Genomic DNA, 115,343 nt, shown 5'->3' on the forward strand with positions numbered 1-115,343 from the left:
AAGAGGATGACCTGGTAAACATGGCCAGGTACGTGGTGGCCAACCCACTGCGAGCGGGCCTGGTCGAGCGGATTGGCGACTACCCACTGTGGGATGCCATCTGGGTCTGACGCTGTATCTGAAGCACACCGTTCAAATGTGGGAGGGGGCTTGCTCCCGATGACGGTGGGTCAGTCAATAAGTCTGGTGACTGGTACACCGCCATCGGGAGCAAGCCCCCTCCCACATTTTTAATCACATTTCAGGCCGCAAGTTTGCCGCTGGCAATAGCGGCCGAAGCGGCCAGCATGGCGCGCAACAGCACCGCACACCCCGCCGCCAGATCATCCGGCGCGGCATTTTCGATTTCGTTATGGCTGATGCCGCCTTCACACGGCACAAAGATCATGCCCGCCGGCCCCAGCTCAGCAATGAAAATCGCGTCGTGCCCTGCCCCGCTGACGATGTCCATGTTCGACAAGCCCAAGCCATTGGCCGCATCGCGCACGGCATCCACGCAGCCGTTATCGAAGTACAGCGGCGGGAAGTCAGCGGTGGGTTCCATTTCGAAACTCAGCCCATGCTTGGCACAGGTCTCATCGATCACCTTGCGCACCTGGGCAATCATTGATTCAAGTCGCTCCGGCTCCAGATGACGAAAATCCAGGGTCATGCGCACTTCGCCAGGAATGACATTGCGCGAACCGGGATACGCCTGCAGGCAGCCCACGGTGCCGCAGGCATGGGGCTGGTGCCGCAGCGCCGCCGCATTCACCGCAGCCACCACCGCGGCCGCGCCTACCAGCGCATCCTTGCGCAGGTGCATCGGCGTAGGCCCCGCGTGTGCCTCAACGCCGCGCAGTTTCAGGTCGAACCACTTCTGCCCGAGTGCGCCGAGCACCACGCCGATGGTCTTGTTCTCGTCTTCCAGAATCGGCCCCTGTTCGATATGCGCTTCGAAGTACGCCCCGACCTTGTGCCCGCTGACCGGCCGCCTCCCCGCATAGCCGATCGCATTCAACGCATCGCCTACGCTCACGCCGTCTGCATCGACCTTGGCCAGGGTATCGGCCAGGCTGAATTTCTCGGCGAACACCCCGGAACCCATCATGCAGGGTGGAAAGCGCGAGCCTTCTTCGTTGGTCCACACCACCACCTCCAGCGGCGCCTCGGTTTCAAGCTTGAGGTCGTTGAGGGTGCGCAGCACTTCCACACCGGCCAGCACGCCGAAGCAACCGTCGAACTTGCCGCCAGTGGGCTGGGTGTCGATATGGCTGCCGGTCATCACCGGTGGCAAGTCGGGATTGCGCCCTGGGCGTCGGGCGAAGATATTGCCGATGCCGTCGACGGTCACCGTGCAACCGGCCTGCTCACACCACTGCACGAACAGGTCGCGGGCCTTGCGGTCGAGGTCAGTGAGGGCCAGTCGGCACACCCCGCCTTTGGGGGTGGCGCCGAGCTTGGCCAGGTCCATCAGCGACTGCCACAAACGGTCGCGGTTGATGTGCTGATGGGTCGATTGCAGAACGTCGAGGGCAGCGTTCATGGGGATCTCCTCAGGCTGAGTTTTTCTTAAGATTGGAACACGGTCCAATGTGGGAGGGGGCTTGCTCCCGATAGCGGTGGATCAATCAATGATGCTGTGATTGAAATACCGCAATCGGGAGCAGGCCCCCTCCCACACTGGGATTGCATTCCACTTGCGTTACAGCGCGGATTTCGCCGGTACTGGACTGACACCGCGCCTGGCATTCAAACCGTAATACAACACCCCGCCCAACGCCGAACCGGTAAACCAGCCGTAGCTGTAGAACCAGCTGAACGCATCGCTGCCCAGCGACATCAAGGTCAGCGCCACCGGCACGCCAAACGCGATGAACCCACTCCAGTTCCAGGCCGGGTACACGTCGTCGCGGTAGAGCCCCGCCAGGTCCAGCTGCTGTTTGCGGGTAATGAAGTAGTCCACCACCATGATCCCGGCGATCGGCCCCAACAGGCTGGAGTAGCCGAGCAACCAGTTGGAATACACGGTCTCCAGGCTGACATCGGAAACGATCAGCCCGAGCTTTTTCAGCAGCTCATGGGCCATCAGCGCCAGCCCCACCAGCCCGGTCAGCATCACGGCCTTGGTGCGGTTGATCAGCTTGGGCGCAAGGTTCTGGAAGTCGTTGGTCGGCGAGACGATGTTCGCCGCCGTATTGGTCGACAAGGTGGCAATGATGATCAGCGCCATGGCGATGGCGACCCACACCGGGCTCTGGATATGGCCGATCAGGCTGACCGGGTCGGACACACTCACGCCCACCAGTTTCACCGAGGCGGCCGTCATGATCACGCCCAGGGAGGCGAACAGGAACATGGTCAGTGGCAGGCCGAAAATCTGCCCGAGGATCTGGTCTTTCTGGCTTTTGGCGTAGCGGCTGAAGTCTGGAATGTTCAACGACAAGGTCGCCCAGAAACCCACCATCGCCGTCAGGCCGGCCATGAAGTAACCGGTGAGGCTCGCGCCTTCGGGACGCTTGGGCGGGATCGCCATCAGTTCGCTGATCGATACATTCGGCATCGCCCATACCAACAAGCCAATACCCACCGCTACCAGCAACGGTGCCGACAGGGTTTCCAGGCGCTTGATCGACTCGGCGCCGCGCAGCACCACCCACAGGTTGAGGGTCCAGAACAGCATGAAACCAATCACCTCACCGGTGCCGCCGAGGGATTTCCAGCCCTCGAAAATCGAGCCGAGAAACAGGTGAATCGCCAACCCGCCGAACAGGGTTTGAATACCAAACCAGCCGCACGCCACCAGCGCCCGAATCAGACACGGCACGTTGGAACCGAGGATGCCGAAGGATGAGCGCAACAGCACCGGAAACGGAATGCCGTACTTGGTACCGGGAAACGCATTGAGGGTCAGGGGAATGAGCACCACGATGTTGGCCAGCAGAATCGCCATCAGCGCCTCGCCCACCGACAACCCGAAGTAGGCGGTGAGCACACCGCCCAGGGTGTAGGTGGGCACGCAGATCGACATGCCGACCCACAGCGCGGTGATATGCCAGGTGTTCCAGGTACGTTCGTGCACCTTGGTCGGTGCCATGTCGTGGTTGTAGCGAGGGCTGTCGAGGACGTCGGGGCCGGCGTCGAGTTCGTACAGGCCGTTACGCTCAATGACTTGCGATCTGTTCTGTTGCATGGCCGCTCCACGGTTTTTTTTAAAATTATTGTTGCTCACCTGCCCAGCTAAGGCAGGCGGCCGGAGTACCTCGTTTACAACATGACATCTCAGGCCCGGCCAGCCGCCACTGCACTCAATAACCGTGCCGACCAGCACTTCCCGACCCACACTGCATCTATAAGTGGCTGATGTTTATCAGCTTTATCTCATTGACCGATTGCGTCTTCGAAACTTGCCATGCGCCCCAGGCGGGGCAGCACGCAAGTTGTACGAACCCGAAGGACTCAAACTGGTGCGACACAATTATTTTTATTTCCCGACGCCGTCAAGCGCCGTCTCTCAACCGGCTGATTTGCAATAAGAAATGTTGCTCAAATCGGCAACCTGTCAAGTGCGTCAAAATGGTGTTTGGCTGCTTCATTTTGGTGAATAACGTTTTTTATCTATGTAAATCAGTTAGTTATAACTGTTATAAGCTTAATAAAAATATTCTTGCCCAATCGAAAAACTCGGGCTAGTTTCTATTCCTGTCACCGATGACAGGAATTAACCGACCATCGGCGCGCCGTATTACAACACTTAGAACTGGCACAAGCCGGTCAAGCCTGTGAGGAACTCGACATGTCGCTGTTGATCCGTGGCGCCACCGTTATTACCCATGATGAAAGTTACCGCGCCGATGTGTTATGCGCCGGCGGTCTGATCCGTGCTATTGGCACGAACCTGGATCTTCCGACCGGCACCGAAGTACTCGATGGCAGTGGCCAGTACTTGATGCCCGGTGGTATCGACCCCCATACCCATATGCAACTACCGTTCATGGGCACCGTGGCCAGTGAAGACTTTTTCAGTGGCACGGCGGCGGGGCTGGCCGGTGGTACCACGTCGATCATCGACTTCGTGATCCCCAACCCGCAGCAGTCCTTGATGGAGGCGTTCCACCAGTGGCGCGGCTGGGCCGAGAAATCGGCGTCCGACTACGGCTTTCATGTGGCGATCACTTGGTGGAGCGAACAGGTCCGCGAGGACATGGCCGAACTGGTCAGCCATCACGGCATCAACAGCTTCAAGCATTTCATGGCCTACAAGAACGCAATCATGGCGGCCGACGACACCCTGGTGGCCAGTTTCGAGCGCTGCCTGGAATTGGGTGCGGTGCCCACCGTGCATGCGGAAAATGGCGAGCTGGTTTATCACCTGCAGCGCAAGTTGATGGCCCAGGGCATCACCGGGCCGGAAGCGCATCCACTGTCGCGGCCTTCCCAGGTCGAAGGCGAAGCGGCCAGCCGTGCGATCCGCATCGCCGAGACCATCGGCACGCCGCTGTACCTGGTGCACGTCTCCACCCGGGAAGCGCTGGACGAAATCACCTACGCCCGCAGCAAAGGGCAGCCGGTCTACGGCGAAGTGCTCGCCGGCCACTTGCTGCTCGACGACAGCGTCTATCAACACCCCGACTGGCAGACCGCCGCCGGCTACGTGATGAGCCCACCGTTCCGCCCACGCGGGCACCAAGAGGCGCTGTGGCACGGCTTGCAAGCCGGCAACCTGCACACCACCGCCACCGACCACTGCTGCTTCTGCGCCGAGCAAAAGGCCGCCGGGCGTGACGACTTCAGCAAGATCCCCAACGGCACTGCCGGCATTGAAGACCGCATGGCGCTGCTGTGGCATGAGGGCGTCAATACCGGGCGCCTGTCGATGCACGAATTCGTCGCACTGACCTCCACCAATACCGCGAAGATCTTCAACCTCTACCCGCGCAAAGGCGCGATCCGCGTAGGCGCCGATGCCGACCTGGTGCTGTGGGACCCAGACGGCACGCGCACCATTTCCGCCAAGACCCATCATCAGCAGGTCGACTTCAACATCTTCGAAGGCAAGACCGTACGCGGCGTGCCGAGCCACACCATCAGCCAGGGCAAGCTGGTCTGGGCCGATGGCGACCTGCGCGCCGAGCGCGGCGCCGGACGCTATGTGCCGCGGCCGGCGTATCCGTCGGTGTTCGAGCAGTTGAGCAAGCGGGCGGAGCAGTCCAGGCCCACTGCTGTGAAACGCTGAGACCGCTATCGGGAGCAAGCCCCCTCCCACACTTGAATGTGTTCACACATCAAAATGTGGGAGGGGGCTTGCTCCCGATGAGGCCAGTACAGGCAACAAGATGCCCGCTTAGAGGCAATCCAGAAAAAACCGTGAGGCCACCACCGTGATCCAGACCCTGACCCACCTTCCCCACCCCCGCGACGACGAGGCGACCCTCGCCAGCCATTTCACCGACCTGGCACCGCCCCTCAACGCCCGCCAGGCGCAACTGGAAGCCTCGCGCTGCCTGTATTGCTACGACGCACCCTGCGTCAACGCGTGCCCCAGCGACATCGATATCCCGTCGTTCATCCGCAACATCCACACCGAAAACGTCCAGGGCGCGGCGCAGACAATTCTCTCGGCGAATATCCTCGGCGGCAGCTGCGCACGGGTCTGTCCCACCGAGATCCTGTGTCAGCAGGCCTGCGTGCGGAACAACGCCGAAGAATGCGCCCCGGTGCTGATCGGCCTGCTGCAACGCTACGCGGTGGACAACGCCCACTTCAGCCACCACCCCTTCCAGCGCGCGGCGCTCACCGGCAAACGCATCGCCGTGGTCGGTGCCGGGCCGGCGGGCTTGGCCTGCGCTCACCGCGCGGCGCTGCACGGCCATGACGTGGTGATCTTCGAAGCGCGGGAAAAAGCCGGCGGCTTGAACGAATACGGGATCGCCAAGTACAAGCTGGTGGATGACTTCGCCCAGAAGGAACTGGATTTCCTGCTGCAGATCGGCGGCATCGACATCCGTCACGGCCAGCGCCTGGGTGACAACCTCACCCTCAGCGAACTGCATTCCCAATTCGATGCGGTGTTCCTCGGCCTCGGCCTGGCGGCCAGCAAACAGTTGGGTTTGCCCCACGAGGACGCCCCCGGCCTGCTCGCCGCCACCGACTACATCCGCGAACTGCGCCAGGCCGATGACCTCACCCAACTGCCGCTGGCCGACCGCTGCATCGTGCTTGGCGCCGGCAACACCGCCATCGACATGGCCGTGCAAATGGCCCGCCTCGGTGCGCGGGACGTGAACCTGGTGTACCGCCGTGGCCTGGCCGACATGGGCGCGACCCAGCATGAGCAGGACATCGCCAAGGCCAATCAGGTACGCCTGCTGACCTGGGCCCAACCGGAGCACGTGTTGCTCGATGATCAGGGGCACGTACGCGGTATGCGCTTTGCCCGCACGCGCATGGAGAACGGTCGCCTGCACCCCACCGGAGAAACCTTCGAGCTGGCCGCAGACGCCATTTTCAAGGCCATCGGCCAGGGCTTTGCCAGCGAAGCGCTGCACGACCCGCTGGCCCAGCAACTGCACCGCGTGGGCGAACGCATCTTCGTCGACGAACATCTGCGCACCAGCATTCCCGGGGTGTATGCCGGCGGTGACTGCGTCAGCCTCGGCCAGGACCTTACCGTGCAGGCCGTGCAACACGGCAAGCTGGCCGCCGAGGCTATGCACGCCCAACTCATGCTCAATGTGGAGGCCGCGTAATGGCCGATCTGTCGATTGTGTTCGCCGGTATCAAAGCCCCCAACCCGTTCTGGCTGGCCTCCGCGCCGCCCACCGACAAGGCCTACAACGTGGTGCGCGCGTTCGAGGCCGGTTGGGGCGGTGTGGTTTGGAAAACCCTGGGTGAAGACCCGGCGGCCGTGAACGTGTCGTCGCGCTACTCGGCCCACTATGGGGCCAATCGCGAAGTGCTGGGCATCAATAATATCGAGCTGATCACCGACCGCTCCCTGGAGATCAACCTGCGCGAAATCACCCAGGTGAAAAAGGACTGGCCGGACCGCGCCTTGATCGTGTCGCTGATGGTGCCGTGTGTTGAGCAATCCTGGAAAAACATCCTGCCCCTGGTAGAAGCCACCGGCTGCGACGGCATCGAGCTGAATTTCGGCTGCCCCCACGGCATGCCCGAACGCGGCATGGGCGCGGCGGTGGGCCAAGTGCCGGAGTATGTGGAACAGGTGACACGCTGGTGCAAGACCTATTGCTCACTGCCGGTGATCGTCAAGCTCACGCCCAACATCACTGATATCCGCGTGGCGGCGCGGGCGGCGTATCGCGGCGGCGCGGATGCGGTGTCGCTGATCAACACCATCAATTCCATCACCAGCGTCGACCTGGAACGCATGGTCGCCCTGCCCATGGTCGGCAGCCAAAGCACCCATGGCGGCTACTGCGGCTCGGCAGTGAAGCCGATTGCCTTGAACATGGTCGCCGAAATCGCCCGCGACCCACAGACCCAAGGCCTGCCGATCTGCGGCATCGGCGGCATCGGCAACTGGCGCGACGCCGCGGAGTTCATCGCCTTGGGTTGCGGCGCGGTGCAGGTGTGCACGGCGGCGATGCTGCACGGGTTTCGCATCGTTGAAGAAATGAAGGATGGCTTGTCGCGGTGGATGGACAGCCAGGGTTACGCCAACTTGCAGGAATTTTCCGGGCGAGCGGTGGGCAACACCACGGATTGGAAATACCTGGATATCAACTATCAGGTGATCGCCAACATCGACCAGGCAGCGTGCATTGGCTGCGGGCGCTGCCACATCGCCTGTGAGGACACGTCGCACCAGGCCATCGCCAGCCTGAAGCAGGCCGACGGCACGCATAAATATGAAGTGATCGATGACGAGTGTGTGGGCTGCAATCTGTGCCAGATCACCTGCCCGGTGGCCGATTGCATCGAGATGGTGCCGATTGACACGGGCAAGCCGTTTTTGAACTGGACCCAGGATCCGCGTAATCCTTATCGGGAGGCTGTGTAGTCCTGTAGACCGCTATCGGGGGCAAGCGGCCCCCTCCCACACTGGATCTGTGTGAACCCGATCAAATGTGGGAGGGGCGGTGCGACGATTCGACTTGCCCCCGATAGGGCCAGCAGGCTCACCACAGCGCTCAAGGCTCCAACCCAATCCCACGCAATATCACCCCAGTCACCGTCTGTATCGCCCGCTCAAACTGCATGTCCGACAACGGCTGGTGATCATTCAAAATGTTCACCTGGTGATCGAAGTCGGCGTAGTGCTGGGTCGATGCCCAGATCATAAACAGCAGGCTCGACGGCTCCACCGGCAGGATGCGTTTGTCGTCCACCCAATGGCGAATTTTCGCTTCCTTCATCTTGGCCCAGTCATACAGGCTTTCATCCAGTGCCTCACCCAGTGTGGGCGCGCCGTGGATGATTTCATTGGCCCAGACTTTCGAGCCATAGGGCCGCGTGCGCGAGCGCTGCATCTTGGCGCGGATGTAGCTGCTGAGGACCACCCGTGGGTCATCGAAAGTCTCGAAGCTCAGGGCGTCCTGTTTCCACAGTTCCAGCAGGTCGAACAGCACGGCGCTGTACAGCTCGCTCTTGGTGGTGAAGTAGTAATGCAGATTCGAGCGCGGCAGTTGCGCCTCTTTGGCGATGTCGGCCATGGCGGTGCTGCCATAGCCTTTTTCAGCGAAGACTTTCTCCGCCGCCAGCAGGATTTTCTCGACGTTGACCCGCCGAATTCCGATCTTGTGATTGCCCATAAGGGCTCCCTGACAACAACACGAGCTAAAGACTACCATCGGCTCTAGATCGGGGCGACACGCCGAACCGAAACTTCGTACACTGCCAGCTTCTATCCTTTGATTGGTATTGAACAATGTTGATCAAGAAGTCCCTGACCACCGTCGCCCTGCTCGCCTCTCTGCTGGGCGCTTCTGCCGCCTTTGCCCATGCCCACCTTAAAAGCGCCACGCCGGCGGCCGACAGCAGCGTTGCCGCACCGAGCGATCTGCGCCTGACGTTCAGCGAAGGCGTCGAAGCGACTTTCACCAAAGTGTCCTTGAGCAAGGACGGCACGGAAATCGCGATCAAGGGCCTGGAAACCCCGGACGCCGACAAGAAAACCCTGGTGGTCACCCCGGCCGCCCCGTTGGCAGCCGGCACTTATAAAGTCGAGTGGCACGCGGTGTCCGTCGACACCCACAAAAGCGAAGGCAACTACAGCTTCAAGGTCGGCCAGTAATCCATGGTGACCCTGCTGGTGCTGTGCCGTTTCGTGCATTTCATCGTTGTGCTGTTGATGTTCGGGGCCAGTGTGTTCAGGCCCCTGTTGCTCGGCGCGGCCGCGCAACCCGCACTCGACCGGCTGCTGCTGCGCATTACCCGTGGGCTGGCATGGCTGGGGCTGGGCTCCGGGATCGCCTGGTTGCTGTTGATCACCGCGAGCATGGCCGGCAGTTGGGACGCGGCATTGCAGCCGGCCACTGTGGAGCTGGTGCTGGGCAAGACCTTCTTTGGGCAGGTGTGGGTGTGGCATTTGCTGCTCAGCCTGGCGCTGGTCATCGTACTGACAAAACCCTGGGCCGCACTGCGCCTGCCGATCGTCGCGCTGCTGTTGGCGACGCTCGCGCCGGTCGGGCATGGCGCCATGCTTGATGGGCTCAGCGGGCGACTGCTGATACTCAATCAAGTGGTGCATTTGATGTGTGTCGGCGCATGGCTTGGGGGCTTGCTGTTGCTGGTGCTGATCCTCAGGCAACCCTCGCACTTTGTGCTGCAGCCGATCCTGCGGCGCTTCAGTGGCGTGGGCTATGGCTTGGTCGCCGGCCTGCTGGTGACCGGTTTGATCAATGTACGCGTGCTCACCGAGCAATGGTGGCCTACGCCGCTGTTCGAAGGGTTTGCTTTGATTCTGCTGATCAAGGTGCTGCTGGTGCTGGGCATGTTGGTGCTGGCCTTGCTGAACCGGTTGCGCTTGAAACAGTGCGAACAGCGTGTAGGCAGCTTGAAGGCCAGCGTGATGGTGGAATGGTTACTAGGTGTTGCAGCGGTGGCGGCGGTTTCCCTGCTCGGCACCCTGCCGCCGATGGTCATGTCCAGCTGAAACTCCGCCATTCTCATGGTTGTCATCAATGTGGGAGGGGGCTTGCTCCCGATGGCGGTGGGCCAGTTACACATAAGTTGACTGTCACACCGCCATCGGGAGCAAGCCCCCTCCCACATTTGTCCGTGCCCGCTTTTTATTCGGGCTGAGCAAGTCATCCTATAACTTCTGCTTGACACACCCTTGAAACCCCGTAAATATCCCGCCCAATGTTGTACGACAACGTATGACAAATAATAAAAACAACAAAAGAAAAGGGAGCCTCACTGTGAGTCATTTCGCCCGCAATTCCTCCTACCGCCTCGGCCTCATCAGCCTCAGCAGCCTCGCGTTCACCCTGCCGCTCACGGCCCACGCCGATGGGTTTGTCGAAGACGCCAAAGCCACGCTCAACCTGCGCAACGCCTACTTCAACCGCAACTTCACCAACCCCGCCAATGCCCAGGGCAAGGCCGAAGAGTGGACGCAGAACTTCATTCTGGACGCCCGGTCCGGCTACACCCGCGGCACGGTAGGTTTCGGCATTGACGTACTGGGCCTGTATTCGCAGAAGCTCGATGGCGGCAAAGGCACCGCGGGCACCCAGCTGCTGCCGGTGCATGATGATGGTCGCCCCGCAGACAACTTCGGACGCCTGGGCGTGGCGTTGAAAACCAAACTGTCGAAGACTGAATTGAAGGTCGGCGAATGGATGCCGGTGTTGCCGATCCTGCGCTCCGATGACGGCCGCTCCCTGCCCCAGACCTTCCGCGGCGGCCAGGTGACGTCCAACGAGATTGCCGGCCTGACCCTCTACGGCGGCCAGTTCCGCGGCAACAGCCCGCGCAACGACGCGAGCATGGAAGACATGTTCATGAACGGCAAAGCCGCGTTCACCTCCGACCGGTTCAACTTCGGCGGTGGCGAATACACCTTCAATGACAAGCGCACCCAGGTCGGCCTGTGGTACGCCGAGCTCACCGATATCTACCAGCAGCAGTACCTCAACCTCACCCACAACCAGCCGGTCGGCGACTGGACCCTGGGCGCCAACCTCGGTTTCTTCAACGGCAAGGAAGACGGCAGCGCGCTGGCCGGCGACCTCGATAACAAGACCGCGTTCGCCCTGCTGTCGGCCAAGTACAACGGCAACACCTTCTACGTGGGCCTGCAGAAACTCACCGGCGACAGCGTGTGGATGCGCATCAACGGCACCAGCGGCGGCACACTGGCCAACGACAGTTACAACTCCAGCTATGACAATGCCAAGGAAAAATCCTGGCAGGTGCGCCACGACTTCAACTTCGTGGTGCTGGGCATTCCCGGGTTGACCATGATGAACCGCTACATCAGCGGCAGTAACGTGCACACCGGGGCAATCACCGATGGCAAGGAATGGGGCCGCGAGTCGGAACTGGCCTACACGGTGCAAAGCGGTGCGCTGAAGGACTTGAACGTGAAATGGCGCAACTCGACCATGCGTCGGGACTTCAGCAATAACGAATTCGACGAAAACCGGATCTTTATCAGCTATCCCATTTCGCTACTTTAAAAGTTTCCGATCATCTGAAAAACACTGCAAAACCCATGTGGGAGGGGGCTTGCTCCCGATGGCGGTGTATCAGCCACCGAATGCACTGCTGACACACCGCCATCGGGAGCAAGCCCCCTCCCACATTTGAATCTCACTCGGCTGTAAGAACGTTGACAACCTGGGGATCCCTAACAATACTTCGGCATAGTCATACGACAACCTACAACAAAAACTGGAATACCCATGACCACCACTACCCCCAATCCCTTCAACCGCATCCTGCTCACCGGCGCCGCCGGTGGCTTGGGTAAAGTCCTGCGCGAACGCATGCGCCCCTACGCCCAGGTGCTGCGCCTGTCGGACATCGCCGACATGGCCCCCGCCGCTGCCCATGAAGAAGTGCAACCCTGCGATCTGTCCGACAAACAAGCCGTGCACCACCTGGTGGAAGGCGTCGACGCGATCCTGCATTTCGGTGGCGTGTCGGTGGAGCGCCCCTTTGAAGAAGTGCTCGGTGCAAACATCAGCGGCATCTTCCACATCTACGAAGCGGCGCGCCGCCATGGGGTCAAGCGCGTGATCTTCGCCAGCTCCAACCATGTGATCGGTTTCTACAAACAGGGCGAAAAACTCGACGCCCACTCGCCACGTCGTCCGGACAGCTACTACGGCCTGTCCAAGTCCTATGGCGAAGACATGGCGAGTTTCTACTTCGACCGCTACGGCATCGAGACCGTAAGCATCCGTATCGGCTCGTCGTTCCCGGAACCGCAGAACCGCCGGATGATGCACACCTGGTTGAGCTTCGACGACCTGACCCAACTGCTCGAACGTGCGTTGTACACGCCGAACGTCGGCCATACCGTGGTCTACGGCATGTCGGATAACCTCGACACCTGGTGGGACAACCGCTACGCCGCGCACTTGGGTTTTGCGCCCAAGGACAGCTCCGAAGTGTTCCGCGCCCAGGTCGAGGCCCAGCCGCCAGTGGCTGACAACGACCCGGCGAAAATCTACCAGGGCGGCGCGTTCTGCGCGGCGGGACCCTTCGGTGACTGAGTTCACTGCAACCCAAGGGAATGAGTGGCCATGAGTGCAGAATTGATTGTCGACGCCCGCAACGCCGTGGGCGAATGCCCGGTGTGGGTGCCCGAGGAAAACGCGCTGTATTGGGTGGATATTCCCAACGGTCGCTTGCAGCGCTGGGACGCGGCCACTGGCCTCGTCGCAACGTGGCAAGCCCCAGAGATGCTCGCCTGCATTGCGCGCACCGACACAGGCAATTGGGTGGCCGGCATGGAAACCGGCTTTTTCCAACTCACCCCAAACAGCGATGGCAGCCTTGATACCACGCTATTGGCCGGCGTCGAACATCCACGCGCCGACATGCGCCTCAACGACGGCCGCTGTGACCGCCAGGGCCGTTTCTGGGCCGGCAGCATGGTGCTGGACATGAGCCAGAACGCCACCGAAGGCAGCCTTTATCGCTTCGCGTCAGGCGCTGCGCCCCATGCCGAGCTGGGCGGGTTCATCACCCTCAACGGCCTGGCGTTCAGCCCCGATGGCCGCACGATGTACGCCTCGGATTCACACCCCCTGGTGCAGCAGATCTGGGCCTTCGATTACGACATCGAGAGCGGCACGCCGTCCAACCGCCGTGTGTTCGTGGACATGCACAACTACCTCGGTCGGCCCGACGGCGCAGCCGTGGACGCCGACGGCTGCTACTGGATCTGCGCCAACGATGCCGGCCTGGTTCACCGCTTCACCCCGGACGGTCGCCTCGACCAATCGCTGCCCGTTCCGGTGAAAAAACCCACCATGTGCGCCTTTGGCGGCAGTCGCCTGGACACCTTGTACGTCACCTCGATCCGTGACGACGCGAGTGAACAATCACTGTCCGGCGGCGTGTTCGCCCTCAACCCCGGCGTCCAAGGCCTACCCGAACCCCGCTTCATCCTCTAGCTGTATCGCTGTGCCTTGAATACAACAATAACAAGACAGGAATGACCTCCCATGGACTTCAAACGCACCTTGCTCGCTGCAACACTTGTCGCCCTCAGCAGCGCCGCCCACGCGCTGGAAATCAAGTTCGCCGACATTCACCCCGCCGGCTACCCCACCGTCGTCGCCGAAGAAAACATGGGCAAGGCCCTGACCAAGGAAAGCAACGGCGAACTGACCTTCAAGTACTTCCCAGGTGGCGTGCTGGGTTCCGAAAAGGAAGTGGTGGAACAGGCCCAGGTCGGTGCCGTGCAGATGACCCGCGTCAGCCTCGGCATCGTCGGCCCGGTGGTGCCGGACGTCAACGTGTTCAACCTGCCCTTCGTGTTCCGCGACCAGGCGCACATGCGCAAGGTCATCGACGGCGAGATTGGTGACGAGATCCTCGCCAAGATCACTGATTCCGAATTCGGGCTGGTCGCACTGGCCTGGATGGACGGCGGCACGCGCAACCTCTACACCAAGAAACCGGTGCGCAAGATCGAAGACCTCAAGGGCATGAAGATTCGCGTGCAGGGCAACCCGCTGTTCATCGACGCCTTCAATGCAATGGGCGCCAACGGCATCGCCATGGACACCGGCGAGATCTTCAGTGCGCTGCAGACCGGCGTGATCGACGGCGCGGAAAACAACCCGCCGACGATGCTTGAGCACAACCATTTCCAGAACGCCAAGTACTACACCCTCACCGAACACTTGATCCTGCCCGAGCCCATCGTGATGTCGAAAATCACCTGGACCAAGCTCACTCCCGCGCAGCAGGACATGGTCCGCAAAGCCGCCAAGGCCGCCCAGGCTGATGAACGCGTACTGTGGGACGCCAAGTCCGCCACCAGCGAAGAAAAACTCAAGAAGGCCGGCGTCGAGTTCATCACCGTCGATAAAAAACCCTTCTACGACGCCACCGCACAGGTTCGCGCCAAGTACGGCGCGCCTTACGCCGACATCATCAAGCGTATCGACGCCGTCCAATAACGCCCTCCTCCCAGACAAGGCCCGGCGCGCTCCGCTGCTTTTGCAGCGAGCTGCGCCCGGTTACGGTGAACGCCATGAAGAATCTGGTGCTGCGCATCAATGACCGCATTTACATGACCTGCATCTGGGTCGCCGGCCTCTCGGTACTCGGGGTCGCACTGATCATTCCCTGGGGCATTTTTGCCCGTTACATCCTCGGCACCGGCTCAAGCTGGCCGGAGCCCACCGCCATCCTGCTGATGCTGGTTTTCACATTTATCGGCGCCGCCGCGAGCTACCGCGCCGGTGCGCATATGTCGGTGGCGATGATCACCGACCGCCTGCCTCCCGCCCAACGCCGCATTGCCGGCATTGTTTCGCAACTGCTGATGGGCACCATCTGTCTGTTCATGACGATCTGGGGCGCCAAGCTGTGCTTGTCCACCTGGAACCAGTTCATGAGCGCCATCCCTACGCTGCGGGTCGGCATCACCTACATGCCGATCCCGATCGGCGGACTGCTGACCTTGATATTCGTGGTGGAAAAACTACTGCTGGGCGACCAGAGCAACCGGCGCGTGGTGCGCTTCGACCTGGTTGAAGAAAGCGAAGGGGCCGCCTGATATGGACGCATTGATTCTGTTGGGCAGTTTTATCGCCTTGATCCTGATTGGCATGCCAGTGGCCTACGCCCTGGGCTTGTCGGCGCTGATCGGTGCGTGGTGGATCGACATTCCGTTCCAGGCCCTGATGATTCAGGTGGCGGGTGGTGTGAACAAGTTTTCGCTGATGGCGATTCCGTTCTTCGTGCTGGCCGGCGCGATCATGGCCGAGGGCGGCATGTCGCGGCGCCTGGTGGCGTTTGCCGGCGTGCTGGTGGGCTTCGTGCGCGGTGGGCTGTCGCTGGTCAACATCATGGCGTCGACGTTTTTCGGCGCAATCTCCGGCTCGTCGGTGGCCGATACCGCTTCGGTCGGTTCGGTGCTGATTCCGGAGATGGAACGCCGCGGCTATCCGCGCGAGTTCGCCACGGCCGTGACGGTCAGCGGCTCGGTGCAGGCGCTGCTGACGCCACCCAGCCATAACTCGGTGCTCTACTCCCTGGCGGCAGGCGGCACAGTATCGATCGCCTCGCTATTCATGGCCGGCGTGGTGCCGGGCCTGTTGATGAGCGCGTGCCTAATGGTGCTGTGCCTGATCTTCGCGAAAAAGCGCGATTACCCCAAGGGTGAAGTCATTCCCTTGAAGCAGGCGCTGAAGATCGCCGCCGACGCGCTCTGGGGCCTGATGGCCATGGTGATCATCCTCGGCGGTATCCTGTCGGGCATCTTCACCGCCACCGAGTCGGCCGCCATTGCGGTGCTGTGGGCGTTCTTTGTGACCATGTTCATCTACCGCGACTACAAATGGCGCGAGCTGCCCAAGCTGATGCACCGCACGGTGCGCACCATTTCCATCGTGATGATCCTGATCGCCTTCGCGGCCAGCTTCGGCTACATCATGACCCTGATGCAGATCCCGGCGAAGATCACCACGCTGTTCCTGACCCTGTCGGACAACCGCTACGTGATCCTGATGTGCATCAACGCCATGCTGCTGTTGCTCGGCACGGTGATGGACATGGCGCCGCTGATCCTGATTCTCACGCCGATCCTGATGCCGGTGATCCTCGGCATCGGCGTCGACCCGGTGCACTTTGGCATGATCATGCTGGTGAACCTGGGCATCGGCCTGATCACCCCGCCGGTGGGCGCGGTACTGTTCGTGGGCGCGGCGGTAGGCAAGGTCAGCATCGAGAAGACCGTGAAGGCGCTGCTGCCGTTTTATGCGGTGCTGTTTCTGGTGCTGATGGCGGTGACCTACATTCCGGCGCTGTCGCTGTGGCTGCCGAGCGTGGTGCTGTAAATCCAATTTCAAGAACAAAGGCGCTTGAATGTGGGAGGGGGCTTGCTCCCGATAGCAGTGGATCAGTGACTGCAGCGTTGACTCAACCACCGCTATCGGGAGCAAGCCCCCTCCCACATTTCGGGCAGCGCTGTTTTTACTATTTCCATACGGCAGGTCGATCGTGTCTTTGAACTTCGTTGAGCTTACGGATCAACTCACCCATCTGGTACTTGCCCCCGCCATCGGCGCCAGCCTCGTCAACTGGACGGTGCGGGCCACCGGGCAGCCGTTGTTGCGCCATAGCGACGAACACGCCATCAACACCGGCCTGCCGGGCAAATTGGGCTGTTATCCATTGGCGCCCTGGTCCAACCGGATTGCCGAAGGCGGGTTCGACACGCCCAGTGGCTGGCTCGCACTGGCCCCGAACAGCCTCACCGACCCCCTGCCAGTTCACGGTTCGGCCTGGCAACAGGCGTGGCAGGTGGTTGGCCAATCAGCGGATGAGGTGCTGCTGGAAGTGACGTGCGACACGCCGTTCGCCTATCGCGCCGAGCAACGTATCCGCCTAAGCGGTGGGGTGCTGAGGATTGAGCTACGGGTCACGCATCTGGCTGAAACAGCCGCATGGCATGGTGTGGGCCTGCATCCGTACTTTCCGCGCAGGCCGAGTACACGGTTGCAGACCAAGGCGGCACAGGTGTGGTTGAGTGACGCGTCCAAGCTGCCGACCGGATTGGCGTCAGTGCCGCAGGATTGGGATTTCAGGCAACCTCAAACGCTGCCGGAAGGCCTGGTGGACAATGGTTTCTGCGAATGGGATGGGTATTGCTTGATCGAACAACCGGAGCTGGGATACACCCTCGAATGCCAGGCCACCGGCGCCGATTACTTCCTGCTGTACTGCCCGCCAGGGTTGGGGTTTTTCTGCATCGAACCGGTCAGCCATCCGGTGAATGCCCATCACCTGCCAGGCAAGCCGGGCTTGAAGTTACTGGAACAGAACCAGTCGATTTGCCTCGATTTCACCCTGAAATACAGTCCAACTGTGGGAGGGGGCTTGCCCTAAGACTTATGTAGGAGCGAGCTTGCTCGCGAAAAACGACCAGACAACGCGTTCATTCTGAATATGCGCGGGGGGCCTGAATTCTTCGCGAGCAAGCTGTTGTGGCTCAATATTTATGGACCATGATGTAGGAGTATCAACCTAAGGAAGCGTCATGGGATTTCGGATCGTTACAGCCGAAGAAAAAGCCGAAGCGATTCGTCTGGTCGTTGAGTTGAACTACTCAGTGCCTAAGGCGTGCGAGCAAACGGGTGTGGGGCCGACGGCGCTGCGACGCTGGGTTTCGCGATGGCGCAAGGAGCAGGTAGGAGCAGCGCAAACGACGCGTCCTCAGGATCAGGATCTGATTGATTCGCTGCAGGCCAGGTTGGCGTTGCTGGAAGCCGAGAACGATGTCCTAAAAAAGCAGTTGCCCTCTCATCTAAAGGTGCTGTTTGGCCGAAGAAAATGATTGAGGGCGCCACAAAAAAGCTGTCGGTGCGACGTCTATGCCGCTTGCTGGGCGTGCCTCGCAGCAGCTATTACGCGATGCGCCAGCCCAAACCTGAGCGCAGAATTGAGCCCCAACTGGAAAAGAAAATCCGGCTATTACACCGAGAGCATCGCGGAGCGCTGGGCAGTCGTGGGTTTACAAAAGTCCTGAAAACACAGGGCGTAGTGGTCGGGCGCCATCGTATGCGCAGCTTGATGAAGAGTTTGGGCCTGGTGAGACGTCGGGCCCAGTATGCGCACTATCGGCGAGCCACCAAAGTGTCCAACATCGCGCCCAATGTACTGGAGCGACGCTTTAATCCGGAACAACCCAACACGTTCTGGGCGGGAGATATTACCTATATCCGTGTCGGTGGCAGTTGGTTGTATCTAGCCATTGTGATGGATCTTTTTTCGCGCAGAATCGTTGGTTGGGCATTTTCAAGGACGGCTGATACCGAGCTTTCATTGCAGGCTTTACGACTTGCTGTGGGGCTGCGTCGACCTTCCTCCGAGCTGGTGTTTCACTCGGACCAGGGATGCCAATACACAGCTGAGCGCTTCGTCAGCTACTTGGCTGAAAAGCAGATCGTGCAGAGCATGAGTCGGCGCGGGAACTGTTGGGACAATGCGGTTGTGGAGCGCTATTTCAGATCGCAAAAACACGATTGGTCACCTGAAAATGGTTACTCAACTCACTTCGAAGCAGAGCGGGACGTGATGGACTTCATTGCTCATTACAACCATCGACGCTGTCACTCTGCCTCGAACAACCTGCCGCCAGCCATTTTTGAAAAGCTGGCGGCCTAATACTCCTACAGAATGGTCCAAAAAAACTGGACCGCTACAAGCTCGCTCCTACATAAACCCTTCCACACTCAGCTCTACGGCGTGTCAGGGCGGGCTGTTTTTGAGCCGCCCGGCGGTGTCGATACTGACGACAACCGAAAGCCCTGGCCGCAACCGTTCGCTATCGGCCTGATCCGGGTCCACCGTAATCCGCACCGGCACGCGCTGGGCGATCTTGACGAAGTTGCCGGTGGCGTTGTCGGCCTGCAACAGGCTGAACTCCGACCCGGTCGCCGGGGAGATATGCTGCACGGTGCCGTGAAACTTGCGGTGGTTCAACGCATCCACGGTGAAGGTCACCGGCTGGCCAACCTGCACGTTATCCATCTGGGTTTCTTTCATGTTCGCAATCACCCACAACTGCTTGGGCACCAGCGCCATCAACTGCGCGCCGGAGTTGACGTAGGCCCCCAGACGCACGCCAATCTGCCCCAGCTGACCATCGCGGGGCGCGGTGATGCGCGTGTTCGACAAGTCGATCCGCGCCAGCTCCACCGCCGCCTCCGCGCTGGCCACCGCCGCTTCCAGCGAGCCGCGATTGACGATCACCGTTTGCAGGTCCTGCCGGGCGATTTCCAGGCTGGCCTGGGCCTGGGCCACGGCGGCGATGGTCTGCGCGTTGGCGGCACGGGTCACGTCCAGTTCACGCTTGGACACCGAGCCGTCGCTGATCAACTCTTCATTGCGGCGCAAGTCAGCGGTACTTTTGCGGGCCTGGGCCTGGCTGTCCACCAGCGCGGCCTGGCGCAACTTGATGGTCGCCTCGGCGCTGTTGCGTTGCTGCACCACATTGGCCAGCGACGCCTTCTGCACCGCCAACTGCGCCAGGGCCTGGTCCAGGCGCTGCTTGTAGATGCGGTCATCGAGGCGCACCAGCAGGTCGCCCGCCTTCACGTACTGGAAATCCTGCACCGGCACTTCGAATACATAGCCGCTGAGCTGCGGGCCAATTATGGTCACCTGCCCACGCACCAGCGCATTCTCGGTGGTTTCCACCGCGCTGCTGAACGGTGGCAACTGCCACGCATACAGCACGATGAGCACGCCAACGATGGCAATCGCGGCAAAGCCCAGGGACGAAACGATGCGTACCCGCAACGAGCGCGGTTCGGTCACTGTAGCGCCCGGCGGCGTGGAACCCTCAGGCGTGGAGGCAATGGCGTTGGTGGTCGTGGTGGTGGACGTGGGTTCGGTCATGAAGAGGCGCCGACAGGTTGAACGGGAGGGGTGGCTGCTTTGGTGGTGCTCATCAGCCACAGGCTGCGGATAAAGATCCAGATCATGGTCAGGATCGCGATGATCGCGATCAGCATGAACACGTCGTTGTAAGCCATCACGTTGGCTTCACGGGTGGCCGCCGTGGCCAGGCTGCGGATGCCCATGAGGTTGCGCAATTGCGGGTCGGCGACGACACCGCCATAGGCCGAGCCGCCGCTCTGCACCCGCGCCGCAACAAGGGGGTCCAGCAGGGTCAGGTGTTCGGTGATCATGCTGGAGTGATACTTCTCGCGCACGATCTGGAAGGTGCCGAGCAGCGCTGCGCCGATCAGGCCGCCGAGGTTCTGGCAAATCCCGAACATCACCGAAAAACTCACCAGGTTGCGCGGGTTGGTCAACACGTTCTTGGTGCCCAGCACCATGGTCGGCCCAAGAAAAAAGGTACCGCCGAAGCCTAGCAGGAACTGGCTGATATACAGGTTCTGCGGCCGCGTGAGGTTGCTGGAGAAACTGTCCATCACCGACCCGGTCGCCATCAGCGCCAGGGAAATCACCAGCGGCATCAGCAAGTGCGCCGGGTTGATCGTCAAGGCGCTGACCACCAGCCCCGCAATCGCACCGGCCAGCATCACCACGTACAGCGTGTGCATCTGCTGGTAGCTCATGTTCAGCATCTGCATGAATCCCACCGCGCCCGTGGACTGTTCCGACAGCACCATGCGAATCAGGATCACCGCCAGCGCCAGACGAATCATGGTGCCGCTGCCCAGCCAGCGGGTCATCAGCATCGGGTTGGCGCGGTTATGCTCGATGGCCAGGCCGGCCATGATCAGCACCAGCGAACAGGCCGAGGCGATGCCGATCCAGGGTGCTTCCAGCCACCAGTCGATGCGGCCCAGGGACAACACCGCGCAGAGCAAGGCAACGCCGGTGGCGAGGATGGCGAAGGTCAGGAAGTCGAGTTTTTCAAAGGTCTTGAAGCGGTCGCCGGGCGGCAATTTGAGCAGGAACACACAGCCCAGGCAGATCAACGCCAGGCCCAGCTCGAACAAATACAAGCCACGCCATTCGGCAATTTGCAGCAAGTCCTCGGAAAACAGCCGCGCCAGGGGCAACGCCAACTGCGCCGTACCCAGCCCCAGCACCAGCGCTTTGAGGCGCCACTTGGCCGGGAACGCCTGGATCATGTAGTACAAGCCCAACGAACTCAGCGCCGCCCCCACCATGCCGTGGGCCGCCCGCACTGCGATGGCCGAGTTGAGATCATTGACGAACAGATGGCCGAAGGTGACCAGCGCATACAGCACCAGGAACACTTCGGTAAATGCACGCAAGCCAAACTGCTGGCGAAACTTGACCAGCAGCAGGTTCATGCACACGTTGGTCATGACATAGGCGGCGGGCAGCCAGGCCATTTCCGCCGTGGTCGCGCCCAAGGCGCCTTGCAGGTATTGCAGGTTGGCAATCACCAGCGCGTTACCCAACCCGCCGGTGATTGCCACCAGTACGCCAACCAGCGCAAACAGCCAGCGCTTGTGGGTGGGGTGCAACGGCGTCGACGGCGAGCCCGGCAGGCTCGGCCGCTCGTGGGGTTGCCAGGTGTGCGGGGTGTATTTGTCCATTCGGTGACCTTGATGAGCCGACGCGCAAGGCCGGTGAAGCCATTAACTCAGAGAACAGTAAACCTGAGCGAGGTTCATTTTGTCATCCTGGACACGCAATTGATGCCTGCAGCCGCCTGCGGCTAAAGCGCGGCCTTCAAGAGCATGCCGGCGGCAACCACCCCACACAGGCTGGCGAAGCCCACTTGCAACGCCCGCGCAGGAATCACCGAGCACAAGCGCCGCCCGGCCAACATGCCGACAATGCTCGCACCGATAAACACCCCGCCCACCGGCTCGATGCTCACGCCCGCATGAAACGCCCCCACCACGCCGATCAACGAGAGCAGGCTGACGACCATCAACGAGGTCGCGACGATCCCGCGCATCTGCACGTCGGTGAGTTGCTTGAACGCCGGCACGATCAGAAAGCCACCGCCCACACCGAGCAGGCCCGAGACCGCACCGGTGACCGCGCCCAATGCCGCCAGGGTCGCCGTGCATTTGGCCGTCCAGGCCAGGCGCCCGGTCTGCTGGTTGAGCATGCAATTCTTCTGGCCCCAGGAGGCGGCGCCATGGTCACTCGGCCCGGCCTGGACCTTTTCACGCCGCAACATGCGCCAGGCCACCAGTACCATCAGTGCGCTGAACAGGCCCATCAGCACCGGCTCCGACAGTTGATGGGCGATGAATACCCCCAGCGGCGAAAACAGCGCGCCCAGCAACGCGATCAATAGCGCCGCGCGGTAACGCACCAGGCCGTGGCGCAGGCCGTCAATCGCGCCGACGGCCGCCGCAGCGCCCACCGCGAGCAATGACACCGGCGCGGCCTGGGTCATCGTCAACCCCAGTCCCAACACCAATGCCGGCACCCCAAGGATGCCGCCGCCCGCGCCGGTCAGGCCCATGACCAGGCCCATCAATACCCCCAACACACTGGCCAGCAGCATTCAGTCCACCTTGCTCAGGCGGGTCAGCCACTCGCGTCCCTTGAGCATGCCATTCCAGTAGAACCACGGCAGCAGCGTGGCCTTGAGGAACCACATCGAGCGGCGCGCCTGGGTCGGGTCGAGGGGAAAAGTCGGCAGCAGCTTGCCGCCATAACCGAACTCGGCCAGCACCACCTTGCCCTTCTCCACCGTCAACGGGCAGGAGCCATAGCCGTCGTACTTGAGCGGCAGCGGCGCCTGCTTGCGCAAGGCCAGCAGGTTCTCGGCAACCACCACGATCTGTTTGCGCACCGCTGCGGCGGTCTTGGCGTTGCTGGTGCCGCACACATCGCCGAGGCCGAAGATGTGCGGGTAACGCAGGTGCTGCAGGCTGTGGGGGTTCACTTCGCACCAGCCGCCGGCATCGGCCAGGGGGCTTTGGCGGATAAAGTCCGGCGCGACCTGCGGCGGCACGACGTGGAGCATGTCGAAGGTTTTCTCCTCGACCGTCACGTTGCCTTCGGCGTCCTTGACTTCGAACCAGGCGGTGCGCGCCGGGCCATCGACTTTCACCAGATTGGCATTGAAGGCCAGGCGTGCATTGTATTTCTCGACGTATTTCATCAAGGGCGGCACGAAGGTCGGCACGCCGAACAGCGCGGCACCGGCCAGGTTGAATTCAACGTCGATATTTTGCAGCGTGCCCTGTTTGAGCCAGTGGTCGCAGGACAGGTACAGGGCCTTCTGCGGCGCGCCGGCGCATTTGATCGGCATGGCCGGCTGGGTGAACAGCGCCTTGCCGCCCTTGAGTTGCTGCACCAGTTGCCAGGTATAGGCGGCATGCGGGTAGCTGTAGTTGGAAGTGACCCCGTGGCGGCCAAGGGTTTCTGGCAGGCCCTCGATCTTTTCCCAGGCCAGGCGCAGGCCGGGGCAGACGATCAAGTGGTTCCAGCTGACGCGCTGGTCGTTGTCGAGCACCAGTTGCTGCTCGTCGGGCAGCACTTGGCTGACGGCGGCCTGGATCCAGGTGACGCCGTTGGGAAGTACATCGGCCAGCGGGCGCCGGGTCTTTTGCAGGTCATAGGCGCCGCCGCCGACCAGGGTCCAGGCGGGTTGGTAACAATGGAAATCGTTGGGTTCGATCAGGATGATGTTCAGCTGCGGGTCGCGCTTGAGCAGGCTGGCCAGCAGGCCGATGCCTGCCGAGCCGCCGCCGATGACTACGATATCGCCACTGATGGTGGGTCCCCAGTGTTGTTCGGTCATGGTCTACTGCCTTTTTTGTCAATGCACACAAGGGTCGCTGCCGGATGGCGTCACGCCCAGCTTTTTATGACCGCGCCGCAGTACAGGCCGGACAGGGTCTTCATCACTTGAATCACTTCGTGGCTGGCCAATCCGTAGAAAATGTATTTGCCTTCCCGACGGGTGGCGACCAACCCTTCGTCACGCAAGATGCCCAACTGTTGTGACAGCGTAGGCTGGCGTACGCCGGTCAGGGCTTCCAGCTCGCCGACGTTGCGCTCGCCCTGGGTCAACTGGCACAGGATCAGCAGGCGGTCTTCATTGGCCAGCGCCTTGAGCAAGGAACAGGCCTTGGACGCCGATGCACGCAACTGGGCAACTTCGCCCTCACTCAACGTAGATTCCATTTGCCTCGGCTCCTCTGTCTCACTTAAGCTCAAAACATTATGTGTAAACATAAACTGATTGTAACTACATTTTTCTTCACCGGGGACAGCCGCCATGCCAGCGTTGATTCAAGCCTTTCTGGACGAGGCATCGTCGACCTATACCTACGTCGTCTATGAGGCGGATGGCGGTCCCTGTGCCATCGTCGATTCGGTGCTCAACTACGACCCGGCTTCCGGGCGCACCGACACCGCCCAGGCCGACAAGGTGATTGCCTTCGTTCGCGAGCATGGCCTTGAGGTGCAGTGGCTGCTGGAAACCCATGCCCACGCCGACCACCTGTCCGCCGCGCCTTACCTGCGACGCACGCTGGGCGGCAAGATTGCGATTGGCGAGTCCATCAGCAAGGTGCAGCACGTCTTCAAGCACCTGTTCAACCTGGAGCCGGAGTTTCGCGTCGATGGCTCGCAGTTCGACCACTTGTTTGCGCCGGATGAAATCTTTCATATCGGCGGTTTGCAGGCCCAGGCGCTGCACGTGCCAGGGCATACACCGGCGGATATGGCCTACCTGATCGATGGGCGTTTGATTCTGGTGGGCGACACCCTGTTCATGCCCGACGTGGGCACCGCGCGCTGCGACTTCCCCGGCGGCGATGCGCGTCAGTTGTATGCGTCGATGCGCAAGTTGCTGGCGCTCCCGGCCGAAACCCAACTGTATGTATGTCATGACTACCCGCCCGAAGGCCGCGAGGCCACATGCCTGACCACCGTGGCGGCGCAGCGTGCGGGCAATATCCATGTGCATGACGGCGTGGATGAGGCGACGTTCGTGGCGATGCGCACCCAACGCGATGCCGGGCTGGGAATGCCGACGCTGTTGTTGCCGGCGATCCAGGTGAACGTGCGGGCGGGGAACATGCCGCCGGCGGAGGAGAACGGCGTGACCTACCTCAAGATCCCCCTCAACCAACTTTGAAACAGGGTTAAAAATGTGGGAGGGGGCTTGCTCCCGATGGCGGTGTGACAGTCAACTCATGTGCAGCTGACCCACCGCTATCGGGAGCAAGCCCCCTCCCACATTTTGTTTCGTGTTGAATCAGGAACCGAGGCTGATGCCGTTGGCCGGCAGTGGCAGCGCGGTCTTGTAGCGCACCTGTTTCAGGGCAAAGCTGGAGCGGATATTCGCCACGCCCGGCACTTTGGTCAGAAAATCCATCATGAAGCGCTCCAGTGACTGGATCGTCGGCACCAGCACCCGAATCAGATAGTCCGGGTCGCCGGCCATCAGGTAGCACTCCATTACCTCGGGGCGGTCCGAGATCGCCCCTTCGAACTGCTGCAACGCCAGTTCATTCTGCTTTTCCAGGCTCACATGAATGAACACGTTGACGTGCAGCCCCAGCAGGTCGGCATCCAGCAGCGTGACCTGCTCGCGAATCAGGCCCAACTCCTCCATCGCCTTCACCCGGTTGAAGCACGGCGTGGGCGACAGGTTGACCGAGCGGGCCAGGTCGGCGTTGGTGATGCGGGCGTTCTCCTGCAGGGCGTTGAGAATGCCGATATCGGTACGGTCCAGTTTGCGCATGAGACAAAATCACCTGTTTATTATGTTTATGCAGATTTTTTATCCGCAAATGATCTCAGGCGCAATGAAACACAGATAAATATTCTTCTACGCCACGCCTATGATTGTTGTAGGACAAGATTTCTTCTACCCGAAGAATGACTGTCAGCTAGCGCGCCCACTACAAGAAATTCACAAGATCGAGCGTAGAAGCCATGACCCAGCAGTATGAACCACTGCGCCTGCACGTCCCTGAACCCTCGGGCCGTCCAGGCTGCAAGACCGACTTCACCTACCTGCGCCTGACCGACGCCGGCCTGGTGCGCAAACCCGCCATCGACGTAGAACCTTCCGACACCGCCGACCTGGCCAAGGGCCTGATCCGAGTGCTCGACGACCAGGGCCAGGCCCTGGGCCCGTGGGCCGAAGGTGTCTCGACCGAGATCATGCGCCGCGGCATGCGCGCGATGCTCAAGACGCGCATCTTCGACAACCGCATGGTGGTCGCCCAGCGTCAGAAAAAAATGTCGTTCTACATGCAAAGCCTTGGCGAAGAAGCCATCGGCAGCGCCCAGGCCCTGGCCTTGAACATCGACGACATGTGCTTTCCCACCTACCGCCAGCAAAGCATCCTGATGGCCCGCGAGGTGCCGCTGGTCGACCTGATCTGCCAACTGCTCTCCAACGAGCGCGACCCGCTCAAGGGTCGCCAGCTGCCCATCATGTACTCGGTCAAGGACGCCGGTTTCTTCACCATTTCCGGCAACCTCGCCACCCAGTTCGTACAGGGCGTGGGTTGGGGCATGGCCTCGGCGATCAAGGGCGATACCAAGATCGCTTCGGCCTGGATCGGCGACGGCGCCACGGCGGAATCCGACTTCCACACCGCCCTCACCTTCGCCCACGTCTACCGCGCCCCGGTGATCCTCAACGTGGTGAATAACCAGTGGGCCATTTCGACCTTTCAAGCTATCGCCGGTGGTGAAGCCACCACCTTCGCCGGACGCGGCGTGGGGTGCGGCATCGCCTCGCTGCGGGTCGATGGCAACGATTTCATCGCGGTGTACGCCGCCTCCGCCTGGGCCGCCGAACGTGCGCGGCGTAACCTGGGGCCGACGCTGATCGAGTGGGTGACTTACCGCGCCGGCCCGCACTCGACCTCCGACGACCCGTCCAAGTACCGCCCCGCCGATGACTGGAGCCACTTCCCGCTGGGTGACCCGATTGCCCGTCTCAAGCAGCACCTGATCAAGATTGGCCAGTGGTCCGAAGAGGAACACGCGGCGGTCAGTGCCGAACTTGAAGCCGAAGTCATCGCGGCACAAAAACAGGCCGAACAGTACGGCACCCTCGCCGGCGGCCAGATTCCAAGCGCCGCGACCATGTTCGAAGACGTCTACAAAGAGATGCCGGAGCACTTGAAGCGCCAGCGTCAAGAGCTGGGGGTCTGACATGAACGATCACAACAACAGCATCGAACTGGAAACCGCCATGACCACCACCACCATGACCATGATCCAGGCCCTGCGCTCGGCCATGGATGTGATGCTTGAACGTGACGACAACGTGGTGGTGTTCGGCCAGGACGTCGGTTACTTCGGCGGCGTGTTCCGTTGCACCGAAGGCCTGCAGACCAAATACGGCAGCTCACGGGTATTCGACGCACCGATCTCCGAAAGCGGCATCATCGGGGTGGCCGTGGGCATGGGCGCGTATGGCCTTCGCCCGGTCGCGGAAATCCAGTTCGCCGACTACGTCTACCCCGCCACCGACCAGATCATCTCCGAAGCGGCGCGCCTGCGTTATCGCTCGGCCGGGCAGTTCACCGCGCCCTTGACCATGCGCATGCCGTGCGGCGGCGGCATCTATGGTGGTCAGACCCACAGCCAGAGTATCGAAGCGGTATTCACCCAGGTATGCGGCCTGCGCACCGTGATGCCATCCAATCCCTATGACGCCAAGGGCCTGCTGATCGCGTCCATCGAAAACGATGACCCGGTGATCTTCCTTGAACCCAAGCGCCTGTATAACGGCCCGTTCGATGGTCATCACGACCGCCCGGTAACGCCGTGGTCGAAACATCCGCAAGCGCAAGTGCCGGACGGTTACTACACCGTGCCGCTGGACGTCGCCGCCATTGTGCGTCCGGGGTCGGCCGTGACGGTGCTGACCTACGGCACCACGGTGTACGTGTCGCAAGTCGCCGCCGAAGAAACCGGCATCGACGCTGAAGTCATCGACCTGCGCAGCCTGTGGCCGCTGGACTTGGACACCATAGTCAAGTCGGTGAAAAAGACCGGCCGTTGCGTGGTGGTGCACGAAGCCACTCGCACCTGCGGGTTTGGCGCCGAGCTGGTGTCGCTGGTGCAGGAACATTGCTTCCACCACCTGGAAGCGCCGATCGAGCGCGTCACCGGCTGGGACACCCCCTACCCGCACGCGCAGGAGTGGGCGTATTTCCCAGGCCCGTCCCGAGTGGGCGCGGCGTTGAAACGGGTCATGGAGGTCTGAATGGGCACGCACGTTATCAAGATGCCGGATATTGGCGAAGGCATCGCAGAAGTTGAACTGTCGCAGTGGCACGTAAAAGTCGGCGACCTGGTGGTCGAAGACCAAGTGCTGGCGGACGTGATGACCGACAAGGCGATGGTGGATATCCCCTCGCCCGTCCACGGCAAGGTGCTGTCCCTCGGCGGGGAGCCGGGCGAAGTCATGGCGGTGGGCAGTATTCTGATCAGCATTGAAGTGGAAGGCGCCGGTAACGCCAAGGAAGCGCCAGCGCCAGCCGCACCCGTGCAAGCTGCCGCACCGGCAGTGCAGAGCAAACCGGCACCGGTGGACGCCAAGCCCGCGCCTGTCGCCACTAAGGTTCAAGCGCCCGTGGCCCGCGACGCGGCCGAGCGACCGCTGGCCTCCCCCGCCGTGCGCAAGCATGCGCTGGACGCCGGTATCCCGTTGCGCCTGGTACAGGGCACAGGCCCGGCCGGGCGGATCCTGCATGAAGACCTCGACGCCTACCTGCAGCAAGGCGCGAGCAGCCCCTCGACCGCCGCCAACCCCTACGCCGAACGCCACGACGAGCACCAGATTCCGGTGATCGGCATGCGCCGCAAGATCGCCCAACGCATGCAGGACGCCACCCGCCGCGCCGCGCATTTCAGCTATGTGGAAGAAATCGACGTCACCGCGCTGGACGAGCTGCGCGTGCACCTCAATGAGAAACACGGCACCACACGCGGCAAGCTGACCCTGCTGCCGTTCATCGTGCGTGCGATGGTGGTGGCGCTGCGCGACTTCCCGCAGATCAACGCCCGCTACGACGATGAAGCCCAGGTCATCACCCGTCTCGGCGCGGTGCATGTGGGCGTCGCCACCCAGAGCGACGTCGGCCTGATGGTGCCGGTGGTGCGCCACGCCGAAGCTCGCAGCCTGTGGGGCAACGCCGAAGAAATCGCACGCCTGGCCACGGCGGCGCGCAATGGCAAGGCCAGCCGTGACGAGCTGTCGGGCTCCACCATCACCCTGACCAGCCTTGGCGCGCTGGGCGGGATTGTCAGCACGCCGGTACTGAACCTGCCGGAAGTGGCCATCGTCGGCGTCAACCGCATCGTCGAGCGGCCCATGGTGATCAAGGGTCAGATCGTGGTGCGCAAGATGATGAATCTCTCCAGCTCGTTCGACCACCGCGTGGTCGATGGCATGGACGCGGCGCAATTCATCCAGGCCATTCGCGGCCTGCTCGAACAACCCGCCAGCCTGTTCCTGGAGTAAGGGCATGACTCAGACACTACACACGACGCTGCTGATTATCGGCGGCGGCCCTGGCGGTTATGTGGCGGCGATTCGCGCCGGCCAGCTGGGCATCCCGACCATTCTGGTGGAAGGCCAGGCGTTGGGCGGCACCTGCCTGAACATCGGCTGCATTCCATCCAAGGCCTTGATCCATGTGGCCGAGCAGTTCCAGCAAAGCGTGCACCACAGCCAGGGCTCACCCCTGGGCATCGAAGTGAATGCGCCGAGCCTGGACATCCGCAAAAGCGTGGAATGGAAAGACGGCATTGTCGACCGCCTGACCACCGGCGTCGCCGCACTGCTGAAGAAACACAAGGTGCAAGTGATCCACGGCTGGGCCAAGGTGGTGGACGGCAAGACCGTCGATGTGGGCGACCAGCGTATTCAATGCGAACACCTGCTGCTGGCCACCGGTTCGAAAAGCGTCGAACTGCCGATGCTGCCACTGGGCGGGCCGATCATCTCGTCCACCGAAGCCCTGGCACCCACCCGCGTACCGAAGCGGCTGATCGTGGTGGGCGGTGGTTATATCGGCCTGGAGCTGGGCATTGCCTACCGCAAACTGGGGGCTGACGTCAGTGTGGTCGAGGCTCAGGACCGCATCCTGCCGGCCTATGACGCCGAGCTGACCCAGCCGGTCGGCGAGTCCCTCAAGCAACTGGGGGTCAAGCTGTACCTCAAGCACAGCGTCACCGGTTTTGCCGATAACTGCCTGCAAGTTCGCGACCCCAATGGCGATACGCTGTCGCTGGAGACCGACCAGGTGCTGGTGGCCGTGGGTCGCAAACCCAACACCCAGGGCTGGAACCTCGAAGCGCTGGACCTGGCGATGAACGGCGCGGCGATCAAGATCGACAGCCGCTGCCAGACCAGCATGCGCAACGTCTGGGCCATCGGCGACCTGAGCGGCGAGCCGATGCTGGCGCACCGGGCCATGGCCCAGGGCGAAATGGTTGCCGAACTGATCAGTGGTAAATCCCGCGAGTTCAACCCGGCGGCGATCCCGGCCGTGTGTTTTACCGACCCGGAACTGGTAGTGGTCGGCAAGACGCCTGACGACGCCAAGGCGGCCGGTCTGGACTGCATCGTGTCGAGCTTCCCCTTCGCCGCCAACGGCCGGGCCATGACCCTGGAGTCGAAAGCCGGCTTCGTGCGGGTGGTGGCACGGCGGGACAATCACCTCATCGTCGGCTGGCAGGCGGTAGGCGCAGGGGTGTCGGAACTGTCCACAGCGTTTGGCCTGAGCCTGGAAATGGGTTCGCGCCTGGAAGACGTGGCCGGCACCATCCACGCTCACCCGACGTTGGGTGAAGCCGTGCAGGAAGCCGCGCTGCGGGCACTGGGCCACGCGCTTCACCTGTAGGAGCGAGCTTGCTCGCGAAAATCGTCAACGATAACGCGTGAAACCGGAATGAACGCGGCGCCCTGTAGTGTGTCGCGAGCAAGGGCTAGCCGCCCGCCTCGCTCCTACAGGGGACGTGGGGGATGCGAACGTGCCTGCGAATGAAGTATTGTTGCTGCCATCCAGAAAAAAATCCGACTTGACCAGAGATTAGAGGGTGTCATGGGTAACGAAAGCATCAATTGGGACAAGCTGGGTTTTGACTACATCAAGACCGACAAGCGGTTTCTCCAGGTCTGGAAAAACGGCGAATGGCAAGACGGCACCCTGACCGACGACAACGTGCTGCATATCAGCGAGGGCTCCACTGCCCTGCACTATGGCCAGCAGTGCTTTGAAGGCCTCAAGGCCTACCGCTGCAAGGACGGTTCGATCAACCTGTTCCGTCCGGACCAGAACGCCGCGCGCATGCAGCGCAGCTGTGCCCGCCTGCTGATGCCACATGTGACAACCGACGCATTCATCGATGCCTGCAAGCAAGTGGTCAAGGCCAACGAGCGCTTCATTCCGCCTTACGGCAGCGGCGGCGCGCTGTACCTGCGCCCGTTCGTGATCGGCACCGGTGACAACATCGGTGTACGCACCGCGCCGGAGTTCATCTTCTCGGTGTTCTGCATCCCGGTCGGCGCGTACTTCAAAGGCGGCCTGGTGCCGCACAACTTCCAGATCTCCACCTTCGACCGCGCCGCACCACAGGGCACGGGTGCCGCGAAAGTGGGCGGCAACTATGCCGCCAGCCTGATGCCAGGTTCGGAAGCGAAGAAATCCGGCTTCGCCGACGCCATCTACCTGGACCCGATGACCCATTCGAAAATCGAAGAAGTCGGCTCGGCCAACTTCTTCGGTATCACCCATGACAACCAGTTCATCACGCCGAAGTCGCCTTCGGTACTGCCAGGCATCACCCGCCTGTCGCTGATCGAACTGGCCCAGACCCGCCTGGGCCTGGACGTGGTCGAAGGCGAAGTGTTCATCGACAAGCTGGATCAATTCAAGGAAGCCGGCGCCTGCGGTACCGCTGCAGTGATCTCGCCCATCGGCGGCATCCAGTACAACGGCAAACTGCACGTGTTCCACAGCGAGACCGAAGTGGGCCCGATTACCCAGAAGCTTTACAAAGAGCTGACTGGCGTGCAGACCGGTGACGTTGAAGCGCCTGCAGGTTGGATCGTAAAAGTCTAAGCAGCACCGCAAAACCTTGTGGGAGGGGGCTTGCTCCCGATAGCGGTCTATCAGTCAGCAGATGTATTGGCTGACCCACCGCCATCGGGGGCAAGCCCCCTCCCACATTTGATCTGCAGTATTTTCAAGGTTGGGGGATATTGCTGGCAATCTTCTTGCCCATGCTGATCCTCGGTTCCACCCCATACCCCAATGCCTCGTAGAACCCCGCCACCGCGTCATTGCCGCTGGTGATCTGCAGGTTGATCTTCATGCACCCCAGCGCCGTCAGCGCCTGCTCCGCATGACGCACCAACGATGAACCCAGGCCGTGACGACGATAGTCGGTATGCACCGCCACCGAATACAACCAGCCACGATGGCCGTCATACCCGGCGAGGATCGTACCGATCACGGTTTTTTTATCGGTCGCCACAAAGAACAACCCATCATTGACCGCCAGTTTCTTATCGATCGCCAGGCTTGGCAGGTTATGCGCGGTGTCGTAGCCGAACGCTTCCTGCCATAACGCAACCACCTGCGCACGGTGCTGGCGGTCGCGATACAGGCCGATGGGGTGCCGAGACAGCAGGGCCTTTTCCATGACCAGCGTGCGCTCGTTGCCGTGATAGACATCGCGCACGGTATGAAAACCCAGCTTGCTATAGAAGGGTTCGGCGGTCAGCGAGGACGGCACACTCAACACGGTCACCCCGGCTTCGCGGGCACGCAGTTCGATCTCGATCATCAGCAGCCGACCAATGCCCCGCCCTTGCAGCGCCGGGTTGACGAACACCGAGCGCACCACATTGGCATCCAGGGCCGCCGTGGCGACGATCACCTGCGCCTGAACCGCCACCAGCACCACACGCCGCTTGAGCAGTTCCAGCACCGCCTCGGGAGTGAAATTGCTCGCCACACGGGCGATCACATCCGCCGGGTAATCTCGTGCATTGCTGCTGTGCAAGGCGGCGAGGATGACCTGGCTGATGCCTTCGGCATCTGAGGCTTGGGCAATACGAACGACGGTGGACATGCTTGCTCCTGGCTGACGGCGCTATAACAAACACCACAATACCAATGTGGGAGGGGCGGTGCGACTTGCTCCCTCCCACATTTTTTCTAACCGTGCCCGCTTGCAATTCGTTTGCCTGGCTTGGCGCCGACCCATTTGGCCTGCCCATCTTTCTGCTTGCCGGTGCGCGCCTCGCTGATAAGCCCCGGTATCAACTTGCCCTCCGGCAGATTCTTCCAGAACCGGCTGGGCAAATGCCCTTCCATGACCTTGGGGTTCAACCGGGCCGGGTTGAAGATGTGGCTGTAGTAGGTCAGCCACATGGCGCTGTGCGGATCCTCGACATTCTGCGCCAGTTGCTGCCAGGCCTCGGGGCACCGGCGTTGGTGGATCAACTGCTCGCCGTCGTAATACACCCCGTCCAGCGGGGTTGCGATCATCCAGCGATGCCGGCCCATGCGCCCGACAAAATGCTGGCTGGCACTCTTGAGGATGTCGTGGGCGGGCTCGTGCCAGGCCACGTATTCCGGCAGCTCGGGCCCCGCCTCGGCCGGCAGTGCAATAAACCGCACAAACGCATGCAAGTGGTGGGCTTCACGGCTGACCTGCTTGATGCGCCGCTGCAACTCGCTACCCAGCTTGTCACCCGCCAGCATGGCCGTGCGATCGCCATGGCTGACCCGCCACAGCACCTCATAGAGCAGGCTCCAGCGCTGCTCGCCGTGGTAGCAGGCGGCCGATTCCAACAGTTGCAGCAACGCTTTGGGAATGCGCGCCTGGAACGGACCGGGCTCGGCCGGAATCGGCTCGTCGGTGGCAAACAGATCCGCCACCTCAGCCTCGCCCCAGCTCACCTGGCTGGGGTCGACCTGATGGCTGAGCAGCCAGCGCGCCTGTTCGCGCCAGGTGCTGAACAGGTTGTCGCATTCCAGGCTGATCATCCCCACAACCCCATTTGTTGCGGTTGCGGGCGATCACGCAGCTGTTCACGCAGCAGTACGCTGGTACTGTCGGCCTGCTGGGGGTGGTAATCGCTGGTGATGAAGAACGGCTTGGCCTTGGCCAGCACGCAGCGCATGCGCGCCAGGTCTTCGAAGCGGATCTTGCGTTCGCGGCGCAGGTCGACCAGCCGCTGGGTGGTGCGCAGGCCGATGCCGGGGATGCGCGCGATCAAGGTCGGTTCAGCGCGGTTCAGGTCCAGGGGGAACACCTCGCGATGTTCCAGCGCCCACGCCAGCTTGGGGTCGATATCCAGGGCCAGGTGGCCGGGGCCTTCGAACAGCTCGTTGGCGCTGAAACCGTAGCTGCGCAACAGGAAATCGGCCTGGTACAAGCGATGCTCGCGCATCAGTGGCGGCGCGGCCAGGGGTACGCTTTTTCGGGCTGTTGGGGATGGGGCTGAATGCCGAGTAATACACGCGGCGCAGCTTGTAATTGCCGTACAAGGCTTCAGCCCCATGCAGGATAGTGCTGTCATCGGTGTCATCGGCGCCGACGATCATCTGCGTGCTCTGCCCGGCCGGGGCAAAACGCGGCGCGCGCGGCTCGTTGAACACCGTTTGCTCACCGGTGTAGATGGTCTGCATGGCCTGCTTGATCGAGCCGATCTGCTTTTCCGGCGCCAGGGTTTGCAGGCTGGCATCGGTGGGCAGTTCGATATTCACGCTCAGGCGGTCGGCATAGCGCCCGGCCTCGGCGATCAGCGCCGGGTCGGCTTCGGGGATGGTCTTGAGATGGATATAGCCGCGAAAGTCGTGCTCTTCGCGCAGCAGCTTGGCAACCCGCACCAACTGTTCCATGGTGTAGTCGGCTGAACGGATGATGCCGGAACTGAGAAACAGGCCGCTGACGCAGTTGCGCTTGTAGAAGTCCAGCGTCAGGGTGACCACCTCTTCCGGGCTGAAGCGCGCCCGGGGCACGTCGCTGGAGCGGCGGTTGACGCAATACTGGCAGTCGTACAGACAAAAGTTGGTGAGCAATACCTTGAGCAGCGAGACGCAGCGCCCATCCGGGGTATAGCTGTGGCAGATGCCCATGCCATCGGTGGAACCCAGCCCCGCCTTGCCTTCGGAACTGCGCTTGGGTGCGCCGCTGCTGGCGCACGAAGCGTCGTACTTGGCGGCGTCGGCGAGGATGCTGAGTTTTTCGATCAACTGCATGGGAAGCTACCGATACTGGTTTTTTGTACAGTATCAGCAGCCACTCCCTGTCACAAGTGCCGTTTGTAGGAGCGAGGCGGGCGGCTAGCTCTTGCTCGCGAAAAACGCAAGAGCGCCGCGTTGATTCAGAAGAGGCGCGTTATCGTTGACGCTTTTCGCGAGCAAGCTCGCTCCTACAGGGCCACGTCAACTGGCTGCCAGGAGCAGATCCTGTACCGAGCGTGCTGAATCACGGCTACGGTCGTTGGCATACAGCGACGCCGCAATCTCATCCGCCCGGATCGGCAGCACCGACAGCAACGTATCGCTCAAACCATGGCTGGCCTGGCTGAACCCCTGGATGTAGATGCCTGCCTTGCAGCGCTCGTCGGTGACGATGCGGTAGTCGCGGGCCACTTCGAAATCGCCCATGTAGGCCTGCAGCGGCGCGAGCAGTTCGCGGTGCATCTGGCGCTCGTAGCCGGTGGCCAGGATCACCGCGTCGTAGTGGCTGACGCTGGTTTCGCCGCTGGCGTTGTTGCGCAGCGTCAGTTCAATACCCAGCGGGCCGGGGGTGGCTTTTTCAACAACGGTCAAGGTGCGAAACGCCTGGCGCGCGATGCCGGAGACCTTCTGCCGATAGAAAATGCCGTAGATACGCTCGATCAGGTCCAGGTCCACCACCGAGTAGTTAGTGTTCTGGTACTCGGCGACCAGCCGCTCACGCTCAGCGCCGACCTGCTGGAACACCAGGTCAGTAAAGGCCGGCGAGAACACTTCGTTGACGAACGGGCTGTCATCGGCGGGCTTGAGCGCCGAGCCGCGCAGGATCATGTCGACCTGCACCGACGGGAAGCTGTCGTTGAGGTCGATAAACGCCTCGGCGGCGCTCTGGCCACCGCCGATCACCGCGATGCGCATCGGCTTGCCGTCGACACAGGGCTGGCTGGCCATGCGCTCCAGGTACTGGGAATGGTGGAACACCCGGCCGTCGCCCTTGAGCGCCTTGAACGCCTCGGGAATACGCGGCGTGCCACCGGCGCTGACCACCACCGAGCGCGTGGTGCGCACATGCTGTTCGCCCTGGGCATCACGGGAGATCACGCGCAGCGCTTCAACCTGCTGCTGATGCAGGATCGGCTCGATGGCCAGCACTTCTTCGCCGTAGTGGGCCTGGGCCTGGAATTGCCCGGCGACCCAGCGCAGGTAGTCGTTGTACTCCATGCGGCACGGGTAGAAGGTGCCCAGGTTGATGAAGTCCACCAGGCGCTCGTGGGCCTTGAGGTAATTGACGAAGGAGTACGGGCTGGTGGGGTTGCGCAGGGTCACCAGGTCCTTGAGGAAGGAAATCTGCAGTTCGCTCTGGGTCACCAGGGTATTGCCGTGCCAGCGGTAATCGGCTTGTTTGTCGAGAAACAGCACGTCCAGTTTGCCCTGGGCCTTTTCACGCTCCTGCAGGGCGATGGCCAGCGCCAGGTTCGAAGGGCCGAAACCGATCCCGATCAGGTCGTGAACCGCGGGCGAAGCAATAGCCTGTGTCATTCCAGTGTCCTCTGGATAAGCCCCTTGGCGGTTGGGGCGGGAATACCTTCATGGCCTGAACAACAGGCCGTGTGTTGATAGGAAACGAGGACAGTGAAATAAAATTTAACTAACAGCGCTTCAGTGCGCTTCCCACTCGCGCATGCGTGACCGGCAGTGCTTCATGGCGTTGACGATGTGCTTTTCCACCAGGCTACGGGAAATGCCCAGGCGCTCGGCGATGTGCAGATGGGACAGACCCTCGAGTTTGCGCAACAGGAAACTCTCGCGGCAGGCAGCCGGCAACTCGGCCAGGGCGCGTTCGAGCAACTCCAGGCGCTGGCCCTGGTCGTGGCTGGCGTGGGGTGAACACGGGGCGAAGCGTTCTTCGCTGTCCAGCACTTCCAGGGGTTCTACCTGGCGCAGGGCATTGCGCCGATGGCCGTCGATCACCAGGTTCAACGCGGTGCGGTAGAGGAACGCGCGCGGCTGTTCGATCGGGGTGTCACTGGAGCGCTCCAGCACCCGCAGATACGCGTCATGCACCACATCCTCGGCCACCTGACGGTTGCCCAGCTTGGCGTTGAGGAAACACACCAGCTCGCGATAGTAGTTTTCCAACATGACTCCTGGCCCCATGGCCGTGGTGCTAACGATGCCAGCCCGTGTAGGAACAAGCCTGTGGATGATGGCAGTTTGAGTGTGTGCAATTTATAGTGTAATTCTCATCTACTTTTAAAGCAGTCTTGCATCAACCGTCGATTTTTTTCTCCACGCATCCTGTAATCGCACGTGTAACACGCCTAAATCCGCGGGCCTTTTCTTCGTTTAACTGTCAGCTCTGCGCGACTGCGCCCCGATCTTTCCTGGCTGGAACCTACGCATGAAACGCCCTCGACCTGCCCGACGCGCCCTGCTTGTGGTGGCGTGCCTGATCCCCATCGTTGCGTTTGCCACCTGGCAGGGCCTTGCGCCGGGCCGCGACACGCTGGCCACCGTCACCGTCACCCGGGGCGATATCGAAAACAGCGTCACGGCCCTGGGTACCCTGCAACCGCGGCGCTATGTGGATGTTGGCGCCCAGGCCTCCGGGCAGATCCAGAAGATTCACGTCGAGGCCGGCGACCAGGTCAAGGAAGGCCAACTGCTGGTGGAGATCGACCCGTCGACGCAAAAAGCCAAGCTCGACGCCAGCCGCTATGCCATCGAAAACCTTGCGGCGCAGTTGCAGGAGCAGAAGGCCCTGCACGCCTTGGCACGCCAGAAGTACCAGCGCCAGCAACGCCTGAGCGCCGGTAACGCCACCCGCGAAGAAGATGTACAAACCGCCAAGGCTGAACTGAGCGCGACCCAGGCGCGGGTCGACATGTTCCAGGCCCAGATCCGTCAGGCCCAGGCCAGCCTGCGCAGCGACGAGGCGGAACTGGGCTATACGCGCATCTACGCACCGATGGCCGGCACCGTGGTCGCGGTGGATGCACGGGTCGGCCAGACGCTCAACGCCCAGCAACAAACCCCGCTGATCCTGCGCATCGCCAGGTTGTCGCCGATGACCGTGTGGGCCGAGGTGTCCGAGGCAGACATCGGCCACGTCAAACCCGGCATGCGTGCGTACTTCACCACCTTGAGCGGCGGCAGCCGGCGCTGGACAAGCACCGTGCGCCAGATCCTGCCGATCCCGCCCAAGCCGTTGAACGAAACCCAGGGCAGCGGCAGCCCGAGCAGCGCCAGCAAGAGCGGCACCGGCCGCGTGGTGCTGTACACGGTATTGCTGGACGTGGACAACGCCGATAACGCGCTGATGGCCGAGATGACCACCCAGGTGTTTTTCGTCGCAAGCCAGGTCAAGGACGCCCTCACCGTGCCTGTCGCCGCGCTGCAAGGCACCTCCAACGCGGACACCCAAGTCGCCCGGGTGGTGGCAAAAAACGGACGCATCGAGCAGCGCGAGGTGCGTCTGGGCATCAGCGACCGTCTGCGCGTCCAGGTGCTGGAAGGACTCAACGAAGGCGATCATCTGTTGATCGGCCCGGCCGACAGCAGCGGGGGTTGAGTTGACCACGCCCCTGATCGAACTCAAGCACATCCGCAAATCCTACGGCGGCGGCGACAGCCCGCAGGTCGACGTGCTGCGCGGTATCGACCTGTCGATCCATGCCGGGGAATTCGTCGCCATCGTCGGCGCGTCCGGCTCCGGCAAATCGACGCTGATGAATATCCTCGGCTGCCTCGACCGCCCGAGCGAAGGGGACTACCTGTTCGCCGGCGAAAACGTCGCCCACCTGGGCAGCGACGAACTGGCCTGGCTGCGCCGTGAGGCCTTCGGTTTTGTGTTCCAGGGTTACCACCTGATCCCGTCGGCATCGGCCCAGGAAAACGTCGAGATGCCGGCGATCTACGCCGGCATCAGTGCCAGCGAACGGCACGCACGCGCCAGCGCCCTGCTCACCCGCCTGGGCCTGGCCGAACGCACCGGCAACCGCCCGCACCAGCTTTCCGGCGGCCAGCAGCAACGGGTGTCCATCGCGCGCGCGTTGATGAACGGTGGGCACATCATCCTCGCCGACGAACCCACCGGCGCCCTCGACAGCCACAGCGGCGCCGAAGTGATGACCCTGCTTGACGAACTGGCGAGCCAGGGCCACGTGGTGATCCTGATCACCCATGACCGCGAAGTGGCCGCACGGGCCAACCGCATCATCGAGATTCGCGACGGCCGGATCATCAGCGACTCGGCCAACGCCAACGCCTTTGTGCTCGCCAAAGCGAACAGCGCTGCGTTGCAAGCGGTAGACCTGCGTCAACGCCTGGCCGACGGCGCCGAACACAACGGTGCCTGGAAAGCCGAACTGCTCGACGCGTTGCAAGCGGCCTGGCGCGTGATGTGGATCAACCGCTTTCGCACCGCGCTGACCCTGCTCGGGATCATCATTGGCGTGGCCTCGGTGGTGGTCATGCTCGCCGTGGGTGAAGGCAGCAAGCGCCAGGTGATGGAGCAGATGGGCGCGTTCGGCTCCAACATCCTGTATGTCAGTGGCTCGTCACCCAACCCGCGCACGCCTCTGGGCATCATCACCCCCGAGGATGTGGCCGCCCTGGCAACGCTGCCGCAGGTGAAAAAGATCATGCCGGTCAACGGCGCCGAAGCCGGCGTGCGGTTCGGCAACATCGACTACATGGCCTATGTCGGCGGCAATGACACGAATTTCCCGACGATTTTCAACTGGCCGGTGGTCGAGGGCAGCTACTTCACCGAGGCCGACGAACGCAACGCCGCCACCGTCGCAGTGATCGGCGCACGGGTGCGCGACAAGCTGTTCAAAGGCCTGGTCAACCCGATCGGCCAATACATCCTGATCGAAAACGTGCCATTCCAGGTGGTCGGCGTGCTCCAGGAAAAAGGCTCCAGCTCGGGCAACAAAGACAGCGATGACCGCATTGCCATCCCCTACTCCGCCGCCAGCATTCGCCTGTTCGGCAGCTACAACCCCGAGTACGTGGTGATTGCCGCCGCCGACGCCAGCCGCGTTAACGCCGCCGAACAGGCCATCGATCAGTTGCTCAAGCGCCTGCACCACGGCAAGGACGACTACCACCTGACCAACAACGCCGCAATGATCCAGGCCGAGGCGCGCACCGCCAATACCCTGTCATTGATGCTCGGTTCGATTGCGGCGATTTCGCTGCTGGTGGGCGGTATCGGCGTGATGAATATCATGCTGATGACCGTGCGCGAACGCACCCGCGAAATCGGCATCCGCATGGCCACCGGCGCCCGTCAGCGCGACATTTTGCGTCAGTTTCTCACCGAGGCGGTGATGCTTTCGGTGGTCGGCGGGCTGTTCGGTATCGCCCTGGCGCTGCTGGTGGGCGGCGTGCTGGTGCTGGCCGATGTGGCGGTGCAGTTCTCCCTGGTGGCGGTGCTCGGCGCATTTGGCTGCGCGCTGGTCACCGGTGTCGTATTCGGCTTTATGCCGGCCCGTAAAGCTGCCCGGCTCGATCCGGTTAAGGCGTTGACCAGTGAATAAACAAACCCTCGCACCCGCGCTGACGCTGCTCAGCCTGTGCCTGTTGCTCAATGCCTGCGCGGGCAATGCGCCTGCCATCGACAGCGGCATCGCGCCGCCCGCCGCCTGGCAAAATGCCGAGCGCGCAGCCAGCCAGGCCACCAACCAGCGCTGGTGGATGCAATTTGGCAGCCCATCGCTCAACCGTTTGATCGACCAGGCCCGCCGTGACAGTTTCGACGTGGCCGCGGCCATGGCGCGCGTGCGTCAGGCGCAGGCAACGGCAGTGATTGCCGGCGCGCCGCTGCTGCCCGAGGTCAAGTTCAACCTCACCGCCAGCCGCGAAAAGCTGTTGCGCGGCAGCGGCAATTCGGACCTGAACGCCACCGAGAGCGACCGAACCGTCAGCAGCTATGACGCCAACCTCAGCGCCAGCTACGAACTCGATTTCTGGGGTGGCCGCGCCGCTGCGCGAGACAGTGCGCTGCACAGCCTGCAAGCCAGCCAGTTCGACCAGGCCAACGTGGAGCTGACCCTGCTCAGCAACGTCGCCGACCGCTACGCACAAACCCTGGCCGCGCGCCAACGCCAGCAGATCGCCGAGCTGAATCTGGCGAATGCACGCAACGTGCTCACGCTGGTGCAAACCCGCTACGACGCCGGTTCTGCGACCGCCCTGGAATTGGCGCAGCAGAAAAGCCTGGTGGCGAGCCAGCAACGGCAACTGCCGCTGATCGAGCAGCTGGCGGAAGAGTCGCGGATCACCCTCGCCGCGTTGCTCGGCCAGCCCGTGCAGGCGCTGGAGCTGGGCGGCGAGCCGTTCCAGGCCCTGACCTGGCCAATCATCGGCCCCGGCGTGCCGAGCCAGTTATTGAGCCGGCGCCCCGACCTCGCCCAGGCCGAGGCACAGTTGGCAGCGGCGCATGCCGACGTGCGCGTGGCCCGTGCGGCGATGCTGCCGGCGGTGACCTTGGGCGCGACCCTGGGCTCGGGCGCGTACAAGGCCGACGATATCCTGCGCAGCCCGTTCTACACCCTGACCTCGGGGCTGGTGGCCCCCATTTTCAACAATGGTCGTCTGAGCGCGGAGCGCGACAAGGCCCGCGCACGCCAGGATGAGCTGCTGCAAACCTACCGTGGGGCGATCATCAACGGCTTTGCCGACGTGGAAAAAGCCCTCAGCAGCATCACCCGCCTGGACCAGCAGCGCCAATGGCAGTCCGAAGAGCTGCGACAGGCCCAGACGGCCTTCCAGATCGCGCAAAGCCGCTACCAGGCCGGTGCCGAGGATTGGCTCACGGTGCTGGAGACCCAACGCAGCCTGTACGCCGCTCAGGACCTCAACGTGCAGCTGCGCCTCTCGCGCCTGCAAGCCAGCATCGCGTTGTATAAAGCCCTGGGCGGCGGTTGGAGTAACGAGATCTGATAAACGAAACTCCAACTTCTTACACAAACCGTTTAATTGCCTTACATTATTAGCCCCAAGGTCCTTGGTAAAAAAGCCGCCTTCACTCGGCGCTCCAGGACCTTTTAATGAAACCCAGCGTTGTTGGAAAATGCCTGGTCTGCCTTGGCGGCTGGCTGTTCGCACACCTGGCCCTGGCCGAAGACCTGATCGCGCCCACTGCCATTGACTGGTTACTCGATTGCCCCTTTCCGGCATTTGAACGGCTCGACCCCGAAGTCCTCGCCCGCACCCAATGCGCCCGGGTGACCGTGCCCCGCGACCATGCCGCGCCTGGGCGCGGGCGTACACGCCTGAGCCTGACACGCGTCGGCGCGCGCGACCCGCTCAACCGTGAGGGCGTGGTATTCATCCAGTCCGGTGAACCTCCTACGTCCAAAAACGCGACGTTTGCCCTGCACCTGGCCGGACGCTGGGAGTCTTACGCCACCCAGGCTTACCGCACACTGGTCGACCGCTATGACGTGATCGAACTGAGCAGCCGCGACCTGCAACAGGACAACGCCATCGAACAGGCGGCGCGGGATATGGAGTATGTGCGCGCGCAACTGGGCGAGGCCCGGCTCAGCTATATCGGCAATGCCGATGCGACGCGACTCGGCAACCGCTATGGCGCGCTGTTCCCCGAACGCCTCGCACGCATGGTGCTGGTCAACAGCGGGCGCGGTGAACCGCCTGCTTCCGGCATCGACCTGTTGCTGCTCAAGGAACCCGCCCAGGCCAGTGGCGATGGCTGCGTCAGTCGCTGGCTCGGTGAATTTCTGGCGTACGGCAAACAGCCACCTTCGACCACACGGTGTCTGGACCGTGGCGGTTGGGATTGACCGTTTACGACCTCTTGATACTAGAAACGACACCCTGCGTTGACGCTGCGGCCCGATCGTTATTAAGTGCTATTTATCCGCATTAATATGATAAATCGAACCCATGCTGAGCCGTCCGCTACGCCGCAAACGCCAGAAGCTTTCCGATGTGATCGTCGAGTCGGTCAAGCGCTCGATCGTCACCGATGCCTTGAAGCCCGGCGACCGCTTGCCCACCGAACGCGAGCTGATGGAAAGTTTCCAGTGCTCCAAGGGCTCGGCCCGTGAAGCGCTCAAGGCGCTGGAAGTCGAAGGCCTGGTGAGTACGCGCACCGGCCCCAGTGGCGGTGCCTATCTCAACCAGGCCGGCACCGAACCCGCCAGCCGCGCACTGCGCAATTACCTGCACTTCCAGCACCTGGACGGTGAGCAGGTGTACCAGCTGCGCAAGGTCATCGAAGTGGAGCTGGCGGTGTCGGTGCTCGGGCGCCTGAGCGAGGACGACTACCAGGCCTTGCAGGACAACGTCGATTTTTGCAGCGCCCCCGAAGACAGCGAAGCCGGCCAGCGCGAACAGCGCCTGGCGGAACTGGAATTTCACAACCTGCTGGCCAAGGCCTGCCCCAACCCGCTGCTCAGTTTCATGGCGCAGTTTCTCAACGACCTGCTGCGCGACCTGGTGGTGCTGAAAAAAGCCTACAAGCCCAAGCGCAAGCAGTTCGATGCGGCCAACCTGGACTACCACAAGCAATTGCTACTCGCCTTTCGCGCCGGCGATGAAAGCGCGGTGCGCAGCTTGATGCATGAACACATGTGCGATGCCGAACACCATATGACTGCCCTGGAAGGCCAGGTGAGCCCGCACTTCTTGCTGGAGTTCGACCACTCTTAACCCAAACACCGCCCCTCCCACACTGGGTTGCATTCCAATCAACAGACCGCTTCACCTCAATAAAAATGCCTGCCCACAGGCCCTTGCTCCACCGTATCGCCCTTGCCGCTCCTGCCAATAAAACTAAACCAGGGAGTCACCCCATGCAGCGTCGTACGTTATTGAAAGCCAGTCTCACCTTCGCCTCCGCCCTCAGCCTCCCGCTGAGCGTGCGTTCGGCATTCGCCGCCGAGCCTTTTACCTTTTACGGCCTCAAGTCCATGTCCGGCGCCTTTGCCAGCTATGGCAAGTTTGCCGACATGGGGTCGCGCCTGGCGGTGGAACAGCACCCCGAGCTGCTCGGCCGCCCGTTGAACTACAAGGTCATCGACACCGAAGGCAATGCCGGCAAGGCGGTGCGCAAGGTGCAGGAGGCGATTCAGCAGGACGGCGCGCGGTTCTTCCAGGGCTGCACGCTGTCCTCCTCCGCCCTGGCGGTGGCCAAGGAAGTGGACAAGGTCGGTGGCGTGTTCATGACCCCGGTGGGCGCCGATGAGGTCACCGGCAAGGACTGCAACAAGGCCACGTTTCGCTGGTCGGTACCCACCTACGGCGCGATCCGCGAAACCCTGGTGCCGCTGATCAAGCTACTGCCGGACGCCAAGCGCTGGTACACCATCACCCCGCAATACGTGTTCGGTGAAGCCTTGCTTGAAGGCGCGAAAAACGTACTCAAGGAACACGGCCTGGAGCACGTCGGCAACAGCTACCACTCGTTGCAGGAACAGGAATTCTCCGGCTACCTGACCAACGCCATCTCCACCAAGCCCGATGTGCTGGTGCTGCTGAATTTCGGCAGCCAGTCGTCCAACACCCTGCGCCAGGCGGTGAATTTTGGCATCAAGGAACGCATGAAGGTGCTGCTGGTGTGGTCCGCCGGCCTCGACCAGTTTCAGGAACTGGGCAGCGATGTGCTCGAAGGCGTGTACCTGGGCGCACAGTACTGGCACCAGGTCGACACGCCGCTCAACCGCGAGCTGGTCAAGCTGACCCAGGCCAAATACGGCATCAACCCCACCTACCCGCTGGCCGCCGATTACATCAGCACCAAGGTGATGCTCGAGACCATCATCGCGACCGGCAGCTTCGACGGGCCGACCGTGGCCAAAGCCATGCAGGGCCTGAGCTACGAGGGCCCGACCGGCAAGGAATCGATCCGCGCCGGCGACCATCAGGTGATCAAGGATTACTACCTGCTGATCGGCAAGGCCGCCGGCGAGATGGCCGACAAGGACGACCTGGCCAAGGTGCTCAGCGCCGGCCAGTCCTTTGCGCCGGTGGAAGCCACGGGCTGCACGCTCGCCTGATTCCCTGAACGTTGCACCGGCTTCCTGCTGAGGGCTTGCGCATGCTTAATCTTTACCTGTTCCAGATACTCAACGGACTGGGGTTGGGAATGATCTACTTCCTGATCGCGGTCGGGCTGACGATCATTTTCGGCCTGCTCAACTTCGTCAACTTCGCCCACGGCGCGTTCTTCCTGCTGGGCGCCTACCTCTGCTACACCGCCGTCAGCCTCACCGGCAACTTCTGGCTGGCGCTGCTGATTGCACCACTGGTGGTGGCCGCGCTGGCGTGGGTGATCGAGCGCCTGCTGATCCAGCGGATCTACCACTTGCCGCACATGTTCCAGATCCTGGTGACCCTGGGGATCGCGCTGATCATCCAGGAAGCCAGCGTGATGATCTGGGGCCCGGTGGGCAAAAGTGTCGCGGTGCCGGAACTGCTGCGTGGCGTGCTGGTGGTCGGCGACTTCGTCTACCCCTACTACCGCCTGTTCCTCATCGTGTTTTCCGCGCTGGTGGGCCTGGGCCTGTGGCTGCTGCTGGAACGCACGCGCTTCGGTGCCCTGGTGCGCGCCGGCAGCGAAAGCACCGAAACCGTGTCGCTGCTGGGCACCAATATTTTCCGCCTGTTCTCCATGACCTTCGCCCTCGGCGTGGCCCTGGCCGGCGTCGCCGGGGTGCTGTTTGCGCCGCTGCGTGGTGCCCAGCCGTTCGTTGGCCCGGAGATCCTCGGCGTGGCGTTCGTGGTGGTGGTGATCGGCGGCATGGGCTCGTTCAGCGGTGCGCTGGTCGGCGGTTTGCTGGTGGGCGTAGTGCAAAGCCTGATGACCACACTCTGGCCCCAGGGCGCGAGCCTGATGATCTACGGCGCGATGGCCGTGGTGATTCTGGTCCGCCCCTACGGCCTGTTCGGGAGAGCCTGACATGAGCGAGAAAAACCCCCTGCCGTTTGCCAAGACCCAATCGCGCGCGATGTTGCTGTGGGTAGTGGCGGTGCTGATCGGCCTGCCGTTGATCCTGCCTTCGGCGACGCTGGCCACCGAAATCCTGATCTTCGCCCTGGCCGCCCTGGCCTGCAACCTGCTGCTGGGCTACACCGGACTATTGTCGTTCGGCCAAGGCATCTTCTTTGGTGCCGGTGCGTATTGCGCGGCGCTGCTGATGATCCACCTGCAACTGGGTCTGTTCAGCGCCCTGCTCGGCGCGGCCCTGACCGGTGGCTTCCTGGCCTTGCTGGTGGGCGCCCTGGCCATTCGGCGCACCGGTATCTACTTCGTGATGCTCACCCTGGCGTTCAGCCAGATGGCCTACTTCGTCGCCTACACCCTGAGCGACTGGACCGGCGGCGACAACGGCCTGCTCAGTGTGCCGCGCCCGGAAATCCGCATCGGTGACACTGTGCTGCTGTCGCTGGCCGACGCCCGCGCCTTTTACGGGTTTGTCGCCGTGCTGTTCCTGCTGATCTTTATCGGCGCGCGCCGGGTGATCGCTTCGCCGTTCGGCAGCACCCTGATGGCGATCCGCGAAAACGAAACCCGCGCCTCGGCCATTGGCTACGACACGCGGCACTTCAAGATCCTGGTGTTCGTATTGTCCGGCGCGGTCACCGGCATTGCCGGGGCGCTGTACGCCATGCTGCTGCACTTTGTGCCGCTGTCGAACATCGACCTGGCAATGTCCGAGAACATCCTGATCATGACCATCGTCGGTGGCACCGGCTCACTGTTCGGCTCGTTGCTGGGCGCTGGTTCCATCGTGCTGCTGGGGGATTTCCTGTCGGACCTGTGGCCGCGCTGGCTGATGCTGCTGGGGGTGATCCTGATCCTGGTGGTGATCTTTATGCGCGGCGGCTTGTGGGGCGGGTTGGCCGCTGTGTTCGAAAAACTACGCGGCCGTCGCACGCCCAGCGTCGTGGCAAAGGAGCACGTGCAATGAGCATTTTGCTGGAAACTCAAGACCTGGAACTGGCCTATGGCGCGTTCCATGCGGTGAACGGCGTCAACCTCAAGGTCGAGGCCGGCACCATCCACACCATCATCGGCCCCAACGGTGCGGGCAAGACCAGCCTGTTCCACTGCCTCACCGGTGAACGCCAGGCCACCGCCGGTGCGATCCACTTCGACGGCAAGAACCTGATGCGCAAACCCGCCCATGGCCGCGTCGGCCTGGGCATGGCGCGCTCGTTCCAGCTCACCAGCCTGTTCCAGAACCTCAGCGTGCGTGAAAACCTGCGCCTGGCCGCCCAAGGCCGTGACGGCGCGCGCGCCCTGAATTTCTGGCGCCGCGTGGACAGCAAGCGCGAGCACCTGGAGATGGCCGACCAGGTGCTGGAGCGCCTGCAACTGACCGCCCGCGCCGAGACCCTGGCCGGCGAGTTGTCCCACGGCCAGCAGCGCGTGCTGGAAGTGGGCATGTCGATCTGTTCCAGGCCCAAACTGTTGATGCTCGATGAGCCCACCTCGGGCATGGGCATCGATGACATTCCGATCATGACCCAACTGATCAGCGACCTGGGCCGCGACCACACGGTGCTGCTGATCGAACACAACATGAGCATCGTCATGTCCATCAGCCAACGCATCACGGTGATGAGCCACGGGCAGATCCTAGTGGAAGGCACGCCGCAATTCGTGCGTGCCGATGAACGTGTGCGCACGGCTTACCTTGGGGAGGCGGCGTGATGCTGATCGTCGAAAACATTCACTCCTACTACGACAAAAGCCATGTGCTCGAAGGCGTGTCATTGACCGTCAACCCCGGCGAGCTGGTGACGCTGCTGGGCCGTAACGGCGCCGGCAAGACCACCACCTTGCGCAGCATCCTGGGGATCATCTGCCCGCGCCAGGGCCAGATCCACTTCAACGGGCAGGCGCTGGTGGGGCAGAAGATTTTTGAAATCGCGCGCCAGGGCCTGGCGCTGGTCCCGGAGAACCGCGGGATTTTCCGCCTGCTCAGCGTCGAGGAAAACCTGCGCATCGCCGTGCGCAAGACCAGCCGCTGGCAACTGGAAGACGTGTACGCCATGTTCCCGCGCCTCAAGGAGCGCCGCAGGAATGCCGGGCATGCGCTCTCCGGCGGCGAGCAACAGATGCTCGCCATCGCCCGCGCCCTGCTCAACGATCCCAAGCTGCTGATCCTCGATGAGCCCACCGAAGGCCTGGCGCCGGTAATCGTCGACGAACTGGTGAAGATCCTGCGCAAGGTCAAGGACGACGGCCTGCCAGTGCTGCTGGTGGAACAGAACCTGATGGTGTGCGACAAGCTCGCCGACCGTCATTACGTACTCGAACAGGGCCGCGTGGTGTACGAAGGCAGCGCTGCGGATTTCCGCGCCGACCCGAGCATCAAGAATCGCTACCTGGCCCTGAGTGCCTGACCGGAGAATGCCCATGAATTCTTTTGCGCAACCGCTGCAGAGCAACGCCCCGCTGATCAATCGCGACCGCCTGTGGCAATCCTTGATGGACCTGGCCCGGCTCGGCGCTACGGCCAAAGGCGGCGTGTGCCGCCTGGCCCTGACCGACCTCGACCGCCAGGCCCGTGACCTCTTTGTGCAGTGGTGCGAGGCCGCCGGCTGCAGCGTCAGCGTCGACGCCATCGGCAATATCTTTGCCCGCCGCGCCGGACGCAACAACACCCTGCCCCCGGTGATGACCGGCAGCCATATCGACACCCAGCCCACCGGTGGCAAGTTCGATGGCTGCTACGGGGTGATGGCCGGCCTGGAAGTGATCCGCACCTTGAATGACCTGAACATACAAACCGAGGCGCCGATTGAAGTGGTGGTGTGGACCAACGAAGAAGGTTCGCGTTTTCCGCCGTGCATGATGGGTTCCGGGGTATTCGCCGGTAAGTTCGACCTGCAGGACACCCTCGATAAACAAGACGAGCACGGCCTGTCGGTGGGCGCGGAATTGCAGCGCATCGGTTATGCCGGTTCCCGCGCCGTGCTGGGCCATCCGGTGGGCGCGTATTTCGAGGCGCATATCGAACAGGGCCCGGTGCTCGAAGACCAGGCCACCACCATCGGCGTGGTGATGGGTTGCCTGGGCCAGAAATGGTTCGACCTGACCCTCACCGGCGTCGAAGCCCACGCAGGCCCGACGCCGATGCACTTGCGCAAGGACGCCCTGGTGGGCGCCGCCGAGGTGGTCAGCGCGGTCAACCGCATCGCCCATCAGCAGCAGCCGCACGCCTGCGGCACCGTCGGTTGCCTGAGCCTGCACCCCCGGCTCGCGCAATGTGATTCCAGGCCAGGTGCACATGACGATCGACCTGCGCCACCTGCACGCAGACAAGCTGCAAGCGATGGTCGACGAAGTGCGCAGCGTGATCCAAACCAGCGCCGCCCGGCACGGCCTCACGTATGAACTGACCCCCACCGCCGACTTCCCGCCCCTGGACTTCAACCCCCACTGCGTGAACGCCGTGCGCGACGGCGCCAGCGCCCTGGGCTTGAGCCATATGGATATCGTCAGCGGCGCTGGGCATGACGCGATCTTCGTCGCCGAACTCGGCCCGGCCGGGATGATCTTTGTGCCGTGCGAAGGCGGCATCAGCCATAACGAAATCGAAAACGCCGCGCCGGATGACCTGGCGGCAGGCTGCGCGGTGTTGTTGCGGGCGATGGTCAATGCGGCGCAGGGAGTTCAGCCATGAGCGAGATCGGCCAACTGACAGCGGTGCAACTGCTGCAGCATTTTCGCGACAAGACCTTGTCGCCGGTGGAAGTCACCGAAGATGCACTGTTGCGTATCGAGCGCTACAACCCGGTGGTGAACGCCTATTGCCATGTGGACCCGGAGGGCGCGTTGAACACGGCGCGCGCCGCCGAACAGCGCTGGCTCAAGGGCCAGCCCTGCGGCGCGCTGGACGGCGTGCCGGCATCGATCAAGGACCTGACGTTGACGGCCGGCATGCCCACGCGCAAAGGGTCGCGCACCACCGCCTCCGACGGGCCGTGGGACGTCGACGCGCCGTTTACGGCGTTCATGCGCAAGGCCGGCGCGGTATTGCTGGGCAAGACCACCACCCCGGAATTCGGTTGGAAAGGCGTCACCGACAACCCGCTGTACGGCATCACGCGCAACCCCTGGGACACGCGCACCACGGCGGGCGGTTCATCCGGTGGTGCCGGTGCGGCGGCGGCGCTGAACCTGGGCGTGCTGCACCAGGGCAGCGACGCGGGCGGCTCGATCCGGATTCCCTGTGCATTCACCGGCACCTTCGGCATCAAGCCGACCTTCGGCTATGTGCCGCAATGGCCGGCAAGCTCCATGACGATTCTGTCGCACTTGGGCCCGATGACGCGCACCGTGGAAGACAGCGTGTTGATGCTGCAGGCCGTGGCGCAGCCGGACGCGCGGGACGGGCTGATCGGTGCGCCGAGGGCCACGCCATGGCTGACGCCGGGCACCGACTTGAAAGGATTGCGTATCGCCTACAGCCCCACCTTGGGTTACGTGCAGGTCGACCCGCAGGTGGCCAAGGTGATCGCCGCCGCCGTCGATGGCCTGGCGCAGTTGGGCGCCCACGTCGAGCAGATCGACCCGGGCTTCAGTGATCCACTGGAGGTGTTCAGCACTTTGTGGGCCGCTGGCGCTGCGCGCTTGACGCGCGGCATGAGCGACGCGCAAAAGCAGCTGCTCGATCCGGGTTTGCTGCGCATCGCACAGCAGGGCGAGCGTTTGAGCCTGGATGATTTCAACGCGGCCCTGGAGGCACGTGCGGCGCTGGTGGCCCGGATGGCGGCGTTCCATGAGCATTACGACGTGCTGGTGTCACCGATGATGCCAATCACCGCATTCGCGGCCGGGCACAACGTACCGCCGGGTTCGGGCCTGCAGGAATGGACGCAGTGGACGCCGTTCACCTACCCCTTCAACCTCACCCAGCAACCCGCCGCGTCAGTGCCCTGCGGGTTGGCAGCGAATGGCTTGCCGGTGGGGTTGCATGTGGTGGCTGCGCGGTTTGCCGATGAGCAGGTGTTGCGGGTGTGCCAGGCATACGCCGAGGCATTCCCCACCCAGCACCTGCAAGCCCCGATCACCAGAACACTGTAGATCCAATGTGGGAGGGGGCTTGCCCCCGATAGCCATAGGTATCTACACAACTTTGTAGCAGCCTCCGGTAACCACGATGCGAAGCAAGCCGCTCTTGTTCTTGCTCTTGATCTTAGGCGCCCCGTTAAACCACGCTGGCCGGAATTCGACAGTGATTTGGGGGGTAAACCGGCAGGGATGCCGGTTTAGCCGCCCCGCGCCATGGATGGCGCGTGGCGGCGGCCCCCCAAATCACTGTCGGATTACGGGCACACCGAGCGTGAGCGAGGTGCCGAGTGGTGGGGCAAGAGCCCTTTGGGTTACTTTTGGGGCTCTTTTCCAAAAGTGACCCGCCGTAAGGGCGGAACCCTAAGCCGCCGTTACCGCAGCAACGGATATGTACGCGCTCTGATCCAACATCCTGGTCGGCTGTCAGGCCGCCATCGGGAGCAAGCCCCCTCCCACAGTTTTGACCGCATTCCACTACAATGCCCTCCATTCATTCCCGGGGGGCTTCATGGACATCGAACTGGCACGCACCTTCCTCGAAATCACCCGCTGCGGCAGCCTGGCCGCGGCGGCTGAAAAACTGCACGTCACCCAGACCGCCATCACCGCACGGGTCAAAAACCTGGAAAACCAGTTGGGCAGTACGCTGTTCGTGCGCAACCGCGCCGGCGCCAGGCTGACCGCCGATGGCGAGGCCTTCGTGGTGTACGCCAACCAGTTGCTGCAGACCTGGGAAGCTGCCCGCCGCGACCTGCCATTGCCCGATGGCTATCGCAACGTGCTGCACATCGGCGGTGAAGTCAGCCTGTGCAACCCGCTGATGCTCGGCTGGGCCAAGGCGCTGCGTGAGCGTATTCCGGGGCACGCGCTGCGCACGGAAGTGCGTGAAGGCGAGTACCTGCTGCGCCAGTTGGAGTTGGGCGTGCTCGACGCCGCGCTGGTGTTCCAGCCCCAATACTGGCCGGGGTTGCAGGTGGAGCAGGTGCTGGAAGAAAAACTGATCCTGGTGCAACTGGCGAGCAAGCCCGAGCCCTACGTGTATATCGATTGGGGCCCGGGCTTTCGCCAGCAGCACGACGCCGCCCTGCCCGACCGTGCACGCGCCGCCGTGAGTTTCAACCTGGGGCCGCTGGCGTTGCAGTACATCCTGGAGAACGGCGGCGCCGGGTATTTCCGCACGCGGGTGGTGCAGAGCTACCTGGACAGCGGCGTGATGCAGCGGGTGGCCAAGGCGCCGGAATTCAGCTTCCCGACCTACCTGGTGTACGCGCGGGCACGGGATTCAGCGGTGCTGCAGCAGGCATTGACGCTGTTGCGCGAGGTGGTCAAGGCTGAGGACGATTGGTCGCAACGCTGGGACCCGCTGATTTGAATCACCCCGCACCTGCGCGCGTGCTAGCCTGCGGGTGTTTCCTTTCGCAGCCTTATCGATGAACAAGAAAAAGTCCGTCACCATCAGCGACATCGCCAAACGGGTGGGCATGACCACCATCACCGTGTCTCGGGCGCTGAGCAAACCTGACCTGGTCAAGCCCGCCACCCTGGCGCGCATTCTGGAAGTGGCGCGCGAACTCGACTACGTGCCCAACGCTTTTGCACGCGGGCTCAAGCGCAGTGAAAGCCTGATCATCGGGGTGATTACCGCGTCGGTGGACAACCCGTTCTACAGCGAAATGATCAAGGCGATTTCCCGCGAAGCGAAAAAACACGGCTACACCATCATGCTGGTGGACACCGACGAGCTGGAAGAACTGGAAAGCAAGGCCGTCGATACCCTGCTGGGGTATCGCGTGGCGGGGATCATCCTGTCGCCGGTTTCCGATGAGCCGAGCTACCAACCCGACTATCTGGAACGCCTGGGCAATGGCAAGACGCCCGTGGTGCTGCTTGACCGCACGATCCACGACAGCCCGTTCAGCCGCGTGGTGCTCGACAACTACCACAGCGGCATCCAGGCCGCGCACTACCTGCTGCGCCAGACCCCACACCTCAAGCGCCTGCTGGTGCTGACCGGCCCCGAACACTCGCGCATCACCGTGGAGCGCCTCAAGGGCCTGCGCGAAGTGCTGGCCGAGCATCCCCAGGTGCAAGTTGAAGTGCAGGCCGGGGACTACACGTTGATGCCGTCCTACCTGCACACCCTCGACTACCTCGCCGCGCACTCGGCGCCGGACGCGATCATGGGCTTCAACCAGTTGATCACCCTCGGCGCCCTGCGTGCATTACGCATGCACAACATCGCCCACGACAGCCTGACCATCTGCGGCATCGACCGCCTGCCCTTCGCCGATATTTTCGGCGTGCCGATTGCCTGCGTGGCCCACGACGCCTCACTCGCCGGCAGCAGCGCGGTGCGCCTGCTGCTTGATCGCCTGCAAGACCCGCACAAGCCACGGGACAAGGTGGTTATCGCGGGGCAATTGGAGAACGGCTAGCGACTGGTGTAGCCGCCATCGATGGGCAGGCTCACGCCGCTGATCATGCTGGCGGCGTCGCTGAGCAGGAACAGCACGGGCAACGCCACCTCCACGGTTTGCGCAAAACGGCCCAGCGGAATCGCTGCCAGCGCCGGATCGCGCTTGGCTGGATCAGACCAGGCCATGGTCGCCATGGGCGTCAGCGTGACAGTGGGGTTGACGCTGTTGACGCGAATGCCGAAGCGCCCCCATTCAGCGCATTGCACGCGGGTGATCGCATCGAGCGCGGCCTTGGAGGCGCAGTAGCCGAGGTGATCGTCCAGGGCCACCAGCGACGCCTGGCTGGACACGTTGACGATACTGCCGCCCAGGCCAGCCTTGATCATTTTCGCCGCCACGCGACTGGCCACTTGCGCAGCGGCGCGGGCATTGACGTGCATGACCTGGTCGAAGGCCTCGGCGCTGATGGCGGCGGCCGGTTCCAGGCGGGAAATACCGGCGCAGTTGACGAGGCCGTGCAGCGGCGGCAGTTCGTTAAGGGCGGTGTCGAGGGCACGGCTGTCGGCAATGTCCAGGCACAGCGTGCGGCACCCCAGCTCAGCGAGCGCCTGCGCGTCACGCCCCAGGGCAAACACCTCGGCGCCGCTGAGCAAGAGCTGACGGGCGATTTCGCGACCGATGCCACTGCTGGCGCCGGTGACAAGGATGCGCTGGCCGGTGAAGTCAAAGGTGGCGTGCATAAATAAAATTCCCGAAACAATGAAAGTCCCCTGTGGGAGGGGGCTTGCTCCCGATGAGGGTGTATCAGCCAATGCAGCTGTGACTGACCCACCTATATCGGGAGCAAGCCCCCTCCCACATTTTTGGACCGGGTTGGGTCAGCTGTCTGCAGCTTGTGCATGATCGGTTTCAAGGCCGGGTAGAGCTTCAGGTATTCGCTGAATGCCTGATCGTAGATCGCAACATTCTCCCGCTTGGGCTGCGCCCGCAGCGCCAACTGCACCCAGCCCTTGTCCATCTCCCCATCACTCACCAGCCCTACCGTGTGCGCCGCCAACAACGCGGCACCGAGCGCCGCTTCGACTTCTTGGACAATGGTGTACACCGGGTAGCGCGTTACATCCGCGATGATCTGCATCCACACATCCGAATGGCTCGCACCGCCCACCACAATCAAGCGCGGGTCGAGGGAATGCGCGCCCTGGGTGCCGGCCTCGATGTTGTGGCGCAGGGCAAAGCTCACCCCTTCGAGCACGGCGCGGTACAGGTGCAGGCGTGTGTGGTACAGGTTCAACCCGACAAAACTGCCGCTGGCGCGGTCATCCCAGACCGGGCTGCGCTCGCCCATCAGGTACGGCAAGAACAACAGCCCCTCGCTGCCCGCCGGGATATCCATCGCGCTGCGTTCCAGCAGCACCAGGCTGTCCTGGCCGGTGGCTTTGGCCTGCTGCTCCTCGGCCTGGCAGAACTGTTCGCGAAACCAGCTCACCGACGCCCCGGCGGTGATCGCGCCGCCGAAAATGTACAGGTCGCGATGGCCGTTGTAGACGTGGGGCATGCTCACCAACCCATGCCGCGCATCCACCTGCTGGTTGAGGTAGCCCCAGCACATGCTGGTGCCGATCATCGCCACATGGTTGCCCGGCTGCGTGACGCCCGCGGCCAGGGTCGCCATGGCCGCATCCACACCGCCGGCGAGTATCGGCGTACCCGCCTGCAAGCCTAGGCGATCGGCCCAGCCTTCCAGCAAACCGCCCACCACTTCACCGGAATACACCAACCGCTCCGGCATCATCGAAGGCGGGATGCCCAGTGCCTCGAGCATCTCGCCGGACCAGTTGCGCGCGGCCACATCGTAGACACCGCCGATATTGCCGGCGCTGCTATGGTCCACCGCCAGCGCGCCGGTCAGGCACCAGTTGATATAGCTGTTGGGCGGCAGCAGGTAGCGCGTGTTCGCCCACACCTCAGGCCGGTGCTGCTTGAGCCAGAGCATCTTGGTGAAGCCGTAGTAACTGTCCACCGAGTTACCGGTGACGGCGAACAGTCGGTCCAGGTCCACGTGCTCGCGCACCCACTGCACCTGCTCGCCGGCCCGCCGGTCCATCCAGATCAGGCACGGATGCAACGGTGTGATCTGCGCATCCACCGCAATCCCCGAGCCGCCATACAGGCTGCTGATGCACAGCGCCTTGACCTGCGCCTTCTCCACCGAGGCCTTGCCCATGCACTGCGCCACACAGGCCTCGACCGCTTCCAGCCAGACCTGCGGCCATTGCTCGGCCCAGCGCACTTTCGGCGTATCCACGCGATACCCTTGGCTGTGCTGGGCGATGATCGTGCCGTGGGCATCCACCAGCAGCGCCTTGGTGCTCTGGGTTCCTATGTCGACCCCCATCACGTAGTTCATGGTCAGAGCACCGGCTTCAACAAGACCTTGATCGACTTCGTGGAGTTGGCCAGCTCGAAGGCTTCGGCAAAGTCATCCAGCGGGAAGTCATGGGTCACGATGCCTTGGGACGTGACCAGGCCGCGCTCGAATAGGTCGATGGCAATCGGGTAGCAATACGGGCCGAGGTGGGCACCGCGCACGTCCAGCTCCTTGCGATCGCCGATGATCGACCAGTCCACGCTGGTCTCGGCGCCGAACACGCTGAACTCGACGAAACGCCCGAGCTTGCGGATCAGGTCCAGGCCCTGGGTAACGCCGGCCGGTACGCCGGTGGTCTCGATGTACACGTCGCAGCCGTAGTTATCAGTAAGGCCGTTGATGATCGCGCGGGCGTTGTCGCGGGACGGGTTGATCACCACATCGGCGCCGAACTTCTTCGCCAATTCCAGGCGCTCGTCGACCATGTCGATCACCACCAGTTTCTTCGGCGTCTTCAGCGCCGCCACTTGCACCATGCACAGGCCCAGGGTGCCGGCGCCGGCAATCACCACCACGTCATCGAGCTGGATATCGCCACGGTTGACCGTGTGGATCGAGCAGGCCATCGGCTCGACCAGCGCCGAGTCTTCCAAGGACACCGACTCGGGAATCCTGTGCACGATGGCGGTCTTGGGAATGCGCATGTACTGCGCCATACCGCCCTCGGCCACTTCGCGCTGGAACCCGAAGATGTTGTGCACTTCGCACATCCAATACTTGCCCGACTTGCAGAAACGGCATTTGGCGCAGGGCACGATCTGCTCGGCGATCACCTTGTCACCCACCGCCACTTCGAAGTGTTCCTTAGCGCCCTCGCCCGCCTCCACCACATAGCCAAAAAACTCGTGGCCCGGCACCACCGGCGCCTTGACCCAGGGATTGTCGCCGCCCCAGAACATCGCAGCGCCAGAGTGGCACTTGCAGTCGCTGGCGCAGATGCCGCACGCGGCGATGCGGATCACCAGTTCATGGGCGCGGGCCCGGGGCCGGCCGATGCGCTCCAGGCGATAGTCTTTCGGGCCGTGGCAGACGACGGCTTGCATGTGAGTGTGCTTGTCCATGGTGTTCGGTCCTGTGTGGAGAGGTGTTTATCGATGGCGCTGACGGCTGATAAAGATCGCCAGCAAAATGATCCCGCCCTTGATCACGCTCTGGACGTATGGCGATACGCCGAGCATGTTCAAGCCGTTGTTCAATACGCCCAGGAGCATGGCGCCCAGCAGTGTGCCGACGATCACGCCGCGCCCGCCGGCAATCGACGCACCGCCCAGTACCACGGCGGCAATCGCGTCCAGCTCGAACGACACGCCGGCATTCGGCTGGCCGCTCATCAAGCGTGAAGTCAGCACCAGCCCGGCAATCGCGGCGGTGAGGCCGCTGATGCCGTACACCAGCAGCTTGAAGCGCGCCGCACGCACGCCGGACAGGCGCACCGCCTCTTCATTGCCGCCGATGGCGTAGATGTAGCGACCGATGCGGGTGTGCTGCAGCAGCACATAGGCGGCCAGATAGGTGAGCAACATGATCAGGATCGGCACCTGCATGCCGAAAACGCTGGAGCGGCCGAAGAAGGCGAACCACTCCGGCAGCCCCGAAATCGGATAGCCGTCGGTGTACATCAGCCCCAGGCCACGGGCGATGCCCATGGTCGCCAGGGTCACGATGATCGGCGGCATATGCAGGTAGGCCACGAACAGGCCATTGCCGATGCCGAAGGCCACGCCCACCAGCATTCCGGCGCCGATGGCCAGGCCTGGCGGTACGCCGGCGACCATCAAGCCGGCCGTGAGCGTGCCGGACAATGCCATCACCGGCCCCACCGACAAGTCGATGCCACCGGTGAGGATCACGCAGGTCATGCCCACCGCGATAATCGCGTTGATCGACACCTGGCGGGCAATGTTCGACAGGTTGCTGGCGGTGAGAAAGGTGTCACTGGCGAGAATCATCACCAGGGTCACCACCACCAGGCCCACGAAGGGATAGAACGCCGGCGAGCGCAGCAACCGCGCCAGGTTCAGGCGCAACCGGCTGCCGGCTGCGGTGTTAATGGACGTATTCACTTGAGCCCCCTGTTGCATGGCGCATGACCTCTTGAGGATTGACGGCGGACGCTTCCAGGACCTTGACGATCGCGCCCTTGTGGAACACCGCGACGCGGTCGCACATGCCGATGACTTCCGGCAGTTCGGAGGAAATCATGATGATTGCGTAGCCCTGTTCGGTGAGGCTGCGCATCAGCGCGTAGATCTGTGCCTTGGCGCCGACGTCGATGCCACGGGTGGGTTCGTCGAACACCAGCACGTCGCAGTGGTGGTTGATCCAGCGGGCGATCACGACTTTTTGCTGGTTGCCGCCGCTGAGGTTCAATACCCGGCTTTCCGCACTGGGCGCCTTGATCGACAGCTGGCGCATCAGCGCTTCGACGCTGGCGCATTCCCTGGCCTTGTCGATCAGCCCGCTGGCGTTCTGGTATTTGGGCAGGTTGTTCAAGGAGATGTTTTCGCGAATGCTGAAGTCGGTGATCAGCCCTTCGCTCTTGCGGCTTTCGGGCAACAGGCCGATGCCATGGGCGAGTGCCTGGGCCGGGTCGTCGAGGCTGACCTTTTCACCGCGCAGCCACACCTCTTTGCTCACCGAGGGCAGCGCGCCCATCATGCCCAGGGCCAGCTCGGTACGGCCGGAACCGACCAATCCGGCAAAGCCAAGGATTTCGCCCTGGTGCAAGTCGAAGTGGTTATGCGGGCCGTCACGTACCAATTGGATGTCCTTGACCTCCAGCAGCAACGGCCCGCGCTCAGTGGTGGGCTTGGGCGGGAAGCTGCATTCCAGGCGGCGACCGACCATCATCTCGACCAAGCGGTCGATATCACTGTCGGCCACATCGGTGACGCCCACATTGCCGCCGTCGCGCAGCACGCTGATGCGGTCGCACACCTGGAAAATTTCTTCCAGATGGTGCGAGATAAAGATCACCGCAACGCCCTGACGCTTGAGCTCGCGCATGATCTGAAACAGCAGCTCGGCTTCGCTGGGGGTCAGGGTGGCGGTGGGTTCATCGAGCACCAGCAGGCGCGCATCCAGGGCCAGGGCCTTGGCGATTTCGACGAACTGCTGCTCGGCCACGCTCAGGTACTTGACCGCACAATCGAGGTTGATCGACACGCCCAGGCGCTTGAACAGCGCCTCGCTGGCCTCGCGCATGTCGCGTTTGCGCAACAGCCCGAAGCGGTTGCTCAGCTCATGGCCGAGAAAGATATTTTCCACCGCCGTAAGGTAGGGAATCAGGCTGAACTCCTGGAACACGATGCCGATGCCGGCCGCGATCGCATCCCGGTAGGTCGCGAATTGCCGGGCCTGGCCGTCGATCAGGATCTGCCCTTCGTCCTGATGCTCGACGCCGCCGAGGATTTTCATCAGGGTCGATTTGCCCGCGCCATTCTCCCCCAGCAACGCGTGTATTTCGCCGCGCTCCACTTGCAGGTTGATGGACTTGAGGGCCTGTACCCCCGGGTAACGCTTACAGATATTTTCCAGCTTCAGAAGACTGCTCATACCGCCGACCTCACACTCAGAAGGACAACCCGAGCCCCACGGCAAGCGTGGGGCGCAGGCGATTTACCAGCTGAAGTCCTTGGCCTTGGCCTGGTCGATCAAGGTGATGTCCACCGGCAGCGTGGCGGGCACTTGCGAGCCCCAGTGCTTGGCCAGGGCGATGCCAAGAGCCAGGCGGACCTGGTCGCGGGGGTATTGAGCGGAGGTGGCGATGAACTTGCTGCCGGGTTTCTGGATCGCCTTGATCGCTTCCGGCGCACCGTCGACACTGACCAGCTTCACGTCCAGGCCGCTGGCTTCGATGGCCGACAGCGCACCCAGGGAGCCGTTGTCGTTCACGCTGAAAATGCCCTTGAGGGTGGGCTGGGCCTGCAACATGTTTTCGGTGACGGTCAGCGCCTGGTCACGTTCCTGCTTGCCGTTCTGGATGCTGACAATCTTGATGTCCGGGTGCTTGGCCACCGCCTCCTTGCAGCCGCGCACGCGCTCCAGGATCGGCACCACGGCGATGCCGTCGAGGATCGCGATGTTGCCTTTGTCGCCGATGTTTTTGGCCAGGTATTCGCAGGCCTGGAAACCGGCGTCGTAGTTTTTCGAGCCGACGAAGGAATCCAGCGGGCCATCGGCCTGGGCGTCCACCGCCACCACGACCACCCCGGCGGCATGGGCGGACTTGACCGCCGATTGCACACCGACCGAATCGGTCGGGTTGATCAGCAGAATGTCGATGCCTTTTTGCAGCATGTCTTCAACGTCGCTGACTTGCTTGGACACGTCATGGCGGGCGTCGGTGATGATCAGTTTCGCACCGATGCTCGCGCCAGCTTCTTCCAGGGCGTTTTTCATGGTGACGAAATAGGGGTTGTTGATTTCCTGGAACGAGGCGCCGATGCGGATCGGTTTGGCGGCGTCGGCAAACACCGGAGAAGCACTGCCCAGGGTGATGCTGGCAGCCAATAAACACAGGGTTTTCGGAAGCATTTTCATGGCGTGGGTCTCTGTTTTGTTTTTATTTTTAGAGCAAATGTTATCGTTAACATTTTGTCAGAAGCTAGCAAGTAAATTGGACCTGCGCAAGCCTCCACTGGTCGGTCGCGGTCAAAAATGTGGGAGGGGGCAAGCCCCCTCCCACATTTGTAGCGTGCTGCCTGCGAATCATGAGTGCGCCGCAAAAAAAAGGAGCAGCCTCTGCAGGCTGCCCCTTCTGTTTCACATCACGCCGTCAAGGGATGATGGTCTGGGTGCAGATATGCCCCAGGCTGACGTATTGCTTGTTGTCACCGCCGACGCCCACGCCGGGGAACTCGGCCAGATCGATGCGCCAGCCACCCTCGTTGTAGGTGGTTCTCCACCTGTACGGCACACCGGTGCTGCTGTCGTGATCACCGTGGTGTAATCACCGAAGCAGGTGCCGATATTGGCCGTGGCCGCAGACGCACCGGCGCTGTTGGTAGTCGCCTGGTAGTCGACCCAGTGGAAGTTCAAGTCAACGAAGTGATTGTCCACACGCAACACCGGGGTGACGCCCAGCAGCGGCGCGCCGGTGGAGTCAGACCACTGGGTGGACCAGTTCAACTGCCGTGCGGTCTGGGTGGCCAGCGGAGCCTCGCTGACCGGCACCCGTACGACGTTGTCACCCTTCACATCAAACGTCTTCAGGATCGGCGTGGACCCCAGGCTCAACTGGTAGTACTTGCTCGGGTCCTGAGCCACTGCGGGGTTGGCCCGTACACGCACCTTCACCGTGGTGCCCGGCGCGACGCTCGGGTAAGTCGAGGTGGAACCCGCCGGCACGGTGAGCCAATTGGCACCATCGAAGCGGTCGAAGATCCACTGGTCACGGCTGCCGTTCTCGTCGCCCGCCAGGTACAGACTCACGCTTTGACCACGCACCGCCTTGAAGTCGAAGTAATCGACATCATCGGCGCTGTCGAGGTTACCGCTGACCTTGTTCATCGAGTCCGGCAATACGAACGCTGTTTGCGCGCTGTCGTTGGGCTCGAACGCATCGATGTTGCTGTCTACCGCCACGCCAAAACTGAACTGCGCGTTGTCGGCGACCTTGGCCACCATGTACCAGTAATAGTCGCCGGCCGGCAGTACACCGTTGAGGTATTCGTCAGCATTGCCTGCGGCATCGGAAGACCCCACCACACTCAGGTTGCCCTGGCCGTCATCCTGAAACAGGGTCAGCGACATATCCGCCCCTGCGCTCTGGTTGACCAGTTGCACCTGCACCCGCGCACTTTGCGGCAGGTTGAAATGGTAGGCGAACTCGTTGCCGGTCTGCACCGCATCGATGGTGTAGAGCGTGTTGATATCCAGGGTAGGAAACAGCGGTTCAAACGCCGCAGCGGCCGCGCTTTTCGAAGCGCCCTGCGCCGGTTTTTTCAGCTCGCTGACCACGCTGTCGAACGGCGCGGACTTGATGGCTTGGGTCACGGCCTTGGATTGACCGCTCTTGGCCGCCAGGAGTTTGTGCTTGAGCGCGGACGAAACCTTCGCCGCGTCCAGCTTGCCACCGGATTTGAGCGCTTTTTCCGCGGCCTGTTTTGCCGCTGCGGCACTGAGTGTGCGAGGCGCTTGATCAGCGAGGGAGAAGGCCGAAACGAAGCAGGAGGCCATCATGGCCGCACCTAGCATAAGGGCTTTTTTCGATTTCATTTTTTTATCCATCCATAGTTAAAAAATTGAAGCTCAGGTAACCGGTGACATCCGGTCACCTGGGATGGAATGTAGGACGATACTGTTTATATGTACAGTATTTTCTGAAAATTTTTCTGATCTAATCCAAAGGCGTCCATGAAAAGCCCCTAATACCCCGTCATCTCCAAATACCCCACCCCACCGTCAAACTTCACCGGCCCTTCCCAGTAGGGAATTCCCAGGTTCATCCAAGCCTTTGGATTGACGGCTTCGGTGGTGATGTCCAAGTGTTTGCCGGGGATTTTCAGCGACCAGCGTGTGGGAATACTGCGCCCTTCGATCTGGGTGTTGGCCAGCGGCGCGAGTTGGATATCGGCGTTGTGCAAGGTCTCGGTATGGCCTTGCGCATCGATCCAGGTGCCGGTGAGGTAGCCGCCACCGTCCTTCTGCCGCACGCGAAACAGCATCAGGTGTTCGCCTCGGTCCAGGTGCAGGGAGAACCAATCCCAGCCGGTCTGGCTCGCGGCCAGTGGCTGGCTGCTCCACTCACGGTCCAGCCAGGCGGGGCCGCTGACCTGGTAGGTCTGGCCGTCGATGCTGAGGCTGCCGCTGGCGGTGAAAAACGGCTGGCTGTAGTAGTAGGACGCCTGGCCCTGGTCGGATTTGCGGCTGTAGCCGTTATCGCCCTGCAGCACCAGCGGGCGGCTGGAGGTCAATTGCAGGTCGTAGGCGAACTGCGCGCCGCTGGCCTTGAGTTGCATGTCGGCCAACGGGCTGGCGGCGCCAGGGCGGGTGGCGAAGTTCCAGTTGTCGATCCACGCGTCAAAGGGCTGCGCCTGCGCCCCGGCCTGGCCGACGCCGCCACGGGCGAAGCGCTCGGCGGCGTAGTGCCGGGTGGCGGAGGTGACAGCAGCATGCCCGAGCCAAATGGTCGAGTCGCGCCAGCCCGGTTGCGCCGGCCCTGCGTTCACGGCATTGCGGAACAAGGTCCATTGCACGCCGAAGGCATTGCCTTGGGCGTCCTTGAGGTTGGCGGTGACGTACCACCATTCGATGCGAAAGCCCGGATGCGGGCCGTGGTCTTCAGGGAAGTTGAAGACTTTGCCGGGCACCACCTGTACAAAGTCCGCCGCATCACTGCCCAGGCCGGCGAAACCTTCTTCGGGGGCCGGTGCCTGGTCGCACGCGCCCAGCAGCAGCAAAACCGCCCACCCCAACGCTTTAATCTTCATGGGCAAACGTCCTCAACAAGTCCGCCGGGCGGCTTCGATACAGTTGCCACAATGGCCAGGCCGAGGCGAGCAACGTGGCAAGCATCGCCAGCCCCATCAACTGCGCCAGTTGCCACGGGAACACCTGCAACGGCAGGCGCCAGCCAAAGGCTTGCACGTTGATCACCGCATCCAGGCACCACGCCAGCAGCAGACCCAATGGCAACGCCAGCACCAGGGTGAGTACCGCCAGCAGCCAGGTCTGGCCCAGGTTGAGCAGCATCAGCTGACGGCGCGTCACTCCCAGCGCCCACAGCGGTGCCAATTGACCCAGGCGGCTCTGGCTCTGGGTCAACAGGCTGATGAACAGCGCCACCCCCGCCACGCCCAGGGTCAGGCTGTTCAGCGCGCCGGTGGCGGCGAAGGTGCGTTCAAATACCTGGCTGGACCAACCCTTGAGCTGTTGTTGGTCGACGATGCGGCTGTCTTCCAGGGCAAATTCACCCTGCACTTGGGCGATCAGCGGTGGCACATCCTGGGGCGCCACGCGCAGGTTGAAGCGCACCGGCGACAGCGTCGGCCAATGCGTCAACAGGTGTTTGACGTTGACCAGCAAATGGCCCTTGGGGTTACCGTAATCGGCGTAGATCCCGACGATCTTGGGTGCCCACAAGCCCTGGGGCGTGGGGACTTGAACCGTGTCGCCCAGGCGCACGTTCAGGCGCCGCGCCAATTGCTCGCTGAGCATCACGCTGTCGTCCTGCAGCAGGCGATCCCAGGGCGCGCTCGCCGCCTCCAGCAACGGCCAGTGCTGGCGATAGGTGGGGTCGTCGACCACGCCGAACACCTCCGCCGGCCAGCCTTGCAACTGCACCGCGACCTGCCAGCTGGGCAGCACTGCCTTCACCCGCGGTTGGTGCGCCAGCCAGGCCTGCAGTTGCTCGGCCTGGGCCGGATTTTGCGGGTTGAGGTACAGCTCGGCGGTAAGGCGCTGCTCCAGCCAGTGATTGAACGTGCTGCGAAAACCCGAGGTCATGGAGCCCGCGCCGATGTTCGCCGCCAGGGCCAGCAGCAGCGCCATCAGTGCCAGGCTCAGGGCCGGCAGTTGCTGGCGACAGTCGGCGAGAAACCACTGGCCCAGCACCGAACGGCTGCGCCCCAGCACGCCCTTTAGCAGCGCATTGAGCAGTACCGGCAAACCGAGAGCGGCGCCCAGCAGCAACGCCGCCATCAGCACAAACCCGGCCGCCAGACTATTGCCCCAGCCCAGCGCCACCAAGGCGATGAGCAGGGCCGCAGCCGCTACCCAACCCTGGCGCCGCAACCAACGGCCGTGGGCCTCGTGCCAGGCCTGGGCGTTGGCCAATGCCAGCAACGGCAGGCGGGCCGCACGCCACAGGCTGCTGGCCCCGGCGAGCAACGCACCGAGCAGGCTCAAGCCCAGGCCTGCAAGCCACCACCACGGGCTCAAGCTCAGTTGGCCGGCGACTTCGGCGCCGTAAAGCCCGCGCAAGCTGGCAGCGACGTCGGGCAGCAACAGCCCGGCGAGCAGGTAACCGCTGGCCACACCGAGCACGCCGCCGAGCAACGCCAAAAAGCCCAGCTCCACCCCCAGGCTGAGGATCAGCATGCGTGCGCTGACCCCGCAGGCGCGCAAGGTGCGCAACAGGCCCCGGCGTTGCTCCAGTGCCAGGCCGATGGCCGCGTGCACGATAAACAGCCCTACCACGAAGGACAAAAAGCCCAGCGCGTCGAGGTTCAGGTGAAAGCTTTCGGTGAGGCGCGACAGGTTGTTGTCGTCGCCCTGCTTGAGTTGCAGCCCGGCAGGTGGCGTGGGATGGCGGGCGGCGAAGCGGTTGTCCAGCAGCAGGCGCGACAGTCGTCCCTGCAGGTTGAGCAGGGGTTGGGCAAAGCCGATATCGGTGAGCAGCAGGCCGGGGGCCATGTCCGGCTGAACCTGCAACGGCGGCAGGCGTTGCCCGTCAGCGGTCAGCGGTTGTTCGCCGGCGTGCAAGCCAAGCGCCTGCAAGGTTTGCGCGGCAATCCAGGTGCGCCCCGGCGCCTCGAAGAACGCCAGCATCTGGGCCTGGCTCAAGCGTTGTCCCGCCACGCTGCCGCTGCCGGGTAACGACACCGGTTCAATGCCCATCAACTGCAGGCGCTGTTGTTCATGCCCCTTGAGCACTATGCGGCCCTGCACCACCGGCGACACCGGCCACCCGGCGCGACGCAGTTCGGCGAACCACGCCTGGGGGAATCCGGCACCGTCCGGCGCACTCAAGCTGGCTTGAGGTTCGCCGCCGATCAACTGGCTGGCACGCGCGTAGCCGTCGCGCGCCTGGCTGTTCAGCGCCTGCACGCCAATCAGCAGCGCGGTGGCCAACCAGAGGCCGGTCAGCACGCTGAAAAACTGCACCGGGTGGCGCCGCCAATGGCTCAACAGCGCCCGCAGCGCCCAATAGAACACCGCCATCTCAGCGCGGCTCCATCGGCACGACACGGCCGTGGTGCAGCACCACTTGCTGATCCAGGCGCGCGGCGAGACGTGGGCTGTGAGTGACCATCAACAGGCTGGTGGGGCTGTCGCGCAGCAGGTCGAGCAGCAGCTGCAGCACCTCGTCGCTGGTGGTTTCGTCGAGGTTGCCGGTGGGCTCATCGGCCAACAGCAAACCGGGGCGGGACGCCAGTGCGCGCCCCACCGCCACTCGCTGCTGCTGGCCGCCGGACAACTGCTCCGGGTAACGCTTGAGCAAGTCGCCCAGCCCCAGGCGCTCCACCAGCTGTGCCTGCCACTGCGGATCGAAACGCCCGGCCAGGCGCGCCTGGAACGCCAGGTTGTCCTCGACCCGCAAGCTGCCGATCAGGTTGAACTGCTGGAACACCAAGCCAATTTCGGTGCGTCGCCAGTGGGCCAGTTGCCCTTCGTTGAGGCGATCGAGGCGCTGGCCGCCGATCAGAATGCTGCCGCCGTCCACGCGGTCCAGCCCGGCCACCAGGTGCAGCAACGTGCTTTTGCCACTGCCCGACTCGCCCATCAGCGCCAGGCTGCTGCGCGCCCCCAGGTGCAGGTCGACGCCTGCCAGAACGGCCAGCGGACCTTGGGGGGTCGCGTAGTTTTTAACAACACCTTCTACCTGCAACATACGAACGCTCGGGTTAAGGACTGCAAACGAGAATAACGGCTGCGCGGCGCTCCTACGCAATTTTTTCACATTGATTTCACCGCTTGCCCACCCCAGACACTTTAAATTCTGCGCCGAGGCACCATTAACCGGACACTTTTAAGTTGGCCCACGCGATGTTTCTTAATATTCATATGTTCAGCTAAAAGACAGCAGCCGTATGACAGGCTTCTGCGCTATTAAGGGCAGTTGCCGCAATTAGTTGCGTGCGTCTTTTAACAACAAAACAATCACTCGTGCCGATGGTGAACAGCGTGGCAGACATTACCCTGACCAAACCCCAGCGGGCCAGGTTAAAGCGCCTTAGAAAATACCGCGTGCCGGTGGCAACCATCATCGTATTCGCATTGCTGGTGACCGCTTTTTTATTCTGGCCACGGTCACCTGAAGACTTGGGCATCGGCAATCGCCTGGTCACCTCTGGCGTGCTGGCCAGCTGGCGCAACGGCGACCTGGTGGTGCTGGTGCGTCATGAGGAGCGGTGCGATCGCTCGGACAATCCCTGCTTTGGTCCGGCCGACGGCCTGACGATCAATGGCACTCAACGCGCGGCAGATCTGGGGTTAGCCTTTGAAACACTGGGCATGGAACGCACTGACGTGCTCAGCAGCCCCACCACGCGCACCGCACAGACGTCGCTGTTCATGTTCGGCAAGACCGAGCTTTCCCCTGGTCCGCTCGCCATCTGCGGAGATGCCATGGATGAGGAAATCCTCAGCCATAAACACGCCGATCGCAACCTGATGCTGATCACCCACAGCGCTTGCATGAACGACTTGCAGGAGGCACTCGGCTACCCCCATGCCCAGGCCGCCGAGTACGGCAGCGCACTCTTCGTGCAGGTATTGCCCAACGGCACATTCAAAGCCATGGGCACTATGAAAAGCGAGGACTGGGCGGCCGCACTGAAGCAACTTTAAATACACTTTTTTACATATTGGTGAATAGTGCGTTCAGCAAGATGACAGCCTGCGTCTGGCATTTTAAGTGCGCCTGTTAGTTCAGGACGCCCTAACTCCACCCCAGAATTAGTGATGCCCTTAATGCTTGACGCCGTTAACTATTCAAACTTCGCATCCGCGACTCAAGGTCTTGGAGCGATAGTGTCATGAACCTATTGAAGCCCGTGCCCGTGCTATTGCTTGGCCTGATCGTTTTCCTTGTGCTGCCGTTGGGCTTGCACGGGTTGTGGACGCCAGATGAAACCCGCTACGCCCAGGTCAGCCAGCAAATGCTGATGAGCGGCAACTGGGTGGCGCCGCACTTCATGGGAGTGCGTTATTTTGAAAAACCGGCCGCCGGTTATTGGCTGATTGCCCTGGGCCAGGCCGTGTTTGGCCAGAACCTGTTCGGCGTGCGCATCGCCTCCGTCCTGACCACGGCGCTGAGTGTGCTATTGGCATACTTGATTGCACGGCGCCTATGGAGCGAGCCGCGTAAAAGCTTCGCCTGCGCGTTGCTCTACGCAAGCTTTGGCTTGGTGGCCGGGCAAGCGGGGTATTCCAACCTCGATCCGCAATTCACGTTCTGGGTCAACCTGAGCCTGGTCGCCCTCTGGTTTGCGCTCGACAGCGCCACGCCCCGCGCACGTCTGGGTGCCTGGGCGCTGTTGGGGCTGGCGTGCGGCATGGGCTTTTTGACCAAGGGCTTTCTGGCGTGGCTGCTGCCGGTGCTGATCGCCGTGCCCTATCTGATCTGGCAGCGGCGTGTCGGCGAGTTGCTGCGTTACGGCCCATTGGCGATCCTGGTCGCGGTGCTGGTCTGCTTGCCATGGGCGCTGGCGATCCATCTGCAGGAGCCCGATTACTGGCGCTTCTTCTTCTGGCATGAACACATCCGCCGCTTCGCCTCGGACAATGCGCAGCATGCGCGGCCGTTCTGGTTTTTCCTGCCGATCATGGTGGTGGCGTGCCTGCCCTGGGCGGCCCTGCTGCCCAACACCCTGTTCAAGGCCTGGAAAGACCGACGCCAGCCCGCTATCGCCTTTCTCGGCCTGTGGCTGTTGCTGCCCCTGGGCTTTTTCAGCCTGAGCAGCGGCAAACTGCCGACCTACATCATGCCGTGCCTGTTACCGCTGGCGCTGCTGATGGGCCATGCCTTGATTGACCTGCTCAACCGGCACAAGCCCCGTGCAATCTTCATCAACGGCGCGCTGAACTTCGTCCTCGGCATGGCGGCCATGGTGACGCTGATTTACCTGCAGATCGCCAACCCGGTCTACAGCAACAGCCACGCCGAGATGTTCAGCCTGTCCCTGACCTTTATCGTGCTGCTCGGCTGGATCCTGACCAACCTGCTGCAAGCGATGCGTCCGCTGACGCTATGGGCGATGCCAGCGCTGGGGATCGGCCTGCTGGTGGCGCTGCTGCCGGCGGGCATGCCGCAGATCATCGCGGCGAACGAAATGCCCGACCAGTTCGTGCTTGAGCATCTGGATGAACTGCAACACACGCATGCTTTGCTGAGCAACGACCTGGGCGCGGCGTCGGCCCTGTCATGGCGCCTGCGCCGGCCGCAGGTAGCGTTCTACAACACCGCGGGCGAGCTGCGCTACGGCCTGGATTACCCGGATACGCAGCAGCGCAGGGTCACGCTGGACAGCGTGCAGCCCTGGTTGGCCGAGGCTCGCCAACACGGTTCAGTCGGCGTGCTGCTGCGCGTCATGAGCACCAGCGAACATCTTGAGGAAGGCCAATTGCCCCCGGGTGGCAAGCGCTACCGCAAGGGCAGCCTGGTACTGATGATTTACCCCCAACAACCTTGATCGCCTTTACAGGAACAGCCCATGCGCTTCTGGAAAACCGAACGCGGCGCCCTCGCCTTATTGCTCGGTGTCTCGGCCTTGCTCCTGCTGCTGGGCCTGGGCAGTCGCGAGCTGTGGGGGCCGGAAACCCGCTGGGCGAACATTGCCCTGCAGATGCTGCAAAGCGGTGACTACTTCGATCCTTACCTCAAAGGCACACCGTATTACGACAAACCCCTGCCGTCCTACTGGCTGATCACCGGCTTCGCCAACCTGATGGGCGGCCTTGGCCCGTGGTCACTGCGCCTGTCGTCGGTAATCGCGGCCTGGCTGAGCATTTGGCTGGTGTACCTGATCGGCGAACAGCTGTTTCGCAAAGGCACCGGGCTGATCGCCGGGTGGATGCTCGCCACCACCTTCTACTTCCTGTTCTGGGCCCGCGTGGCCACGGCCGACGTGCTGACGGTGTGCGGCGTGCTGGCGGCGGTCTGGTGGTACTGGCGCGGGCCGGACGACACCCGGTTGGGGCGCTACAGCGTATTCTTCCTGCTGCTGGCGGCAACGTCGCTGTTCAAGGGCTTGATCGGCTTTGTGCTGCCGGGGCTGGCACTGCTGCCGCACCTGCTCAGCCATCAGCGCTACAAACGCCACCTCAACCTGCGGCTGGTATTGGCGCTGGTTATCGCCGGCGCGTTCTACGCCATCCCCTTCGTACTGTCGCACCTCTACGGCGCGCCTACCTACGGCGAGAGCGGCCTGGAACTGGTGTTTCGCGAGAACGTGGTGCGCTTCTTCGACCCCTTCGACCATATGGGCCCGATCTACACCTACCTGATCTACCTGCCGGTCTACACCCTGCCCTGGGCACCGTGCTGGATGCTCGGCGCATGGCTTGCGGTGCGCCACTGGCACCGCGCGCCGCCCAACGTGCGCTGGCTGGTGTGGAGCCTGGGCCTGTTGTTCGTATTCTTCACCGCCAGCGGCAGCCGACGCAGTTACTACGTATTGCCCCTGGTGCCCTTCGCCCAATTACTCGCCGCCTGGTGGCTGAGCGAACACCTGCGCAAACAACCGGCCAGTTGGCCGCGCTGGCAAAAAAGCTTCGGCATCACCGCAGGCCTGCTGGCCGTGGTGCTGGGCGTGATCTATCCCTGGACCACGCGCAACGGCGGCGTGACCCGCTTCGCCGAGGACGTCCAAGCCCAGGCACTGAAAAGCGCGCCCTGGAACCATTGGCAGCTGATCCTGGTGGAGGTCGACAACAAGCTGCCGATGTACCTGCAGAACGGCGGCAAACCGTTCTACTACGTGAGCGAAACCCAAGACTACCCGCGCCAGGGCGACAGCGCCGCGTTCATGGCCTGGCTGGAAAAAACCAGCGGCCAGGGGTTTGATCCAAAGCACACGATTATCGTCGCGCAGTACTCCAAGGAAGATCCCGAGCCGTTGGCGTTTCTGGGGGTTGATCATCAGGTGGTCACGACGCAACCGGATAATGGGGAACGGTTGTTTCAGAAGCGCTCGGGGGGGAGCGTGGCGTTTATTCCTGCTGGGCGTTGAGACGTGAGGAATGAAAACCTTATTTTTTCTCCACCTAGCCAAGGCTCTTTTCAGTCGTTCGTCATACTGGCCGCATGAATAAACGCCTCGTCCAGACTGCTGGCTTCATACGTGCGCATAAAGCCCGCCGCATCGGTGAAGCGATTAAAGCGCCGTTGGCTAAGCATGTAAAAGTCATCGCAGTGAGTGACAACCTCATCAACGTTATGCGACGACACAAGCACTGCGACACCTTCCGCCGCCGCCCCTTCAAGACACCGCCAGATGTGATACCGAAACTCAGGATCGACCCCGGCAGTCGGCTCATCAAGAATCACCAAATCAGCACCGACGCAGAGTAAGGACAGTGTAAAAAACCAGCGCTTTTCCCCATAACTGCACAGGGATGATTTCTTCTTCCATATCTCGCAATAACGGTCGGCGATCCCAGGGCTCCACTTTTCAACCTTCTCCAAGGCATGCCGCTGCGTCACAGGCGCATCTGCGCAAAAAAGCATCATCATCTTGAACACATCGAACATACGGAATACAGGTGGGGTTGCAATGACTTGAGAGAGATACAGCAGTTTGGAAAAGGAATGATGCATTTCGCCGCCATCCATCTTTTTCAAGCCGCAAATCACGTCAAAAAGCGTTGTTTTTCCGGAACCGTTAGGCCCTAGCAGGCCCGAAATTGCACCGGCCTCGACTTTCAATGAGGCATTTTTGAACAGCACATGCTGTGCGTAGCTGATATCCAATGAGTTCACGACCATCTGTTTCATCAGTAGCGACTCCAAACCGGGTTAATCAGTAAGTACCGGAACGTTATAAAGCCCGTGCACACGACTAAAAAAACGACCATCGCTACCACAGGCAATGCCTTACCCACACCAACCGCCATAATTCGATTGGCCCAAGACATCGGATTAAAAAAGCTGATCCACTCGATGACAGGTGCCACTGAATTCATGCTGGCGATACCCAGTGCCAACATTGAAAATGACAGTATGGAAAACAAAGTGCTCGCATTTTGAAAACTAACCGGAATCAGCGTGAGCAAAAGCGAAGGTATCGAAAAAAGCAGAAAGCAAACGTAAAAGCGCACAACTATAACAACCAATTCGGAAAAACCCATTTCGCCAAAATAGCCACGCGTCAATCCGTAAAAAACGGTGCAATAGAGCACTGACATAAAGGAATACGCGAGAAACTGTCCTACCAGAAACGTCAATTTTGTTTTTCGTGTATAAACAAACGATCGTAAAAACCCGCTTTCCCTGCGACCCACTATGTAAAAAGCCAAACCAAACAGCGCTACGCTTGACGAGACGAAGGCGTAAAACCACGAGGTGACAGATAAATAATCTGTCGGTAACTCCTCAGGCGCCCTAGCGTACATAATTAAATAAAACGTGGCGACAGGCGACACGACTATCCAAAAAAGTGCTATAGGCTCCTTGAGTTGTTCCTTAATGAAAAGCGCCGCTAGATGAAAAGGCTTTAAAAAAGGGTAAACAAGCATATATCACCTCAAGGAAAGGGGACCATTTTTTTCAGTTGAGAGCGTAAGATCGAAGATTCGAAGCCCTCAGAGTATTTATTATTTAAATTTATATTCCTCGAAGTATTCATATGTAAAAAAAGATCTGGCGACACATATTTACTAAACACGCAGCTCACACCATTAACAGCGGAACAGTTCGAGTAAAAATACCCTGAAACCCCCAGTTTATTTAATATAGATAATAATCCGGACAAAGAGAATTCTTCCTTACACTTTTCCGAAGACACCTCAACGAAAAATAAACCCTCAGTGACTTCCCTATAAGCCTCATAGATATTACAGCTCAAAAAATATCGAAGATACGCATCCTCAACTTTATTTTCCTTGGACTCAATTGCCTTAAACAAGTCCATAAATCGGTAAGTTTGCCACAATTCGAGTATGGACTTTTCTAATGCATCGCAAATGTCAGCGGCATAAGACATGCCTGCGCAGTACCTCACGTGATGATCCGAATTTTTCTGGCCATACACGACCAGAAAACAAGTACCCGGAAATCGGAAATCGGATATATCGAGTACGGAAACCTGACCGACCGCAACAAGCGCACAATACAAATGCCGAACCCTTCGCCCCGCTAAAAGCTCCGTAATTGTCGCGTGGGTGACCCGCGACCGACATTGTTTAGTTAACCAAAATCTTACTAGAAACTGCCTCTCAAGATACTCTTTTACAGACCCTAAAAAAGCCGCATTCGGTTGCCAATAGAAACTGCAACCGCACGTATCTCTTAGCGGATATAAAAAATTATCTTTCTCTAACCCTGAGTATGAAAGCGAAACGCATATTGCAGGAATAAAGCACTCCGAAAAATCCGAAGCCCTCATCACTTTGATTAATGAGAAACGATGATATTTAATCGCTTTAGCGGACATAGGCGTCGACGCCGTCTGAGCGAGCGCATGGGTGAAGCTGTTAACCTCAGGCGCTGTTAATGATTCCGCTAGTAGACCACGCTTCCTTGACACAATTTCTCTGTAAAAATGACGACGCTCAAAATATTCACCTACTGCGGTTTTGACTGACTGAGAACCTGCTCCAACACCAGAGCCATTGACTGATTGTGCGTCTGAGACTTCTACAGAGTTTGGCAAAGAAAGCAAAGCCGCCGGCTGAAATAAAAGTGTTCCAGGCAGGTCGGGCCTCTGCATTGCATTAAACATTTTCATGCTGCTCCCCTTTCCCTATTAAATGAACGCACATAGGCAGGAACAGTGCAGGGTTAAGCCCCAGCCCCTTACAAAGCATGGTATCTGTGTAGGCTGACCAAGGCCTGCAGGCTAATCCCAGCTGCTTGGCTTGTACTTCCACAAGCATGTAGATCGAACCAACCTCCATAAGCGCCATTCGATATCCACGGTACCTGTATTTGAATAGATTCTTTGGAAGATAAACCACATAAACGATCGCCAAACTCGGACTACCGATCGCCTCGGAAGTCAACACAGCAGATTTAATGTTTTCAATCGTCGATTTGTCTTGCATAACTTCAAACTTTCTGGAGTTTGGAAGCAGATGCAAAACGTGCCCCGCCGCGGGCCACTCACCAATATCGTCAGTCAGTTTACAAATAAATAACTCGACGGGGTAAAGCGCCCCCCCACTCGGATATCCCCGCTTATGCGTTTCGGCAGTTCTAGAAACGAGCGGAGAAACTAACTTCTCAACCTCTTCAAACTTTAACAAGGCCGGTGAAAATTTTTCACATGACTCATTCCGGTACAACCACTTTTCACGGTCTCGCTCAGATATCTTCATATCTATCGTCAAACCCATATCAGGATAAAGTGCTAACTCATTTCCTGACAATTGCGCCAACTGACTTTCGCTTAACGAATGAAGGCCAGTACATTGTCGAAACGCCTTATGAAAAGTGAAGTTTCCCTTGCAATGAAAATCGATTACCGCAGCATAAACTGCCGCGTCTACAAACCTTAAGTAATAATCGTGAGGTATGTTCTTCATTCCGACCTCCCCAAGCAGTCACACATATACCAATGCGAACTTGACTCTTGGAAGACTTTGCCATCGCTTAACCGCACATAAGCGACAGATAGCACCTCATCATGATACTTACGCAACGCGCCGTTCTCAGTAAAATATTTTATATTCCTGACAACACTGCCTACAATAATTAATTCTTGAAATAGGCTTAGTGAGTCAAAAGGCGTACAGACATGCCTGGCTCTACAAAAATCCAGCACCCTGGCCCAGCTATTTTTTTCGGGCGTCATGGAGTCATTATTAAGCAGCCTGTCAACCGTACAAAAATGGCAAGGGTTCCCAACCTCTGCGATATAAGGCTGCCCTATACAAAAAAAACCGCCCATTGGCCAGCAAACACTGATAGCGCTATGGGGTGAAGCGCTCGCCAAATCAAAATGAAGTTTTTTAAGATTTTCGTAGTCGTAACTGTGACATAACAAAACAATGAAACACCTAAATCCAACGACTGCCTTTATTATGTCATCTGAAAACGCCTTAAACTCTATAATACCTGACAGCTCTTGCCTGAATAGCGTTTCATAACGCTCATGATTCTCCCACGAATGAACGACTATGATCTTTTCGAAATAAAGATCCTCAACTTCTTTAAACGGTATAATTTTTTCCAGAAAGCCAAATGCGCTATCGGGATTTAAGCCGTTTTCGGAGAGCACGGCTTGTAATTCTTCCTTTGTTATCAAGCTGGTTGATTGAATCGCTCTCAAGGCCTTTAATAACGACTGAGAATGCACCTTGGAAACACCAATTTCAGACATTACCAGACTTTCTTTTTCGAAATTCAAAATTTGGTAATTAGGTACAGTTATGTTCATCGAGAGCCCCCCAGGGGCTTTCTACCGTCGATTAGAAAACCCCGTCGAGTGGATAAGTTTTATTATTCTTCCGCCAATGGCTGTTCCATGAACGAGTTATGACATCCACCAGAGCCGCCGCTCCCTCCACTACACCCTCCACCGCCACCACAACCTCCGCTGCCACCGCAGCCACCCTGACTTCCTGATGCGCCTGCGTTGCCAGCATATGGATTAAATCCATACTCACTATCAAAGTCAAAAATCACTTCCCCAAACTCTTCATCTTTCATTTTGGTTCTCCTTACATACCCGAGATCACTCTTTCGCAAGTGACACTGACAATTTAGCCAAGCTACGTAAACGTGCAATATTTTAATATTTTTGATGTAGGAAATTTACCACCTTAGATTAGGACGCTTCTCTCAATTTATTCGGAACACTGGTAATTGCTTAAAAAGCAAATCTCGGATCAGGCAGCATCAAACCTGCGATGTTTATTTTCAAATTAACAGCTTACGGAATGCCCCTATCAATATGTCGACATACGCGTGTTGTGTAGGACGGACCGCGTCATTTCACAAATCAAGAAAATTATCCGACAAGCGGTGATGCCGTTCACCTACTGAAACATTTTCAAATGGCCAGCAAGCCACATCCCTTTAAATTGCAGGACGTTTCCGAGACAATCCCCGCCGCCTTGTGCCGGTTGGAATCGGTGGCTAGTCTGCGGTCCGTCACTGCTCATCAGTGATCGGGTTTAGTCGCTCGGTATGTCACAAGGCGCATGGTCACATGGAGTTTTATGGTGGCTGTGCGCAGGGCGCCTTCGGGCGCGCCGGATTTCCTTGTGGCCGGTCGACTAACCTGCGTACAGCCGCCACCTTCGTTTAGTCGCGAGAGGCGTCGGCTCCAATACTCACAAGGAGTTACACCATGAACAAAGTCATCCCCGACCCACCCCTCGATCCCGCCAAAGACCGTGCCGCGTTCAACCGTGCTATCGACCATTATCTGCCCACCCAAGGCTTCCACAGCGTCAACGAAGACCTGAGCTTCGAAGATGCCCTGCTCTACACCGCCAGCTTGCTCGACAGCGCTTCAGCGACGGCGTTCGATTGTGGGGAGCTGCTGAGCAGCCCGGAGCGGGCGAAGATTCTGGCGGTGTGGCATTTGCTGGAGATCGCCAAGACCACCGTGGATCGCTCCATCGAGTGCATGAGGCCGTTGAAGACAACCTCATAACATGTGGCGAGGGAGCTTGCTCCCGTGGGGCGCGGAGCGACCCCATTCTTTGTTTAAAAAGACTGGGGGTGCTGCGCGCTGCTTCTTAGCTGACGTGCGCCGATCCCGCGTCCTGGTTGGCTGTCAGGCCGCCATCGGGGGCAAGTCGAACCGTCGCACCGCCCCTCCCACATTTGGATCGAGAGGCTTCGGCTGCTGAGCCGTCACAGGTTTAGGGCCGCGCGAAAGTTGTGTAGATACCTATGGCTATCGGGGCTCAATGTAGGAGCGAGCTTGCTCGCGAAAAACGTCCAGGCAACGCGTTCATTCTGAATGAACGCGGAGGCCCTGAGTTCTTCGCGAGCAAGCTCGCTCCTACAAAAAGCCTTAACTGACTGGCATTAGGGCAAGCCCCTCCCACATGGGTTACCTTCCCCCTTCAGATTCGGCGTCGGCGGTTGAGTGCGGGGATGGCGGTTTCGGGTGCTTGCACGCGCTGCACGTGCGCCACTGTGCGCGCCGCCAGTTGTGCCAGTGTCGGCTGACTGAACAGGGTGCGGGCATCCACTTCCAGCCCGGCCTTGCGCAGGCGTGCCACCAGGTTCACCGCCAGCAGCGAGTGCCCGCCGAGTTCGAAGAAGTGGTCGTGGCGCCCTACCCGTTCCAGCTTCAGCACCTGCGCCCAGATCGTCGCCATCAGGTTTTCCACTTCGCCTTGCGGGGCTTCATAGGCGCGGCTCACCACGGCGTCCAGGCCGGGTTCCGGCAGGGCCTTGCGGTCGAGTTTGCCGGCCGGGTTGAGCGGCAGTGCGTCGAGTTGCACGAAGGCGGCCGGCACCATGTATTCGGGTAATTGCTCCAGTACATGGGCGCGCAATGAGTCCAGGCTAGGGGCCGGCTCGCGCAGGGTGAAGTAGGCGATCAGGCGCTCGTCACGAATCAGCACCGCCACTTCTCGCAACGCGGGGTGGGCGGCCAGGCGCGCTTCGATTTCGCCCAGCTCCAGACGCACGCCGCGCAGTTTGACCTGGAAGTCATTACGGCCGAGGAACTCCAGGTTGCCGTCCGGCAGGTAACGCACCACGTCACCAGTGCGATACAGCCGGTCACCCGCGACGAAGGGGCTGTCGATGAAGCGTTCGGCGCTCATCTGGGGCAGGCCCAGGTAGCCCCGAGCCACGCCGACCCCGCCGATGTGCAGTTGGCCGCTGATGCCCATCGGCACGGGCGCGTCGTGTTCATCCAGCACATACAGGCGGGTGTTGTTGATCGCCCTGCCTATCGGCAGTTGCAGCGCGGGCACGGGCGCGCCCGGTTCCAGGGTCCATGCGCTGCTGTCCACCGTGGCTTCGGTAGGCCCGTAGACGTTGTGCAACCGCACGCCGGGCAAGCGCGCCTGCACCCCGCGCGCCAGGGCTTCGGTCAGCTCGCCACCGCCGCACAGTATGTCGGTGAGGCTGGTGCACAGGGCTGACGCTTGCAATTCAAGAAACTGTTGCAACATTGCCGGCACAAACTTGATCACGCTGATGTGCTGCTCGCGGATCAGCTGTGCCAGGTACGCCGGTTCTCGATGCCCGTCGGGCCGCGCCAGCACCAGGCGCATGCCTTGGGTCAGCGGCCAGAACAGTTCCCACACCGAACCGTCGAAACTGAACGGCGCGCGTTGCAACAAGGCGCCGCCTGGGGCCTGCGGGCATAGCCGCGCGCCCCAGTGCATCAGGTTGCCCAGGCCGCGATGCTCGATCATCACCCCCTTGGGGGTGCCAGTGGAGCCGGAGGTGTACATCACGTAGGCTAGGTGATTCATGGTCAAACCCGGCACCACGGGGTTGTCGCTCGGTGCCTGGTGCCAGGTGCATTGGTCGAAATCGATCACTGGCAGCGCAACGTCCTGCACCCGGTCACGGGTGGCGGCGTGTAGCAGCAGCGCCACCGGCTGACTGTCTTGCAGCATGTAGGCCAGGCGCTCGCGGGGGTAGCCTGGGTCCAGCGGCACATAGGCGCCGCCTGCCTTGAGAATCCCCAGCAAGCCCACCACCAGGTCCAGCCCGCGTTCGACGCACAGCGCCACCCGCGCATCCGGCTGTACGCCGCGCTCGCGCAGGTGGAAGGCCAGTTGATTGGCGCGCTGGTTGAGTTCGTGATAGGTCAGTTGTTGCACACCCGCCTGCACTGCCACGGCATCCGGCCTGTGCCGCGCCTGGGCTTCGAACAGCGCCTGCACAGTGAGGGTGTCGGGGTAGTCGACAGCGGTAGCGTTGAAGTCCACCAGCAATGTCTGCAACTCGTGGGCGGGCAGCACCGGCACCTCGCGCAACGGGGTGGCGGGCGCCTGCTCCAGCGCGTCGACCAGGCCGTTGAGCGCGGTGTCGAGGTAACCCAGCACACGTTCAGCCCCCACTTTGCGCGGCGCCTTGGCCTTGAGCCGCAAGCCGCTGGCGATGTCGTCCACGGTGAGCATCAGCGGGTAACTGAGGATGTCCTCGCTGCTGAGCAAGGCGATGCCCGGCACCAGTTTCAGGTCTGGCTCGGCGCTGGTGTGACGGTAGTTGAGCAGGCTGTTGAACAGCGGCGCGACGCTGCTGCAGCGCTGGGCCAGCGCCAAAGACGCTTGCTCATGCGCAAGCAAGGCGCTCAGTTGGGTGTGGGTGTCCGTCACGGCCGCCACCACGCTTTGCCCGGCCAGGCGCAGGCGCAGCGGCAGGGTGTTGATGAACATGCCCAGGGCGCGATCCGCCCCCTCGCCGGCTTGCAGTCGGCCGAGCAACACGGTGCCGAACACCACGTCATCGCGGCTTGCGACGCGGCTGAGCACCTGGGCCCACGCCAGGTGGAACAGGCTGGCGACGCTCACTCCAACAGCGCGGGCCTGGGCCCGTAGTCGCTGGTTGAGCGACTCGTCCACCGCTTGCACGAATTCTTCGATGTCAGCCCGCTCCGCCTGGCGTTCCTGCAAGCCAAAGGCCAGGGTCGGTGCGTCCACATCCGCCAGGCGCTCACGAAAGAACACCTCATGTGCCGCTTGCCGCTGCAGTGAACGGGTCTGCGCGACCACGTTGCGATACGGCACCGGCACCGGCAACTGCGCGTGCTGCCCCAGCAGATGGGCGCGAATTTCGTCCACCAACACGGCCGTCGACGTGGCGTCGTTGACCAGGTGATGGAAGCGCAATCTGGCGACCCAGCGCGAGTGATGCGGTTCTTCGGCGTAGTCCAGAGCCATCAGCGGTGCGCGGCGCAAGTCCAGCGGCGGGGTGTGTTCACGCAGCGGTTCGACCGGCAACCGCGCTTGGCGCCACACCACTTGCATCGGTTGATCAAGGGCATCCCAAACCAGGCTGGTGCGCAGGATGTCGTGGCGGTCGATGACCTGTTGCAGCGCCTGGGCAAACGCATCCAACTGTTCGCGGCGCGCAAAGCAGAACAGCGCATGCTGCTGGTACGGGTCGCGCTCATCGGTAATGTGGTGGTAGAGCAAGCCTTCCTGCAATGGCGCCAGCGGGTAGATCTCCTGCACGTTGGCGGCGCCACCGGGGATGCTGGCGACGATGCGCTCCAGACTAGGCTCGTCAAGGTCGGCCAGGGCCAGCATGTCGGCCGTGATCCGCGTGCAACCGGTGGGGATGCGATTGGCCGGCACCGCCACTTCGCTGCCGACACTGGCCGCCGCCAGCGCTGCCAGGGTGGGCTGGCCGAACAACACTTGCACGTCGGCCTGCAGGCCGGCCTCGCGCATGCGCTGCACCAGTTGCACCGCCAGCAGCGAGTGGCCGCCCAGTTCAAAAAAATGGTCCTGCCTGCCAACCTGTTGCACCTGCAGCAACTCGGCCCAGATCTGCGCCAAGGTGGCTTCGACGCCCTCGTGGGGCGCCTCATAGCGGCGGGTGACGAAGGCCTGCTGAGTGGGTGCCGGCAGCGCCTTGCGGTCGAGCTTGCCATTGGCGGTGAGCGGCAACGCATCAAGGCGCACGTAGGCCGCCGGCAGCATGTAATCGGGCAGCGAGGCTTGCAGGTGCGCGCGAAGGGCTTCGATTTGCAGAGGCTGGTGCTGGATGAACCAGGCCAGCAATTGCCCGTCACGAAACTCCACCACGGTGGCCTTGATCAAGGGATGCGTGGCCAGGGCCGATTCGATTTCCCCGAGTTCGATCCGCACGCCACGAATTTTCACCTGGTCGTCGTTGCGCCCCAGGTACTCCAGCGTGCCGTCCGCCAGCCAGCGCGCCAGGTCCCCGCTGCGGTACATGCGGCCACCGTTGAACGGGTCGTCGAGAAAACGTTCGGCACTCAGGTCGGGGCGATTCAAGTAACCACGCGCCACGCCCTTGCCACCGACGTACACCTCCCCCGCCGTGCCAATCGGCACCGGCCGTTGTTGTGCGTCCAGCAGGTACACGCGGGCGTTGGCGATGGGCGCGCCGATGTGCAACGGCTGGCCGGCCTCAACGCGCCCCGAGGTGGCGACCACGGTGGCTTCGGTGGGGCCATAGTTGTTGATCACGTCGAACGTCTGCGCCCGATTGAACCCGCGCAGGCGGTCGCCGCCGATCAGCAAGGTGCGCAAGGTGGGGTGCGCAAGGTGTTGGCTGAACGCGTATTCGGCCACGGGCGTGGGCAGGAAACACACGTCCAGCGGCTGGCTGCGCCACCAGTCGAGCAGCCCATCGATATCTTCCGCGCCGTCATGCACGGGCGGCAGGTGCAGGGTCGCGCCCACGCACAGCGCCGGCCAGACCTCCCAGGCCATCGCGTCGAAACCAAACCCGGCGACACTCGCGGTGTGGCTGCCCGCGTGCAGATCAAAGGCCTGGCAATGCCAGTCCACCAGGTTGGACACGCTGTGGTGTTCGACCATCACGCCCTTGGGCAAGCCCGTGGAGCCGGAGGTGTAGATCACATAGGCGAGGTTGGACGCCGTCACCGGGGCCTGCGGGTTGCTGTCGCTGCCGGGGCCACTGCAAGGCTCCAGCGCAAGCACCGGCACCTGCAACGGCGGCAGGCGCTGCAGCAAGTCGGGCTGGGCCAGCACTGCCACGGGCGCGCTGTCGTGCAGCAGGTAGTTCACGCGTTCGGTGGGGTGCGCCGGGTCTATCGGCACGTAGCAGGCGCCGGCCTTGAGCACCGCCAGCAACCCTGCCAGGGTGTCCAGGCCGCGCCGCGCCAGCACCGCCACGCGGTCATCCGGCTGCAGGCCAAGGGCCAACAGTCGATGGGCCAGCGCATTGGCTCGGCGGTTGAGTTGGGCATACGTCAGTTCCTGCCCCTGGTATACCGCCGCGACGGCCTGCGGTGTGCGCTCGGCCTGAGCCTCGATACGCCCGTGCAGGGTCTGCGGCGTGGCGTTGGGTTGCGCGGTGGCATTCCATTGCTGCAACAAGGCCTGGTCCTGTGGCGTCAACAGATCAAACTCGCCCACCGTGAGCGTGGTGTCGGCCAGGCCCTGCTGCAACAACCCGGTCACGCACTGCGCCAACGCCTGCACTTCATGATGCTCAAAGTACGCCTCGTTATAGACGCAATGCAGGCACGCGGTGTCCTGATAACGGTTGCTACGCAGGTGGATCGCTATCGGCAGCGGTTCATGGTGGTTGGACACCTTGATCGCACGGGCCTGCACCTGGCCGTAGCGCAGGTCATGGTCGTCCTGCTCGAACGACACCGACAGGTCGAACAACTGGCCACGGTCCGTACGCCGCAGCCCCAGCTCGCGGTTCATCTCGCTCAGGGGGAAACGCTGGTGGCGAAAGTCCTGCTTGAGCTGGTCGCGCACTCCGCGCACCACCTCGCTGAAACTCAAGGCCTCGCTGAATTGAAAACGTACCGCGCTGACCTGGGCGAACATGCCGACCGTGGCGCGAAAGCGCGCGTTGGAGCGGTTGAGAATCGGCAGCCCCACCACCCATTCACTGCGCTGGCTGGTACGGGTGAAATACACATACAGCGCCGCCAGCAACACATGGAACGCCGACGCCTGGTAGCGGTTGGCGACGTGTTCCATACGGTTGAGCAGTGCCACCTCAAAGGCTTGCACACAGGTGTTGCTCGCGGCTCTGGCGGTGTGCCTTGGGGTGAGCAGCGGCTCGGGCAGCACTTGGTATTTATCCAGCCAATAGTCACGGTCGCGGGCGCAGCGGGCGGATTGAAGGTAGCGCTGGTCGGTGTCGATGAAGTCGATATAGGACGGCGCCAGCACGTGCGTTTGCCCGCCGCGCTGCAGGCTGGTGTACAGCTGGGCGAGGGATTGCAGCATCTGACCGAACCCCCAGCCGTCGAGGATCAGGTGATGGGCCTGGGTGCCGAGGCGGTAATGGTCGTCGTCGAGCTTGACCAGGAAAAAGCGAAACAGCGGCTCGCCACTCAGTGCATAGGGCCGGGCCATTTGCGCCTGCATCAAGGCCTGGGCTGCGGCCTCACGGTCGGGCAGCCCGCTGAAATCGTACTGCGCCACGTCCACCGCCCAGTCGGCGGTGAAGGTCTGTCGGGGCAAGCCGTGGGTGTCGGTGTGCAACTGGGTGCGCAAGGCATCGTGCCGTGCCACCAGCAGCTCGACCGCACGCTGGATCAGCTCGGGTGCGATGGCGCCGGCCAGATCAACATAGCCGCCGATGTTGTACAACGGCGAATCGCCGGCGCGCAGTTGGTCGAGCCAGATGTCCTGTTGTGCGGCGGTGAGGGGGAAGCTGGCCGGCAGACTGGAAAGTTGCGTCATAAGATCCTTCTCATGGGGGTCAGGCACTGGCCGCGCAGGGTCGCCCATTACCACGAATCAGCCGGATTTGAGCATGCGGCTGGGGTGGCGTCTGACACCCGAAACCCGGACATCCAAACGGATAGAAACGGGCTTGGCTGGGGGTTCACTGCTGAAACGATTAAAGGCTTGTAGGAAATTGACTACAAGCGGCCGACGTTAAATTTGAAAAATATTTTTGAATTTTTATATTTATATTTAATTTCAATGAGTTAGACATAGATAAATATCGCGACCTGTTTGTCGTGCAGCGAATTATCCGTAGGAAACGTCGAATTAATGACGCGGACTTTATGGCAGCGTATGTCCCTCGTTTCCGCTACATACGTAGGATAAATCGATATGGCTAAATGAAATCTCGAACGCCGAGTTACGTTCAAGCAGTACGGAGCGCCCCGAACAGACCCCGGGCACCCGTTGACGGTTTTCGACATCAAGGATGAGATGGCTATGAGTCTGACCCGTAGTATTGGCGACACCCAAAGCCCACATTTCTACGCCGAAATGGGCGAACTTATTTCAAGCAGCGGCCAGGAAAATTTCGCCGCCAACATGCTGCACCTGGTGGACAAATGGATACCCATTCATTTGGTGGACCTCAGCGAGTGGAGCCTCGATGAACTGCGTGACAGCGTGCTGGAGATCAAGCTGCTGGGCAGCGCCGGCCTGAACCAAGACCTGCCCGTGCCCCAGACCTTGCACTCGCTTGACGATCATCCCCTGCTGCGACAAATGCTGCGCATGCAGGACCCGCTGTTGATCCAGATGAAGGCCAAGGCCGACAGCGCCCACCCGCGTGGCAGTTCGCATCAATGCAACCTGGTCTCGCGCCAGGGCCATCGACGCTATGTGATTTCGTTCTACCGCCCGCCCGCCGAACGTGGGTTTTCCCTGGCGCAGCTGTCGTTTCTCAAGTGCCTGTCCGACACCCTGTTGCCGCTGATGGAGCGCCATGCCCAACTGCTGCGCCAGGCGCCACAGCTCGAAGGGGAGCCTGGGCACACCGTGCTGGAGCAATCGCAATTGCAGCGTGAGTTCTACAAGCGCTTGTCGCTGAGTGACATCACCCTGTCGGCGCGCGAGCAGGAGGTCTGCCTGGGGCTGTTGACAGGCGGCACCGTGCCGCAGATCGCGGAAAAACTCAGCGTGAAAAACAGCTCGATTGAAACCTACCTCAAGCGCGCCGCGGCCAAGCTGGGCGTGAGTGGCCGACACGGCTTGGCCAAATGGATGGTGGGCGCCTGATGCACAAACGGACATTCACCGCCGTTGGCGTGGCCTGGATGCTCGGCGGTTGTTCGCTGATTCCAGAGTATCAGCGGCCCGACGCCCCCGTGCCGGCACACTATCCCCAAGACGGGGTGTACCGCCAGGCGCAGGCCGGCAGCCTGCTGCCTACAGCGGACTGGCGGCAGCTGTTCCACGACCCGGCGCTGCAACAGTTGATTGGCGCCGCATTGGTCAACAACCGCGACCTGCGGGTAGCGACGCTGAATGTGCAGGCGTTCCAGGCGCAGTACCGCATCCAGCGCGCTGACCTGTTCCCGGCGGTGTCCGCCACGGGGGCCGGCAAACGCCAGAAGTTGCCGGGCAGCGTGACCGGTACCGGCAAGTCGGCGATCACCTCCAGCTATTCCGCGACCCTGGGCCTGAGCGCTTATGAACTGGACCTGTTCGGCCGCGTTCGCAGCCTCAGCGAACAGGCCATGCTGACTTACCTGGGCACTGAACAGGCCCGCCGTGGCGCGCAGCTGAGCCTGGTGGCCAACGTCGCCAACGCCTACCTGACTTGGCGTGCCGACCAGGAACTGCTGGCCCTGACCGAGCAGACCCTGGTCGCCAACGACCACAGCTGGCAGCTGACCCGGCGCAGCAAAACCGCAGGCAAAGCCTCGGCGTTGGACGTGGTGCAAGCGCGCACCGCCGTAGACAGCACCCGTGCCAACGTGGCTCGCTACGAACGCCAAGTGGCCCAGGACCTCAACAACCTCACCCTGCTGGTCGGTGGCCCGGTGGATGCAAACCTGCCCTCACGCCCCCTGTCCGACGATCTGGTGGCCAGCGTGCCTGCGGGCCTGCCCTCGGACCTGTTACAACGGCGCCCGGACATTCTTGAGGCCGAACTGCAGTTGCAGGCAGCCAACGCCAATATCGGTGCGGCGCGGGCGGCGTTCTTTCCGTCGATCACGCTCACGGCCAACGCCGGCAGCACCAGCACGCAACTTTCCGGTTTGTTCAAGGGCGGCGCGGGCACCTGGACGTTTCAGCCGCAAATCAATCTGCCGATCTTCAATGCCGGCAGCCTGCGCGCCAGCCTTGATTACGCCAGGCTGCAGAAGGACATCACGGTGGCGCAGTACGAAAAATCCATCCAGACCGCCTTCCAGGAAGTCGCCGATGGCCTCGCGGCGCGCCAGACCTATAACGATCAACTGGACGCGCAACGCGACTTTGTCGCCGCCAACCAGCGTTATTACGACCTGGCCCAGCACCGCTACCGCAGTGGCGTCGACAGCAACCTGACCTTTCTCGACGCACAGCGCTCATTGTTCAGTTCACAGCAGGCGCTGATTGTCGATCGACTGGCGCAACTGGTCGCGCAGGTGAATGTGTATACCGCGCTAGGAGGCGCGTGGGGCGCGCCGCCGAGCCTGGCGGTCAGCCGCTAGAGCAGCTTCAGGCCAACGAGGGGACGACTCCAGTTGTGGTCATCCAGTTGCCGCTTGTCCCCATAACGATCCAGAAAGCCGTCCACGACCACCATTGAATGAGACCCGCTGACGATCGTGCCGATAGCGCCGTTGCGCAATTCCTCGAGCGCTGCGGGCGCAACGAAGTCCTTCAAGCCCAGGCGGCGCAGCGCCTGCCCCGGATACTCGCCATCATTCAAGCTGTGCATCGCAGCGGTGAAGCTCTGATCGGCGACACCGTCGTTATTTTCCAGCTGCGCGCGCTTGGCACTGACTGCGTACAGAAACTGTGCGTTGACCAGCACATCATTGGGCCGGACGGCGCCGAAATTCGCGCCGGTCCTGGCCTGTTTCAACTCGTCGTGCGTGATGTCGAGCTTGAAGCCATCACGCATGACGACACGATAGCCGGCGTCGGTGGCGTGAATGGCCTTGTAGATGCCGTGAGGGTTGTGACCGAATCTCATCATGGCGGCTTTAATCGCAGATACGGTCACGCAATTGCCTTCGGTCAACTGATAGAAATCCTGGAAAATATCAGGGGGTTTGACGCCGGTATTCTGCGGTGTTCCTTTTAGAAACTCGTCGCGATTACCGGTGCGCCGCTCATTCACCGTACTGTTATCGTAAGGCGCGCGTTTTACTTCGACTGTGGGTTTAAACCGCGCGGACAACAGCGCTAACAAACGCTCCAACTCAGCCACCAGGCGACTTAACTGTTCGGCTGTTCCGGCGGGTGCAGCCTCAATGGAAGAACGTGGAGAAATAATCGCATGACTCGCTTCGGCAAAGCCTGCAACAGCATAATTAACATTAGACACTAGCATCTCAATCACTCGCATAACGGGCTTGAAAAAGGCGCACGAGACGTCAGCGCCATGAACATGAAGGCCCCGTGTTTTAATCAAATAAACAGCTTTAGAAAGTGGTCTGACTCGACTTAACCGCGCAGCGTTACAACCTTCAATGCTGGCGCAACCGGTTTATTGTATAACTGCCCTTCCATGCTTCCGGCGAAGACAGCGCCATTCTTGTTTCTCGCACCCTTGTCCAATGGCACCCCGACGCGCACGCCCAATGCTCCGGCATCAACGACCTGCATATGCTCTTTCAGCCCCAGGTACGACAACGCCTTGTCGCCGTCGATGCCCTGCCCTGCTGCGGCCAACACGCCCGGAAAAGTACGGTGGGCATGGTAGGCACTGTCTTTGTCATACAGGCTGAAAAAACGGTCCGTTGCGTTGTTGCGTTCCAGTTCCATGTGTCGACGCTTGCTCATTACGCCAAACAGAAACTGCGCATCCTTGACCATGCCTTCGTCACCGCCACTGAATTTCGCCGCCTTGGCCGACAGTTGAAGTTCTTCACGGGTGATATGCAGTTTGAAGCCGTCCTTCATCGTCACGTTATAGCCGTCTCCACTCTTGACGATGTCGTCGAAAACCCCGGCAGGGCTTTGTCCGAAGGTGGCCATGGCCACCTTGATCGCGGCGACGTGCTCTTCTCTGCCTGTGGTGCCTACGTAGGGATAACTCTCGTAGGTGGCGCGCAGCCCGTTGCGAATATCGTCGGGCTTTTGCCCTTTGGCTTTATTCGATAAAAACGTGTTCGACGGCTCGGTGTGCTTATCGGAAAACATCTCGATGAGTTCGGTATCAAAAGCGTTGCGGCTACGGGTCAGATCCGATCGATTCATGAACGGCGCCAATTGTTCTTTCCACACTTGCTTACCGGGCTGCACGGTTTCAGGGGCGGGCGCCACATCAATTCGGGGCTTGGGAATCACCGTCATGGGTGGCTGCGGCGCAGGTGGCGCATTGTCTCGGTCCATCCATGTCTTGAGCGTCGTTATGAGCGTACCGAGTAACATCAACAGCTCGGCCATTGCTCGATCACTGCCGCTTGACTGGATCGTTCGACCAACCGCGTTATGGGCCGGCAGTTGTCCGAAACGATTCAATCGGTCAGGGCTGGACTGATCGCGTGTTTTATCGAGCTGTTCAGACGTTGCATAGGCGGAATAAACCTGCCTGTTGTTCGACGTGTCGAGCGTGACCATCTTGTTTAGCCTCATTGATAAAAGGATGGGAATCGCACTGGATAATTCATGCTGCGATTCAGAAAACATTACTTGCCAACCGTCACCGTCGGTTATTGCATCCGGCAAGTCCTCATGCGTGGCAAGTCGGTGAGAAAGGTTCCTGATTTCAGAGGGGCAACAGGTAACAACGTCCTTCTATTTCAGCTGATTTCTATCGGAATATTCCTAAACCGTGACGCGTTCATCTGAACAATGCTCAGCGCAATTTCAACGCCCCGGCCTCAGCACCGAAGCCGCCTTAGCAATGCCTGATAAATGCTGGAGTCAGCGACTGTCTGCGCCTACGACTGTGCCGAACATCTTGATGGCGCACGTCGCAGGCCTCTATTGGCAATCGTGCAGATGACCGAAATAGCGCAGTTACTCGTAGATCAAGCGCTGAACCGGGAATGCCCGGTGGTCAGATCCAGAACGCAACCCAACCAGCGAAGTAGAACCCTGTGGGAGGGGGCTTGCTCCCGATGGCGGCCTGACAGCCGACCAGGATGTTGGATCAGAGTGCGTACATATCCGTTGCTGCGGTAACGGCGACTTAGGGTTCCGCCCTGACGGCGGCTCACTTTTGAAAAGCGCAAAAGTTAGCAAAACGCTCTTGCCCCACCACTCGGCACCTCGCCTAGGCTCGGTGTGCCCGTAATCCGACAGTGATTTGGGGGGCGCCTAAGATCAAGAGCAAGATCAAGAGCGGCTCGCTTCGCATTGTGGTTACCGGAGGCTGCTACAAAGTTGTGTAGATACCTATGCCTCGATGGCGGTGCATCAGCTACGAATGCGCCAGCTGAACCGCCGCTATCGGGGGCAAGCCCCCTCCCACATTTGCTCGCCAGTGACGGGCATTCCGCGCCTGGCTACCAGGTGCCCATCGCCAAGCTATGCGGCGAAAACTCGGCGAACTGCCAGCGCAAGGCCAGCGCTGCCGGGCGGCGCACGGCATGCTCCACCGTTAACATCCACAAGCGCTGCGCACCTTCGAACTCGGCCACTTGCGGCCCGCTGAGGATCAACGCAGTGCGCCCGGCCACTTGCAGCACGTCGCCGCTCTCAAAATCAATGAACAACAACCCCGCCACCGGGTTGGCCTGCAGGTTGCCGAGGGTGTTGAAGAACAGATTGCCGGGAAAGTCCGGAATGGTCAGCACATTGCCTTCAACCCGCACGAAGCCCGTGTTGCCACCGCGATGAGAAACGTCCACCGAACGCTCGCCGTGCGCGTCCACATAGCTGGCAACGAAAAAGGTGTCGGCCTGGCGAATCAACGTCTGCGCAGCCTCGTCCAGTTGGTCGCTGCGCTCGACGGCGGTGCCGGGTTTTCGCGCTATACCGGCGACGGGCCGCAGTTGGATGTACTTCGGGCAGTTACCGAAGGTGTGCACCACATCGACCGCGAAGCCGTCGTGATCAAGCGATCCAATCCGACCATTCATGCGGTTGCGGCGGCGGGTGCCAAGGTCGATGCCCAGCAGCCCGACAGACGCACCGTTAAAGATGCCGGCCCGGGCGGGATCGCTTCTGGCGGGCAGGCTGTCGATCAGCAGCGTCTGCGGATCCGGCGAATGCGCGAACCCTGGCGCGCCTTCCAGCAGCGTCGCCCAGGGGATGCCCTGCTCGTCCACCACGCCCGCGATCAGGTAAGGCAGCAAGGGATAGAAATCGCGATGCTGCTCCGGCAAATGATCGCGTATGACCTTAGGCCCGATCACGGCCATGCGTTCGCCGACACCGGCACTGTCCTGTAATTGCCGTTCACCGGCATGCCACGGAGATTGTTCGATCGGGTTCATGGCGACCACCTCTGGTTGTGATACCTCGATGCTGCGCCCCTATCGTTTTGGGGAGAATGCTCAGCCAAGGCAATCCACCATTACGCCAACTGAAATGCCGGGTGCTCACGCAACGCCACGACGCAGTAGTCGACAAAACTGCGCACGCGCATCGACGCATGGCGGCCTTCGCGATGGACGATATGTACCGGCAGCGGCGGCAGTTCGAAGTCCGGCAAGATACGCCGCAGTTGGCCACTCATCAGGTGATCGTGAACGGCATAGCTCAGGCAACGAATCACCCCCGCACCCTGGACAGCGGCATTGATTGCGCCTTGCACCGTGGTGCAACTCAGGCGTGCGCGGGCCTTGAGTACGTCGTGCGGGAAATGCCAGTGAACGGGCTCGGCGCCGGCGATCAGATGGTGCTGCTTGAGATCAGCCGGCTGCAGCGGCTCGCCCTTGGCCGCCAGATAAGCAGGGCTGGCGCAAAGGATGCTGCGCACCTGCCCGACTTGCCGTGCAATGAGCGACGAACTGGGCAGTTCACCGACCAGCACGGCGACATCCAGCCCCTCTTCGTGCAGGTTCGGGTAATAGTCATGGTAATGGGCGACGAGACGCACCGCCGGGTAGCGGTCCATATAGCCGGCCAGCAGCGGCGCCATTAAATGGCGGCTGAACAGCAAGGGCATAAATACCCGCAGATTGCCCTGGGCCTGCACATGCGAGCCGTTGGCCGAGGCTTCAGCGGCGTCCACCGCCGCCAGCAACCGCACGCAGTCGGCAAGATAGGCGTGGCCTGCATCCGTCAGGCTGACCCCACGGGTACTGCGCAGCAACAACATCACGCGCAGACGCGCTTCCAGACGCGCAATTGCGCGCATCAGGGTCGGGCCGGAGACCTGCGCAATGCGCGCCGCCGCCGCCAGGCTCGGTTGCCCGGCCAGCGCCACGAACAGCTGCATATCGCGATAACGTTCCATCAGTCGTGCTGCTTCATCGCCGGGTTCAAGGCCCTATCCTGCCCGAGACGCTGGGTGAGAAAATCGACAAAGCTATGGACCTTGGCCGGCACTCGACCGTTGTTCTGAAACACCACCTGGATCGGCAGCGCAGCCGGCTCGAAATCCTGCAGCACAACTTCCAACTCCCCCGCCGCCACGGCTGCCGCAACCTGGTAGGACAGCACCCGCGTCATCCCCCAACCCAGGCGTGCCAGATTGATCGCGGCGTTGTTCGCGGTGACCACCAGGCGCGGCTCGATAGGCACTGCCAGCGGCTGGCCGCCGTCGACAAACGCCCATTCACTCACCAATTGGCTGGAGGAGGAGGTAACGACCTTGGCTTCACGCAATTGCTCAGGCCGCTGGGGTCGCCCCTGTCGGTCCAGGTAGTCGGGCGATGCGCAGACCACCCGGCGCACTTCACCGACCTTGATCGCCTGCTGCCCTGGCTCATGCAGATGGCCGATGCGCACGGCCACGTCGACACCTTCGTCGGTCATGTTGACCACGCGATCGACCAGCAAGGCATGAATGTTCACCAGTGGGAACTGGTCCAGATAATCCGCCAGTGCCGGCGCCACGAACAGCTCGCCGAACAGCACTGGGGCGGTGACGTTCAGCTGCCCACACGGGATCGAATAACTGCCCGCCGCGGCTTCCTCGGCCTCATCGAGCTCGGCGAGAATGCGCCGACAGTCTTGCAGGTAACGCTGCCCGGCTTCGGTCAGGTGCAGGCTGCGGGTGGTGCGCGACAGCAGTTGGGTGCCGATGCGTTGTTCCATCGCGGCGATCGCCCGGGTCACGCTGGGCGGCGAGGTATTCAGGCGGCGCGCGGCGGCGGCAAAGCCCTCCTCGTCGGCCACCGCGAGGAATACCTGCATTTCATGAAAACGGTCCATCGACGCCCCTTGCTGGTTACTGTGATTGCAGACCCGCCGCCGTGCGCGGCATGCCGATGAAACCCGGCAGTGCTTCGATGCTGGCGAGCCAGGCGCGTACCTGAGGATAGTCGGCCAGCGACACGTTGCCTTCCGGCGCATGGGCCGTGTAGGTGTAGAACGCAATATCGGCGATGCTTGGCTGGTCGCCGGCCAGGAAACGGCTTTCGCCCAGTTGTTGCTCCATCACTGCCAGCAGCGCGTGCGCGCGACTGATCGCCACGCCCGTATCCACCTCGGCGCCAAACACCGTGGCCAAACGCGCCGTGGCCGGCCCCGCATGCAGCTGGCCGGCCGCAGCCGAGAGCCAGCGCTGCACGCGCGCCTGCCCGACCGGATCAGCGGGCAGCCACTGGCCGTTGCCATAGGTGGCGGCCAGGTAGACCAGGATGGCGTTGGAGTCCGCCAGAATCGTCCCGCCATCGTCGATCACCGGCACCTGGCCGAAGCGGTTAAGGGCAGTGAGGAATTCGGGCGTTTTATGCGCGCCTTGCTTGAGGTCCACCTGGATAAACTCCATGGGCCGGCCCAACAGAGAGAGCATCAGCTCGACCCGATGGGAGTGACCGGACAGGGTGAGACCATACAGTTTGATTGCGGGCATGACAGACTCCAGGGCGTTGTCGACCGAGTATTCGTGTCGATGGCTGCAATCTTCTTATGCGCTAACCGCCAGCGGAATGACCAGTTTATACAATCGAGCATTTCATAAAATGAAACAACCACCCGATCCATCACTCATGACTACCCGCTAGCCAGGTAAGCTCCCCGCAATTCAAGGGCGCGAATCCTGCGGTAATCCCCTTCGATCACCGCTGGGTCGGTATGTACCAGATACACCGTGCCCGGCTGACTGAACACATCTTGAGTTACGCCTATGTGCTGGCCGCTCTCGACGTAAAACACTGCCTCGAAAAACGACTCCAGCTTGAGCAGTTCTTTCAAAAATACGTCCCTTTCAAAACGGCCTTCCGAGCGATTGATCAAGCAAACATTGTAGGTGTGTTGCAGACGCCGATAATCAACCTTGCTCTCCAATCGTTGCTGAAATACCTCAGGCTGTATGAGGGATAAAACCACGGCGTCAATCTGCCCAAGGCCAGTGGTCATTCTTGAAACATCAGGCCGGAGAATGCCGTCAGTGCGGGCAGCAATTTCTACCAGTTTCGGACCGCTTTCGGTGAGCATGACCTCGGCATGACTGGGGCCGTTTCGTATACCGAGACACCGCACCACTGCTTTCGTGTAGTCGACCAGAATTGAGTAAACCGGCGAGTCAGGTCCAATCAGCTCATCAATATCATAGAGAACCCCGCCAGTCGGCGTTCGCTGCTTTTGGTATCGTACGACCTCAGTGACAAGCTGCTGCCCGTTGAGAGAGACCATATTCACCACAAACTCCACCCCCACCAGATACTCCTGGATCAGGACCTGCGTGTTAGGGATATTCAGCTTATTAGTCGTTCCCAATAGACGTTCCACGGCAGCCTGGCAGGCGTGCAAATCTTCACAGATAAACACGCCATCGGCGCCTGCACTTTCGAGGGGCTTGATTACTACAGGAAAACGTCCGTGCTCACTGATCCAGTCTCGCGCAAGCTCCCAAGAGCCAGTGATGAACTGCTGTGCGGCCGGCAGTTGCGCCTGGGTTATGCACTGGATCATTTCGTACTTGTTTCGACGTGCGCTAGTTTTGTCGAAATGATTGCGATAAGGCAGTTGTAACCGTTCATTCAAGTGGTCAGCCAGAAGCACACCGGTTTCCGCCCCCGGAAGAACGAACTGTGGCTTGAAACGTTGGACTTGCGTCAATGTCGTTGCAACGTCCGCGTTGACGATCATCTGTTCATAGAGCCCGCAGTCAAAACCCTTGTAATAGTAGCTGTCCAGCGCTTCTGAAGAAGCAACGTGCGCCAGCACACAACCTTCATCTTTTAAGCGCTTGGCCAAGAACTTCCCTGATGAAAACCCATCGACCATGACGACTCTCATAAAACCTCCCTTTTCAATGCATACAACCACCTGCCTAGCAGTAAAAAGATAATCACAGTGACCGCTGCCACGCTGGCGAGGGAGAATTCAACTCTCGCATCCAGGTACTGGAGCAGTAAAACGAACACAGGAAGCGTCAGCAAAACCAGGGAAACGTGAATGGGTGTGAGGTAATAGATCGTTTTCTGGATCAGGTAAATGGGTAGCAAATGCCCTAACACTACCAGGAGCACGATAGCCGGTACGCGCTCACCATCGAGTAGAAAACTTGCGCCTGTGAAAGGTATTGCCACGGCACAAACACCTACCATCGCAAAATTTCTAATACCCAGAATCTCGTAGACGGTCCATTGGCGAGCAAACATCTCCCTGGAAAAAATCGTGTACACGACCGTGCCCAGCGCGCACACCAAAACACTGGCAATACCAAGCGCACGTTGCCCACCGGTGGTAGTGACTACTCCGCTCTCACCGATAAAAGAATTGAACAACATGATTGCCACCGAGATGAGCACTAGCCAGGAAACCGCCGTGTCTGCGAAAGCGACCTTGGCGCTACGTTTTTTCACCAACGATATAATCAACGTTAGTGCTGGACCACAGGCTACCGAGGCAACCCCGACTACCGCGGGTTCCAGATAACGCAACGCATAAAACAGCCCACCCCAATTAAGAAGAACTGCAAGGTTGACGATAACAACCAATCGCCAGTGAGCTTTAAATTTTGAAAACAACAAATCCGTATTTCGATAGAACGCCAACAATCCAAAAAAGCAGGCGGAAGTGATGAAACAATAAAAAATCACAGTCAACGTGCTGATGGATTGAGTGACCAGCGCAACGTAAACGTCGAACGCGGCGCTGATGAAACAAAACACCAAGCCGATGAGGACACCGATTCGTTGCATTATATTTTATCCCCCCATGCGCGCTTGAACGCCCTCAATCAACGCTTACGCCGTCCTCGGCAACCGTCACTCTTATAATTGTCTTAACGGTAAGCCCAGTCGCCCTCAGTACATTATCAGCCCCACCATTTCCAATTTTCTCTACGGCGCATACGACATCTACCAACTCACCTCCGGCCCCTTTGACGGCATCAGACAATGCAATGGCCGCGCCTCCAGAACTTAAAGTATCATCAATAATAATGACTCGGTCACCGGCCTCAACCCCGTTAAGATATAGTTGCCCTTGGAAGTACTCAGAATCGATAGCAACTACTTGCTCTTTTAGACCTCCGAGACTATAGGAATACCACCTCGCAACAGCTAAGGGAACGCCAGTTAACAACGAGACGGTAGTTGCCAGCGCCACGCCTTTATCTTCTTCTGTGACAATTTTCGAAGCCCCCTGCTTCATTACCCTGATTATTTTGTAAGCAACCTCCATTAAGACTTCTGGTCGCAAGGCGGGTATCTGGTCAGTAAATTCATTCACGGTAGTGAGTGATTTGCCCGACCGTACAACTTTAGCTTTTTTATAAATCTCTTCCAGCAACATGATTCACCTCACTGTACTCAGGATAAAGCCCGTCCCAGCGGCTCTCATATTTCCAAGCACTGTCAAAAAACAATGTCACTATGTTCTTGTTTTTTAGGGTTCTAACGAGCTCATCACACGCCAAAAGGTTAGCTCCGCAAGTCGGCCCAATGGGAAGCTTTTCTGATTCAATGAAGTGCTTCATTCGAGACCATGCGCCGGTGCCGTCCACCACTCTTATTTCATCCACTAGATTGGGGTCTGTATTGGCCGATATGACGCCCGCCCCTAAACCCATCAAATTATGAGAATGATGATTAAACGGCAGGTTATTCCTTTGCGAAAACAAAGGCGCCGAACGGTCTACCTCTAACCCTATCGTTTTAATTTTTGCGTATTCTCGTTTCATTACCTCAGCAATACCTGAAAACGTCCCCCCCGTACCGATTGCGCACACAAAAAAATCAGGCACGACATCTTGTGCGCGCAGCTGCTCAACCATTTCCTCACCGCATATCCTCCAACCATCCTTATTCAACAAGCAATTGCACTGATCCACATAATAGACATCATTAGAAGAGTTTTCCGATACATAAGCTTTCGCTTGAAGCACCGATCCCGACAAGAACAACTCTTTTGGAGTCTCTACTATTTCAGCACCATACAAACGTATCTGCGCTTTGCGCTCTTGCGTCATACCCTCGGGCATAAATATCTTTATTCTGTAGCCCTTCAGTCTGCCGATCCATGCCAGTGCTGCCCCTCCGTTACCTGTAGAGCAGTCAATCAGCGTCATACCCGGCGCAATGATTCGAGCTTCTTCCAACCGATTTACAATATTTAAGTAAGTTCGATCCTTATGACTTCCCGAAGGATTTAAAAACTCGCACTTGGAAATGATTCTATTGCCATTTTCGAAAAACGTCGCCAATTCAACTAGTGGCGTATTTCCAATATCCTTGAGTTCCATTTTCAAGCCCCTGCAATTTTTACGGCAGGCTTGAACGCTAGCAAATCACTCAGAAAAAAAATAGCTAGCAAAACGGATAGGCAGGAGTAAGAAAGTTCCGACCTCCACTTGAGAACTATATGTAGGACGATACTGCCAGGCCAAGTTAATTAAGATCAGCGATGACAATTAATACGTGTGTTGATTTGTAGTACAGCTGCTGCTGATGCCGCCGCCCACAGCCATTGGCGCTCCGGGCCCAGGCACAACAGTAGAGGCAACGCGCCACTGATCAGGATCAGCGAGGCGGCATTGTTGCGGTAGACGCCGAAGTTTTCATGAAAAAATTCAAACTATCGCCCCCCCTGTCGTTCACACCTTCACGTGCAACGCAAAGTAGGAGGCAACATGCAATACCGACAACTGGGTCACTCCGGCCTGCTGGTTTCGGAAATCATTCTGGGCACGGTGCCCTTTGGCGGTCGCGCCGAGTTTGAAAAATGCGGTGCGGTGGACGTACCTCTGGCCAGGCGCATGTTCGATATCGCGTTCGAGGCCGGGGTGAACATGATCGACACCGCCGACCTTTACTCCCATGGCCTGGCCGAGGAAGTGGTCGGTAAAGCCCTGGGCGACAAGCGCAACGACGTCCTGCTGGCGACCAAAGGCCGCAGCCCGGTGGATAAGAACCCGAATAACTCCGGCTCATCGCGTTATCACTTGATTCGCGCTTGTGAAGCCAGCTTGAAACGCCTGGGGACCGACCATATCGACTTGTATCAACTGCACAACTGGGACGGCCTGACGCCCATCGAAGAGACGCTCGAAGCGCTGCGCCTGCTGGTCGGTTCGGGCAAGATCCGCTACTTCGGCACCAGCAACTTCACCGCCTGGCAAATGATGAAAACCCTGGGCAAGGCCGAGTTGCACGGCATGCTCAAACCGATCACCCAGCAGATCTACTACACGCCCGAATCCCGCGAGGCCGAGTACGAACTGCTGCCGTTGGCATTGGACCAACAGGTTGGCACGCTGGTATGGGGGCCGATGGGTGAAGGCCTGTTGACCGGCTCGACCCGCCGCGGGCATAAACCGCCTGCCAACACCCGCCAAGGCAGCGACTGGCCGGAACCCTATGTGCATGACCCGGAACGGGCGCTGGACATCATCGAAACCCTGGCCGCCGTGGGCGATGAACACGGGGTGTCGGTGGCGCGCACTTGCCTGGCGTGGCTCAAGGACCGCCCGGGGATCACTTCGCTGATCGTCGGCGCCCGCACCGAGGCGCACCTGCGCGACAACCTGGCGGCCACGGAATTGAAGCTGACCGAGGAGCAGTCCTCACGCATTGAGGCCGTGACGCGTCGCCAGCCGCTGTACCCGTACTGGCATCGGTTCACCGCAGGGATCGATCGCTTTGATCCGGCGGAGCAGCCGTTCCTCGCCGAGCACCAGAAAACCATGGACGCGCGCAAGGACAAATAACCCTTCTGCGACACACAGCAGATCAATAGGTGGGAGGGGCTTGTGCCCTCTCACCTCGATCAAGGAGACAGCGTTGATCGCACAAATCATGATCGCCGCCCTCGGGGTGGTCGCCATCTGGTTCAGCCAAAGCAAACGCCTGAAAGTACGCCGCTACGCCTGCCTGTTCGGCATGGCCGGCCAGCCGTTCTGGTTTTGGTCGTCAATCAATGCCGAGCAATGGGGCATTGTGCTGCTCAGTTGTTTTTATACAGTGGCCTGGGCCAAAGGCATCAAGACCCATTGGATTGATCGCAAGCCTGACCAGCTCGTCTGAGCTTGCAATTGAGCGCCGCACTGCCTATATTTTGCGCCTGGCGCTCTCTACGCCACCTTCCGCGGAAAGGGCTGCGCCCAAGACACACAGCTCTACCTCATTTCTACGACTCCCAACCTTAAAGCGGAAAAGGTTTGTACAAGGAGCTCGTATGTCGCATCCCCCTTTTGCCTCCACTACCAACGGCCGCCTCAACCTTGAGCAGCAGCGCAAGCGCGCCAAGGAACTGTTGTCGCACCTTAAGCGCCAAGACCCCAATGCAACGTTGTCCCAAGCCCAATGGCAGATTGCTAAACAGTTGAGCTTCAGCAGCTGGCCCAAGCTCAAAGCCCATGTCGACGCCCTTGATTTCGCCGCGCGCCACCCGGACTTCATTGCCAGCGACGAAGCCCGCACCACTCACTGGCGGTGCGGCAATGACATCGCCCACAGCCTGCAACTGGCGGGGTTCAACGGGCAGTTCCGGATGCTGACCGACCCGCTGTGCATGGGCCCGGTACGCGACCTGCCTGGCGATGAATACCAAACCCTGCGTGGAGCCTTCATCAGCCATGCATTCGGCTTGAACGCAACTGACGTGGCGCGGCGATTGGCCGACGAATATGCTCAGCTCCAAACCCTGGCCACAGCGCAGCACAGCGTGCTGTGGTGCGAAGCGGATGCCTACGACCAGCTGTTTCTGGTTCGCGCCTTGGCGGATCTTGAACGGCTACCGCCTAAACTTGAACTGATTGAAGTGAACCATATTCCCGGCGTCGAGCGCTTTATCGGGATCGGCCAATTGGCGCCCGATGTGCTCGCCTGGCTCTGGCCGCAGCGACGCTTGATCGATGAGGCCGCGATACAACTGGCCAAACAGGCGTGGACGGCGTACTGCAGCCACTCACCTTTGCAATGGGCGCAATTGGCTCACGGCAACCATCGCGCCCTACCCCTTCTGGCTCCTGCGCTGCTGCGCCAGCTGCGTGAGTTACCTGGAACGCAGGATGGTTTGTCCCTGACCGAACGCCTGGCCCTGAGCTACATCGCCGATGCCGGGCCAGTGCCATTTGGCCGGGTATTCGCAGAACTGATGGCCAAGCGCGAACCGCTGCCGTTTCTGGGTGACATGATGTTTCATGCGCTGTTGCGGCCGTTGATCGATGGCGACCAGCCGTTGCTGGTGGAAACCGAGACACATCTTGAGTGGCCTCGGCGAGGCTTGGCAGTGACCGCATTAGGTCTAGAAGTACTCGACGCAAACGCCTATTGGCCCGATCACAGCTCACACGTTCGCTGGGTTGGGGGCATCTGCATTGAACCAGGGCGGCCTCACTGGACGGTAGACAAGGATGCTCAGCCCGTTTGGCGAAGCGCCATCGAATAGGCTTGCTCGTCAGAGAAGCCTTCCATAATGAGCTCAATGATGGCTTCTCTGTATTCGCTCACGTTTAACGGCAAGCCGGATTTATGAGCCTGATAGTAAGCCGCCATTCGTTCGCGAGCCTGTGGCTTCTTGACCTTTTTCCGAGGTCTTACCGCTTTCTCGGTCACGTCGACGAAACCTTCGAAATCGGTGGTTGCGGTATTCCAATCGTATGAGAAGACCTGCTCACGCGCTGCGACAGGATCGAAATGCCGAGTGAAAAAGCTCCCACACTCCCCCGACCCTTTACTGATGACCAGAGACGTCAAGTCTGGTAACCCACGTTCATTTGTGAATAACCTGACCACGTCCAATCGCCGCCCGGTGGACACGGGAATCGCGTTGCTGACGATCTTATTATCAGGGTTTTCATGTTTGGCCCGATCGACCAGCTCCGTGTAAGTCAGGCAATGCTTGTGCTGCGCCAGGTCAACCAGAATCGGGTAATAGACAGATGCTAGTTGCACGTCAATGAGCGTGACATTTTCGTAAAGCCCTTGCTGGACGTTCATATTGATCCTGATAAGCGCATGATTTTCGTAAGTCGGGTAACATCTCACGCTTTACGAATATGGCCAATAGCCACCCACCTTGATCCAGGATGACCCCGTGCCCTTAAAAACCGCGGCCGAGCTTTGGGATAGCTTGAACTCAAATGGCCGCCTGGCTCCCAGAAGCCATGACAGGCAATTCGTTGCGGACTTACGTGCACAACTGCACATACCTGCGTCCCAGGATGTCGGCGCTTACCTGAACCAGCAAGACGTCGAGATAACAACGTTCCTGGTTGCCGTGCTGAATGCCTTGCAGCCGTTCAGCATGATGCTTACTGACATCTATGACATGTTCGTTGACGGGGGCGTTTCCCGCAGCAACGAGCGGCTGTTGATTGAGTTCGACTTCAATCAAGGTCATAAACTCTCGTTTGATGCAGATGCCTTTCGCCATGCGCGTAACGTAATGGAAAACCTGCACGGCACTGTTGCGCATCGCGCTTATAAACCCGAGGACTTGATAGCGATCAATTGGGGACTCAGGACCGCTTTGGCAGACGCGCTCGGCATGGAAAAAGTCCGGGCGGCCCTCAGCAAGCCCATCGCAAGCGATGAAGCCAATACCTGGATAAACAATTTCGATTGGGCTTACGACACGCCCGTTCCGCTGCCCATGGGGGCAAGCACAGACCCGCTCACCCAAGCACTCCTGCCCGTCGCGACAATGGTCGAGGAGTTGTGCCGCCGTACAGGCCGTTACACCAGCCAGAGCGATTTACGCAGCGCCCGCATAGACAGCGAGCCAGATAGGTCGGAGCGCGCACCGATCAGGCAATGGAGCGAGTCATGCCTGGCGCACGCGCAAGATGATCACATTGCGCGCCTGCATCTCTTGCCAATGCTTTGGTATTACCATCAGCTTGTGCCCTCTTCGCACCGTGGCGTGCTGGCAGAAAAAGTCAACGCGCTGGTCAATGCCCACTCCGACGTGGTGGCGGCAAACGCGTCCTACCATCAACTTGAAGATTTGCTTGATCTGCCGATCTGGAAGCAGCGTTCACAGCTTTACTCTGTTTGGCTCGTTACCTTGATCAAACGAGAGCTGCAACAAGCCGGTGAACACTTCCAACTGATGGGGCAGAACAACTGCCTGACATTCGCTTTCAGTCCCACCCTTATCGCCAAATTGCATGTCGGTAATGACGTTCTAGAGTTGATCGCAGAGTTCCGGGTGGCGGCCCACGGTATTGCACTGATGGGCACAGGTCGAAACCAGAATATCCAACCGGACTATTCACTCCTGCAACGCCAAGCGAATGGAGGTCATCGCATCATCTATGTGCTTGAAGCCAAACAGTACGCCAGAGCCAATACGCGAAACTTCAATCACGCCCTGCGTGACTACGCAAAACTTAATACAGAGGCGTTGGTAGCGCTCGCAAACTATGGGCCTGTACCTGGCTGCCAGCCTAAAAAACTCCTTGAACTGTGTCAGCGGGCAGGCGACGTAAACGTCAGCGAACGATGCGAGGCATTCGCCTGTGTCACCCCCTCCAATGCAGAATCGGCACGCCAGTTGCGTGAGCATTTGCGACGCGCACTTACCGAATATGCGCTGCCGTTACCCAAGCTTATCGTCGACGTTTCAAGCTCGATGGCGCATGTCCTGAATCCTCAGGCCTACATTGATTGGCCAAATACGGCGGGGTATATCACGCAGTCGGGCATGTCATTGATACTTGCCGACTATTATCAGACGGCGGTACGTCCCGGTGAGCCAGCCCGCCAAGCAATGCTTGGCTTGTTCGAAACCGCCGTAAACGGCCCAATGAGCGGCGTCTACGAAATCACCAGAACCGAGCAGGCAGCCCTGTTGCTGTTCACAGACAAGAGTGGTTTCCATGAGGTGGTTAACTATCGGGACAAGCTCGCCGGCATTATCATCCTGCAACCGAACGGCTCCCTGGTGATACACATGAATAAGCACGAAGAAAGCGTGTTACGCAGATCGATACAAGGTCTGATTGCGCACTGCTCCATCGGTGAGTCTTATTGATTCATCCCTGTTCCCCGAACGACGAGACCGCACCATGCGTAAGCTGATCTTTGCCGGTACCTGCCTTTTGGCGACCACCTTGGCAGGCTGCCAGCAAACTCCACCGGCCAACGACCAGCTCGACGCCGTGCTCTGGACTCAGACCTCCATCGAGCACGAGTTGATCTACCGCCAGCTCTTTGCCAACGCTACGCGCCAGCTCGATGCCGCCCTGGCCGATCCGACCTGGGACGCCCTGCCCTTTGCTGCGCGAGAGTTGAAAGGGCTGCCTCCGGCCGTGGTGGTGGATATCGACGAAACCTTGCTGGACAACGTGCCGCTCAATGCCCGCGACATTCTCAACAACCAGGTGTATTCCTACGACCGCTGGAACACCTGGGTCGACCAGGCCAAGGCTGAAGCCCTGCCGGGTTCGGTGGCGTTTCTGCAAGCGGCTCGGCAAAAAGGCGTCACGGTCTATTACCTCACCAACCGCGAACACAGCCAGGTAGCCGCCACGGCGAGGAACTTGCGCTTGCGCGGTTTCCCGATTGAGGCCGATGAACAGATCCTGGCGGCCAGCACGCCCACCGGCCACTGCGAAAGCGCCGGCTACGGCAAGAACTGCCGACGCCAATGGGTCGCCAGCCATGCTCGGGTGCTGTTGATGGCCGGCGATTCCCTGGGGGATTTCGTACAGGCCGAACACAACAACCTGGCGGCCCAGCGCAAGGCAGTGGAGCCCTATGTGAACTGGCTGGGGCAGCGCTGGTTCCTGCTGCCCAATCCAAGTTACGGCAACTGGTACAGCGCGCCGTACGGGGACAACGAGAAGTTACCGTTCGAGCAAAAACGCAGGCTCAAACAGCAGGCGTTGCAGTTGCAGGAGTAGCGGCGCGCGCAGGTCATCTTTACGGTTTGACGCCTGCGCGCCCCTCACCCCGCCCTGGCCGCCACCGCCTCCACTTCCACCAACGCCCCCGGCAGGGGCAACGCCACCACCTGCAACGCGGTGCGCGCCGGCTTGTTCGGTTGCTCGGGAGTGGCGAAAAACTGCGTATAACCACGCTGCAGCCCGGCGAAATCCAGCTTGCCGTCGGTTTCCGGGGCGCCGACCAGAAACACCCGCAGCTGCACGATATCGCCCAGGTCAAGGTCCTGCTGCCGAAGGATCTTGCGCAGTTTGTTGAACACCGACACCGTCTGCACTTCGGTGTCGCCGTAAACCCCGGGAACGTTCGGGTCGGCCAGGTCCGGCAAGGTGCCGCTGACGAAGACCAGGCTGGCCGAGGCCGGCACGGTCACGGTTTGCGAGATGGGAAAATCGCCGACGCTGGTGCGTTGGATGCTATCGCTCATGGTGTTGCTCCTTGATTGAATGTCTACACAACGCTCGAAGGCTGCCCCTCGCCACGACAGCGCAGTCTCATGACGCCGCCAGTGCGGTGATCTGGGCGTTGTTGCGTCACGCGCTCCGCCAATTGCGCGACCACGTGCCGTGCCGAATTGGCTGCCGACTCTTGCCAGATGCCCACGCCGCTTTGCACCAGACCGTCGCCGGCGAAGTAGACGCGGCCGTGGGCCTGTTCCAGCAGCGCGCTGGCATCGGCCGGGAAATGCTCGCGTTGCAGCCACGGGCCTTCGCTGTAGGGGATCTGTTCCCAGGACACCGCCAACGGGTGGCGCAGGTGCCTGGAATAGCCTGGGTGCAGCAGTTCCACGGCTTGCCTGGAGGTGGCGTATTGCGCGCCGAAGGACTGCGCGCCGAACACGTCGGCGCCCTCCCCGGTGACGTAACCGGCCACCAGCACCCCTTCGCGGGTGTTGAGGTCGTTGCTTGGGTACCAGAGCAGGCGCGCCGGATGTTCAACCCAGGACAAGCCGCCATAGGTGCGGTAATCGCTTTCCCAGAAGCGCGGCGATTGCCACGCCACTTTGGTCGCCTGGTCGCTGCGGGTGCTGAGCAAGGCCGCCTTGATCGGGTCGCTGAAATCGGTGTCTAGTCTGGCCAGCAACGGCAGCGGCAAGGTGGAGACCAGGTAATCGGCGCGCACCACCTGTTCACGGCCGCTGTGTTGGTCGTGATAGGTCACCGCCACGCCGTCTTCCAACTGGCGGATCTGCCGCACCTGGGCGCCCAACTGCACCTGCTCGCGCACGCGCTGGTAGAACGCGTCGGTGATACGGTCCATGCCGCCCACTGGCTGAAACATGGTCGCTGAAAACTCAGGGAACTCAGTGTGCAGCAGCGCGCCCCACAGCTCTGGATGCAGCAGGCGCTCAAGGCCAATCGGCGTGGCGCTAGCGGGCAGTGCGCCGGGGTGCGCGGGCGATTCCAGGTGGCCGGCGCGCAAGCTGCCTTCGTAGGCCAATGCCTGGGAGAGGTCGCCATACACCTGCAGAAACGCGAGCAGCCGCGTGCGCTCATCCAAGGTCAATACGTCATCGAGCGCATCGCGCTGCACCGCCTTGGCGAGCAGGCCGGACAGATGCCCGCGTGCATCGTTCACCGCCTGGCCGACGGTGAACGCCGGTTGTTGCAGGTCTGGCCGCACCTGGGCGCCATGGCTGCTGTTGACCAGCACCTCTAGCGGCACGCCCAGTTCGCTGCAATAGTCGAGGAGGGTGCGATGCTGGCTGGGGATGCGCGCCGGGCCGGCGTTGAAATACTGGCCCGGATCGAACGCCACCGTTTGCGAGCGGCCGTCCCTGTAGTCCACGCGGTCGCCATTGCGCAGGGTCCAGGTGCGCCCGCCCACACGGTCGCGGGCCTCCAGCACCTGCACGGTGAACCCGGCGCGGGTCAGTTCCAGCGCGCTGACCAGCCCGGCAATCCCGGCGCCCAGTACCAGTACGCGTGTGCCCTGCCCCAGCCCGTCCTTGAGTTTCAGCGGTTGCGGCCGCCGGTGTGAAGACGGCCCCAGGCCCAATGCGGCCAGCGCATCCTGGGCCGCCTTTTCGCCGCCGACCGCGGCGATGCTCGACAGCGCTTCACGTCGTGTCAGTCCCATGTTCGATACTCCTAATCCGGCAGCCCAGGCGGGTTGATCAGCGATTGGTCGACGCGCTCCACATCCAGGCCCCAGCGCTGCAACACTTGCGCGTATTGCCCCCCGGCAATCGCACCTTCCAGGGCGGTGTGGATCGGCTTGACCAGGCCGTTGTCCTTGCGCGTGGTCACGGCGATATCGGCCTGCAACGGCCAGCCGCCGTTGACGGTGCCGACGCGCTTGATGCCGCCGGTGATCGCCGCCGAATAGGCGTACACCGAGTTGGGCCCGAACAGCGCATCGCTGCGTCCCGACTGCACCGCCAGTTGCGCAGCGGCCTGGTCGTCGAAGTACTGCAGCAGCGCAGGCTTGAGGCCAGCCTTCTCATTGGCCTCGTTCCACGCCAGCAAGACCTTTTCCTGATTGGTCCCGGAGCCGACGATGATCTTCAGCCCGGCGATGTCGGCGGCCTGCTTGATCTCGCTGATCGGGCTGGTGCTCTTGACGTAAAAGCCGAGCACATCCTGTCGATAGGTGGCGAAGTCAAACCGCTTCTTGCGCGCCTCGGTCACGGTGACGTTGCTGATCACCGCGTCGTACTTGCCCGAACTGACGCCCAGGGGCCAGTCCTCCCAACTGGTCTGCACCACGTTGAGCTGCAAGCCGAGGCTGTCGGCGACCAACTGCGCGGTGTCGGCTTCGCTGCCGATGGTGGTCTTGTCATCACTGGCCAGCAGCGCCAGCGGCGGCCCGGCCACACCGGACACGGCGACGGTGAACTTGCCGGGCTGGGCGAACTTGAAACCGGGCGGGATTTGCGCGATGGCCGCTTCGTTACGTGGCGCATGAATGCGCGGGCGGTCGGGGCTGAGGTCGACCTGCTGCACCGCGAACACCTGGGGTGCGGTGCCGATGGCAAGCGCCAGCACGGCCAGGCGGATAGGTTGGGTAAACATGGGCAGTCACTCCTTGAACTAAAGCACCTTGCCGAGAAAGGCCTGGGTGCGGGGGTGTCGGGGTTGGCGGAAGATCTGTTCGGGCGGGCCTTCTTCGATCAACTGGCCGTCGCAGAGAAACACCACGTGGTCAGCGACCTCGCGGGCGAAGCCGATCTCATGGGTAACAATCACCAGGGTGACGCCCAATCGGGTAAGCCCCTTGATCACGTCGAGCACTTCGCCCACCAGCTCCGGGTCGAGGGCCGAGGTGGGTTCGTCGAACAGCAACACCTTGGGGTCCAGCGCCAGCGCGCGGGCAATGGCGACGCGCTGTTGCTGGCCGCCCGAGAGTTGGCGCGGGTAGGCATCAAGCTTGTCCGCCAGGCCGACCTTGGCCAGCAACTCGGCCGCTTTGTCTCGCGCCTGGGCCTTGCTCCAGCGCTTGTGGGCCAACGGCGCTTCGGCAATGTTTTCCCAGGCGCTGAGGTGCGGGAACAGGTTGAAGTTCTGGAACACGAAGCCCACGTCGATGCGCCGCTTGAGAATTTCGCGCTCTTTGAGCTCGAACAGCAGGTCTCCCTTGCGCCGATAGCCGACGTACTCACCGTCGATGGTGATGTGCCCGCTGTCGATCTTCTCCAGGTGGTTGATGGTGCGCAGCAAGGTGGACTTGCCCGAGCCGGACGGCCCGAGGATCACGGTGACCTTGCCCGGATCGATGGTCAGGTCGATGTTATCGAGCACCTGCTGGTTGCCGAAGCGCTTGCCTACGCCCTGGATCTGGATACGCCCTGCGCGTGCTTCAGCCATGGGATTGCTCCTTGAGCCAATGGCGCAGACGTTGCAGCGGCGTCGGCGGCAGCACCCGCGCGGTGCCACGGGCAAAGTGGCGCTCGACGTAATACTGGGCGCTGGTCAGCACCGTGGTGATGATCAGGTACCACACGGTGGCCACGATCAGCAGCGGGATCACCGCCTGAGTGCGGTTGTAGATGACCTGCACGGTGTAGAACAGCTCCGGCAGGGCCAGCACGTAGACAATCGAGGTGCCCTTGACCAGGCCGATGATCTCGTTGAAACCCGACGGCAGGATCGAACGCAATGCCTGGGGCAGGATGATCCGGAAGATCCGCCGCGAGGCCGGCAGCCCCAACGCCGCTGCGGCTTCATGCTGGCCCGCATCCACACCGATCAGGCCACCGCGAATGATCTCCGCCGCGTACGCCGCCTGCATCAGGCTCAAGCCCAGCACCGCCACGGTGAACTGGCTGAGCACATCCACGGTGGACCATTGCGCGAACACCTGATCGGTGAACGGCACACCGATCACGATGTGGTCGTACAGGTAGGCAAAGTTGTAGAGGATGATCAGCACCAGCAGCGCCGGCATCGAGCGGAAAAACCAGATATACCCCCAGGCCAACGCCGCCAGCAGCGGCGAGCCCGACAGCCGCGCCAGGGCCAGCGCGGTACCGAGAATGATGCTGAACAGCGTGCTCAGCAATGTCAGCAAGAGCGTCTGCCCCAGACCGCGCAGTACCGACGGCGAGAAAAACCACTGGCCGAACACGCCCCACTCCCAGCGCGGGTTGGTGGCCAGGGAATGCACGATGGCAAGCAGCACCAACGCGGCAAAGATCGAGCCGGCCCAGCGCCAGGGATGCCGGGCCGGCACTACCTGCAGGGCGCGGATCGGTGTGGAAACACGGCGCTGGCGAAGCGGGTAATCGGTGACCTCATCGATCAGGTCATAGGGTTTGGCGACAATGGGCATGTGCTAGTCCTCGCAGGCCTTAGAAGGCATAAGTCAGCCGGGTGTAGTAGTACCCGCCGGTAAAACCATAGGGCGAATAGGTGCCGTAGCTGGCGAGCATGGTGCTGCTCGGCACACCTTGTTTCTTGGGGTAGATGTCGAAAAGATTTTTGGCGCCGATGGCCACGTTGAGGTCTTTGGTGAGGTTGTAGCCAAGGTCGAGGTCGGTGATCCATTTGGCGCTGTAGACGCGGTCCAGGTCGCGATTGGCTGATGCGTTGACTTCCTTGTAGGCGCCGTAGCGAGTCAGGGCCAGGTTGAGGTTCAAGCGCCCGATGCTCCAGTCACCGCCGAGGATCAGCTTGGTGTTGGGTTGCACATCGGTGATCAGGTTGCGCGCCTGGCGGTCCATCAGTTCGTAGGAGGTGCCGAGGATGTTGGTCGACTCCTTGTAATTGAGGATCTTGGTCTGGTTCCAGTTGAATGCGGCGGTCCACTTCAGCGCGCCGAAGGCGCCCAGGTCCTGGTTGTAGCTGCTGACCAGGTCCAGGCCCTTGGTGCGGGTGTCGGCGCCGTTGATGAAGTACTGGCCGCCAGAGGTGGAATTGACGCCGTTGTTCTGCAGCACCTGGGTGACTTCGGGCCCGAGCAGGGTGCCGGTGAGGGTGATGCGGTCGCGCAGGTTGATCACGTAGGCATCGGCGGTGAAGCTCAGGCGGTCGGTGGGTGTGAGCGTGAAACCGAGGCTGAAGTTGGTGGAACGCTCGGGCTTGAGGTCCTCGGCGCCCAGTGCCCTGGCCGCCGCCGAACCGACCGGCAATACGCCGTAGTTGATCGACTGATACACCCCGTCGACCACGCCGTAGGTGGTCGAGCGTGCACTGAACAGGCTGTTGGCCAGCGAGGGCGCACGAAAGCCATTGCTCACAGTGGCACGTACAGCCAATTGCGGCGTGAAGTCATAACGCGTGGTCAGTTTGCCGCTGCGGGTGGCGCCCACGCCCTGGTTGTAATGTTCATAGCGCACGGCGGTGCCCACGTACCAGTCCGGCAACGGGTTGAAGCCCGCGTCCACGTAACCTGCGACGCTGTTGCGCGAGGCGGTGCTTTCTTCGTCGGGGGAAATGCCGTTGGTGACCTGGGCCCCGGACGACGCGCAATTGCCCGGTGCCACGCAGTAACCGCCGTTGGCGTAGGACGCGTAATCGCCGGCCTGCACCTCATAGGTGTCGCGCCGATGTTCCAAACCATAGGACAGGTCCAGCGGCTTTTGCAGGCCGATATCGAACCCGCGCTTGAAGTCCAGGTTGGTGGTCAGCTCGGTGGAAATCCACGTGCCGGAGGTGAAGCTGTTCGGTGTGGCCTCGCCCAGGGATGGGTTCTGGTTATGGGTGGTGCCCTGCTCCGCTTCGTTGCGCCCGTAAGTGGTGGACAGGTCCCAGTCCCACTCGCCCAGGGTGCCCTTGCCGCCGAATGCCGCCTGGAAATCGTCTTCGTCGATATACCAGGTGGGCGTGTAGCCGGAGGGGTAGCCGTTGGGCCCGGTGGTGATGGTGTTGGTGATGGTCGGCAGGCGAAAGTTCTGGCCCTGCTCGGCCTTGCGCCGTGAATAAGTGGTGAAGGAATACAGGCTGAGGCTGTCGTCGATGGGCAGTTCGGCGTTGTAGCCCAGAGTCAGCAGATTTGTCTTGGGCGTGCCGTAGCCGCCGTAGGTGGACTTGCCGGCCAGGCCGTAGGCTTGTTCATAGGTATAGCCATTGGCGCTGGCCTTGTTGTCGTCGTTCTGGCTGCGCGCATCCAGGGCCAACTGCACGATACCGCCGTCGCCGATTTCAAAACCCTTGTTGAGGCTTTGCTGCACGGTCTGTTTCTTGCCGTCATAACCCAGGCCCGCGTTGGTCACCGAGGTGCCGCTGGTGTCGGCCTTGAGTATCACGTTGATCACCCCGGCGATGGCGTCGGACCCGTACTGGGCGGCGGCGCCATCGCGCAGCACTTCCACATGGTCGATGGCGCTGATGGGGATCAGGTCCAGGTCGGCCGGGGCCGCGCCGGTGTTGATGCCGTTGATGTTCAGGGTGGCGCTGGTATGGCGGCGCTTGCCGTTGACCAGCACCAGCACTTCGGCCGCGCTCAAGCCTCGCAGGTTGGGGGCACGGGCAATGCCGCTGGCGTCCCAGCCGGTTTTTTCCGGTAGCGTCAGCGACGGGATCACCGCACTGAGCGCTTCCATCAAACCGGGTTTGCCGGTGCTTTGCAGTTGCCGGGCGCTGACCACGTCGATGGGCACCGGGCTGCTGGTGACGGTGCGCTGCTCGGCGCCACGGTTCCCGGTGACGACCACGGTGGACAGGGTGCTGTCATCCTGGGCCTGGGCCGCGGCGGCCAGCAGGGACAGGGTCAAGGCTGCGGTGGGGGGTAGAACATGCTTCATCGCTATTCCCAGGTTTTCAAATCGCAGGGTCGGGCAGCCACGCGCTGGGCGCGGCATGGCCGGTATTCACGGTTGGGTGCGGTTTGAACTAGGTGTGGGGCGAGCGAGGGGCTTGAAGGGGCAACATACGTTGAACTCCGTTCCAACGATTCTGCTGCCGGGGATTACCCGGTCAGTTGCGCAGAATCTGAATCACGCTGGGTACCATCCGGGGTCAGGGGTAGGCTGTTGCGTTCAAACATAACGGAATGAATTTTAAAAATATAATGCTATTTGGGCATAAGCTAATATTCTTGAATTTCATTATTTATAAATATCTTTATTCGTATAAATAATGTCTCAAGCCCGATGAAAGCCAGATGTGGGAGGGTTTGTTCAATGTGTAGGAGCGAGCTTGCTCGCGAAGAACTCAGGACCTGCGCGGTTATTCAGAATGAACGCGTTGCCTGGACGTTTTTCGCGAGCAAGCTCGCTCCTACAGGGGCCGCAATAGCTGCATCTGCTGGCGGTAATCGTCCGTCACCTGCCGCGCCTGGCTGTTGCTGGTAATCACCCTGGGGGTAATCAGCACGATCAATTCGGTGCGGTCCTTGGACTTGCTGGTGTTGCCAAACAACCAGCGCAAGCCCGGGATTTTCCCCAGGTACGGCACGGCACTGACACTTTCGGCGTTGTCCTGCTTGATCAACCCGCCCAGCAACACCGTCTGCCCGCTCTGCACCGCGACCTGGGTTGACACCGAGCGTGTGGAAATCCGCGGGTTTACCGGCGTTTCACTGCTGCTGCTCTCGCTCTGCGCATCGCTGACCTGCTGCTGAATGTCCATGTACACCAGCCCGCCCGGATTGATGCGCGGCACCACGTCGAGGATCACGCCGGTTTGCACGTATTCGACGCTGCTCAACGTGGTGTCGGCGTCCCCCGTGTTGACGGTGGTCTGGCTGATGGGAATGTTGTCACCGACCTGGATCTGCGCCGGCTGGTTGTTCATCACCACCAGCGACGGTGCCGACAGCACCTGGGTGCGGCCGTTGGTTTCCAGGGCGTGCAGGGCCACTTGCAGGTTGGAGCTGACGAAGGAATAGAACAGCGAATCCGCCGCCCCCAGCCCCGCCCCGCCGCCGCCCAATGCACCCTGGCTGCCGGACGCATTCGCCACCGTGGTGCTGGTGGAATTGCCGGCCAGGCGGCCGAGGTACCACTGCACGCCCAGGTCCAGTTCGCCGGTGAGTTTGACTTCGAGAATGCGTGTCTCGATCTGCACCTGCAGCGGCGGGTTGTCGAGACGCTTGATCGCCGCTTCGATTTCTTTCCATTGCGCCGGACGCGTGCGCACCAGCAGTTGGTTGCTGCTTTTTTGCGCGGTGATGCGGGTGCCGGCCTCCAGGTCGCTGATGGGCGGCGCCGGGGCGTCTTCACTGCTTTCGGAGGCCGGTTCCTCGGCGGCGGGCATCGGGGTGTTGGCCTGCAGACCGGCGCTGGTGGACGAGGACAGCGTGGTGGTGCGCAAGCCCGGCGCAACCTTGGCCGGGGTGTCGTCCTTGATCGCGCCATTGCCGTAGATCTGCCGCAGGTAGCGGGCCAGGTCCGCTGCCTTCATGTTGCGCACGTCGTACACATACATCTGCGGCTCGTTGCCGCCGCCTTCGTCGATGGTGCGAATCCAGTCACCCACTTCGCTGAGGTACTGCGGCTGGGAAGAAATCGCCACCACCGAGTTGGTGCGCTCCACCGGCAAAAACCGCAGCATGCCGGCCAGGGGCGTGCCGCTGTCGGCGCCGAACATGGCCTGCAGCTGGGGCATCAGCTCGGCCACCGACGCGCGTTGCAGACCGAACACCCCCCACCGACATGCCCTTGAGCCAGTCCACATCGAAGGTGTCGATGGTGTCCTGATAGTTGGCCAGTTCTTCCGGGGTGCCGGCCAGGCTCAGCACATTGCGCGCCGGGTCCACCAGCAGGAAGGCGTTCTCCCGGGCGAACGGCTTGAGCAGTTTCTGCATCTCGGTGGCGGAGATATAACGCAGCGAAAACAGGCGTGCCGAGAGACCGCTGGAAGGCTGCGCCACGCGCATCTGCGGCACCAGCTTGCCGGCCACCGCCTGGTTGCCCGGCAGGATCACATAACGGTTGCCCTGCTTGATCATGGCGTTATCGGTCCAGGACAGCAGGGTTTCGAGGATCGACAACGCCTGCTGCTTGTCCACCGGTTTGGAGGTGGAAAAGCTGACGTTGCCCTTCACGCCTTGGGCGATGCTGTAGTTTTCGTGCAGCAGGTCGCCCATCACGCTGTTGACCACCGCTTCGATGGGCTGGTCCTGAAAGTTGAAGACGATGTCGCCCCCCGCCTCCTTCACCGCAGGCCTGGATACCGGCGCGCGTACCAACTGCTGGTTGCCCCGAATCAGCTGGCGCTGCGCGGGTGGCTTCGCCTCCGGTGGCGCGCTTTGCACGGTGGGTGCCTCGCTGGGCGGGCGTTGCGAACCGGTGCCCTGCAGGGCTTCGTGCAAAAGCGCCTGATCCGGGTCGAGGCGGTCGGGCAACGCGCCACAGCCGCCGAGGGCGACGCTGGTGGCCAGGCAAAACAACGAGGTGCGCATATCAATCAAGGGAGGGGCTCGCGAGAAGGGGAAATCGAGGGCAACCGCTTGCCGTACAGGCTCAGGGTCTGGGTGCGCCCATCCAGGGCGAAACGGGCGTACTGCGGGGTGAGGTGTTCCAACCGCCAGCCGTTGGGCAGGCTCTGGCCCAGGCGCACCGTGAGAGGTGGGCCGTCGGCTTGTTTAAGCATGGCCATTTGCAGGTTGCCGGTGATCATGATGCCGCTGAGGGTCAGGTTGGACAGACTGGTGACCCGCGCCTTGCCCACCACGCGGTCCGGGCTGCGATCGGTGCTGAACAGCGGCGCCTGCCAGGTGCCGGCAAGGTCGGCCAAGGCCACTGTGGGTGGCGTCTGCAGGTTGGCCGAGGGCTGCGCCGCCAGCGGTGCTGCGGGTAACCACTGCGGCGCATCGCCGATGCTGCTGAGGATCACCGCCATCAGCAGGCCCAACAAGCCTGCAATGCCGAGCAAGCCCCACTCCAAGGGGCGTAATCTGCTGTTCATGGTGCCACCCGCGCCGGTTGCAGGTAGCCGCGCACCAGCAGGTTCACCACCAGCTTGCCCGCCCCGCCCCGTGCGGGCGCCTCGCGGCTGCGGCGGATGCGCAGTTCGTCGACGAACAGAAACGGCGGCTGGTATTCCAGCGCATGCAGGATCGCGGTCAAGGGTTCGATGGCGCAATTGAGGGTCAAACTGACCTTGACCTGACGATACGGCTCGCCATCGTCCTGCTCGGCGGTGATGGGCTTGCGCTGGGTCAGGCTGCAACCACCGCCGCGCCCGGCCTGGCTGGCGACCAGATCGGCCAGGCGCTGCATCAGGTCGGCGGCGACCACGTCGGGGTCATCCCCCGGCAACAGGCTGGCGCTGCTGGCCGGGTCCTGCTGCGCCCGCTCAAGCTGCTGGCGCAGCGCGTCGCCCTGGCGCAACACGCTGGCATAGCGCTGCTGCTGTTCGCGCAACAGTTCGGCGTGTGCGCCCATGCTGCGCAGCGGGCCGGCGAACCAGCTGTCGATCAGCAGCCAGTAGGCCGCGCCAAGCACGGCGGCGAGGATCAGCAAGGCTGCCCCGCGACGCTCACGGGGTGTGAGGGGTCGGCGCATCGGCTGCCTCCTGGCGCAAGTGGGCACGCAAGGCAAACTGATCCTTGCCAGTGCGTGCATCGGGTTGAATCACCCCTTCGAACTGGGCGTTGTCCAGACGCTGGCAGCCTTTGATCCGGCTGATCAGGCCGCTTGCCTTGGCGCTTTGGCCGGCGATGGAAATCTCGCTGCCCTTGACGTCCAGCTGGTCGAGCCAGGTGTCGGCCGGCAGGCAGTGGGTCAAGTCATTGAGCAGCCCGGCCAACGGCGGTTGCGCCAGTTTGCGTCGCGCCAGGTACTGCGCCGCGCCCTGGGTGTTGAGCAGTTGCTGGCGCAGCGCATGCACCTGGGCCACCTGGGCTTTCTGCTGCTGAACGCTGTGCTGCATGGCATCGACTACACGCTGGCGGTCGTTGAGCCACAGCAGCATCGCGCCGATCAGCAACGCGCCGCACAGCCATGGCAGGCTGCGCTGCAAACCCAGGCCCGGCGGGCGTTGGCGCGGGCGCAGGCTGGCGGGCAACAGGTTGATGCTCAGGTCGGCCACATCCACGCGATGGGGCCGCAGGCCCAAGGTGGCGCAGGCGGCGAGGATCGGGTCCAGGCGTTCGCGCAGGATCGCCACCAGCGTCACCTCAAGGTGAGTGGGCGTGCGTTGCTCCTGACGGGCGACGAAGTACAACTGTTCGGCCTCGAACGGGGTGTAGCGGTCCAGTTCATAGCTCACCACATTGTCCAGGTGGCGCGCGGCGGCCAGGGGCAGTTGCACGGTTTGCCACAGCACCTGGTCAGGGCCGAGCATCAGCACCTGGCGCGCATGGCCCGGTTCGACCGGTGCGGTCAGCGGCCAGTGATGGATGCGCTCCGGCGGTTCCTGCAGGGCCAGCCAGCTCGGCACACAGCCGCTCAGCTCTGTAAGCCACAGGCGCCAGGCCTGTTGCAGCAGGCTGCCGCGCCAGTGGCGGGCGATAGGTTCGAGTCGATTCATTCTTGCCACCGCACCACCCGATAGGGCTGTGCGCTGTCCTCCACGGGGCTCAGTGAAACGGTGATACGCAGGCGCGCCTGATAACCGCCGGGCCGTTCGGCGTGGCTGTCGATTTCCACGACCTGGCCGGGGTCAGCGCCCTCGGCGTTGCGGCTTGGCAGGTTGAGCGCCTTGCGCATCAAGGGGCTGGCGAACGCCGGATCGGGTCGATCCAGGTCGCTCCATAAGGTGATTTCGGGCAACAGTTGGCTGTAGAGCACCTGGGTCATGCCAGGCAGTTGGCGCACTTCTTCCAGCACCCGGAACGGCGCCAGGCCCTGGCGCCGCCGGGCTTCGAGGGCCTTGACCCATTGCTGCGCCTGGACGGGCGTGGCACCGCAGGCCAGGGCCAGGCGCGTGAGGTCATCCGCCGCCGCATTGATCAGGTACAGCTTGCCGCGCTCACTGCGCAGGCTGACCTGCAACCGCGCATCATCAAAGT

The 115,343-nt window shown here is 61.2% G+C and carries 95 protein-coding genes and 5 pseudogenes (2 of these 100 only partly in view); 47 read left to right on the plus strand and 53 right to left on the minus strand.

The genetic code is table 11. From position 1 onward, the window contains the following. On the plus strand, positions 1 to 110 hold the 3' portion of the coding sequence (locus QF045_RS18970) for a transposase (protein WP_306493569.1). 349 nt of this gene lie to the left of the window's left edge; 110 of the gene's 459 nt are visible here — the last part of the coding sequence; its start codon lies off the left edge, out of view; it ends in the stop codon at positions 108 to 110. 131 nt (positions 111 to 241) lie between these two features. On the opposite strand, the gene QF045_RS18975 is transcribed toward QF045_RS18970, so the two are convergent. Further along, on the minus strand, positions 242 to 1,525 hold the full coding sequence (locus QF045_RS18975) for a Zn-dependent hydrolase (RefSeq protein ID WP_306493570.1): 1,284 nt from the start codon (positions 1,523 to 1,525) through the stop codon (positions 242 to 244). A gap of 159 nt (positions 1,526 to 1,684) precedes the next feature. Continuing rightward, complete coding sequence (locus QF045_RS18980; protein WP_306493571.1) at positions 1,685 to 3,172, minus strand: NCS1 family nucleobase:cation symporter-1; 1,488 nt, start codon at positions 3,170 to 3,172, stop codon at positions 1,685 to 1,687. Positions 3,173 to 3,775: 603 nt separating this feature from the next. Between QF045_RS18980 and hydA the strand changes: the two genes are divergently transcribed. The 3 genes from hydA to preA all read left to right on the plus strand — a co-directional run bounded on the left by hydA (position 3,776) and on the right by preA (position 8,002). After that, complete coding sequence (gene hydA / locus QF045_RS18985) at positions 3,776 to 5,215, plus strand: dihydropyrimidinase (RefSeq protein ID WP_306493572.1); 1,440 nt, start codon at positions 3,776 to 3,778, stop codon at positions 5,213 to 5,215. A gap of 145 nt (positions 5,216 to 5,360) precedes the next feature. Then, positions 5,361 to 6,728, plus strand: coding sequence for an NAD(P)-dependent oxidoreductase (locus QF045_RS18990; protein WP_306493573.1), 1,368 nt, complete (start codon positions 5,361 to 5,363; stop codon positions 6,726 to 6,728). Next, entirely contained in the window at positions 6,728 to 8,002 is a 1,275-nt protein-coding gene (preA, locus tag QF045_RS18995) for an NAD-dependent dihydropyrimidine dehydrogenase subunit PreA (RefSeq protein WP_306493574.1), read from the plus strand. Before QF045_RS18990 ends, preA begins: the two co-directional genes overlap by 1 nt. Positions 8,003 to 8,132: 130 nt before the next feature. On the opposite strand, the gene QF045_RS19000 is transcribed toward preA, so the two are convergent. Beyond that, positions 8,133 to 8,753, minus strand: a complete 621-nt coding sequence (locus tag QF045_RS19000) for a TetR/AcrR family transcriptional regulator (RefSeq protein WP_306493575.1) — start codon at positions 8,751 to 8,753, stop codon at positions 8,133 to 8,135. Positions 8,754 to 8,869: 116 nt separating this feature from the next. Here QF045_RS19000 and copC point away from each other — a divergent pair, with 116 nt between their 5' ends. The 11 genes from copC (at position 8,870) to QF045_RS19055 (ending at position 18,801) form a co-directional block, all read left to right on the plus strand. Next, entirely contained in the window at positions 8,870 to 9,235 is a 366-nt protein-coding gene (gene copC / locus QF045_RS19005) for a copper homeostasis periplasmic binding protein CopC (RefSeq protein ID WP_306493576.1), read from the plus strand. A gap of 3 nt (positions 9,236 to 9,238) precedes the next feature. Continuing rightward, positions 9,239 to 10,096, plus strand: coding sequence for a copper homeostasis membrane protein CopD (copD, locus tag QF045_RS19010; RefSeq protein WP_306493577.1), 858 nt, complete (start codon positions 9,239 to 9,241; stop codon positions 10,094 to 10,096). Positions 10,097 to 10,364: 268 nt separating this feature from the next. After that, the gene (locus QF045_RS19015; RefSeq protein WP_306493578.1) at positions 10,365 to 11,627 is read left to right on the plus strand and encodes an OprD family porin; all 1,263 of its coding nucleotides are present in this window, start codon (positions 10,365 to 10,367) and stop codon (positions 11,625 to 11,627) included. Between the two features lie 225 nt (positions 11,628 to 11,852). After that, positions 11,853 to 12,668, plus strand: a complete 816-nt coding sequence (locus QF045_RS19020; protein WP_306493579.1) for an NAD(P)-dependent oxidoreductase — start codon at positions 11,853 to 11,855, stop codon at positions 12,666 to 12,668. 30 nt (positions 12,669 to 12,698) lie between these two features. Next, positions 12,699 to 13,574, plus strand: coding sequence for an SMP-30/gluconolactonase/LRE family protein (locus QF045_RS19025; RefSeq protein ID WP_306493580.1), 876 nt, complete (start codon positions 12,699 to 12,701; stop codon positions 13,572 to 13,574). Between the two features lie 51 nt (positions 13,575 to 13,625). Further along, positions 13,626 to 14,588, plus strand: a complete 963-nt coding sequence (locus QF045_RS19030; RefSeq protein WP_306493581.1) for a TRAP transporter substrate-binding protein — start codon at positions 13,626 to 13,628, stop codon at positions 14,586 to 14,588. Positions 14,589 to 14,662: 74 nt separating this feature from the next. Then, positions 14,663 to 15,190: a TRAP transporter small permease gene (locus QF045_RS19035; RefSeq protein ID WP_306493582.1), complete on the plus strand. Its 528-nt coding sequence runs from the start codon at positions 14,663 to 14,665 to the stop codon at positions 15,188 to 15,190. Between the two features lies 1 nt (position 15,191). Continuing rightward, on the plus strand, positions 15,192 to 16,472 hold the full coding sequence (locus QF045_RS19040) for a TRAP transporter large permease (RefSeq protein ID WP_306493583.1): 1,281 nt from the start codon (positions 15,192 to 15,194) through the stop codon (positions 16,470 to 16,472). Between the two features lie 163 nt (positions 16,473 to 16,635). Continuing rightward, on the plus strand, positions 16,636 to 17,523 hold the full coding sequence (locus QF045_RS19045; RefSeq protein ID WP_306493584.1) for an aldose 1-epimerase: 888 nt from the start codon (positions 16,636 to 16,638) through the stop codon (positions 17,521 to 17,523). 151 nt (positions 17,524 to 17,674) lie between these two features. Beyond that, on the plus strand, positions 17,675 to 17,971 hold the full coding sequence (locus QF045_RS19050) for a transposase (RefSeq protein ID WP_306491413.1): 297 nt from the start codon (positions 17,675 to 17,677) through the stop codon (positions 17,969 to 17,971). Continuing rightward, the gene (locus QF045_RS19055) at positions 17,968 to 18,801 is read left to right on the plus strand and encodes an IS3 family transposase (RefSeq protein WP_306491412.1); all 834 of its coding nucleotides are present in this window, start codon (positions 17,968 to 17,970) and stop codon (positions 18,799 to 18,801) included. Before QF045_RS19050 ends, QF045_RS19055 begins: the two co-directional genes overlap by 4 nt. An 84-nt stretch (positions 18,802 to 18,885) precedes the next feature. On the opposite strand, the gene QF045_RS19060 is transcribed toward QF045_RS19055, so the two are convergent. The 5 genes from QF045_RS19060 to QF045_RS19080 form a co-directional block, all read right to left on the minus strand. Then, positions 18,886 to 20,037: an HlyD family secretion protein gene (locus QF045_RS19060; protein ID WP_306493585.1), complete on the minus strand. Its 1,152-nt coding sequence runs from the start codon at positions 20,035 to 20,037 to the stop codon at positions 18,886 to 18,888. Beyond that, positions 20,034 to 21,680 (minus strand): MFS transporter, encoded by a 1,647-nt coding sequence (locus QF045_RS19065; protein WP_306493586.1) that lies wholly within the window; start codon positions 21,678 to 21,680, stop codon positions 20,034 to 20,036. Before QF045_RS19065 ends, QF045_RS19060 begins: the two co-directional genes overlap by 4 nt. 122 nt (positions 21,681 to 21,802) lie before the next feature. Then, the gene (locus QF045_RS19070) at positions 21,803 to 22,609 is read right to left on the minus strand and encodes a sulfite exporter TauE/SafE family protein (protein WP_306493587.1); all 807 of its coding nucleotides are present in this window, start codon (positions 22,607 to 22,609) and stop codon (positions 21,803 to 21,805) included. Continuing rightward, positions 22,610 to 23,854 carry an FAD/NAD(P)-binding oxidoreductase gene (locus QF045_RS19075; protein ID WP_306493588.1) on the minus strand — a complete coding sequence of 415 codons (1,245 nt, stop codon included), beginning with the start codon at positions 23,852 to 23,854 and terminating at the stop codon, positions 22,610 to 22,612. A gap of 50 nt (positions 23,855 to 23,904) precedes the next feature. Next, positions 23,905 to 24,240, minus strand: a complete 336-nt coding sequence (locus tag QF045_RS19080; RefSeq protein ID WP_005789341.1) for a helix-turn-helix transcriptional regulator — start codon at positions 24,238 to 24,240, stop codon at positions 23,905 to 23,907. A 94-nt stretch (positions 24,241 to 24,334) separates the two neighbouring features. Here QF045_RS19080 and QF045_RS19085 point away from each other — a divergent pair, with 94 nt between their 5' ends. After that, positions 24,335 to 25,198 carry an MBL fold metallo-hydrolase gene (locus QF045_RS19085; protein WP_306493589.1) on the plus strand — a complete coding sequence of 288 codons (864 nt, stop codon included), beginning with the start codon at positions 24,335 to 24,337 and terminating at the stop codon, positions 25,196 to 25,198. A 120-nt stretch (positions 25,199 to 25,318) separates the two neighbouring features. On the opposite strand, the gene bkdR is transcribed toward QF045_RS19085, so the two are convergent. Further along, positions 25,319 to 25,807 carry a Bkd operon transcriptional regulator BkdR gene (gene bkdR / locus QF045_RS19090; RefSeq protein WP_003174877.1) on the minus strand — a complete coding sequence of 163 codons (489 nt, stop codon included), beginning with the start codon at positions 25,805 to 25,807 and terminating at the stop codon, positions 25,319 to 25,321. A gap of 194 nt (positions 25,808 to 26,001) precedes the next feature. Between bkdR and QF045_RS19095 the strand changes: the two genes are divergently transcribed. From QF045_RS19095 to QF045_RS19115, 5 genes are all read left to right on the plus strand, one after another. Then, positions 26,002 to 27,237, plus strand: coding sequence for a 3-methyl-2-oxobutanoate dehydrogenase (2-methylpropanoyl-transferring) subunit alpha (locus QF045_RS19095; RefSeq protein ID WP_306493590.1), 1,236 nt, complete (start codon positions 26,002 to 26,004; stop codon positions 27,235 to 27,237). A gap of 1 nt (position 27,238) precedes the next feature. Beyond that, positions 27,239 to 28,297 carry an alpha-ketoacid dehydrogenase subunit beta gene (locus QF045_RS19100; protein ID WP_306493591.1) on the plus strand — a complete coding sequence of 353 codons (1,059 nt, stop codon included), beginning with the start codon at positions 27,239 to 27,241 and terminating at the stop codon, positions 28,295 to 28,297. Further along, positions 28,298 to 29,557, plus strand: a complete 1,260-nt coding sequence (locus QF045_RS19105) for a dihydrolipoamide acetyltransferase family protein (RefSeq protein ID WP_306493592.1) — start codon at positions 28,298 to 28,300, stop codon at positions 29,555 to 29,557. Positions 29,558 to 29,561: 4 nt separating this feature from the next. Further along, positions 29,562 to 30,941, plus strand: coding sequence for a dihydrolipoyl dehydrogenase (gene lpdA, locus QF045_RS19110; RefSeq protein WP_306493593.1), 1,380 nt, complete (start codon positions 29,562 to 29,564; stop codon positions 30,939 to 30,941). A gap of 201 nt (positions 30,942 to 31,142) precedes the next feature. Further along, positions 31,143 to 32,162, plus strand: coding sequence for a branched-chain amino acid aminotransferase (locus tag QF045_RS19115; RefSeq protein ID WP_306493594.1), 1,020 nt, complete (start codon positions 31,143 to 31,145; stop codon positions 32,160 to 32,162). 124 nt (positions 32,163 to 32,286) lie between these two features. Here QF045_RS19115 and QF045_RS19120 read toward each other — a convergent pair whose 3' ends face one another. From QF045_RS19120 to QF045_RS19140, 5 genes and pseudogenes are all read right to left on the minus strand, one after another. Then, the gene (locus QF045_RS19120) at positions 32,287 to 33,177 is read right to left on the minus strand and encodes a GNAT family acetyltransferase (protein ID WP_306493595.1); all 891 of its coding nucleotides are present in this window, start codon (positions 33,175 to 33,177) and stop codon (positions 32,287 to 32,289) included. Between the two features lie 86 nt (positions 33,178 to 33,263). Then, a complete protein-coding gene (locus QF045_RS19125) occupies positions 33,264 to 34,097 on the minus strand; it encodes a TIGR03915 family putative DNA repair protein (RefSeq protein WP_306493596.1) in 834 nt (277 codons plus the stop codon). Beyond that, a pseudogene (locus tag QF045_RS19130) lies at positions 34,094 to 35,315 on the minus strand (putative DNA modification/repair radical SAM protein). Before QF045_RS19130 ends, QF045_RS19125 begins: the two are co-directional and overlap by 4 nt. A gap of 186 nt (positions 35,316 to 35,501) precedes the next feature. Further along, positions 35,502 to 36,836, minus strand: a complete 1,335-nt coding sequence (locus QF045_RS19135) for a lysine N(6)-hydroxylase/L-ornithine N(5)-oxygenase family protein (RefSeq protein WP_306493597.1) — start codon at positions 36,834 to 36,836, stop codon at positions 35,502 to 35,504. Positions 36,837 to 36,956: 120 nt separating this feature from the next. Beyond that, complete coding sequence (locus QF045_RS19140) at positions 36,957 to 37,439, minus strand: sigma-70 family RNA polymerase sigma factor (RefSeq protein ID WP_306493598.1); 483 nt, start codon at positions 37,437 to 37,439, stop codon at positions 36,957 to 36,959. A 259-nt stretch (positions 37,440 to 37,698) separates the two neighbouring features. Here QF045_RS19140 and QF045_RS19145 point away from each other — a divergent pair, with 259 nt between their 5' ends. The 14 genes and pseudogenes from QF045_RS19145 (at position 37,699) to QF045_RS19210 (ending at position 53,792) form a co-directional block, all read left to right on the plus strand. Then, complete coding sequence (locus tag QF045_RS19145; protein WP_306493599.1) at positions 37,699 to 38,868, plus strand: efflux RND transporter periplasmic adaptor subunit; 1,170 nt, start codon at positions 37,699 to 37,701, stop codon at positions 38,866 to 38,868. Between the two features lies 1 nt (position 38,869). Next, complete coding sequence (locus tag QF045_RS19150; protein WP_306493600.1) at positions 38,870 to 40,843, plus strand: MacB family efflux pump subunit; 1,974 nt, start codon at positions 38,870 to 38,872, stop codon at positions 40,841 to 40,843. Beyond that, the gene (locus tag QF045_RS19155) at positions 40,836 to 42,248 is read left to right on the plus strand and encodes an efflux transporter outer membrane subunit (protein WP_306493601.1); all 1,413 of its coding nucleotides are present in this window, start codon (positions 40,836 to 40,838) and stop codon (positions 42,246 to 42,248) included. The genes QF045_RS19150 and QF045_RS19155 overlap by 8 nt, the downstream gene beginning before the upstream one ends. 107 nt (positions 42,249 to 42,355) lie before the next feature. Beyond that, positions 42,356 to 43,111: an alpha/beta hydrolase gene (locus QF045_RS19160; protein WP_306493602.1), complete on the plus strand. Its 756-nt coding sequence runs from the start codon at positions 42,356 to 42,358 to the stop codon at positions 43,109 to 43,111. Between the two features lie 103 nt (positions 43,112 to 43,214). Continuing rightward, positions 43,215 to 43,982: a FadR/GntR family transcriptional regulator gene (locus tag QF045_RS19165; RefSeq protein ID WP_306493603.1), complete on the plus strand. Its 768-nt coding sequence runs from the start codon at positions 43,215 to 43,217 to the stop codon at positions 43,980 to 43,982. Positions 43,983 to 44,125: 143 nt separating this feature from the next. Beyond that, complete coding sequence (locus QF045_RS19170) at positions 44,126 to 45,328, plus strand: ABC transporter substrate-binding protein (protein WP_306493604.1); 1,203 nt, start codon at positions 44,126 to 44,128, stop codon at positions 45,326 to 45,328. A gap of 41 nt (positions 45,329 to 45,369) precedes the next feature. Then, positions 45,370 to 46,230, plus strand: coding sequence for a branched-chain amino acid ABC transporter permease (locus tag QF045_RS19175; RefSeq protein WP_306493605.1), 861 nt, complete (start codon positions 45,370 to 45,372; stop codon positions 46,228 to 46,230). Position 46,231: 1 nt separating this feature from the next. Further along, positions 46,232 to 47,242: a branched-chain amino acid ABC transporter permease gene (locus QF045_RS19180; protein ID WP_306493606.1), complete on the plus strand. Its 1,011-nt coding sequence runs from the start codon at positions 46,232 to 46,234 to the stop codon at positions 47,240 to 47,242. After that, entirely contained in the window at positions 47,239 to 47,988 is a 750-nt protein-coding gene (locus QF045_RS19185) for an ABC transporter ATP-binding protein (RefSeq protein ID WP_306493607.1), read from the plus strand. The genes QF045_RS19180 and QF045_RS19185 overlap by 4 nt, the downstream gene beginning before the upstream one ends. Then, positions 47,988 to 48,683, plus strand: coding sequence for an ABC transporter ATP-binding protein (locus tag QF045_RS19190; protein WP_306493608.1), 696 nt, complete (start codon positions 47,988 to 47,990; stop codon positions 48,681 to 48,683). The genes QF045_RS19185 and QF045_RS19190 overlap by 1 nt, the downstream gene beginning before the upstream one ends. Before the next feature lie 13 nt (positions 48,684 to 48,696). Further along, a pseudogene (locus QF045_RS19195) lies at positions 48,697 to 49,966 on the plus strand (Zn-dependent hydrolase). Next, complete coding sequence (locus QF045_RS19200) at positions 49,963 to 51,369, plus strand: amidase (protein WP_306493609.1); 1,407 nt, start codon at positions 49,963 to 49,965, stop codon at positions 51,367 to 51,369. Before QF045_RS19195 ends, QF045_RS19200 begins: the two are co-directional and overlap by 4 nt. A gap of 496 nt (positions 51,370 to 51,865) precedes the next feature. After that, positions 51,866 to 52,729 (plus strand): LysR family transcriptional regulator, encoded by an 864-nt coding sequence (locus tag QF045_RS19205; protein ID WP_306493610.1) that lies wholly within the window; start codon positions 51,866 to 51,868, stop codon positions 52,727 to 52,729. A 58-nt stretch (positions 52,730 to 52,787) separates the two neighbouring features. Further along, on the plus strand, positions 52,788 to 53,792 hold the full coding sequence (locus tag QF045_RS19210; RefSeq protein WP_306493611.1) for a LacI family DNA-binding transcriptional regulator: 1,005 nt from the start codon (positions 52,788 to 52,790) through the stop codon (positions 53,790 to 53,792). Here QF045_RS19210 and QF045_RS19215 read toward each other — a convergent pair. The 10 genes and pseudogenes from QF045_RS19215 to QF045_RS19260 form a co-directional block, all read right to left on the minus strand. Next, positions 53,789 to 54,514: an SDR family oxidoreductase gene (locus QF045_RS19215; protein WP_306493612.1), complete on the minus strand. Its 726-nt coding sequence runs from the start codon at positions 54,512 to 54,514 to the stop codon at positions 53,789 to 53,791. The genes QF045_RS19210 and QF045_RS19215 overlap by 4 nt on opposite strands. A gap of 92 nt (positions 54,515 to 54,606) precedes the next feature. Next, positions 54,607 to 56,184 (minus strand): FGGY-family carbohydrate kinase, encoded by a 1,578-nt coding sequence (locus QF045_RS19220; RefSeq protein ID WP_306493613.1) that lies wholly within the window; start codon positions 56,182 to 56,184, stop codon positions 54,607 to 54,609. A gap of 2 nt (positions 56,185 to 56,186) precedes the next feature. Next, positions 56,187 to 57,266, minus strand: a complete 1,080-nt coding sequence (locus QF045_RS19225) for an alcohol dehydrogenase catalytic domain-containing protein (protein ID WP_306493614.1) — start codon at positions 57,264 to 57,266, stop codon at positions 56,187 to 56,189. Between the two features lie 27 nt (positions 57,267 to 57,293). Next, positions 57,294 to 58,286 carry an ABC transporter permease gene (locus tag QF045_RS19230; protein ID WP_306493615.1) on the minus strand — a complete coding sequence of 331 codons (993 nt, stop codon included), beginning with the start codon at positions 58,284 to 58,286 and terminating at the stop codon, positions 57,294 to 57,296. After that, positions 58,252 to 59,760 carry a sugar ABC transporter ATP-binding protein gene (locus QF045_RS19235; RefSeq protein WP_306493616.1) on the minus strand — a complete coding sequence of 503 codons (1,509 nt, stop codon included), beginning with the start codon at positions 59,758 to 59,760 and terminating at the stop codon, positions 58,252 to 58,254. Before QF045_RS19235 ends, QF045_RS19230 begins: the two co-directional genes overlap by 35 nt. Before the next feature lie 63 nt (positions 59,761 to 59,823). Next, positions 59,824 to 60,747, minus strand: coding sequence for a substrate-binding domain-containing protein (locus QF045_RS19240; protein ID WP_306493617.1), 924 nt, complete (start codon positions 60,745 to 60,747; stop codon positions 59,824 to 59,826). 235 nt (positions 60,748 to 60,982) lie between these two features. Beyond that, positions 60,983 to 62,424, minus strand: a pseudogene (locus tag QF045_RS19245) (hypothetical protein). Between the two features lie 149 nt (positions 62,425 to 62,573). Next, positions 62,574 to 63,638, minus strand: coding sequence for a lipocalin-like domain-containing protein (locus tag QF045_RS19250; RefSeq protein WP_306493618.1), 1,065 nt, complete (start codon positions 63,636 to 63,638; stop codon positions 62,574 to 62,576). Beyond that, positions 63,628 to 66,090 carry an FtsX-like permease family protein gene (locus tag QF045_RS19255; RefSeq protein WP_306493619.1) on the minus strand — a complete coding sequence of 821 codons (2,463 nt, stop codon included), beginning with the start codon at positions 66,088 to 66,090 and terminating at the stop codon, positions 63,628 to 63,630. The genes QF045_RS19250 and QF045_RS19255 overlap by 11 nt, the downstream gene beginning before the upstream one ends. A gap of 1 nt (position 66,091) precedes the next feature. Continuing rightward, positions 66,092 to 66,760 carry an ABC transporter ATP-binding protein gene (locus QF045_RS19260; RefSeq protein WP_306493620.1) on the minus strand — a complete coding sequence of 223 codons (669 nt, stop codon included), beginning with the start codon at positions 66,758 to 66,760 and terminating at the stop codon, positions 66,092 to 66,094. Between the two features lie 281 nt (positions 66,761 to 67,041). Between QF045_RS19260 and QF045_RS19265 the strand changes: the two genes are divergently transcribed. The 3 genes from QF045_RS19265 (at position 67,042) to QF045_RS19275 (ending at position 71,102) form a co-directional block, all read left to right on the plus strand. Then, positions 67,042 to 67,719, plus strand: coding sequence for a histidine phosphatase family protein (locus tag QF045_RS19265; RefSeq protein ID WP_306494926.1), 678 nt, complete (start codon positions 67,042 to 67,044; stop codon positions 67,717 to 67,719). A 188-nt stretch (positions 67,720 to 67,907) separates the two neighbouring features. Further along, a complete protein-coding gene (gene arnT / locus QF045_RS19270) occupies positions 67,908 to 69,563 on the plus strand; it encodes a lipid IV(A) 4-amino-4-deoxy-L-arabinosyltransferase (RefSeq protein WP_306493621.1) in 1,656 nt (551 codons plus the stop codon). A gap of 21 nt (positions 69,564 to 69,584) precedes the next feature. Then, entirely contained in the window at positions 69,585 to 71,102 is a 1,518-nt protein-coding gene (locus QF045_RS19275; RefSeq protein WP_306493622.1) for a glycosyltransferase family 39 protein, read from the plus strand. Positions 71,103 to 71,152: 50 nt separating this feature from the next. On the opposite strand, the gene QF045_RS19280 is transcribed toward QF045_RS19275, so the two are convergent. The 6 genes from QF045_RS19280 to QF045_RS19305 form a co-directional block, all read right to left on the minus strand. Next, positions 71,153 to 71,866, minus strand: a complete 714-nt coding sequence (locus tag QF045_RS19280) for an ATP-binding cassette domain-containing protein (protein WP_306493623.1) — start codon at positions 71,864 to 71,866, stop codon at positions 71,153 to 71,155. Continuing rightward, positions 71,866 to 72,606, minus strand: coding sequence for an ABC transporter permease (locus QF045_RS19285; protein WP_306493624.1), 741 nt, complete (start codon positions 72,604 to 72,606; stop codon positions 71,866 to 71,868). The genes QF045_RS19280 and QF045_RS19285 overlap by 1 nt, the downstream gene beginning before the upstream one ends. Positions 72,607 to 72,614: 8 nt before the next feature. Next, positions 72,615 to 73,817: a YcaO-like family protein gene (locus QF045_RS19290; RefSeq protein WP_306493625.1), complete on the minus strand. Its 1,203-nt coding sequence runs from the start codon at positions 73,815 to 73,817 to the stop codon at positions 72,615 to 72,617. Beyond that, entirely contained in the window at positions 73,804 to 74,613 is an 810-nt protein-coding gene (locus QF045_RS19295) for a SagB/ThcOx family dehydrogenase (RefSeq protein WP_306493626.1), read from the minus strand. Before QF045_RS19295 ends, QF045_RS19290 begins: the two co-directional genes overlap by 14 nt. Continuing rightward, positions 74,610 to 75,467 carry an McbB family protein gene (locus QF045_RS19300; RefSeq protein WP_306493627.1) on the minus strand — a complete coding sequence of 286 codons (858 nt, stop codon included), beginning with the start codon at positions 75,465 to 75,467 and terminating at the stop codon, positions 74,610 to 74,612. Before QF045_RS19300 ends, QF045_RS19295 begins: the two co-directional genes overlap by 4 nt. A gap of 62 nt (positions 75,468 to 75,529) precedes the next feature. Beyond that, entirely contained in the window at positions 75,530 to 75,739 is a 210-nt protein-coding gene (locus QF045_RS19305) for a hypothetical protein (RefSeq protein WP_306493628.1), read from the minus strand. A 643-nt stretch (positions 75,740 to 76,382) separates the two neighbouring features. On the opposite strand from QF045_RS19305, the gene QF045_RS19310 reads away from it, so the two are divergent. Next, a complete protein-coding gene (locus QF045_RS19310) occupies positions 76,383 to 76,691 on the plus strand; it encodes a DUF6124 family protein (RefSeq protein WP_306493629.1) in 309 nt (102 codons plus the stop codon). Between the two features lie 418 nt (positions 76,692 to 77,109). Here QF045_RS19310 and QF045_RS19315 read toward each other — a convergent pair whose 3' ends face one another. Next, positions 77,110 to 83,382, minus strand: coding sequence for a non-ribosomal peptide synthetase (locus QF045_RS19315; RefSeq protein ID WP_306493630.1), 6,273 nt, complete (start codon positions 83,380 to 83,382; stop codon positions 77,110 to 77,112). 489 nt (positions 83,383 to 83,871) lie between these two features. On the opposite strand from QF045_RS19315, the gene QF045_RS19320 reads away from it, so the two are divergent. Continuing rightward, complete coding sequence (locus QF045_RS19320) at positions 83,872 to 84,666, plus strand: helix-turn-helix transcriptional regulator (RefSeq protein WP_306493631.1); 795 nt, start codon at positions 83,872 to 83,874, stop codon at positions 84,664 to 84,666. Next, a complete protein-coding gene (locus tag QF045_RS19325; protein WP_306493632.1) occupies positions 84,666 to 86,090 on the plus strand; it encodes an efflux transporter outer membrane subunit in 1,425 nt (474 codons plus the stop codon). Before QF045_RS19320 ends, QF045_RS19325 begins: the two co-directional genes overlap by 1 nt. Here QF045_RS19325 and QF045_RS19330 read toward each other — a convergent pair. Together QF045_RS19330 and QF045_RS19335 are read right to left on the minus strand one after the other, a co-directional pair. After that, the gene (locus tag QF045_RS19330) at positions 86,087 to 86,932 is read right to left on the minus strand and encodes a hypothetical protein (protein WP_306493633.1); all 846 of its coding nucleotides are present in this window, start codon (positions 86,930 to 86,932) and stop codon (positions 86,087 to 86,089) included. The genes QF045_RS19325 and QF045_RS19330 overlap by 4 nt on opposite strands. Positions 86,933 to 87,051: 119 nt before the next feature. Continuing rightward, positions 87,052 to 88,170 (minus strand): type III secretion protein, encoded by a 1,119-nt coding sequence (locus QF045_RS19335; protein WP_306493634.1) that lies wholly within the window; start codon positions 88,168 to 88,170, stop codon positions 87,052 to 87,054. A gap of 297 nt (positions 88,171 to 88,467) precedes the next feature. On the opposite strand from QF045_RS19335, the gene QF045_RS27795 reads away from it, so the two are divergent. Then, positions 88,468 to 88,737 carry a DUF6124 family protein gene (locus QF045_RS27795; protein WP_373424458.1) on the plus strand — a complete coding sequence of 90 codons (270 nt, stop codon included), beginning with the start codon at positions 88,468 to 88,470 and terminating at the stop codon, positions 88,735 to 88,737. Between the two features lie 323 nt (positions 88,738 to 89,060). Here the strand turns inward: QF045_RS27795 and QF045_RS19340 are convergent, their stop codons facing one another. The 8 genes from QF045_RS19340 to QF045_RS19375 form a co-directional block, all read right to left on the minus strand. Further along, entirely contained in the window at positions 89,061 to 89,993 is a 933-nt protein-coding gene (locus QF045_RS19340) for a pyridoxamine 5'-phosphate oxidase family protein (RefSeq protein WP_306493635.1), read from the minus strand. An 80-nt stretch (positions 89,994 to 90,073) separates the two neighbouring features. Then, positions 90,074 to 90,958 (minus strand): LysR family transcriptional regulator, encoded by an 885-nt coding sequence (locus tag QF045_RS19345; RefSeq protein WP_306493636.1) that lies wholly within the window; start codon positions 90,956 to 90,958, stop codon positions 90,074 to 90,076. Then, positions 90,958 to 91,878 (minus strand): LysR family transcriptional regulator, encoded by a 921-nt coding sequence (locus QF045_RS19350; protein ID WP_306493637.1) that lies wholly within the window; start codon positions 91,876 to 91,878, stop codon positions 90,958 to 90,960. Before QF045_RS19350 ends, QF045_RS19345 begins: the two co-directional genes overlap by 1 nt. Before the next feature lie 16 nt (positions 91,879 to 91,894). Next, positions 91,895 to 92,521 (minus strand): glutathione S-transferase family protein, encoded by a 627-nt coding sequence (locus QF045_RS19355; protein ID WP_306493638.1) that lies wholly within the window; start codon positions 92,519 to 92,521, stop codon positions 91,895 to 91,897. Positions 92,522 to 92,661: 140 nt separating this feature from the next. Then, on the minus strand, positions 92,662 to 93,909 hold the full coding sequence (locus QF045_RS19360) for an ATP-grasp domain-containing protein (RefSeq protein ID WP_306493639.1): 1,248 nt from the start codon (positions 93,907 to 93,909) through the stop codon (positions 92,662 to 92,664). Next, on the minus strand, positions 93,906 to 94,817 hold the full coding sequence (locus QF045_RS19365) for a DMT family transporter (RefSeq protein ID WP_306493640.1): 912 nt from the start codon (positions 94,815 to 94,817) through the stop codon (positions 93,906 to 93,908). Before QF045_RS19365 ends, QF045_RS19360 begins: the two co-directional genes overlap by 4 nt. A 34-nt stretch (positions 94,818 to 94,851) precedes the next feature. Further along, positions 94,852 to 95,412: a phosphoribosyltransferase family protein gene (locus QF045_RS19370; protein ID WP_306493641.1), complete on the minus strand. Its 561-nt coding sequence runs from the start codon at positions 95,410 to 95,412 to the stop codon at positions 94,852 to 94,854. Next, a complete protein-coding gene (locus tag QF045_RS19375) occupies positions 95,390 to 96,361 on the minus strand; it encodes a cysteine synthase family protein (RefSeq protein ID WP_306493642.1) in 972 nt (323 codons plus the stop codon). Before QF045_RS19375 ends, QF045_RS19370 begins: the two co-directional genes overlap by 23 nt. A 387-nt stretch (positions 96,362 to 96,748) precedes the next feature. Between QF045_RS19375 and QF045_RS19380 the strand changes: the two genes are divergently transcribed. The 3 genes from QF045_RS19380 to QF045_RS19390 all read left to right on the plus strand — a co-directional run bounded on the left by QF045_RS19380 (position 96,749) and on the right by QF045_RS19390 (position 99,507). Continuing rightward, positions 96,749 to 97,825, plus strand: a complete 1,077-nt coding sequence (locus QF045_RS19380; RefSeq protein WP_306493643.1) for an aldo/keto reductase — start codon at positions 96,749 to 96,751, stop codon at positions 97,823 to 97,825. Between the two features lie 73 nt (positions 97,826 to 97,898). Then, the gene (locus tag QF045_RS19385; protein WP_306493644.1) at positions 97,899 to 98,141 is read left to right on the plus strand and encodes a hypothetical protein; all 243 of its coding nucleotides are present in this window, start codon (positions 97,899 to 97,901) and stop codon (positions 98,139 to 98,141) included. A gap of 151 nt (positions 98,142 to 98,292) precedes the next feature. Continuing rightward, positions 98,293 to 99,507, plus strand: a complete 1,215-nt coding sequence (locus QF045_RS19390) for a DUF1835 domain-containing protein (protein WP_306493645.1) — start codon at positions 98,293 to 98,295, stop codon at positions 99,505 to 99,507. Here the strand turns inward: QF045_RS19390 and QF045_RS19395 are convergent. Then, positions 99,477 to 100,058 carry a hypothetical protein gene (locus tag QF045_RS19395; RefSeq protein WP_306493646.1) on the minus strand — a complete coding sequence of 194 codons (582 nt, stop codon included), beginning with the start codon at positions 100,056 to 100,058 and terminating at the stop codon, positions 99,477 to 99,479. The genes QF045_RS19390 and QF045_RS19395 overlap by 31 nt on opposite strands. A gap of 97 nt (positions 100,059 to 100,155) precedes the next feature. On the opposite strand from QF045_RS19395, the gene QF045_RS19400 reads away from it, so the two are divergent. Then, on the plus strand, positions 100,156 to 102,096 hold the full coding sequence (locus tag QF045_RS19400; protein ID WP_306493647.1) for a hypothetical protein: 1,941 nt from the start codon (positions 100,156 to 100,158) through the stop codon (positions 102,094 to 102,096). Positions 102,097 to 102,130: 34 nt separating this feature from the next. Further along, positions 102,131 to 102,967 (plus strand): 5'-nucleotidase, lipoprotein e(P4) family, encoded by an 837-nt coding sequence (locus QF045_RS19405; protein WP_306493648.1) that lies wholly within the window; start codon positions 102,131 to 102,133, stop codon positions 102,965 to 102,967. Between the two features lie 44 nt (positions 102,968 to 103,011). On the opposite strand, the gene QF045_RS19410 is transcribed toward QF045_RS19405, so the two are convergent. The 11 genes and pseudogenes from QF045_RS19410 to QF045_RS19460 all read right to left on the minus strand — a co-directional run. Continuing rightward, complete coding sequence (locus QF045_RS19410) at positions 103,012 to 103,434, minus strand: RidA family protein (protein ID WP_306493649.1); 423 nt, start codon at positions 103,432 to 103,434, stop codon at positions 103,012 to 103,014. 67 nt (positions 103,435 to 103,501) lie between these two features. Beyond that, positions 103,502 to 105,086: pseudogene (locus tag QF045_RS19415) on the minus strand (flavin monoamine oxidase family protein). Between the two features lie 11 nt (positions 105,087 to 105,097). Continuing rightward, on the minus strand, positions 105,098 to 106,021 hold the full coding sequence (locus tag QF045_RS19420; protein ID WP_306493651.1) for an ABC transporter substrate-binding protein: 924 nt from the start codon (positions 106,019 to 106,021) through the stop codon (positions 105,098 to 105,100). Between the two features lie 18 nt (positions 106,022 to 106,039). Then, positions 106,040 to 106,813 carry an amino acid ABC transporter ATP-binding protein gene (locus tag QF045_RS19425; protein ID WP_306493652.1) on the minus strand — a complete coding sequence of 258 codons (774 nt, stop codon included), beginning with the start codon at positions 106,811 to 106,813 and terminating at the stop codon, positions 106,040 to 106,042. Continuing rightward, the gene (locus QF045_RS19430) at positions 106,806 to 107,777 is read right to left on the minus strand and encodes an amino acid ABC transporter permease (RefSeq protein WP_306493653.1); all 972 of its coding nucleotides are present in this window, start codon (positions 107,775 to 107,777) and stop codon (positions 106,806 to 106,808) included. The genes QF045_RS19425 and QF045_RS19430 overlap by 8 nt, the downstream gene beginning before the upstream one ends. 19 nt (positions 107,778 to 107,796) lie before the next feature. Then, positions 107,797 to 110,190: a TonB-dependent siderophore receptor gene (locus tag QF045_RS19435; protein ID WP_306493654.1), complete on the minus strand. Its 2,394-nt coding sequence runs from the start codon at positions 110,188 to 110,190 to the stop codon at positions 107,797 to 107,799. 475 nt (positions 110,191 to 110,665) lie between these two features. Next, positions 110,666 to 112,790, minus strand: a pseudogene (gene gspD, locus QF045_RS19440) (type II secretion system secretin GspD). Between the two features lie 5 nt (positions 112,791 to 112,795). Beyond that, a complete protein-coding gene (locus QF045_RS19445) occupies positions 112,796 to 113,296 on the minus strand; it encodes a hypothetical protein (protein WP_306493655.1) in 501 nt (166 codons plus the stop codon). Next, the gene (gene gspM, locus QF045_RS19450; protein ID WP_306493656.1) at positions 113,293 to 113,895 is read right to left on the minus strand and encodes a type II secretion system protein GspM; all 603 of its coding nucleotides are present in this window, start codon (positions 113,893 to 113,895) and stop codon (positions 113,293 to 113,295) included. Before gspM ends, QF045_RS19445 begins: the two co-directional genes overlap by 4 nt. Then, on the minus strand, positions 113,870 to 114,862 hold the full coding sequence (locus QF045_RS19455; RefSeq protein WP_306493657.1) for a PilN domain-containing protein: 993 nt from the start codon (positions 114,860 to 114,862) through the stop codon (positions 113,870 to 113,872). Before QF045_RS19455 ends, gspM begins: the two co-directional genes overlap by 26 nt. Then, on the minus strand, positions 114,859 to 115,343 hold the 3' portion of the coding sequence (locus tag QF045_RS19460) for a type II secretion system minor pseudopilin GspK (RefSeq protein WP_306493658.1). It continues 217 nt past the right edge of the window; the window shows 485 of its 702 coding nt (coding positions 218-702); the start codon falls outside the window, past its right edge; its stop codon occupies positions 114,859 to 114,861. The genes QF045_RS19455 and QF045_RS19460 overlap by 4 nt, the downstream gene beginning before the upstream one ends.

The sequence above is a fragment of the Pseudomonas sp. W4I3 genome, assembly GCF_030816195.1.
Lineage (GTDB): Bacteria > Pseudomonadota > Gammaproteobacteria > Pseudomonadales > Pseudomonadaceae > Aquipseudomonas.

Excerpts from the sequence above, each read along its gene's own strand:
- QF045_RS19125 (WP_306493596.1), bottom strand. The coding sequence starts at position 34,097 with ATGATCAGCCTGGAATGCGACAACCTGTTCAGCACCTGGCGCGAACAG.
- QF045_RS19210 (WP_306493611.1), top strand. The coding sequence starts at position 52,788 with ATGAACAAGAAAAAGTCCGTCACCATCAGCGACATCGCCAAACGGGTG.
- QF045_RS18975 (WP_306493570.1), bottom strand. The coding sequence starts at position 1,525 with ATGAACGCTGCCCTCGACGTTCTGCAATCGACCCATCAGCACATCAAC.
- QF045_RS19020 (WP_306493579.1), top strand. The coding sequence starts at position 11,853 with ATGACCACCACTACCCCCAATCCCTTCAACCGCATCCTGCTCACCGGC.
- QF045_RS19220 (WP_306493613.1), bottom strand. The coding sequence starts at position 56,184 with ATGAACTACGTGATGGGGGTCGACATAGGAACCCAGAGCACCAAGGCG.
- QF045_RS19285 (WP_306493624.1), bottom strand. The coding sequence starts at position 72,606 with ATGCTTGTTTACCCTTTTTTAAAGCCTTTTCATCTAGCGGCGCTTTTC.
- QF045_RS19345 (WP_306493636.1), bottom strand. The coding sequence starts at position 90,958 with ATGGAACGTTATCGCGATATGCAGCTGTTCGTGGCGCTGGCCGGGCAA.
- QF045_RS19185 (WP_306493607.1), top strand. The coding sequence starts at position 47,239 with ATGAGCATTTTGCTGGAAACTCAAGACCTGGAACTGGCCTATGGCGCG.
- QF045_RS19435 (WP_306493654.1), bottom strand. The coding sequence starts at position 110,190 with ATGAAGCATGTTCTACCCCCCACCGCAGCCTTGACCCTGTCCCTGCTG.
- QF045_RS19395 (WP_306493646.1), bottom strand. The coding sequence starts at position 100,058 with ATGAACGTCCAGCAAGGGCTTTACGAAAATGTCACGCTCATTGACGTG.
- QF045_RS19235 (WP_306493616.1), bottom strand. The coding sequence starts at position 59,760 with ATGAGCAGTCTTCTGAAGCTGGAAAATATCTGTAAGCGTTACCCGGGG.
- copD (WP_306493577.1), top strand. The coding sequence starts at position 9,239 with ATGGTGACCCTGCTGGTGCTGTGCCGTTTCGTGCATTTCATCGTTGTG.
- QF045_RS19175 (WP_306493605.1), top strand. The coding sequence starts at position 45,370 with ATGCTTAATCTTTACCTGTTCCAGATACTCAACGGACTGGGGTTGGGA.
- QF045_RS19160 (WP_306493602.1), top strand. The coding sequence starts at position 42,356 with ATGAAACCCAGCGTTGTTGGAAAATGCCTGGTCTGCCTTGGCGGCTGG.
- hydA (WP_306493572.1), top strand. The coding sequence starts at position 3,776 with ATGTCGCTGTTGATCCGTGGCGCCACCGTTATTACCCATGATGAAAGT.
- QF045_RS19365 (WP_306493640.1), bottom strand. The coding sequence starts at position 94,817 with ATGCAACGAATCGGTGTCCTCATCGGCTTGGTGTTTTGTTTCATCAGC.
- QF045_RS19445 (WP_306493655.1), bottom strand. The coding sequence starts at position 113,296 with ATGAACAGCAGATTACGCCCCTTGGAGTGGGGCTTGCTCGGCATTGCA.
- QF045_RS19115 (WP_306493594.1), top strand. The coding sequence starts at position 31,143 with ATGGGTAACGAAAGCATCAATTGGGACAAGCTGGGTTTTGACTACATC.
- QF045_RS19025 (WP_306493580.1), top strand. The coding sequence starts at position 12,699 with ATGAGTGCAGAATTGATTGTCGACGCCCGCAACGCCGTGGGCGAATGC.
- QF045_RS19095 (WP_306493590.1), top strand. The coding sequence starts at position 26,002 with ATGACCCAGCAGTATGAACCACTGCGCCTGCACGTCCCTGAACCCTCG.
- QF045_RS19100 (WP_306493591.1), top strand. The coding sequence starts at position 27,239 with ATGAACGATCACAACAACAGCATCGAACTGGAAACCGCCATGACCACC.
- QF045_RS19335 (WP_306493634.1), bottom strand. The coding sequence starts at position 88,170 with ATGGTCACGCTCGACACGTCGAACAACAGGCAGGTTTATTCCGCCTAT.
- QF045_RS19070 (WP_306493587.1), bottom strand. The coding sequence starts at position 22,609 with ATGCTGCTGGCCAGTGTGTTGGGGGTATTGATGGGCCTGGTCATGGGC.
- QF045_RS19105 (WP_306493592.1), top strand. The coding sequence starts at position 28,298 with ATGGGCACGCACGTTATCAAGATGCCGGATATTGGCGAAGGCATCGCA.
- QF045_RS19320 (WP_306493631.1), top strand. The coding sequence starts at position 83,872 with ATGAGTCTGACCCGTAGTATTGGCGACACCCAAAGCCCACATTTCTAC.
- QF045_RS19360 (WP_306493639.1), bottom strand. The coding sequence starts at position 93,909 with ATGAGAGTCGTCATGGTCGATGGGTTTTCATCAGGGAAGTTCTTGGCC.
- QF045_RS19405 (WP_306493648.1), top strand. The coding sequence starts at position 102,131 with ATGCGTAAGCTGATCTTTGCCGGTACCTGCCTTTTGGCGACCACCTTG.
- QF045_RS19350 (WP_306493637.1), bottom strand. The coding sequence starts at position 91,878 with ATGGACCGTTTTCATGAAATGCAGGTATTCCTCGCGGTGGCCGACGAG.
- QF045_RS19240 (WP_306493617.1), bottom strand. The coding sequence starts at position 60,747 with ATGAAAATGCTTCCGAAAACCCTGTGTTTATTGGCTGCCAGCATCACC.
- QF045_RS19165 (WP_306493603.1), top strand. The coding sequence starts at position 43,215 with ATGCTGAGCCGTCCGCTACGCCGCAAACGCCAGAAGCTTTCCGATGTG.
- QF045_RS19225 (WP_306493614.1), bottom strand. The coding sequence starts at position 57,266 with ATGGACAAGCACACTCACATGCAAGCCGTCGTCTGCCACGGCCCGAAA.
- QF045_RS19215 (WP_306493612.1), bottom strand. The coding sequence starts at position 54,514 with ATGCACGCCACCTTTGACTTCACCGGCCAGCGCATCCTTGTCACCGGC.
- QF045_RS19000 (WP_306493575.1), bottom strand. The coding sequence starts at position 8,753 with ATGGGCAATCACAAGATCGGAATTCGGCGGGTCAACGTCGAGAAAATC.
- QF045_RS19180 (WP_306493606.1), top strand. The coding sequence starts at position 46,232 with ATGAGCGAGAAAAACCCCCTGCCGTTTGCCAAGACCCAATCGCGCGCG.
- QF045_RS19295 (WP_306493626.1), bottom strand. The coding sequence starts at position 74,613 with ATGAAGAACATACCTCACGATTATTACTTAAGGTTTGTAGACGCGGCA.
- QF045_RS19230 (WP_306493615.1), bottom strand. The coding sequence starts at position 58,286 with ATGCAACAGGGGGCTCAAGTGAATACGTCCATTAACACCGCAGCCGGC.
- QF045_RS19200 (WP_306493609.1), top strand. The coding sequence starts at position 49,963 with ATGAGCGAGATCGGCCAACTGACAGCGGTGCAACTGCTGCAGCATTTT.
- QF045_RS19065 (WP_306493586.1), bottom strand. The coding sequence starts at position 21,680 with ATGGACAAATACACCCCGCACACCTGGCAACCCCACGAGCGGCCGAGC.
- arnT (WP_306493621.1), top strand. The coding sequence starts at position 67,908 with ATGAACCTATTGAAGCCCGTGCCCGTGCTATTGCTTGGCCTGATCGTT.
- QF045_RS19300 (WP_306493627.1), bottom strand. The coding sequence starts at position 75,467 with ATGAACATAACTGTACCTAATTACCAAATTTTGAATTTCGAAAAAGAA.
- QF045_RS19275 (WP_306493622.1), top strand. The coding sequence starts at position 69,585 with ATGCGCTTCTGGAAAACCGAACGCGGCGCCCTCGCCTTATTGCTCGGT.
- QF045_RS18980 (WP_306493571.1), bottom strand. The coding sequence starts at position 3,172 with ATGCAACAGAACAGATCGCAAGTCATTGAGCGTAACGGCCTGTACGAA.
- QF045_RS19035 (WP_306493582.1), top strand. The coding sequence starts at position 14,663 with ATGAAGAATCTGGTGCTGCGCATCAATGACCGCATTTACATGACCTGC.
- QF045_RS19420 (WP_306493651.1), bottom strand. The coding sequence starts at position 106,021 with ATGTTTACCCAACCTATCCGCCTGGCCGTGCTGGCGCTTGCCATCGGC.
- QF045_RS19325 (WP_306493632.1), top strand. The coding sequence starts at position 84,666 with ATGCACAAACGGACATTCACCGCCGTTGGCGTGGCCTGGATGCTCGGC.
- QF045_RS19455 (WP_306493657.1), bottom strand. The coding sequence starts at position 114,862 with ATGAATCGACTCGAACCTATCGCCCGCCACTGGCGCGGCAGCCTGCTG.
- QF045_RS19030 (WP_306493581.1), top strand. The coding sequence starts at position 13,626 with ATGGACTTCAAACGCACCTTGCTCGCTGCAACACTTGTCGCCCTCAGC.
- QF045_RS19145 (WP_306493599.1), top strand. The coding sequence starts at position 37,699 with ATGAAACGCCCTCGACCTGCCCGACGCGCCCTGCTTGTGGTGGCGTGC.
- QF045_RS19140 (WP_306493598.1), bottom strand. The coding sequence starts at position 37,439 with ATGTTGGAAAACTACTATCGCGAGCTGGTGTGTTTCCTCAACGCCAAG.
- preA (WP_306493574.1), top strand. The coding sequence starts at position 6,728 with ATGGCCGATCTGTCGATTGTGTTCGCCGGTATCAAAGCCCCCAACCCG.
- QF045_RS19305 (WP_306493628.1), bottom strand. The coding sequence starts at position 75,739 with ATGAAAGATGAAGAGTTTGGGGAAGTGATTTTTGACTTTGATAGTGAG.
- QF045_RS19120 (WP_306493595.1), bottom strand. The coding sequence starts at position 33,177 with ATGTCCACCGTCGTTCGTATTGCCCAAGCCTCAGATGCCGAAGGCATC.
- QF045_RS19255 (WP_306493619.1), bottom strand. The coding sequence starts at position 66,090 with ATGGCGGTGTTCTATTGGGCGCTGCGGGCGCTGTTGAGCCATTGGCGG.
- QF045_RS19340 (WP_306493635.1), bottom strand. The coding sequence starts at position 89,993 with ATGAACCCGATCGAACAATCTCCGTGGCATGCCGGTGAACGGCAATTA.
- QF045_RS19170 (WP_306493604.1), top strand. The coding sequence starts at position 44,126 with ATGCAGCGTCGTACGTTATTGAAAGCCAGTCTCACCTTCGCCTCCGCC.
- QF045_RS19205 (WP_306493610.1), top strand. The coding sequence starts at position 51,866 with ATGGACATCGAACTGGCACGCACCTTCCTCGAAATCACCCGCTGCGGC.
- QF045_RS19370 (WP_306493641.1), bottom strand. The coding sequence starts at position 95,412 with ATGTTGCTGGAAGAGATTTATAAAAAAGCTAAAGTTGTACGGTCGGGC.
- QF045_RS19425 (WP_306493652.1), bottom strand. The coding sequence starts at position 106,813 with ATGGCTGAAGCACGCGCAGGGCGTATCCAGATCCAGGGCGTAGGCAAG.
- QF045_RS19060 (WP_306493585.1), bottom strand. The coding sequence starts at position 20,037 with ATGACCGAACCCACGTCCACCACCACGACCACCAACGCCATTGCCTCC.
- QF045_RS19260 (WP_306493620.1), bottom strand. The coding sequence starts at position 66,760 with ATGTTGCAGGTAGAAGGTGTTGTTAAAAACTACGCGACCCCCCAAGGT.
- QF045_RS19080 (WP_005789341.1), bottom strand. The coding sequence starts at position 24,240 with ATGGAATCTACGTTGAGTGAGGGCGAAGTTGCCCAGTTGCGTGCATCG.
- QF045_RS19315 (WP_306493630.1), bottom strand. The coding sequence starts at position 83,382 with ATGACGCAACTTTCCAGTCTGCCGGCCAGCTTCCCCCTCACCGCCGCA.
- QF045_RS27795 (WP_373424458.1), top strand. The coding sequence starts at position 88,468 with ATGCTGGAGTCAGCGACTGTCTGCGCCTACGACTGTGCCGAACATCTT.
- lpdA (WP_306493593.1), top strand. The coding sequence starts at position 29,562 with ATGACTCAGACACTACACACGACGCTGCTGATTATCGGCGGCGGCCCT.
- QF045_RS19055 (WP_306491412.1), top strand. The coding sequence starts at position 17,968 with ATGATTGAGGGCGCCACAAAAAAGCTGTCGGTGCGACGTCTATGCCGC.
- QF045_RS19040 (WP_306493583.1), top strand. The coding sequence starts at position 15,192 with ATGGACGCATTGATTCTGTTGGGCAGTTTTATCGCCTTGATCCTGATT.
- QF045_RS19380 (WP_306493643.1), top strand. The coding sequence starts at position 96,749 with ATGCAATACCGACAACTGGGTCACTCCGGCCTGCTGGTTTCGGAAATC.
- QF045_RS19390 (WP_306493645.1), top strand. The coding sequence starts at position 98,293 with ATGTCGCATCCCCCTTTTGCCTCCACTACCAACGGCCGCCTCAACCTT.
- QF045_RS19280 (WP_306493623.1), bottom strand. The coding sequence starts at position 71,866 with ATGAAACAGATGGTCGTGAACTCATTGGATATCAGCTACGCACAGCAT.
- QF045_RS19050 (WP_306491413.1), top strand. The coding sequence starts at position 17,675 with ATGGGATTTCGGATCGTTACAGCCGAAGAAAAAGCCGAAGCGATTCGT.
- QF045_RS19075 (WP_306493588.1), bottom strand. The coding sequence starts at position 23,854 with ATGACCGAACAACACTGGGGACCCACCATCAGTGGCGATATCGTAGTC.
- QF045_RS19290 (WP_306493625.1), bottom strand. The coding sequence starts at position 73,817 with ATGAAAATGTTTAATGCAATGCAGAGGCCCGACCTGCCTGGAACACTT.
- QF045_RS19430 (WP_306493653.1), bottom strand. The coding sequence starts at position 107,777 with ATGCCCATTGTCGCCAAACCCTATGACCTGATCGATGAGGTCACCGAT.
- QF045_RS19190 (WP_306493608.1), top strand. The coding sequence starts at position 47,988 with ATGCTGATCGTCGAAAACATTCACTCCTACTACGACAAAAGCCATGTG.
- QF045_RS19135 (WP_306493597.1), bottom strand. The coding sequence starts at position 36,836 with ATGACACAGGCTATTGCTTCGCCCGCGGTTCACGACCTGATCGGGATC.
- QF045_RS19310 (WP_306493629.1), top strand. The coding sequence starts at position 76,383 with ATGAACAAAGTCATCCCCGACCCACCCCTCGATCCCGCCAAAGACCGT.
- QF045_RS19410 (WP_306493649.1), bottom strand. The coding sequence starts at position 103,434 with ATGAGCGATAGCATCCAACGCACCAGCGTCGGCGATTTTCCCATCTCG.
- QF045_RS19355 (WP_306493638.1), bottom strand. The coding sequence starts at position 92,521 with ATGCCCGCAATCAAACTGTATGGTCTCACCCTGTCCGGTCACTCCCAT.
- QF045_RS19265 (WP_306494926.1), top strand. The coding sequence starts at position 67,042 with ATGGTGAACAGCGTGGCAGACATTACCCTGACCAAACCCCAGCGGGCC.
- QF045_RS19085 (WP_306493589.1), top strand. The coding sequence starts at position 24,335 with ATGCCAGCGTTGATTCAAGCCTTTCTGGACGAGGCATCGTCGACCTAT.
- QF045_RS19250 (WP_306493618.1), bottom strand. The coding sequence starts at position 63,638 with ATGAAGATTAAAGCGTTGGGGTGGGCGGTTTTGCTGCTGCTGGGCGCG.
- bkdR (WP_003174877.1), bottom strand. The coding sequence starts at position 25,807 with ATGCGCAAACTGGACCGTACCGATATCGGCATTCTCAACGCCCTGCAG.
- gspM (WP_306493656.1), bottom strand. The coding sequence starts at position 113,895 with ATGCGCCGACCCCTCACACCCCGTGAGCGTCGCGGGGCAGCCTTGCTG.
- QF045_RS19375 (WP_306493642.1), bottom strand. The coding sequence starts at position 96,361 with ATGGAACTCAAGGATATTGGAAATACGCCACTAGTTGAATTGGCGACG.
- copC (WP_306493576.1), top strand. The coding sequence starts at position 8,870 with ATGTTGATCAAGAAGTCCCTGACCACCGTCGCCCTGCTCGCCTCTCTG.